The organism is Saccharopolyspora sp. SCSIO 74807, assembly GCF_037023755.1.
In the GTDB taxonomy this organism is placed as follows: Bacteria; Actinomycetota; Actinomycetes; order Mycobacteriales; family Pseudonocardiaceae; genus Saccharopolyspora_C; species Saccharopolyspora_C galaxeae.
Genome location: NZ_CP146100.1, coordinates 6187594 through 6290000, shown reverse-complemented (window position 1 = coordinate 6290000; position 102407 = coordinate 6187594). Strand labels below are relative to the sequence as shown.

Sequence of the window (102407 nt, the reverse complement as noted above, 5' to 3'; positions counted from 1 at the left end):
GGTGTGGACCCGAAGCGGGGTGATCTACCCATGGCCAGGGTGAAGCGCGGGTAAGACCGTGTGGAGGCCCGCACCCACCAGGGTTGAAAACCTGGGGGATGAGTTGTGGGTAGGGGTGAAAGGCCAATCAAACTCCGTGATAGCTGGTTCTCCCCGAAATGCATTTAGGTGCAGCGTTGCGTGGTTCCTGGGTGGGGTAGAGCACTGGTTGGTTGATGGGCCTTGTTGGTTACTGAAGTCAGCCAAACTCCGAATACGCCTGGGTTTAGCGTGGCAGTGAGACGGTGGGGGAGAAGCTTCATCGTCGAGAGGGAAACAGCCCAGAGCATCGGCTAAGGCCCCTAAGTGTGTGCTCAGTGGAAAAGGATGTGGGATTGCTGAGACAACCAGGAGGTTGGCTTAGAAGCAGCCATCCTTGAAAGAGTGCGTAATAGCTCACTGGTCAAGTGGTCCTGCGCCGATAATGTAGCGGGGCTGAAGTACACCGCCGAAGCCATGCCGATCATACTTTTGTGTGGTTGGGTAGGGGAGCGTCCTGCATGCAGGGAAGCATCCGGGTAACCGTGGTGTGGAGTGTGTGGGAGTGAGAATGCAGGCATGAGTAGCGAGTGCAGAGTGAGAATCTCTGCCGCCGAGTGACCAAGGGTTCCTGGGGCAGGTTCGTCCGCCCAGGGTGAGTCGGGGCCTAAGGCGAGGCCGACAGGCGTAGTCGATGGAGAACGGGTTGATATTCCCGTACCCGTGTACACGCGCCCATGGTGAAACGGTTGAGACTAACCATCCGCGAGCATTGGTGGTCTTCGGACTTCTGGTGTGAGTGCATGGGACCTGATGCCGGAGTAGTCAAGTGATGGGGTGACGTAGTGGGGTAGCTGTGCCAGTGAGTGGTGGTACTGGTGTAAGCCTGTAGCCCGTTGTCCAGGGAAATCCGGGCAACTATGTGGGTGAGGGGTGATGCGTAGCCGTGGTGGTGAAGTCAGTGTGCCCGTGCTGCCGAGAAAAGCCTCTAGCGATGTGTGTGCATGGCCCGTACCCGAAACCGACACAGGTGGTCCGGTAGAGGATACCGAGGCGGTCGGGTGAACTGTGGTTAAGGAATTCGGCAAATTGCCCCCGTAACTTCGGGAGAAGGGGGGCCAGTGCTGGTGAACCCGCGTGCCGGGGGAGCTGGTGGTGGCCGCAGAGGCCAGGGAGAAGCGACTGTTTACTAAAAACACAGGTCCGTGCGAAGTCGTAAGACGAGGTATACGGACTGACGCCTGCCCGGTGCTGGAACGTTAAGAGGACCTGTTACCTCTCTTTGGAGGGGGAAGCGGAGAATTTAAGCGCCAGTAAACGGCGGTGGTAACTATAACCATCCTAAGGTAGCGAAATTCCTTGTCGGGTAAGTTCCGACCTGCACGAATGGCGTAACGACTTCTCCGCTGTCTCGACCACAGGCCCGGTGAAATTGCAATATGAGTAAAGATGCTCGTTTCGCGCGGCAGGACGGAAAGACCCCGGGACCTTTACTATAGCTTGGTATTGGTGTTTGGTTCGGCTTGTGTAGGATAGGTGGGAGACTGGGAAGTGCTCACGCTAGTGGGTGTGGAGTCGTTGTTGAAATACCACTCTGGTCGTTCCGGGCATCTAACTCGGGTCCGTGATCCGGATCGGGGACAGTGCCTGGTGGGTAGTTTAACTGGGGCGGTTGCCTCCTAAAGGGTAACGGAGGCGCCCAAAGGTTCCCTCAGCTTGGTTGGTTATCAGGTGGTGAGTGTAAGTGCTCAAGGGGGCTTGACTGTGAGACTGACGGGTCGAGCAGGTGCGAAAGCAGGGACTAGTGATCCGGCACTGGCTGGTGGTAGTGGTGTCGCTCAACGGATAAAAGGTACCCCGGGGATAACAGGCTGATCTTGCCCAAGAGTTCATATCGACGGCATGGTTTGGCACCTCGATGTCGGCTCGTCGCATCCTGGGGCTGGAGTTGGTCCCAAGGGTTGGGCTGTTCGCCCATTAAAGCGGCACGCGAGCTGGGTTTAGAACGTCGTGAGACAGTTCGGTCCCTATCCGCCGCGCGCGTAGGAGTCGTGAGGAAGGCTGTCCCTAGTACGAGAGGACCGGGACGGACGGACCTCTGGTGTGCCAGTTGTTCCGCCAGGAGCAGGGCTGGTTGGCTATGTTCGGGAGGGATAACCGCTGAAAGCATCTAAGCGGGAAGCCTGTTCCAAGATGACGGTTCCCACCCTTGATGGGTTAAGGCCCCCTAGAGATGATGGGGTTGATAGGCTCGGCATGGAAGTTCGGTAACGGATGGAGTGGACGGGTACTAATAGGCCGAGGACTTGCCCACAGGGATGTCTCGTGTCCACTATATGGTGTCTGAGGCAACAACTCGTTGGTTGTTGTGTTTGACTTGTGAATATTGGTTTTCACCTTTGGTGAGCACACCCGTATGGGGTTTGGGTGTGTGTTGGTTTGTCGGTGGGTATAGCGGAGCGGGGTACGCCCGGTCCCATTCCGAACCCGGAAGCTAAGCCCTCCAGCGCCGATGGTACTGCACTTGTGTGGGTGTGGGAGAGTAGGACACCGCCGACAATACTCGAAATAGGGCCGACCGGGCCGCCCGTACGACGGGTGCGACCCGGTCGGTCTTTTTTGTTTCCCACCCGGATCTCGCGGTCTCATGGGCGTCTGCCCGTCCGGTGCGGGTGAGGTCTACGCTGGTTGTCAAGAGAGTTTGGAAGTTCCCAGGAGGTCTGGTGTCCGGGTCCGACGACACGCGCGGCGGTGGCCGCCGCGGAGCCGATGCCGGTCGCGGCGGTCCGGCCGGCAAGAAGGGGTCGGCCGGAGGCGGTCACGGCGGGCCTAAGCAAGATCGTGCAGGTGGCCGCCAAGGCCAAAACCGGGGCGGAAATAACCGCACCGGTGGTGACAAGTTCGGTGGGAAGCCGGGCAACGACGATCGTCGCGCACAAGGCCACAGGCAACGGCAGTTCGGCCAAAGTCGCGGTGAGCAGACGTGGGGCAAACCCGACGACCGGCAGAAGAGAGATCGCGGGGACGGTCGAGGGCGTCCAAGCGGTGACCGCGGCGGATTCCGCCGCGACGGGAAATTCGATGACAGGCGCGGCGGTTCGTCCGACAGGCGGGGCGGACCGCGCGAGGATCGGCGAGAAGCGCGCCGCGATGACCGCAAGGGGCCGGGCGGGCCCCGTCGTCACGACAGGCAGGACGACCGCGGTGGACGCCCCTTCGGCCGCGACGACCGGCGCAGCGGCCAAGGCGACTCCCGAGACGACCGTAAAGGTAAACCGAGGTTCGACGACCGGCGAGGGCGTCCGGAACAGAACCGCAGCCGCGGGGACCAGCATTCCGGCCGCCAGCAGGATGACCACCGCCGCAGCGATCGCGGCCCCGGTCCGAAACGCGACCATGGCGGACCCGGTCAGAACCGTGGCGGGTCTCCCCGCGACGGTGATCGGCGAGGGGAAGGCCGACGGGATGAGAACCGGCGGCCTGCCGACCGTCCCGGGAAGGACGATCGCTACGGAAAGCGTGGCGGTGACGGCCGCGAGGACCGGAGGCAGCGGTCCAGCACCGACCGGCCGCGGGGGAAAGACCGGCCGGATCGCAAAACGGGAAATGCGGCGAGCGCGGAACAGGAGACCAAACAGGTCCCGGACGCGCCGGAGCTGCCCGAAGACGTCGATTCCGCAGAACTGCACGAGGAAATCCGACGGGAGATGCGCTCGCTGCCGAAGGGTTTGGCGGACAAGGTCGCTGCGCATCTGGTCGCTGCGGGCAAGCTCATGGACACCGAACCGGAGCGGGCGCTCGAGCACGCGCGTTACGCGCGGCGCCGGGCCTCCCGGATCGGAGCGGTTCGCGAGGCCAACGGGCTCACGGCCTACCAGATGGGCGAGTGGACCGAGGCGTTGTCGGAACTGCGCGCGGCGCGGCGGATGGTCGGCGGCGTCGGCCACGTCGCGATCATGGCGGACTGCGAGCGTGCGCTGGGACGGGCAGAACGCGCTTTGGAACTGAGCCGCAGCCCCGAAGCAGCCGAGTTGACCGGGCAGGAAGCTGTGGAGCTGCGCATCGTTGCGGCGGGCGCGCGCCGGGACCTCGGCGAGATCGACGCTTCTGTGGTGAGCTTGCAGATCCCGGAGCTTGATCCGCAACGGCAAGAGCCGTGGAGTGCCCGTCTGTTCTACGCGTACGCCGACAATCTGCTCGCTGCCGACCGCGTGCAGGAGGCGTTCACCTGGTTCGTGCATGCCGCGCACGCCGACGACGAAACCGAGACCGATGCTCCGGAACGGTTGGACGAGCTTGTCGTCCAGCTCGGTGGTGCCGAAGCCGCGGAGGAACTCGTCGCTGAAGCGGAAGCGGTCGGGCCGCTTACCGTCATGAAGGACGTGGACGAGCCGGAGGACGACGCGGAACGAGCGCACGGGGCGACACCCTCGGACCGCTCGGAACAGTCCGGAGGTGGCGAGGCGCGGTGACCGGCTCTCTGCTCGAGAACCACGACGTGGTTCTGTTGGATCTCGATGGCACCGTCTACAGGGGCGGGCAGCTGGCTCCTGGGGCTGACGAAGCCATCGATGGTCTGCGTCGAGATGGTGTGCACGCGCGCTACGTCACGAACAACGCGTCGAAACCGGGGCAGGCCGTCGCCGATCACCTGAACTCACTCGGGCTCAGCGCTGACGTGACCGAGGTGAGCACCAGCGCGCAAGCAGGAGCTGCTCTGTTGGGGCAGCAGCTGTCCGCGGGTGCCAACGTTCTCGTGGTCGGGACGGATGCGCTGGCAGGGGAAATCGAGCACGTCGGCCTCACTCCGGTGCGGCGGTTCGAGGATAAGCCGGTCGCAGTGGTGCAGGGCCATTCGCCGGAGACCGCGTGGTGGAACCTGGCCGAAGCTTGTTTGGCGATCCGGGCCGGGGCGTTGTGGGTCGCCTCCAACTCCGATGCGACATTGCCGACCGAGCGCGGTGAACTGCCCGGCAACGGCGCCATGGTGACCGCCCTGCGCGCTGCAACCGGCCGGGAGCCGCAGGTCGCGGGCAAACCGGAACTGCCGCTATTGGAGCGTGCCGTGGCTTCCGCCGACGCGCGGCGCCCGTTGATGGTGGGAGATCGGTTGGACACCGACATTGCGGGCGCAGTCCGGTACGGGATGCCGTCACTGATGGTGTTCACCGGCGTGGGTACTCCGGCCGAGGTGTTGTTCGCACCACCCGACGCGCGCCCGGATCACTTGGCCGAGGACATGCGAGCTCTGTTCCGGCCGATCGATGACTCTGCGGTCGGCGAACAGCAGCAGTGGAAGGTCCGCGTCGGGGAACGCTCCTTGGAGCTCACGGCAAATGCCGCGGCTGGCGGCGGTGACCGGCTCACGGCGCTGCGCGCGTTGTGCGCTGCGTGGTGGGCGGCCGGTTCCGGCGAGGTCGCCTTGCAGGCGGGCGACGCGGAAGCGAGTCGGGCATTGCGGGAACTCGGTCTGGACTGACCCGGCCGGTTCCGCGCACCGGCCGCTGCGGTCGGATAGCGTTGACTTGGTCGCCGTGACATGCCCGGCGACGTCGCAACAGAGGCGGGAGACGATGACCTCTCCAGGGCAGCAGGGCGAACCCTCGGTGCCGAATCCGTCGATGTTGGCGAGGCAGGTGGACGACGGTTCCGCCGCCGAGCAGGCCATCAGCGCGGCCCTCGCACGCCTCGATGAGGTGCGTGAGCTGCCGGTGGCCGAACACGTCGAACGGTTCGAAGCGGTGCACTCGGCGTTGTCGGACGCGTTGAGCAAAGCCGAGAACATGCATTCCGGTCCGACCGGCGGTGGGTGAAGCAGTGCCACGCAGAGCGCGTTTGGACGCCGAACTGGTACGGCGTGGTTGGGCTCGGTCGCGTGAGCACGCCTCGGAACTCGTCGCCGCGGGCAGGGTGACCGTGCGCGGAATGGTGGCCAAGAAGTCCGCCACTGCCGTTGAGACCGCCGCGCCCATCGTCGTGAACGAGGACGTGGACGACCCGCGGTGGGCTTCCCGCGGAGCGCACAAGCTCTTGGGGGCACTAACGGCTTTCGAGCCCGAAGGTCTTTCGATCAGTGGTCGGCGTTGCCTCGACGCGGGCGCGTCGACCGGCGGATTCACCGACGTGCTGTTGCGACGCGACGCGCGCGAGGTCGTCGCTGTGGACGTCGGATACGGACAGCTCGTCTGGGCGTTGCAGACCGACGAGCGGGTCCGCGTGCAGGACCGCACGAACGTGCGCTCGCTGAGCCCGGAGGACATCGGTGGAAAGGTCGACCTCGTGGTGGCCGATCTGTCGTTCATCTCGCTCAAACTGGTCCTGCCCGCGCTGCACGCGTGCGCGGTGCAGGACGCCGACCTGGTGCTGATGATCAAGCCGCAGTTCGAGGTGGGCAAGCAACGCCTCGGATCCGGTGGAGTGGTGCGTGATCCGGGGCTGCGCACCGAAGCCGTCGTTGACGTCGTGCGCTTCGCCGCGGACAGCGGTCTGGGGTTGCGTGCTGTGGAAGCCAGCCCGCTGCCCGGACCGTCGGGAAACGTGGAGTTCTTCGTGTGGTTGCGGGCGGGCTCGAGCACCAGCGCTTCGGAAGCCACCGAGCTCGTGGTGGACGCGGTCCGCAGAGGACCGCAGACTGCGAACAACGGCGGTGTCACCGACGCCGCAGCTGTCGCGAACACGTCCGATGAGCGGCAAGGGAGCGGTAGTTGACCCGAGAAGTGCTGTTGGTGGTGCACACCGGCAGGCAGCACAACCTGCGCACGGCGGAGAAGGTCGCGGGACAGCTCGTCGGCGCCGGGGTGCGGGTCCGGGTCCTGGAGGACGAGGCGCGCGAGCTCAGCCCGGGCTGCTACACCGAGGCCGTGCCCACCGGACTGCACGCCGCTGCCGGCACCGAGTTGGTGTTCGTCCTCGGTGGCGATGGCACCTTGTTGCGAGCCGCGGAGTTGGCGAGGCTGCCAGGAGTGCCCGTTTTCGGGGTGAACCTGGGCCGGGTGGGGTTCCTGGCCGGGGCGGACTCGGATGCGCTGGACCAGGCGGTGCTGGCTGTCGTCGAAGGGCGCTACCACGTCGAGGAACGCATGACCATCGATGTCACTGCGATGCTCGACGGTCGCGTGCTCGCCACTACGTGGGCGTTGAACGAGGCCAGCGTCGAGAAGAGCAGCCGGGAACGCATCCTCGACGCCGTCGTGGAGGTCGACGGCCAACCGGTCTCGGCTTTCGGCTGCGACGGGGTGCTGTGCTCCACCCCGACCGGATCGACGGCCTATGCGTTCTCCGCCGGTGGTCCGGTCGTCTGGCCCGAAGTGCAGGCATTGCTCGTGGTTCCCAGCAATGCGCACGCGCTGTTCGCGCGACCGTTGGTGGTGTCCCGGAACTCGACGCTCGCGCTGGAGATCGATCAGGCCGGCCACGACGCGGTGCTGTGCTGTGACGGGCAACGGCACTTCGACCTGCCGGCGGGCGCCAGGGTGGAGGTCGTCGCCGGTGCCAACCCGCTGCGCCTGGTCCGGTTGTACGACGCGTCCTTCACCGAACGCTTGGTGCGCAAGTTCGAGTTGCCGGTGCAGGGATGGCGCGGGCCCGCGGCGGATTGAACGCCCGTGACCGGCGGCGGAGGTAGTGGCCGACTCACCGCTCCGTTCGGGTTGGCCGCGTTGATCGGACTGGCACCCCTCAGCCGGTCGGGGCGGACCGCTAGGGTGCTCGATGTGTTGGCGGAGATGCGCATCCAGGGACTGGGCGTCATCGATGACGCCACGCTCGAGCTGCACCCGGGATTGACCGTGGTGACCGGTGAGACCGGGGCGGGCAAAACGATGGTGGTCACGGGGCTGCACCTGCTCAGCGGCGGGCGTGCCGACGCGTCGCGGGTCCGGTCCGACACCCCTCGAGCGCTGGTGGAGGGACGTTTCGAGGTCACCGCGGACTCGGGCGCCGTCAAGGTCGCGCGAGAGGCCGGTGCCGAACCCGACGAGGACGGCAGTCTCCTCGCACTGCGCAGTGTGAACTCGGACGGTCGTTCGCGCGCGCACCTGGGAGGACGGGCGGTGCCGAACGCGGTGCTGTCCGATCTTTCCGACCAGCTGCTGGCCGTGCACGGGCAGAACGATCAGCTCCGGTTGCTGCGCCCCGGTGAGCAGCGCGCGGCGTTGGACCGTTTCGCGGGTGAGCCGGTCGCCTCCGCGCTGGCCGAGTACCAGCGGGTCCGTGCCGAGTGGACCGAGGTGGTCCGCGAGCTCAAGGAGCGCACCGAGCGCGCTCAGGAATGGGCGCGGGAGGCGGACCTGCTGCGGCACGGCCTGTCCGAGATCGACGCCGTCGCTCCGGAGCGGGGAGAGGATCAGGCTCTGGTCGACGAAGCCCGCCGGCTTTCGGACGTCGATCAGCTGCGCGAGATCGCCACCGGCGCACAGCAAGCGGTCAGCGGTGCTGCGGACGGCGACCCGGAAGCCCCCGGTGCCATGGGGATGCTCGGGGACGCGCGGCGCAGGCTCGGCGGTGCTGAGGACCCGGCGCTGCGCGACTTGGAACCTCGGGTCGCCGAAGCCGCCGCGGTGCTGGCCGATGTCGGCGCCGAGCTCGGCGGTTACCTGGACCGGCTGGAGGTCGACCCGGGTCGGCTGGAGCAGGTGCTGGCACGCCAAGCCGAGCTCAAGAACCTGACGAAGAAGTACGCCGCCGACGTCGACGGGGTTCTGGAATGGGCCGCGGAGGCGCGTAACCGGCTGGCGGGGATGGACACCTCCGAAGAGGCGCTGGCCGAACTCGCGGGACGCCGCGATGAGTTGGCCGGTGAACTCGCACAGCACGGCCAGGCGCTGTCGGACGCTCGCGTCGAGGCTGCGAGCGGACTCGCGGAGTCGGTCTCCGCGGAACTGTCCGGGCTGGCCATGGCACAGGCCCGGCTGGAGGTCGTCGTGGAGCCGAAGGAGGCCAACGCCGACGATCGATCGGCGCTGCGCGTCGGGGACCGGACGTTGACGGCCGGCCCGGAGGGCACCGACGAGGTGGAACTGCGCCTGGTCGCGCATTCGGGCGCGCCGGCACTGCCGATTCACAAGGGGGCTTCGGGCGGCGAACTCTCCCGCGTGATGCTCGCGCTGGAAGTGGTGCTTGCCGACGCCGACACGGTGCCGACGCTGGTGTTCGACGAGGTCGATGCCGGGGTGGGTGGCCGCGCCGCAGTGGAGATCGGTCGGCGGCTGGCCCGATTGGCCCGCACGCACCAAGTCATCGTCGTCACGCACCTCGCGCAGGTCGCCGCGTACGCCGATCGGCACCTCGTGGTCGACAAGGGTTCCAACGACACGGGACTGACTCGCAGCGACGTGCGCACCGTGGCGGACGAGCGCCGAGTGGCCGAACTCGCCCGGATGCTGGCGGGCCTGGACTCGACCGCGACCGGCCGCGCGCACGCGGAGGAGTTGCTGGCGACTGCGGCCTCGGACAAGGCGGATACCGGCAGTGGCCAGGGAAGCGGCAAGAGCAAGGGGACGCGTAAGCGCAGCCGCTGATCTCGTTGCTCCGTTCAGGGCAGTGAAATATCGGTGAACGGCGGTACCGGTACGGCGTGGCGGTCCTGCGTTCGGTGATCTGTTTGTCACCATCGGTTCATGAAGATCAGTGGTCTCCTCACCCGCCAGGAGGACAGCCGTCCTGGTGTGGCCGGGACGGCGCGGGTAGCGCACCGTCCCGGCGAACTGCCGCGGCGGTTCGGCCCGGGCGACGTCGTCGTGTTCGATCACGTGGACCTCGATCGCCGCACCGCGGACGCCTTGGTCGAAGCCGGTGTGGTGGGGGTGGTCAACGCCGCGCCGTCGATCTCGGGACGCTTCCCCAACCTGGGGCCGGAGGTCCTCTCCGGCGCGGACGTCACCCTGATCGACGACGTCGGTTCGGACGTCCTGCGATCGGTCAAGGACGGCGCGCGCATTCGGTTGCACGAGGGCGTGGTGTACTCCGGCGACGAGGAACTCGCCTACGGCCAGGAACAGGACGCGGACTCGATCGCGGATCAGCTCATCGAGGCCAAGGCCGGGATGACCGCGCAGTTGGAAGCTTTCTCCGCCAACACCATCGAGTTCTTGCGCACCGAGCGGATGCTGATCCTGGACGGGATCGGGGTTCCGGACGTGAGCGTGCCGATGGAAGGCCGCCACGTGCTCGTGCTGGCGCCCGGCTACGGGCACGTCGACGACCTCAAACGGCTCAAGCGGTACATCAAGCATTACCGCCCGGTGCTGATCGGAGTGGACACCGGAGCGGACACGCTGCGACGTGCCGGATATCACCCCGACGTGGTCGTCGGTGACCCCAACGGCATCGAGACGGCCACCCTCAAACGGGGCACCGAAGTGGTCGTTCCCGCTCATGTCGACGGACACGCTCCCGGCATCGAGCGCATCCAGGACCTGGGTATCGGTGCGTTGACGTTCCCGGCCTCCGGCAATCCCGAAGACTTGGCCTTGCTGATCGCGGATGCTCGTGCGGCGCAGCTGGTGGTGACCGTGGGGTTCCAGGCGACCCTGCACGAGTTCCTGGACCGGGGTCGCTCCGGATCGAACCCGTCCACGTTCCTGACCCGGTTGCGGCTGGGCAGCAGGCTCGTCGACGGGTCGGCCGTTGCGGTCTTGCAGCGCGGGACCGGCTCGAATGCAGCGCTTCTGCTGCTGGTGCTGGCCGTGCTCGCGGTCGTGTTCATCGCGCTGGCGGCATCGGGATTCGGGACCTCGTTCCTCGCCGTGCTGCAGGATGCCGGGCAGTCCGCGCTCGCGTTGGTGAAGGGGTGGTTCGTGTGATCTCGATGCGGCATCACCTGGTTTCGTTGGCCGCGGTGTTCCTGGCACTGGCGGTCGGGATCGTGCTCGGGTCGACGTCGTTGAGCGACCGGTTGCTGTCCCACGTCGGTAGCGAGCGGGATTCCCTGAGCCATCAGGTCGGCGAGCTGAGCGCCGAACGCACGGCGTTGCAAGCGCGCCTCGACGGAGCGCGGCGCTTCAGCGCCGCGACGGCTCCGATGGCGGTGCGGGGTCAGCTCGCCGACCGCGGAGTCGTCCTGGTCAGCTCGTGGGACGTTCCACAACAGGAGCGGGACGGCGCGCGCCGCATGATCGAGGCGGCGGGCGGCCGCGTGACCGGTGATATGCAGCTCACCGAGGCGGTCGCCGCACCGGACCGTGCGGACCAGTTGCGCCGGGTGGTCACCCGGTTGCTGCCCGCCGGGGTGCAGCTGCCGACCGCGACGGATCTCGGCACGCTCACGGGCGGGTTGCTGGGGCCGCTGACCATGCTGGACCAGGCGACCGGACAGCCTCAGGTCTCCCCGGAAGAGCGGTCGGCCGCCCTGGGCGGGTTGAGCGAAGGCGGGTTCGCCACGGCCTCCGGCGAGGTCCAGCCCGCGCCGCTGGCCCTGGTCCTGACCGGCGGTGCGGAACGCGGAGATGACGCGGGAAGCCGTGCGAGCGTGGTGGCCCGCCTGGCGACTCAGCTCGACCGCTCGGGATCCGGAGCTGTACTCGCCGGCCGTTCCGGGTCCGCAGCCGGCGCCGGCGCGGTCGGGGTTGCCAGGGCGGACTCGTCGACGGCCGCCGCGCTCTCCACAGTGGACGATGTGGAGACCCCGCAGGGGATGGCGGCCGCTGTGCTCGCGTTGCGCGAGCAGCTCGACCATCGAGCCGGGCACTACGGCGTCGCGGGTACCGCGCAAGGCGTGGTGCCCGGCGCCAGGGACTGAGGCCCGGTCCGCAGCGAGTGCCGGGCGCGGGTAGCGCGGTCCGAGGCTTGCGCCGGGCGGCGCGTACGCGAGCGCGCCGCCCGGCCGGACGGTCCGGCGCGCGGCGGCCGGGCGCCGCGCCCAGGGGAGGGGCCGGGCGCGGGATTCCAGCCGGGCGCCGGACCGGGTTCGGGAGGTCATGCCGTCCAGGATGGCCGAAGAATTATTCGAAATGCCATAATTCGATCAGGTGGCATTCCTGGACGTTGCCCCATCTGCCGACCCAAGATCAAGGCATGGACGAAACGCAAACCGAGCGGCAGCGGACCAGTCCCACGGTCCGGCGTCACATGCTTGCCGCCGAGCTGAAAGAACTGCGCCGGGCGGCCGGGCTGACGCACGTCGATGTCGCCGACCGCTTGGGTTGGCCGCAGGCGAAGGTCAGCAAGATCGAAGGGTCGCGGCAGGCGGTCGGAGTCGAGGCGGTCATCGCCCTCGCGGACATCTGTCACGCCGAAGGCCGGCACCGGGAGCACCTGGTCTCACTCGCCCACCAAGCGCGCGGGCGCGGATGGTGGGACTCGTATCGCGACGTGCTACCGCCCGAAGACAGGCTCTACATCGGCTTCGAGGCCGAAGCCGCCGACGTGCGCGTCTTCGGTACCGAGGTGCTGCCGGAGCTGGTGCGTACCCGGGATTACGCAGCCGCCGTGCTTGCGGCTCGCCGATCTGCCGAACCCGCGGCGGACTCCGAGCGCTCGCTCGAGGCGCTGGAGATCCGTCAGCGGAACTTGGACAGCGGCGGCGTGCCGCTCGACCTCGTACTTGCGGAGTCGGCGTTGCGAAGGGTGGTCGGCGGCCCGGACGTGCTTCGCGGCCAGTGGGACCGTCTGCTGGAGATCGCGGCGAGGGCTGAGGTGACGCTTCGGGTGCTGCCGTTCGCCGCCGGTGCCTTGGCGGCCGACGGCTCGTTCACCGTGCTGTCCTTCGGTGCGGACTCACCTCCGGCCGTGGTGTATCGACCAGCCTTGGCCGTCCGGCCGTTGCTGGACTCGCCCACGGACGTGCAGGTCCACCAGGATGCCTTCGACCAGCTTGTCGAGTCGGCCCTCGACCCGGAGGAGTCGGTGCGCTTGCTGGAGAAGGAGGTGGACCGGACCAAAGCCTGAACGGTGCGAAGCAGGCGTTCGAAGAGCCTCGAGCAGTGCACCTTTGGCGGTTGACCAGCAGTGGTCAACGTGCTCAAAGCCATCCGGGCTGCCGTGTACCCGAAGTTCATCGTGCGTTAGGCTGAAATCCCGTGGGTGAGACGGATTCGGCCGTCCTGCCTGTGCACGTTCACTTCAGCCCGGCGACGGCTTGACCACGGGGAGCCTTCTTGGTGCCGCAAGCACGCACGATCAAGCACGTGTTCGTTACCGGAGGTGTGGCCTCCTCCCTGGGCAAGGGCCTTACCGCTTCCAGTCTGGGCGAACTCCTGACCTCCCGCGGTTTGCGGGTGACGATGCAGAAGCTCGACCCCTACCTCAACGTTGACCCCGGAACGATGAACCCGTTCCAGCACGGCGAGGTCTTCGTGACCGAGGACGGCGCCGAGACCGACCTGGACATCGGGCACTACGAGCGGTTCCTCGACCGGGACCTGACGCGGAACGCGAACGTGACGACCGGTCAGGTCTACTCAGCGGTGATCGCCAAAGAACGCCGCGGTGAGTACCTGGGTGACACCGTGCAGGTCATCCCGCACATCACGGATCACATCAAAACGCGGATCCGGGCGATGGCCGAGCCGGATGAGGACGGGCGTACGCCCGACGTGGTCATCACCGAGGTGGGCGGCACCGTGGGGGACATCGAGTCGCTGCCGTTCCTGGAGGCATGCCGCCAGGTGCGGCACGACGTCGGCCGGGACAACTGCTTCTTCCTGCACGTGTCGCTGGTGCCGTACCTGGCGCCGTCCGGGGAGCTGAAGACGAAGCCGACGCAGCACTCGGTCGCGGCCCTGCGCAACATCGGGATCCAGCCGGATGCGCTGGTCTGCCGGGCCGATCGGGACCTTCCCGATGACCTGAAACGCAAGATCGCGTTGATGTGCGACGTCGACTCGGACGGTGTGGTGGCCTGCCCGGACGCACCGTCGATCTACGACATCCCCCGGGTGCTGCACTCCGAGGGACTGGACGCCTACCTGGTGCGCCGTCTCGGACTGCCGTTCCGGGACGTCGACTGGGCGGTGTGGGGCGACCTGCTGGACCGCGTGCACAAACCCAGCGAGCACGTGCGAATCGCGCTGGTGGGCAAGTACGTCGACCTGCCGGATGCTTACCTCTCGGTGACCGAGGCGTTGCGCGCCGGTGGTTTCGCCCACCGGGCGAAGGTGGAGATCGCGTGGGTGCCTTCGGACACCTGCGAGACCGAGTCCGGTGCCGCGCACGCCCTGGCAGGGATGGACGCCGTGCTCGTCCCGGGTGGCTTCGGGGTCCGCGGTATCGAGGGCAAGGTCGGGGTCATCCGGTACGCCCGCACGCACGGCATTCCGACCCTCGGGTTGTGCCTCGGCCTGCAGTGCATGGTCATCGAGACGGCGCGGGCGCTCGGCGAGCTGCAGCGGGCGAACTCCACCGAGTTCGAGGAACCGTGCCAGCACCCGGTGATCAGCACGATGGCCGATCAGCACGACGTCCTCTCCGGGAACAAGGACATGGGCGGCACGATGCGGCTGGGTGCCTACCCGGCCAAGCTGCAGGCGGGCTCACTGGTGGCGGAGGCTTACGGCACCACCGAGATCGCGGAACGGCACCGGCATCGCTACGAGGTCAACAACGCCTACCGCGACCGGTTGAGCAAGGCGGGCGTGGTCTTCTCCGGCACTTCCCCGGACGAACGGCTCGTGGAATTCGTGGAGCTTCCGCGGGAGGAACACCCGTTCTTCGTCGGCACCCAGGCGCACCCCGAGCTCAAGAGCCGGCCGACCCGCCCGCACCCGTTGTTCGCGGCGTTCGTCCGTGCGGCCGTCGATTACCAGGCGGCGGAACGCCTCCCCGTCGAGCTGGCCGACAGCGTTCAGGCAGGGGCCTGATCCATCCGTAGGCTGGCGGCGTGAGCAGCACGGAGAACGCGGGCGCGAACGAGATCGAGCGGACCGGCGGCACGCATCGCTTCAGCACCGTGGCGACCGAGGACGTGTACGTCGGCAAGATCCTGGCGTTGCGGGCGGACGAGGTGGCCATGCCCGGCGGTGTGCAGGCACGCCGCGAGGTGGTCGAGCACCTGGGCGCGGTGTCGGTGGTCGTGCTCGACGACGCCGACCAGGTCGTGTTGATCCACCAGTACCGCTATCCGTTGGGTCGGCGGTTGTGGGAGTTGCCTGCGGGACTGCTCGATGTCGCCGGTGAAGACCCGTTGCACACCGCGCAGCGGGAATTGGCCGAAGAGGTCGGTCTGGCCGCCGAGTCCTGGTCGGTGCTCGCGGACATCGCCTCGTCGCCGGGCTTCACCGACCAGAGCGAGCGGATCTTCCTCGCTCGGGGGTTGTCCGATGTGCAGCGCCCGGACGCCACCGGTGATGAGGAAGCCGACCTGGTGATTCGCCGCTTCCCGTTCGACGAGGCGGTGCGCATGGTCTTCGCCGGTGAGATCGTCAACGCTCCGGCGGTCACCGGTCTGCTCGCCGCGCACGCGGTGCGGGCGGGCGCGCAGCCAAGGCCGCCCGAAGCGGAGTGGCAGGATCGTCCGCACAGCCTTGCCAAGAGGCTGCACGGGTAACTCGGTTCAAGAGCTCAGGCGGCGTCCCGCTGCGTCGGTGCTGTCTGTGTTGGCCAGCAGCACGATTCCGTCGATGAAGCACCAGATCGCGGCTATCGCACTGGTAAGGCCGAAGGTCAACAGCCCGAAGAAGAACAGCAGGAGTTGCGCGATGGCTGTGCCGGTGTGGCCGGTGTAGAACCGCCCCACGCCGAATGGCAGCACGATCTGCAGCACACCGGCCGTGATCCGGGACTTGCCCGACCGGATGAGCGCGTCGTACCCGGGGTAAGGGGTCGGGCGGTACGGGAGCGGTGGTCCCGGCGCTTGTGCCTGCGGTGGCGCAGGCAGACCCATCGGGCGTGGCCCCGGCAGGTCGGCGAACAGCGCCATCAGATCGTTGCGGGTAACGGCGCGGAGAGCTCGATCGAGCCGTTCCTCGTACTCGACCACGGTCAGCCGACTTTTTGCGAAGTGTTCGCCGAGGGCTTGCGAAGCCTGTGACCGTTCCTCGTCGCCGATCCGCATTTGGCCGGGATCCCGTGGTTGGCTCACCCGGAACACGGTAGACCGATTCATCCGGGCACGGTGTCGATTCCGCGAGACTGTGTCGGTGCTGTCCGGTTCTTCCCTGGTGAGCGACGAGATCGTGAACTCGCTGCGGGAGTTTCACTGGAATGGGGGACAATCGGTGCCCATGCGGATCGTTCCTCGCGCATCACGGTTTCTTAGGCTGCAGCTGGTTCGTTCCAGGCACGGAGGAGGTCGGTGGTGAAAGCCTCCGAAGGACTTCCCGAGGGGCTGCGCGCCGCCTTCGCCGGATATTTGGACCATTTGGCGGTCGAGCGGGGGACCGCGCGCAGCACGCTCGATTCCTACGCGCGCGATTTGCGGCGTTATGGGGCACATCTGGCGGAGTCGGGTGTTCATGAGTTGCGCGAGGTCGGGGCGGGGCACCTGGCCGAATTCACCGCCGAACTCCGTGAAGGTGCTGCGCAGCGGCCTGCGCTCGCGCAATCTTCGGCGGCTCGGGCGCTTGTGGCGGTGCGCGGGCTGCACCGGTTCGCACACGCGGAGGGCTGGGTCGAAGCCGACGTGGCGCGGGAGGTGTCGCCGCCTACGCCTTCACGTCGGTTGCCGAAGGCGTTGCCGGTGGATGAGGTGCTGCGACTGCTCGACAACGCGGCCGGGCAGGACGGGCGCGGACTGCGGGATCGTGCGTTGCTGGAATTGCTGTATTCGTCCGGCGCTCGAATCTCCGAGGCCGTGGGTCTGGACGTCGACGATGTCGACTCCGGCGAACGGACGGTGCTGCTCAACGGCAAGGGCGGCCGGCAGCGGATCGTGCCGGTCGGGCGCCCCGCGCTGGAAGCGTTGCAGGCGTACCTCGTGCGCTCCCGTCCGACGCTGGCCGGGCGCGGGCGGGGGACGTCGGCGGTGTTCCTGAATTCCCGCGGCGGCAGGTTGTCGCGGCAGAGCGCTTGGAACACGTTGAAGACTGCGGCGGAGCGTGCGGGGATCACCCGTGAGGTTTCCCCGCACGTGCTGCGCCATTCGTTCGCGACGCACCTGCTGGAGGGCGGTGCCGACGTGCGCGTCGTGCAGGAGCTGCTCGGGCACGCCTCGGTCACGACGACGCAGGTCTACACGCTGGTCACGGTGAACACGCTGCGTGAGGTGTACGCCACCGCGCATCCCCGCGCGCTCAGCGCTGGGTCTTGACCACGACCGGGTGTGGTGGGCCGCATTTCGCGGGCCCCTCGGCGAGGCGCGTTGCCGCTGGTCGAGAATGCCACTTAGGCTTCGTCCGATCGGTATGATCGTCACCGGCAGACAAGGAGTCCTAGCGCCATGTCGACACCGCAGCCCTCCGCCGAAGGGCGGTCCCGGGGCGCGGTCGACCTGAGCATCGCCCCGGAGAAGCCCGGTGTCGCGGGTGACGCGGCCGAGTTGGACCAGGATGGCAACGTCGGCCCGACCGGCAGGCCGCGCAGGCACATTCCCGAGCCGCCGCTGCTGGATCGGCACGGCCCGGCCTCGGTGCTGGCCATGTGCAACCAGAAGGGCGGCGTCGGCAAGACCACGTCGACGATCAACCTGGGTGCTGCGCTGGCCGAGTACGGCCGGCGGGTGCTGCTGGTGGACTTCGATCCGCAGGGCGCGCTTTCGGTCGGCCTCGGGGTGCAGCCGCACCAACTCGAGCAGACGATCTACAACGTGATCATGGAACGCTCCGTGAAGGTCCAGGACGTGGTGCGCTCGACCACGGTGGAGGGCATGGACCTGCTGCCGAGCAACATCGACCTCTCCGCCGCCGAAGTGCAACTGGTCGCCGAGGTGGGCCGGGAGCAGACGCTGGGCCGGGTGCTGTACCCGGCGATGAAGGAGTACGACTTCATCCTGGTCGACTGCCAGCCGTCGCTGGGCCTGCTCACGGTCAACGCGCTGGCCGCCGCGGACGGCGTGGTCATCCCGCTGGAGTGCGAGTTCTTCAGCCTGCGCGGGGTCGCGCTGCTGATCGACACGATCGAGAAGGTCCAGGAGCGGCTGAACCCGAAGTTGGAGATCAGCGGCATCCTGGCGACCATGTTCGACCCTCGCACGCTGCATTCGCGGGAAGTGATGTCCCGCGTGGTGGAGGCGTTCGGGGACATCGTGTTCGACAGCGTGATCAACCGCACCGTCCGGTTCCCGGAGACGACGGTCGCGGGAGAGCCGATCACCCGCTGGGCGCCGCGTTCGGCGGGGGCGCAGGCTTACCGCTCGCTGGCGCGCGAGGTGATCGCGCGGTGATCCGCCGCGGGGTGGCCGGGTGAAGCGCCGTGCCACGTTGCCCGGCGCCGCGGAGTTGTTCCGCACGACGGGGCGGGCTGCGGAGCAGGAGCGATCCCAGTCCGGCAGTGCTCCCGAAGCCGATCAGGGGCCGGACGGCCGCGGCAGGTCCGACGGCCAGGGCAGGTCGGGCTCGGGCCGGCGCAGGCACGATGCGAAAATCACCGTGTACGTCTCCGACGAGGAGTTGCTGGCGTTGGAACAGACCCGGCTCGCGCTGCGCGCGGAGCACGGTCTCGCGGCCGACCGGGGAAGGGTCGTCCGGGAGGCGGTCGCGGTGCTGCTGGCCGATTTCGAGGCGCAGGGAGCGGATTCGGTGCTGGTGCGTCGGCTGCGGCAGGAGCGCGGCGAGTGACCGGCTCCCCGCACGGGGCCGGGTCCGCCGTTGGCGATCAACACGCAGCAGCCCAGGACGCAGCGACGCTCCAGCGTGCGGCGACGACACCGCAGGACGAAGCAGCGGCGCCGGATGAGTCGCCGGCGCCCACCGACGAATCGACCGACTTGACCGAGCAGATGAACACCGGTGATGCGGCGCCCCCGCAGGACGCCGAGCTGCCTGCTGCCTCCGGTGCGGACCAGTCGGGGCGGTTCACGGTCCGGCTGGAGAACTTCGAGGGCCCGTTCGACCTGCTGCTGCAACTGATCTCGCAGCACCAGATGGACGTCACCGATGTCGCGCTGCACAAGGTCACCGACGAGTTCATCGCCTACACCAAGGCGCTCGGCGAGCAATGGGATCTGGACGAGACCACCGAGTTCCTGGTGGTCGCTGCCACGTTGCTGGATTTGAAAGCGGCGCGGCTGGTGCCCGCCGCGGAAGTCGAGGACGAGGAGGACCTCGCGCTGCTGGAGGCGCGGGACCTGCTGTTCGCGCGGCTGCTGCAGTACCGGGCGTACAAGCAGGTGGCGGCGTTGTTCAGCGAGTTGGAGGCCGGTGCGCTGCGGCGGTATCCGCGTTCGGTCTCGCTGGAACCGCGGTTCGAGGGTTTGCTTCCGGAGGTGATGATCGGTGTCGGGCCGCAGCGGCTGGCCGAGGTCGCCGCTTCGGTGTTCCGGCCGAAACCGCCGCCTACGGTGTCGCTGGAGCATCTGCACCAGCACCAGGTCTCGGTTCGCGAGCACGCCGCGCTGTTGCGGGTGCGGCTTGCCGAGCAGGGGTCGGCGGACTTCTCGGAGCTGGTGGCCGACTGCGAGCACACGGTGCAGATCGTGGCGCGGTTCTTGGCGTTGCTGGAGCTCTTCCGGGAGCAGGTGATCGCGTTCGAGCAGCAGGACCCGTTGGGGAACCTGCTGGTGAGCTGGGTCGGCGGCAGCGTGCAGGAGGCGCAGGCGGCGGCGGACGCGGCGCGGGCGAGTGTCGAGGAAGAGGAATACGGGTGAGTTCGGTGCACGACGACGTTCCCGGCGATGAGCTGCCCGGTGTTGTTGCGGCGCAGGCGGCCGATGACGCGGAGGACACGGTCGCGGGGGGTCCGCTCGCTGAGGACCCGGCCGCTGAGGACCCGGCCGCTGAGGACCTGGCTGCTGAGGACCTGGCCGCCGGGGACTCGGGAACTGCGCAAGGACCGGACGGGGCCGAACCAGGTGATTCGGTGGCGGTTTCGCAGGCTCCTCCGGATCTGACGTCCGACGAGGCGTTGGATTCCGCGTTGGAGGCGCTGCTGCTGGTGGTGGACGTGCCCGCGGGTGAGGAGTTGCTGGCGAGCACGCTGGAGCAGCCGGTGGCGCGGATCCGCACCGCGCTGCAGCGGTTGGCGCAGGGTTATGCCGACGCCGGGAGCGGTTTCGACCTGCGCAGGGTCGGCGACGGCTGGCGGTTCTACACGCGCGAGACCTACGCGCCCTACGTGGAGCGCTACCTCCTCGACGGGCAACGCTCGAAGCTGACCCGGGCGGCGCTGGAGACGCTGGCCGTGGTCGCCTACCGCCAGCCGGTGACCCGCTCCCGGGTGGCGGCGGTACGCGGTGTCAACGTCGATGGCGTCATCCGTACCCTGGTAGGGCGCGGCCTTGTGGAGGAGGCCGGTACCGATTCGGAGACCGGCGGGAACCTGTACTGCACGACGGAGCTGTTCTTGGAGCGGCTCGGCCTGTCGTCGCTGAAGGATCTGCCGCCGTTGGCTCCCCTGCTCCCTGAAGTGGATACGATCGACGATGTCTGAACACCGTGCCCCGACCACGTCCGGTGCGGAGTCGAAGCCGGAAGGTGTCCGGTTGCAGAAGGTGCTGTCCAGGGCCGGGGTCGCCTCCCGCCGGGCGGCGGAGAACATGATCACCGAGGGGCGCATCGAGGTCGACGGCGAGCCCGTGACCGAACTGGGCCGCCGGGTCGATCCGGAGAACTCGGTGATCCACGTGGACGGCACCCGCGTGAACATCAACGAGGACGTGCAGTACCTGCTGCTGAACAAGCCGCGGGGCATCCTTTGCACGATGTCCGACGATCAGGACCGCCCGTGCATCGGCGACTACCTGCGGGAGCGGGACGGCAAGCTGTTCCACGTCGGCAGGCTGGACGTGGACACCGAGGGGTTGCTGCTGATCACCAACGACGGCGAGCTCGCGCACCGGCTCATGCACCCTTCGTACGAGGTGCTCAAGACCTATGTGGCGGATGTGCCGGGGCCGATCCCGAAGGATCTCGGGCGGCGGCTGAAGTCGGGCGTTCAGCTCGATGACGGGCCGGTGAAGGTCGACGGGTTCCGGTTGCTCGACGTCACCGGCCCGCGCGCGCTGGTGCAGATCACGCTGCACGAGGGCCGCAAGCACGTCGTGCGCCGCTTGTTGGAGCAGGTGGGGCACCCGGTGAAGCGGCTGGTGCGGACCGCGATCGGGGAGGTCCGGTTGAACAACGAGCGGCCCGGCGCGATCCGGAAGCTGGACCGCAAGGAGGTCGGTTCGCTCTACCGGGCCGTCGACATGTGATCTTGCCGCGGTCGCCCGTGGGTTCGCGAACCCACGGGCTTTTTGCCGCCCGGATTCATCGACGACCGTAATTTTTTCAGTGTCGAGCGAAATTAACCCCGAAGCGCAACTTTGCAGAAGAAGCTCGGAGGCATCATGCCTTGACGGTGCGACGTCCCACGAAAAGCCTTGCCACCGGCTCGACGTACCGCGCCGCTACCGGTCCGAGGATCGCCATGAGCAGCACGTACGCGGTGGACAGCGCGGCCAGTTGACCGTTGATGCCCTCGGCGACGGCCAAGCCCGCGATCACGATCGAGAACTCGCCGCGCGCCACCAGCGCGGCCCCGGCCCGGGCGCGGCCCAGCTTCCGGATGCCTTGCGAACGGGCCGCGAACCAACCGGTGGCGACCTTGGTGGCTGCCGTGACCACCGCGAGCAGCAGCGCGTAACCGAGCACCGGCGGGATCTGCGCCGGGTTCGTGTTGAGCCCGAACACCACGAAGAACACCGCGGCGAACAGATCGCGCAGCGGCTCCAGCATCCGTGTCGCGTTCTGCGCGGTAGACCCGGAGATCGCGATGCCCAGCAGGAACGACCCGACGGCGGCGGAGACTTGCAGCTCCGAGGCGATGCCGGCGACCAGCAGTGCCGCGCCCAGCAACCGCAGCAGGAACACTTCCGGATCGGGGCTGTCGACCAGCGCGGAGACGTAGCGGCCGAACTTCAGCGCCACCACCAGCACCACCGAGATCACGATCAGCGAAATGCCGACCGCGGTCAGCCCGCCCAGGAGGCTCACCCCGCCGAGCACCGCGGTGAGGATCGGCAGGTACAGCGCCATCGCGAGGTCCTCGAAGACCAGCATGGACAGCACCACCGGCGTTTCCCGGTTACCGAGCCTGCCGAGGTCGCCGAGGACCTTGGCCACGATCCCGGACGAGGAGATGTAGGTGACGCCTGCCATCGTCAACGCGCCGATCGGGCCCCAGCCCAGCGCCCAGGCCACCAGCGCCCCGGGCGCGGCGTTGAGCACGATGTCGACCAGGCCCGCCATCCAGGACCGTCGCAGGCCGGTGACCAGCTCACTCGCCGAGTACTCCAGACCTAACAGGAGCAGCAGCAGGACGACGCCGATTTCGGACGCGAGGTGGGTGAACGGCTCGATCCCGTGCAGCGGGATGACGCCGCCTTCGCCGAACGCGATACCGCCGATGAGATACAGCGGGATCGGTGAGATTCCGATTTTCCAGGCGAGGCGGCCGAGTATGCCGAGACCGAAGAACACCGCTCCCAATTCGATGAGGGAGATCGCCGTGTCGTGCACCGTGTTTCCTCTCGCCTGTCCGAGTGCCTGCCTGAGTTGTCCCTCGCGCGGCGCACGGGGCTACCCGCCCGGGGACCGCGTCCCCGGCCGTTGCGGACGACCTCGTTTCCCTCTTTGCAGTTGCGCTGATCCCGCCTGCGGGCTGCGCCGAGCCGCTCCTCGAGCGGGTGCCGGCTAGCCGCGCTCGAGAATGTCGCCTGCGGCGCGCAGACCGTCGGCGGTGCCGACGACGACCACCAGGTCGCCGGAATCGAAGAGGAAGTCCGGGCGTGGCGACGGGTGCACGGTTCCGCCGCGGACGACGGCGACGATCGACGCCGAGGTGCGGGTGCGCATCTCGGTGTCGCCGAGGGGGCGGCCGTCGTAGGGAGAGCCCTCGACGACCGGAAGCTGCCACGTGCTGATCCCGGTGACTTCGCGTTGCTGCTCGGTCAGTTGCGCGACCAGTTGCGGCGCACCCAGCAGGTTCGCCAGCGTGTTGGTCTCCTCCGAGGTCAGCCCGGCCGAAGCGGCGACCTTGTCCGGGTCGTCGTGGCCGGAGACGATCAGCTCGTAGCGCCCGTCACGGTAAGTGATCACCCCGATCCGGTGCCCGGAACGGGTGACGAAGTCCTGTTGGCTCCCGAGTCCCGGCAGCGGGGTCACTGTGACGTCCACGAACGAAAGGGTAGTACACCTGTCAGCTCGTTCGGGTGTCCCGGTGCGGCGCACAAGGAACGCACGCGCCGTTGGTGACCGGGTGGTGCCGGGGCGGACGCGATTGGGTTCCGCTGGGGCGGGCCAGGCACAATGAGTGGTTGATCCGGCGTTGGGCCGGTGACGACGAAGGAGGAGACTCGACGTGGCACACGCCGAGCTTCGAGGGGTGGTGGCCCTCGACGGCCCCTCGGGCACCGGGAAATCCACGGTGGCCCGGAAGCTGGCTTCGGCGCTGTCGGCGTCGTACCTCGACACCGGGGCGATGTACCGGGCGGTCACGCTGGCGGTGCTACGGGCCGGAGTGGTGATCGGTGACGCGGAGGCCGTCGCGGGTGTCGCGGCGAGCGCGGTGCCGGTGATGGGGACCGATCCGCTGCGCCCGGGTGTGGCGCTGGATGCCGAGGACGTCGGCGAGGAGATCCGCGGGCCGGAGGTGACCGGCGCGGTTTCCGCGGTTTCGGCGGTCCCGGCCGTGCGCGAGCTGCTGGTGGACGAGCAGCGGCGGCTGATCCGCGAGGCGCTCGCCCGTCCCGGGGGCGTGGTCGTGGAGGGCCGCGACATCGGCACGGTGGTGGCTCCGGACGCCGGGCTGAAGGTGTACCTGACCGCGTCGTCGCAGGCCCGCGCGATGCGCCGCAGCACGCAGGACCGGGAAGCCGGGCGGGAATCCGACGTGGGCCGCGCGCACGAGGACGTCAGCAGGCGGGACGCGCTGGACTCCGGACGTGCGGTTTCGCCGCTGCGGATCGCGCAGGACGCGGTGGAGCTGGACACCACCCAGCTCGACGTGGCCGGTGTGCTGGAGCAGCTGTGGAAGATGGTGGAAAGCCGCGGATTGTTCGCAAGCGCGGAGGGAGCACGTTGAGCGCGATCGACCTGCCCGAGGGGTCCTCGTCGAAGCTGGCCCGGGTCGGTCGGCTCATCGCCACCACCGTGGTGCGCCTGCCTTACCGGGTGCGGATCCACCACGCGGAGCGCATTCCGCGCACCGGCCCGCTGGTGCTGGTGGCCAACCACAGTTCGCTGGTGGACGGCCCGCTGCTGTACGGAATGTTGCCGCGCAACGCGGCGTTCTTGATCAAGACTGAGTTGTTCCGCGGTGCCTTGGGCTGGTTCCTGCGCCGGATCGGGCAGATCCCGGTGCGCCGGGGCGAGCCGGACCGCACTCCGCTGCTGGCCGCGGTCCGGGTGTTGCGGTCCGGCGGCCTGGTCGGGGTGTTCCCGGAAGGAACGCGCGGGGACGGCGACATGTCCAACGCGCAGCACGGCGCGGCGTGGCTGGCGCGGACCTCTGGCGCGCAGGTGCTGCCGGTTGCGTGCCGGGGCACGCGCCGACCCGAAGGCCGGGGCCGTAGGCTGCTACCCAGGGTGGACGTGCTGTTCGGCGAGCCGGTGGCGCTGCCGGCGGCGAAGGGGCGCGCCGGGTTGACGGCCGCGACCGATCAAGTCCGCGCTGAACTGGTCGGGTTGATCGCCGAGTTGGACCGGTTGATCTCCGATGCCCCCGAAGACGATGCGAGAGGGATGCGAGCGTGACCGAGGAGTCGGTGGGCGGCCCGGACGACCTGGGCGCGCCGCTCGACGGTGGCCTGGACGGCACCTGGTCGGACGAGTCGGAATGGCACGAGTTCGATGGCGTCGAGGACGACGAGGATTCCGCCGAAGGCGGGCCGCAGCCGGTGCTGGCGGTGGTCGGGCGCCCGAACGTGGGCAAATCGACGCTGGTCAACCGCCTGTTGGGGCGCCGCGAGGCGGTCGTGCAGGACACCCCGGGCGTGACCAGGGACCGGGTGGCCTACGACGCGCTGTGGAACGGCAGACGCTTCACCGTGGTCGACACCGGTGGCTGGGAGCCGAGCGCGAAGGGCTTGCAGGCGGCCGTGGCGAACCAGGCCGAGATGGCGATGTCCACGGCGGACGCGGTGTTGCTGGTGGTGGACGCCAAGGTCGGCGCTACCGCCACCGAGGAGGCCGCGGCGCGGGTGCTGCGCAGGTCGAAACGACCGGTGCTGGTGGCCGCGAACAAGGTCGACGACGCGCGCGGCAACGCCGACGCGGCCGCGTTGTGGTCGTTGGGACTGGGTGAGCCGCACCCGGTCAGCGGCCTGCACGGGCGCGGTTCGGGTGACCTGCTCGACGAGATCCTGGACGTTTTCCCGGACGTGCCGCACGAGCAGTTCGCCGTGGCGGGCGGTCCGCGCCGGGTGGCGCTGATCGGCAAGCCGAACGTGGGCAAGTCGAGCCTGCTCAACCGGCTGACCGGCCAGCAGCGCGCGGTGGTGGACGAGGTCGCGGGCACCACGGTCGACCCGGTGGACTCGATGGTCGAGCTGGACGGCGAGGTGTGGCGGTTCGTCGACACCGCGGGCCTGCGCAAGCGGGTCCGCACCGCCAGCGGCACCGAGTACTACGCCTCGCTGCGCACGAAGTCGGCGATCGAGGCGGCGGAGGTGGCGATCGTGCTGATCGACGCGTCCGAGCCGGTGACCGAGCAGGACCTGCGAGTGATCGGCACCGTCATCGAGTCCGGCCGGGCGCTGGTGCTGGCCTGCAACAAGTGGGATCTGGTCGATGCCGACCGCAGGCGGCGGCTGGACAAGGAGTTCGACCGCGAGATGAACCGGGCCCGCTGGGCCGAGCGGGTCAACGTCTCGGCGGAGACCGGGCGTTCGGTGGCCAAGCTGGCGCCCGCGCTGCGCACCGCGTTGCAGTCCTGGGACACCCGCGTTCCCACCGGCCAGCTCAATTCGTGGTTGTCGGACCTGGTGGCGGCGAAGCCGCCGCCGGTGCGCGGCGGCAAGCAGCCGAAGATCATGTTCGCGACGCAGGCGCACCCGCGTCCGCCGACGCTCGTGCTTTTCACGACGGGATTCCTGGAGGCCGGTTACCGGCGGTTCCTGGAACGCAAGTTCCGGGAGACGTTCGGGTTCACCGGCAGCCCGGTGCGGATCTCCGTTCGGGTCCGCGAGCGCAAGGACGACCGGCGCAGCGGACGCCGCTGATCGGGCGAACTGGCGGGTACTGCACGCAGCCGAAGATGACCTTGCCGATAGCCTGCCCCTAGCCCTCGGAGCAGGGGAGGTGACTCAGGGTGCGAGCAGATCCCGCTGGGGGGAGCTCTGCGGTGCGGCCGATTCGGTTGGTGCTTGCCGATGACGAAGCGATGCTGCGGCGCGGCCTCCGGGTACTGCTGGAACACGACGGCGCGATCCGCGTGGTCGGTGAGGCCGGAGACGGCGATGAACTGGTGGCGGCGGTGCGCACGCACCAGCCGGACGTGGTGCTGGTCGACGTGCAGATGCCGGTCAAGGACGGGCTCGCGGCGCTGAGCGAGTTACGCGCGGTGCCGCGGCCGCCGGTGTCGGCGGTGCTGACCACGTTCGATCTGGACGACTACGTTGCCGAGGCGCTCCGGTTGGGTGCGCACGGATTCCTGCTCAAAGATGCCGAGCCGGCGGCGCTGGTGCGTGCGGTGCAGGACTTGGCCAGCGGTGGCGCGGTGCTGGATCCGCGGATCGCGGCGCGGTTGCTGCCGAAGTTCCGCACGCTCAGCGACACCGCGCAGGAAGTCCGGTTGGTGCGCGGTCTGTCGGCGCGGGAGCGGCAGGTGCTGGAATTGTTGGGGGACGGGCGTTCCAATGCGCACATCGGTGATCAGCTCGGGCTGACCGAGGCGACGGTGAAGAGCTACGTCTCGACGGTGCTGAGCAAGTTGGGCGCGGAGAACCGGGTGCAGGCCGCTTTGATCGCGCAGCGCGTGGCCGGGCCAGGTGAGGGCGAGCGCCGTTGAGGTGCGCGCTGGCACGTGTCCGGCCGGTGGTGCTGGACGTGCTCGCGGTGCTGGTGCCTGGCGCGGCGGTGCTGCTCGCGGAGACGGATTCGTGGTTTTCGCTCCTGTCCGCATTGATCGCCAGTGCCGCGCTGGTGCTGCGGCGCTGGTGGCCGCGGCTGGCCGTGTTGCTGTGCCTGCCTGCGATGGCCGGTGGGTTGGGGTGGCCGCCGACGGTGGTGGCGTTGTTCCGGCTCGGCCGTGCCCGGTCCGGTTCGCCTTGGCTGGCGGGCTGGGTGTTGCTGGTGACCGTGGTGGCGGTGGTGCCGGTGCTGCTGCGCGAGTCGCTGGCGCTGCCGAACCTGCTGCTCACGCTGGCTTTCGTACTGCTGGCAGCCAGCGGCCCGATCATCATCGGCACGTTGATCGCCACCCGGCAGCAGTTGACCGCGAGTCTGCTGCGGCTGCGGGAGGCGACCGAGGCGGAGTCGTACGCGAAGGCCGAGACCGCTCGCGCGGAGGAACGTGCCCACATCGCGCGGGAGATCCACGACTCGGTCGGTCATCACGTCACGTTGATCGGGGTGGAGGCCGCCGCGTTGGCCACCGTGAGCGAGGACGCCGAGGTGCGGGATTCGGCGAACCGGTTGCGCGGCATGGCGAAGGAAGCGTTGGGCGAGATGCGCACGACCCTGGGTTTGGCGTCCGGCCACCGGGCGGCGGTGAGCGTGCAGGCCATTCCCGAGCTCGTGGAACAGGCGCGCGCAACCGGCATCCGCGCGGAGCTGTCCGACGAAATGGAATCCGGGCTGCCGCTGCCTTCCGGGGTCGACCGGGCGTTGTACCGGGTCGTGCAGGAGGCGTTGACGAACGTCTCGAAGCACGCGCCCGGTTCCCGGGTCGCCGTGCGGTTGAGCCGCGCGGACGGGATGGTCCGCGCGGAGGTGCGCAACGACGCCCCGGAGTCCCCGCCGCAGACCGGAAATGTGGCCGACATGGGTAGCGGTGCCGGTCTGGAGGGGTTGTCGGAGCGGGTTCGGATGCTCGGCGGCCGGGTGGAGGCGGCACCCACTGCGGAAGGCGGGTTCACGCTGCTGGCCGCGTTGCCGCTCGAGCCGCCCGGCTGATCACGCGCGCAGCCGAGTCGGCGACGAACCCACGGCGGCGCCGGTTCGCACGCCGCGAGTTTCGCGCTCATGAACCGGCACCGAGCGTCCGGCGCAGGAATTCGACCTGCAACAGCAGCAGATTCTCCGAGGTCGTCTCGTCGGTGGGCATGTGGCTCACCCCCGGCAGCGGCAGCATCGTGTGCGGCCGTCCCGCCGCGGTCAACGCTGCTGAGAGCCGCAGCGAATGTGCCGGGAACACGTTGTCGTCGACGGTGCCGTGCACCAGCAGCAGCGGGCGTTGCAGGTTCGCCGCGTCCGAGAGCAACGAACTCGCCTCGTAGTTTTCCGGCTCGCTGTCCGGGTGGCCGAGGTAGCGCTCGGTGTAGAACGTGTCGTAGAGCCGCCAGTCCACCACCGGCGCGCCCGCGATCGCCGCGTGGAACACGTCCGGCCGGCGAAGCACCGCCAGCGCGGCAAGGTAACCGCCGAAGGACCAGCCGCGGATCGCGACCCGGCTCAAGTCCAGTTCGCCGCGTTGCTCGCCGAGCGCCTGCAACGCGTCCACCTGGTCCTGCAGCGGTGGGCTCGCCAGGTCGGAGCTGATCGCGCGGTCCCAGGCCGGGCCGCGGCCCGCCATCCCGCGCCCGTCGGTGACGACCACGGCGTAGCCCTGGTCGGCGAACCACTGCGAAGTCAGGAATCCCTGCCGGCGCGCGAGAACGCGTTGCGCGTGCGGGCCGCCGTAGGGGTCGAGCAGCACCGGCAGCGGTCCTTGGTCGGCGCTGTGGTCGTGCGGCAGCAGCAGCGCTGTGCGCAGGTCGCGTTCGCCCAGCCGCAGCAGTTCGACGTTCGGCACGACCGCGGGTGTTTCCGGGTATGAGCCGATTTCGCCGAGCCGCCGCTGCCGGTCGCTCACCCGGAACGAGGTGTGCGGCCGATCCAACCCGGCCGAGGCGAGCACCAGCACGTTCCCGGCGCGGCTGGCCGAATGCACGCCCGGCTCGGTGCTGATGCGTTCGGCCCCGCCTTCGGTGCAGCGGTACACGTGGATTTCGGCCGGGTCCTGCCCGGAGGTCGTCACCAGCACGTCTTCGTCGATGTCGAGCACCGACCGGACCTGCAGCGACGCCGGTGTCCACGGGTCGTCGCCGACGAAGAGCCGGTACGCGCCGTCCTGCGGGGCGATCCGTACGACACGGCCGTCGGGGTGCCAGGCGGGCGAACCCGGTTTGATGTCGACCCAGTGCTCGTCGAGGTCGCGGTGCACTTCCCGGGTCCGGCCGCTGGCCGGATCGATCGCCAGCACTGATTGCACACGCTGATCGCGGCTTTGCACGGTGATCAGCGGGGGTCCGTGCGGACTCCAGTGCGCGGTCGCCAGGTACGGGAACGATTCCCGATCCCAGTCGACGTCGACGGCGCCGGATTCCAGGCTCAGCACGGCCAGCGCCACCTCGGCGTTCGAGGTGCCCGCTGCCGGGTAGCGCAGCCTCGTGGGCTGCTTGGCAGGCTCCGCCGGGTCGGCGAGGTACCAGTGCTGCACCGGGTTTTCGTCCACGTGCGCAGCGAGCACCGCGGTGCCCTCCGGGGACCACCAGTAGCCGCGGTGGCGGTCCATTTCCTCGGCTGCGATGAACTCGGCCGCGCCCCAGCTGACGGTCTCGCTCTCCGGCTCGGCCAGCGCCCGGTCGCCTTCCCCGTCCACGCCGATCACCCGCAGCGACCTGTCGCAGAGGTAGGCGATGAACCGGCCGCGCGGGTCCGGGCGCGGATCGGCCACCGGTTGTTCGGCGGGAAGTTCGCGCACCTCACCGGTGCTCAGGTCGGTGTGGAACAGCCGGCCGGACAGCGTGAACGCCACGCACCGGCCGTCCCGATCGGTCGCGTAACCGGTGATGCCGGTCGCCCGCTCCCGGGAACGCTCCCGCCTGGCCTGTTCTTCGGGGGACACCGAGTCGTCGGTGAGCAGCTTCGCCGGGTCCGCGAGCACCCGCTCGGTCCCGCTCGCGGCATCCCAGACCCAGAGCGCGTTGCTGCGGTCGGTGCCGCTGTTGGAACGGAGGAACAGCACGGACTCGCCACCTGCGGTGACGGTGAAGTTCCGCGGCACGCCGAGGGTGAAGCCCTGGGTGCGCGCGCTGTGGCGGGGAAACGAGGGCGCGGACGGCATGACTGCACCTTGCCAGCTCGAGAAGGTCGGAGAGGAATCAGGTTGCGTCGGCGTGTCGGCCCTTGACACGCGTTGCAGCGCGGCGGAAGTGTGCACGCCGGGTGCTCTGGTGAGTTCGTTGCGTGGCTAGGAGGGCCGAGTGGCGATCCGGTGGCCCCGCGTGCGGGGATTCCTATTCGCGCTGCCGATCTTGCTGGCCACCGGGTCCACTGCAGCCGGTGGGGAACGGTCCACCGACGCGACCTACTACAACGACGCCGCGCTTCCGGCGGCGGATCCCTTCGTGCTGCGGGATCCGCGCAGCGGCGACTACTTCGCCTACTCCACCGAAGGCGCCGACCCCGGCCATCACTTCGCGATCTACCGCTCGCCGGACCTGGCGACCTGGCACCGGCTTCCCGGCGGCGCGCTGGACATGGCCGACGGGACGCAGTGGGGCCGGGACTGGTTCTGGGCGCCGGAGGTCTACCACAATCCCGAGACCGGGCGGTACTTCCTGTTCTACTCGGCGCTGCTGCGGGACGGCGTGGAGGAGAACTTCGGCCACGCCGACTTCGAAGAGCCCAGCAAGATCGGTGTGGCGGTCGCCGATTCGCCTGCCGGGCCCTTCCGCAACATCGCGCCCGAGCCGCTCGACTACCGGCCGTACGATCCGGACTACCACGACGTGAACGTCCTCATGGACGCCGAGCAGAAGAAGCCGCCGGCGACCTTGGAAGAGGGCCGGACCGCGCCGCTGGGCGTGTACCTGCCTTCGATCGACCCGAACGTCTTCTTCGACGACGGGCGCATCTACCTGTACTTCTCCCGCAACGCCTACCGGAACTGGGTGTGGGACCACGAACTCGGCAAGTACATCGAGGAGTCCAACGTCTCCGCGGTCGAGCTGGACGCGGACTGGTGGCACGACCCGAGCGGGACGACGATGCCGCGGATCACCCCGGATTACCGCGACGCGAACGGCTCACCGGCCAACCCGCCGGGCATCCGCAAAGACGGGTTCGCGCCGATCCTGGACTACGGTTCGGATCCGCAGGACTGGGAGAACGCCCACGTCAACGACTACGCCGAGTCCGGCGGCGAGAAGAAGGACCGCCGGTGGGCCGAAGGTTCCACGGTCCTCAAGACGCGTACCCGAGATGGGCGGCCGCGCTACTTCCTGACCTACTCGGCGAACAACTACCAGAACCGGTTCTACGGTGTCGGGTACGCGGTGGCCGACAGTCCGCTCGGTCCGTGGCGCAAGAGCCCGGACAATCCTGTGCTGCAAGAGGATCCGGGTGCAGGGATGTACTCGACCGGGCACGGCAGCGTGATCGCCTCTCCGGATTCGTCGCAGCTGTACTACGTGCATCACGGCCGGCCCGCGACGGACACCCACCGGCGGCTCTACACCCAGCGGATGCGAGTGGCTCCGGACGCGTCTTCGCTGCTGATCGACGACTCCACGGCGGATCGGCCGATTCCTTCCGGTGTCGCACCGTTCTGGTTGCGCACGGACCGGCCGCTGGTGGAGATGCGGGACGGCCGCGGGCGGGTCGGTTGGCGGGTGGACACCTCTTCCGGATCGGCGATGCCGTTGTCGAACGTGCTCAACCGGGTGCGGGCCGAGGTGGGACCGGGTTCCGGTGTGACCGTGGCGCCGTCGGCGAACGGCGCGGAATTGACCGGTTCGCCCCACGGCGTGGCCGCGTTGTCGTTGCAGTACCAGCGCAAGCTGGCGGGCGGCCAGTACGTCGACGTGCACGACGACGAAGGCACGGTCGCGGTGACCTTGCCGGTCGCCGACTGCACTTCGCACGTGCGCGGGCGCTCCGACGAGCTGCTGATCACCGGAGTGACCTGTTTGGACGGAGCCGAGGTTCGCGGGCCGGTGCGGCTGGCGCCCGGTGCGTCGCTGGTCGCGGTGAACTCGGTGATCGACGGCCCGGTCATCGCCCAGGACTCGGGCGCGGTGTGGTTGTCCGCGAGCACGATCAACGGCTCGGTTCGGGTGCGGGGAGCGCGTGGGCCGGTTCGGGTGGACGGTTCAGAGGTGCGCGGGGCGTTGACGCTGACCGGCAATGCACGCCCGGTCGTCGCGGGCGCCGAGGTGCACGGTCCGTTGAGCTGCCGGGGCAATGCGCCCGCGCCGGTGAATGAGGGGCGGCCGAACACGGTCCGCGGCGCGGCGACCGGGCAATGCGCTGACTTGTAGCGCTCGATTCTTCTTCTGTGGAACGGTTTTTGCCGTCTTCGCTCGATCCCTGATGCCAGCGGTTCGTGCCCGACGCACATTTCCCGGCTTCTCGCCCGCAGGGGGTATTCGCCGGTGTGTCGGACGGGGGGCCGGCACCGCCGCTGCGCAAACTTCGCCTTGCCCGAAGTGATCGCACACCGCTTCCGCACGGCGGCGGTGAAGTCTGGATGAGAGCAGCCTGATGGATCTCACGGTCGTCGTTCCCTGCTTCAACGAACAGCGCGCTTTGCCGCACCTGCACGACGCGCTGTGCCGCGTCCTGCCCCGGCTCGCTACCGAATACGAGATCGTCGTGGTCGACGACGGCAGCACGGACCGCACGCTGCCGCAGGTGCGAGCGCTTGCCGCCGTCGATCCCCGGTTGGGTTTCGTGTCGCTGAGCCGGAATTTCGGCAAGGAGGCCGCGCTGCTGGCCGGTTTGCAGCGCGCCCGCGGGCGCCGCGTCGCCATCATGGACGCGGATCTGCAACATCCGCCCGAGTTGCTCGGCCGGATGCTCGCGCTGCTCGACGACGGCCGTGATCAGGTGGTCGCCTGCCGGGACCGCCGCCACGAGCCGCTGTCCCGGGCATTGCCTGCGAAGGTGTTCTACCGGGTGTTCAACGGGTTCCGCGGGTTGCGGATACCCGCCGGGGCAGGGGATTACCGGGTGCTCTCGCAGCGGGCTGTGCAAGCGTTGCTGGCATTACCGGAGCAGCACCGGTTCTCCAAGGGTCTGTTCGCGTGGATCGGTTTCGACACCGCGCACGTGCCGCTGCCGCACGTGCCGCGGCGCGGCGGGCGGTCGAAGTGGAGCAGGCGAGGACTGCTCGAATATGCGTTGGACGGCTTCTTCTCGTTCCACCACAAGCCGCTGCGGTTCGCGGTGCATCTGGGCGCGGCACTGGTTCTCGGCTCGCTGAGCGGGCTGGTGGCCGGGGTGCCCGCGCTGTTCGCCGGAGTGCTCGCGGTGTGCGGCGTGCAGCTCGGCTGCCTCGGGCTGATCGGGGAATACCTGGGACGAATCCACCTCGAAACCAAGCACCGGCCGCATTTTCTGGTGAAGGAGACCGGTGGGCGGGCTGCCGACCGCGGGAGCGCTGTGCTCTGCGGCGCTTCCGCCGATCCGGTGCAGGGGGAGTTGTGGTCCGCATGATCGCCCGGTGGCCGCTGGTCCGGTTCGCCGGCGTCGGCGGTATCAACACCGCGGTGCACCTGTCCGTGTTCACGGTCGTGCGCCCGGTCTTGCCGTACTGGATGGCACACGCGGCGGCGACGGTGCTCGCGATGAGCTGCTCCTACCTGTTGAACTGCAAGTTCACCTTCGGGGTGCTGCCCTGCGCGCGTTCGTTGCTGCTGTACCCGGTTTCGCACGTCGGCAGCCTCACGCTGAGCACGGCTGCAATGTCGGTGCTGGTGGGAGTGGCCGGGATCGATGCGCGAGCGGCGACGTTGGCCGGTGGTGTAGTCGCGCTGCCGCTTACCTACCTGCTCAGCCGTGGCGCGCTCACCGGTGGCGTCCGGAAGCGGGTGACGGCATGAGCACTGTGGAAACCGCATCCGCCGACTCGGCCCGGACCGGGTCGCGTTCGCAAGAGGTGCTGGCTGCCGCGGCGGTCGCCGTCGCGGTCGCACTGCTGGCTCAGCTGCCGGTTCTGGTGAACTCCGCGTTCTACTTCTGGGACGACAGCGCCGCGCAGTTCCTCCCGATGTGGCACGAGCTGGGGGAGCGGCTGCTCGCCGGGCAATGGCCCGCGCTGCTGGAACCGGATTCCTGGATGGGCGGGAACATCGCGGGCGAAGCGCTGTTCGGGGTGTGGAACCCGCTGCACCTGGCTGAGTTCGTGCTCGTCGTCGCGGTCGGTGATCTCGCCGTGGCGGCCGCCTTGGTCAAAACCCAGTTCCTCGTGCTGCTGGGTGTGGGCACGCATCTGCTGTGCCGGGAATACGGGGCCTCGCGTGCGGTGGCGGCGGTCTTCGGCGTGGCACTGCCGGTTTCCGGCTTCGTCTTGTACTTCCAGGCGGCGAGCTGGGCCGGTGGCCTGATGGGACTGGCGTGGGTGCCGTGGGCTTGGTGGGCGTCGCGGCGCACGTGTCACCGGAGGGGGCCGCTCTGGGCGGCTTTCGCGGCCGGGTACCTGTGCGTGTCGGCCGGTGATCCGTACGCGGTGTTGGCCCTCGTCCTGGTTTTCGCCGGTTTGCTCGCGGAATTCCGGTTCATGCGGGTGTCCGGGACGCGCCGCATGTGCGTGCTCGCGGCCTCGGTGGGACTGACGGTGCCGCTGGTGTTCTGGCCGGTGCTAGCGACCACCGCGGTCGGCTGGCGAACCGGATTCGTGCTGTTCAACGTGGGGATGCTCGCGCCAGACCCGGGTGATCTGCTGAATCTGAGCCTGCCCGGGTTCGTGCCGCAGATCCGGTCGTTCGGTTCGTTCCGGATGACGGTGCCCGCGATGTACTTCGCCTGGTTCGTCGTTCCGCTGCTGGCTTGGCTCGATTGGGGTGCGTTCGCGCGGCGCGCAAGGGAATTCGCCGGGCCGTTGATCGTTGCCGCGTGCGCGGTCCTGCTGTGCTTGGGGCCTTCGCAGGTCGGCTTGTTCCGCTGGCCGTTGCGGCACCTTCCGTTGGCGTACCTGGCGTTGTCGGTCGTGTTCGCGGTCGTGGTGAGTGCGGGGCTGCGCAGGGACCGGGTGTGGTTGCGATGGTCTGTCACGGTCGGCGTTCTGGTGCTGTGCGGGTACTTGTCGTTCGCGGCGTGGCCGTCGCTGTGGTTCGCCTACGCCGTCTCGCTGCTGCTGACGGGCGGATTGCTCGCGATCGCGTTGCGGGTGCGCCTGATGCCGCTGGTGCTGCACGCCGGGACCGTTGTCGCACTGGTGCTCCAGCTCTGCTGGTTCCCGGCGAACCGCGACGTGGCCGATTACAACTTCCCGTCCGACGTTCGACGGCTGCGGGATGATTTCGCCGGACTGCGGACGGGCACCGTGGTGCAGATCGCCGATCGTGCGGCGATACCTCAGGAGGACATCGCTTCCGGAGCCGTCTGGCGCCATCTGCTGTTCGGCAACATGCACGCTGTGGCCGGAGTGCCGAGCCTGGTCGCCTACACCGGCATCGGGTACCGCGCGCTGCACGATCGGCTGTGCCTGGGCTACTTCGGGGCGCATTGCCCGGACGCTTACCGTCGACTATGGACGGTCGATGAGACCGGGGTGCCGCTGGCCGATCAGCTCAAGGTCCGGCACGTCGTCGTGCAGCGGCAGCTGATCGATGCTCCGGTGCCGCCGTCCGGCTGGCGCGTGGTGCAGCGCAACGACGTGGTCACGCGCTTCGAGCGGGTGGCGGCCCTTGCGTGGCCGGATGGCCGGGTCGGTGCGTCTCGCGGTGTCAGGGTCGAATCGGATGTCGAAAGGGGAACGCGAACTGAGGACGTGCGGTTCTCCGCGGTGGACCGCACCGGTGGACGGATCGTGTTCGCGCGGCTCGCCTGGCCCGGATACCAGGCCACTGTGGACGGAGCTCGGGTGCCGTTGCGTGCGACCTCGGCCGGCTTGGTCGAGGTTTCCGTCCCACCCGGTGCTCGTGCCGGGAGTCTGCGGCTGACCTGGAGTCCGCCCGGCTATCCCGGCTGCCTGGTGCTCGCGGGGGCAGGGGCGGTGCTGGCCGTGCTGGGTTCGCGGAAGGCGGTGTGGTCGTGAACTTCTGCAGGTGGATCGCCGTGATCGTGTGTCTTGCCGTGCTGCTCGGACCTTCGGCGTCGGCGCAGCAAGCAGGACAGGCTCGTTACGTCCAGGTCGTCGCGCATCCGGACGACGACATCCTGTTCATGAATCCGGATCTGCTGACCTCGGTGCGTTCCGGAGCGCCGACGACGACGGTGTACGTCACCGCGGGCGAGAGCGACGTGCGGCCATCGGAGCGTTACGCCGCTGATCGGCAGGCCGGCACGCGCGCCGCGTTCGCCGAAATGGCGGGCGTCGTCGATCGGTGGCGCTACGAGGTAGTCGAACTCGGTCCGCAACGCTTCGCCGAGGTGTACCGCTTGCAGGATCGGCCTGCGGTGCGGCTGGTTTTCCTGAACCTGCCGGACGACAACGATCCCCGGGTGGTCGGCGGAAAGCACGCTCTGAGTCGACTGTGGACCGACGGGGGCCGGACACGTTCGCTGCTGCCGCAGGGTTCCGGGTTGTCCGCTGCCTCCGAGTTCGACCGACGCGACCTGATCGATGCCTTGGCCGCGTTGTTCCGGTGGCTCGACCCGACGGTGCTGCGTACCCAAGACCCGGCGCCGGACGTTCGCTACCAGTCGCATTGGCCCGAGCACGATCACACCGACCACGTGATGACCACCCGGTTCGCGCAGGCGGCGTTGCGGCTGCACGGAGTCGAGCAGATTCGGCACTACCGCGGATACAACGTCGCGGACTCGCCGCCCAACCTGGCACCGGAAGTCGTGGCGGTGAAGCGTCGGATATTCGCGCGGTATGCGCAGCACGATCCGATGGTGAGCTTGGACGAACCGTACGCGACCTGGCTGCGCAGCATGCGGTACCGATGGCCGGCTGCGGCGGACCGGGCCGCACACGACCGGCGAGGCGCGGGCCGGACGACCCGTGCGCTCGGCTGTCCGAGTGATCCGGCTATCAATGATGATGTTAAAATAACCTGTCGTGCTGTGAACACGAAGCCCGCGGGCTCAGTCCACCGGGACCAGCCGCACCTCGGAGTGTTCGCGCATCGCCTCGACGAGCTCGGCGCCGGGGTCCCCGGCCAGCAGCACGTGCTCGAAGTCGCCGACCGGGGCCACCCGGTGCAGCGCTGCGCGGCCGACCTTGCTGGCGTCCATCATCAGCACCCGCGTGTTGGCGGTCGCGATCATCGCGCGTTTCACCAGCACGATCTCCTGCTCCTGGTGGAAGGTCATGGTCGCGTTCATCGCCGAAGTGGACAGGAACATGATGTCCACCGACAACCCGCTGATCATCTCCTGGCAGGGCAGCCCGATGTAGGAGTCGTGCGTGCGGGAGTACTCGCCGCCGATGCCGATCAGCCGGATGTCCGGCGATTCCCGCAGCGCCTCGTGCACTTGGCGGTAGTTGCTCACCACGGTCAGCGGACCGACGTCGGCGAGTTGCCTGGCCAGGGAAAGGCCGGTCGTGGAGTCGTCCAGCATCACCGACATGCCGGGTGTGATCAGCGGGAGTGCCGCGGCGGCCAGCGCTTCCTTCTCCCGGGTGTGGGTGTGCAGCCGGAAGTCGGAACTGCTCTCGAACACGGTCGATGGCTGGGCGGAGACCCCGCCGTGGAACTTGCGCAGCAGTCCGCGGCTGACCAGGTCGTCGATGTCGCGGTGCACCGTCATCAGGCTGACCCCGGCCATCGTCGACAACTCGGCGGCGCTGGCGAAACCACCGGCGACGACGTGGTCGATGATCTGCTGCTGGCGCACGAGCCGAGGGGACTGCTTCTTCGATGCGGACACCATGACCGTCATCTTGCCCCTTACCGGGGCCGGAACCAGAGTGCCGGGCCGGAGATGGGCAGAAATACCACTCGAGTCGTGACACTTAACCATCACGGTGTTAATTTGGGTCGCGAGCGAGCGGGAGGGTAGTGCGATGACGCAGCCGAACGGCGCGGCGGTGGCTGCGCACCGTGCTGTCGTTTTCGACATGGACGGCGTCCTGGTCGAGAGCGAACACCTGTGGGAGCGGATGTGGAGCAGGTTCGCCGCCGCGCGCGGCCGGACCTGGACGGCGCAGCAGACCCGCCAGGTGCAGGGCATGAGCGCGCCGGAGTGGTCGGCGTTCCTGGCCGGGTTCAGCGTGGCCGAGGACTCCGCCGCCGCGACCGAGCGGCTGGTCGTCGACGACATGATCGGCGCGCTGCACGGCGGTGAGATCGAGCTGCTGCCCGGTGCGGAGCGCATGATCACCGAGGTCGCCGCGCGCGCTCCGATCGCGCTGGCTTCCTCGGCGCCGCGCAGGCTCATCGATGCCGTGCTCGATCGGCACGGGCTCACCGAGTTCTTCGCCGCGACCGTCTCGAGCGCGGAGGTCCCGCGCGGCAAACCCAGCCCGGACGTGTACCGGGAAGCCGCGCGCAGGCTCGCGCAGGACCCGCAGGCTTGCCTGGCCGTGGAAGATTCCAGCAACGGGCTGCGCGCCGCCGCGGCGGCAGGCATGACCGTGGTGGCCATCCCCAGCCCCGACTACCCACCCGCCGAGGACGCGCTGGCCGCGGCCGGATTCGTGGCCGCGGACCTGGACGAGGTCCGGCTGCACCTGCTCGACTCGCTGTCGGCCGCCGTCGCCGGTTGAGCCGCGCCCCATCGGACGAACCTCATTGAACGAACCTCATTGAACGAAGGAGCCTCCGGAGATGGCCAAGGTGCTCGCCGCGGGCGACCACTTCGTGGCTCCCGAGCTGTTCGTGGACGCGTTGAGCACCCATGCCGGTGGCCACGACCTCGAGTTCGCCGAGTTGAAGCTGCCGTGGCCGGTGGAACCGTTCGGTCCCGTCGGTGGGGTCCGGGAGGCCAGCGGCACCGAGCAGCAAGTGCTGGAAGTGCTGGACGGGGCCGCGGTGGCGATGACCCAGATGGCTCCGTTCACCGCCGAAGTGCTGGGCAAGAGCCCCGAGCTGAAGCTGCTCGGGGTCTGCCGCGGTGGGCCGATCAACGTCGACCTGCCTGCCGCCACCGAAGCCGGCGTGATCGTCAGCTACACGCCGGGCCGCAACGCCGCGGGGGCTGCGGAGTTCGCCGTCGGGATGATCTTGGCCGCGCTGCGGCGCATCCCGGCATCGGATGCCGAGCTCAAGCAGGGCAACTGGCGCGGCGACTACTACGCCTACGACAACGCCGGGATCGAGTTGGCAGGTTCGACCGTCGGCCTGGTCGGTTACGGCGCCATCGGGCGCATCGTGGCCCGCGTGCTGCACGCCTTCGGCGCGCGAGTGCAGGTCGCCGACCCGTTCGTGCGGCCGGAAGAGGCCGAGCACGACGGCGTGCGCTTGGTCGGGCTCGACGAGCTGCTGCGCAGCAGCTTCGTGGTGAGCCTGCACGCGCGGCTCACCGCGGAGACCGAGCACCTGCTCAACGCGGACAACTTGGCGTTGCTGCCGCAAGGCGCGGTGCTGGTGAACTCCGCGCGCGGTGGCCTGCTCGACTACGCGCCGCTGCCGGGACTGCTGAAGTCCGGCCGGTTGGGTGCGCTGGCGGTGGACGTCTACGACATCGAGCCGCCGCCGCGCGAGTGGCCGCTGTTCGACTCCCCGAACGTGATCACCACGCCGCACCTGGGCGGCGCGACCCGGCAGACCGCGCACCGCGCGGCGGACATCGTCGCCGGTGACGCGGCCCGCTTCCTGGACGGGCGGCGGCCGCGGTACGTGGCCAATCCGGAAGTGCTGGCACGGTTCGAAGGTCTACAGCCATGATCATCGGGGTGGACGTTGGCACTTCGGTGACGAAGGCGTCGCTGCTCGGACGCGACGGGTCCGCGCGGGTCACGCACAGCACGCGCAGCACGCTGCACCGGCTGCCGGGCGGCCGGGTCGAGCAGGACCTCGACGAGGTCTTGGACTCGGCGGTGCAGGTCATCCGCTCGATCATCGCCGAGGCGGGCGAGCGGGTGCAGGCGCTGGCGATCACCGGCCAGGGCGATGGCCTGTGGCTGCGCGACGCCACGGGCAGGCAGGTCGGGCCCGGCGTGTCCTGGATGGACGCCCGCGCTGCGGGTGTGCTGCAGCGTTGGGACCAGACGGGTGTGCGACGCGCGGTCCACGGCCTGACCGGTGCGGGATTGTTCCCCGGCTCGCCTGCGCCGCTGCTGGCGCACGTCGCCGAACACGAGCCGGATCGGCTGCGCCGCGCGGAAGTCGCCGGCTACTGCGTGGACGCGATAGTGCAGCGGCTGACCGGGGAGATCACGGTGGACGCTTCGGACGCGTCGATGCCGTTCCTGGACGTGCCCAGCCGCACCTACTCGGCTGCTGCGCTGGCCGCGTGCGGGTTGTCCGAGCACCGTCGGCTCTTGGCCGAACCGGCCCCGCCGGGCAAGTTGTTCGCGCTCGGCGCGCGCAGCGCCGAACTGCTCGGGTTGCCGTCCGGCCTGCCGGTTTCGGCGGGCCCGTTCGACCTGCCCGCGTGCGCGTTCGGCTCCGGCATCGACGCGGTCGGCGACGGTGCGCTGGTGATCGGCACGACGCTGGGTTGCCAGGTGCTGCGCGACGAAGTGGTCATCGACCCGTGCGGGGAGGCGGCGGGCATGTGGGTGGCCGGTCCCCGGCCGGACCGCTTCCTGCGGGTGATGCCCGCGATGGTGGGCACCGCGAACCTGGATTGGGTGCTGCGCATGGTCGGGGCCGAGGTGGCCGACCTGGACGCCATGCTCGGCGCCAGCCGCCCGGGCGCGAACGGGGTCTCGGCGCTGTCGTTCCTGGCGTCGTCGGGTGAGCGGGCGCCGTTCGTCGAGCCGCACGCGCGGGGCCAGTTCACCGGCCTGTCGCTGGAAACCACTCCTGCCGATCTGGTGCGCGCGTTGTGCGAGGCGATGGCCTACGCCGCGCGGCACAACCTGGAGGCGGCGGGCCTGACCGGTTCGGTTTCGGCCTGCGGGGGCGGGGCGCGTTCCGCGACCTGGGGTCAGATCTTCGCCGACGTGCTCGGCCGCCCGTTGCACGTGCCGCACGAGGCAGGCGTCGGCGCCCGCGGGGCGGCGATGACCGCGTGGGATGCGTTGGGCGAGCCGGTGGACCGCGAGCAGTGGGCGGCGGCCCGGCGCACGGTGTCGCCGGATCCTGCCGCGGCGGAGTTTTACGAGCGCGGGTACCGCGCATATCTGGAGTCGATCGACCGGGCGCGGCCAGTGTGGCGGTCCGAAGGAGGAGCAGCGCGATGACGCGACTCTACGACGATCCGGCGTCGTTCAGCGAAGACATGGTGTCCGGCTTCGTCGCCGCGAATCCCGGCTACGTGCGGGAGGTTCGCGGCGGCGTGGTGCGGGCGCGCAAGGCGCGCCGCGGCAAGGTCGCCGTGGTCACCGGCGGTGGTTCGGGGCACTACCCGGCGTTCTGCGGCGTGGTCGGCAACGGGTTCGCCGATGGGGCCGTGGTGGGCAACATCTTCACCTCGCCGTCGGCGGAGGACGCCTACTCGGTGGGCAAGGCCGCCGACAACGGCGCGGGCGTGGTGTTCTCGTTCGGCAACTACGCCGGGGACAACATGAACTTCGGGCTGGCCGTGGAACGGCTGGAACGCGCCGGGATCCGCGCGCACAACGTCGTGGTGACCGACGACGTGGCCAGCGCCGGTGCCGAGGACATCGCCAAACGCCGCGGTGTGGTGGGCGATTTCGTGGTGTTCAAGGTCGCCTCGGCGGCCGCGGAGGAGGGCTACTCGTTCGACGAGGTGGTCCGCGTCGGCGAGCACGCCAACGACCGCACCCGCAGCCTCGGCGTGGCCTTCGACGGCTGCACGCTGCCCGGTAGCTCGGAACCGCTGTTCGAGGTTCCGAAGGGGCGGATGGGCCTGGGCCTCGGGATCCACGGCGAACCAGGTGTGTCCGAAGTGGACATGCCGTCGGCCGCGGAGCTGGCCCGCACACTGGTGGACGGGGTGCTGGCCGAAGCGCCGGAAGTCGAGGGCACGCCGCGGGTGGTGGCGATCCTCAACGGGCTCGGCGCCACGAAGTACGAAGAGCTGTTCGTGGTGTGGAAGACCGCCTCCCGGCTGCTGGCCGAGGCAGGCGTGCAGGTCGTCGAGCAGGAGGTCGGCGAACTGGTCACCAGCCTGGACATGGCCGGTTGTTCGCTCACGCTGACCTGGCTGGACCCCGAGCTGGAACGGCTCTACGCCGCTCCGGCCGACAGCCCGGCCTACCGCAGGGGCAGCGTCACTGCGTCCGAAGTGGACGACCAGGTCGTCGAGGAGGCCGAAGAGGTCGTCGAAGAGGCCACCGCCCTCGCTCCGGAGGCGGGCAGGCGCACCTCGAAGGCCGTGGTCGCCGCACTCCGCGCGATCAGCGACGACCTGCACGAGGCGGAAGCCGAGCTGGGCCGGATGGACGCCGTGGCCGGGGACGGTGACCACGGTCGCGGCATGTCCCGCGGCAGCGCCGCTGCGGTGGAAGCCGGTGCGGCCGCCGCCAAGCGCGGAGCAGGCCCGGCCGCGGTGCTGGTGGCCGCCGGGGACGGCTGGGCCGCCAAGGCCGGTGGGACTTCCGGCGCGCTGTGGGGCGCCGGCCTGCGCTCCTTCGGCGACCTGCTGCCGGACGACCGCGCGGTGGCCGCGGCCGATCTGCTCGCCGGAGCGAAGGCCGCGCTGGCCGCGGTGCGCCGCCTCGGCCGCGCCGAGCTGGGCGACAAGACGCTGGTCGACGCCATGGACCCGTTCGTCGACGCGCTCGACGCGGCCGTGCAGGACGGGCAGGACGGGCCGCAGGCGTGGCAGCGGGCGGCCCACGAGGCAACCGCGGCCGCCCAACGCACCGCCGAGCTCACACCCCGCACCGGCCGCGCCCGGCCGCTGGCGGAACGCAGCGTCGGCACCCCCGACCCGGGCGCCACGTCTCTGGCGATGGCGCTCAACCAGGTCGCCGGGGTGCTGACGGCAGGAACCGAATCCGACGCGCAAGAGGTGAAGTGAGGATCATGACCGAGCAGAACGCTCCCTGGCGCATCATCGTCGGTGGCGACGACGCCGGGTACCAGTACAAGGAAGCCATCAAGGCCGACTTCGAGAAGGACTCCCGGGTCGCTTCGGTGACTGACGTGGGCGTCGGCTCCGATGAGCACACCGACTACCCGCACGTTGCGGTGGCCGCCGCGCGCAAGGTCGCCGAAGGCGAGGCCGACCGGGCCCTGCTGATCTGCGGCACCGGCCTCGGCGTCGCGATCAGCGCGAACAAGGTGCCGGGGGTGCGCGCGGTGACCGCGCACGACAGCTACTCGGTGCAGCGTTCGGTGCTGAGCAACGACGCGCAGGTGCTGTGCTTCGGCCAGCGCGTGGTCGGCATCGAGCTGGCGCGGCTGCTGGCTTCGGAGTGGCTGGACCTGGTCTTCGACGACAGCTCCTCGTCGGCGAAGAAGGTCGCGGCGATCAACGAGTACGACTCCGGCGCCGCGAGTTGAGCGAGCCGGTGCTGGCCGCCGAACGGGCCGAGGTCATCCGCGTCGCGCGCAAGATGATCGACGACCGGCTCGTGGTGGGCACTTCCGGCAACATCTCGGTGCGGTCCGGCGATCTGGTGGCGGTGACACCGTCCGGTGTGGACTACGACGCCATGCGGGTCGCCGAGGTCCCGGTGGTCGCGCTCGACGGCGAGGTGGTGGACGGCGAGCTGCCGCCCACCTCCGAGCTGCCGATGCACCTGACCGCCTACGAGCGGCACGGCGCCCACGCCGTCGTGCACACGCACTCGCTGCATGCCACCGCGGTGTCGTTGTTGCGCGACGACGTTCCCGCGGTGCACTACCAACTGGCCGAGTTCGGCGGTGCGGTGCGGGTGGCCGACTACGCCACCTTCGGATCCGAGCAGCTGGCGGAGAACGTGTCCGCGGCGCTGGCCGACCGGGGAGCGTGCATCCTGCGCAATCACGGCGCGCTCGCGGTCGGCTCGACGTTGCCGCGGGCCTACAACAGGGCGCGGCAGCTGGAATGGCTCTGCGAGCTGTGGTTGACCGCCAAGCGCGCCGGCGAGCCGCGATTGCTCGACGATGCGGAACTCGCGCGCTGTGCGGAGCGGTTCGCCGGTTACGGCGTGCACCGCGAATAGGCTGCGCGGCCGCCGCCCCGGACCCCCCAGGGGGCGGCGGCCGCGCTTCCCACTCAGCTGAACGACGAGTAGTAGACCGCGGCCATGTCCTCGTCACCGTGCCCGGCTTCGACGGCGCGGGCGAAGCGTTCCCGGATCGCGGCGGCGAGGTCCAGCTGCAGCCCCTCGGCGGCTTCGGCGATCAGACCGGCGTCTTTGAGCGCGCCGGAGAGCCCGAACGCGGGCGTGAAGTCCTTGTTCAGGATCGCTTTGCCCTTGAGGTGCGCGTAGGGCGAGTCGACGGCGCCGCCTTCGATGGCTTCCAGGAACCGCTGCGGATCGACCCCGAGGTTCTCGGCCAGCGCGATGGATTCGGACACCGCGTTGGTCAGCGCCAGCACCCAGCTGTTCGCGGCGAGCTTGACCCGGGTGCCTTCGCCGCCTGCGCCGGAGGTTCCCAGCCACATGGTGCGACCGCCGACCACGTCGAACACCGGTTGCGCGAGTCCCCGGGCGCTTTCCGGCCCGGAAGCCAGCACGACCAGCGTGCCCTGTTCGGCGGGTGCGCGAGTGCCCAGCACGGGCGCGTCGACCAGCGCGGTGGACCCGGCCACTTCGGCGACTCGCGCGAGGCCGTCCAGCCCGATCGTGCCCATTTGCAGCCACGGTGTTCCGTCGGGCAGTTCGGCGGCTGCGGCGCGGCCGGCTTCCACGGTCGCGTCCGCGTCGAGCAGCATCGTCACCAGCACGTCGGCGCCTCGTGCGGCTTCGGCGGGGCTGTCGGTGACGGTGGCGCCGTCCGCGGTGAGTTCTTCCGCGCGCGAGCGGGTGCGGTTCCACGCGCGCACCGCAAAGCCGCTGCTGAGCAGGTTGCGCGCCATCGGGGCGCCCATCGTGCCGGTTCCGAGGAAGGCCACGGTCGTCATTGCCTGCACTCCATCGTCGTCGGGTTTCGGCCCTGGCGATTGTCCGCGCCGGGCGGCCGCGGCGCCGAAGCCGGGAGCCGCGAAGGCACCGCTTACCGCGCCGTTAGGTTCCGCGCGGTGCCCACCTCGCGGTCGCAACCCGGCCAGAGCATCCGCGCGGATCACCGCAGGCGCAGCTCGGCTCGGCGGCCGCGAACTCCGCCCCGAATCAGGAGAAACTGCACTCCTCTCGAGCGCTCAGACGAGCATCCCGGCAATGGCCGCGCTGAGCAGGTTCGCCAGGGTGCCGCCCGCGATGGCGCGCATCCCGTACTGCGCGATCAGCGAGCGCCGCGACGGGACCAGCCCGCCGAGACCGCCGAGCAGGATCGCCAACGACGAGAAGTTCGCGAACCCGGTCAGCGCGAAGGTGATGATGATCGCGGTGTGCGGGTCGAAACTCGCCGCCTGCGGGCCGAAGTCGGTGAACGCGACGAACTCGTTGAGCACCAGCTTCTGCCCGACGAATCCGCCCGCGGCCACGGCCTCCGACCACGGCACCCCGATGACCCACATGAGCGGGGCGAAGACGTATCCGATCAGCCCCTCGAAGGTGATCTCCGGCAGGCCGAACAGCCCGCCCAGCGCGCCGAGGATCAGGTTCAGCAGCGCGATCAGCGAGACGAACGCGAACAGCATCGCGCCCACGTTCAACGCGAGCTTGAGCCCGTCGGAGGCACCGGTGGCCGCGGCGTCGATGACGTTGCGCGGTTTGGTCTCCAACGCTTCGCTGTCGTCGACGTCTTCGCTGCTGCGCGGCGCGGATTCGGTGGCGGTCGGTGCCGAGTCGTCCGGGGTCCGCGCGGAGTCGCCGGACTCGGCCGCGGGCTGCTCGGAGTCCGCGGCGAACGTCTTCGAAGGCGCCTTGCCGCGGCCGAATTTGCCCGCCACGTCGCCGAACGTGGTCGGCCGCTTGCCGTCCGCCGCTTCGGCGGAGCGCTCGGTCTCCGGCACGATGATCTTCGCCATCAGCAGCCCGGCGGGGGCGGCCATGAAGCTGGCCGCGATCAGGTGGTCCAGGTTCGCGCCCAGCAGCGCGTACCCGACCATCACCGATCCAGCCACAGTGGACAGTCCGCCGACCATCACGGCGAAGAACTCCGAGCGGGTCATGCCCTTCAGGTACGGCCGCACCACCAGCGGCGCCTCGGTCTGCCCGAGGAAGATGTTGGCGGTGGCGTTGAGCGACTCCGCCCGCGTCGTGCCCAGCACCGCGCGCAGCGCCCCGCCGACGATCCGCACCGCCCACTGCAGGATGTTCAAGTGGTAGAGCACCGCGGACAGCGAAGCGATGAAGATGATCAGCGGCAGCACTTGGAACGCGACCACGGTGCTGCCGTCGGTGGGCATCACCGGTCCGAGCAGGAAGTCGATGCCCTCCTTCGAGGAGTCGATCACCCGCTGCACGCCCGCCGAGACGGTGCTGAGCACCTGCTTGCCGGTTTCCCAGCGCAGCACCGCGAACGCGAACACGAGCTGGATGGCCAGCGCGCCGAACACGGTGCGCGGCCGGATCGCCCGGCGGTCGGTCGAGAGCGCGAACGCGACCAGCAGCAGCACCACCATGCCGCCGGCACCCCAGAGAACCTGCACGGCTGAACCGCCTTTCCGTCGATCGATTCGCGGGATGTTCGCATTCCGCCGCAGCCGTCGCTAGACCGGCTGCGGCACGGGAAATGTGGGAATGCCGACGATTTCCGTGCCGCACTCACGCTGACCAGCGGCGTTGGCATTTCCGCCTGCAAGGGGAGTCAGCGCCTGCACGCGCGGAATCCGGCGCGGAAAACGGTGCGAACCAGCGCGCGTCGGTGCCGACCGCGGCGTGCTCAGCGCCGCACTCCGACACCGCCGAAGACGATGTGGTCCTGCTGCTCGTCGTCCAGCCCCTCGTCGGGACGCCAGTCGCCGACCAGCTGCGCGCCCGGCTCGACCAGCTCGAAGTCGCCGAACTGCTCGGCGATCCACGCCTTCGGCCGCGGCACGGCCGGGTTGCTGCTGCTGGCGAACAGCTTCGTCAGCTCGGCGAGCTCGTCCTGCCGCGCGTCGTTGGCGGCGCTGGTGATCGCGATCATGCTGCCGGCAGCCAGCGGTTCGCGGTAGCTGGCGACGATGTCGGCAGGCCGGTCCTCGTCCGGGATGAAGTGCAGCAGCGCCAGCATCAGCACCATCACCGGCTCGTCGAAGTTCAGCAGCCGCGTCGTTTCGGGATGTGCGAGCACGTGCTGCGCGTCGCGCGCGTCCGCGGCCACGATCGTCGCGTGGCGATTCTCCTTGAGCAGCAGGTCGCTGTGCGCCACGGCCACGGGTTCGTAATCGACGTAGACGACCGGGCAGGTGGGGTCGACCGCGTGCACGATCTCGTGCACGTTGCCGACGGTCGGGATTCCGGAGCCCAGGTCGAGGAACTGCCGCACACCGGCGTCCAGCGCGTGCAGCACGGCGCGGCGCAGGAATGCGCGGTTGGCTCGGGCGGAGGTGCCGAGACCCGGATACACCCGTTCGGCCTCGCGGGCGAACGCCCGATCGGAGGGGAAGTTGTGTCCGCCGCCGAGCAGCGCATCGTAGACGCGAGCCGCGCTGGGCGTGTTGATGTCGACGTCCTCGGGAACCCACTGCCGGTCCATCCCCGCTCCTCCGATCGCCTCGTGAATGCGGTTCAGGATGCCGCAAACCGCGTCGCGATCGGTCTCGGGATGATCACGAAGTGGCGGTGCGTCAGGTCCCGTCGTCGATGGCCGGGTTGTCCTGCGTGGAGCGTTCGGCGGCGATGCGGACGCAGCGCATGCACGGCATTCCGGTGGATTCCTCGATCAGCGACGGATCCAGCGGCATCCCGCACAAGGTGATCAGCACGCCCCGCGGGGTCCAGGCGGCTGCGTGCACCACGCGGGAGCGTTCGCCGACGACACCGGCGCGGTAGCGCACGTTGAGCACGGTTCGTTCGGGGGGCGGTTCGGCGCCGAGCACTTCCGGCTCGGATCCGGATTCGCGGGATGCGGACACGTCTATCACCTGACTTGGTAACGGTAGGTGATCGCTTTCTCCGCAATCTACGGCTCTCCCGCACTATGGAGTGACAGGCTTGTGACAGTGCGCGCACCGGGTGCCACACCAACGTGTGTCACCTAGTCTGGTGTTCCGCAACGGACGTGGACGGAAGGAGCACGGTGGCTCGGCCGGATCAGGGACTCGCCCTCGGTGAGCGGGTCGCGATGGCGCGGAAGGTCGCCGGGCTCAACCAGCAGGCGCTGGCGCAGCGCGCGAACTACAGCACCAGCATGGTCCGCGCCGTCGAACAGGGCAGGGAGCCCGGTTCGCCCGCGTTCGTCGCCGCCATCGCCCGCGCACTCGGCATCGAGCCCGAAGAGCTCTACGGCCAGCCGTACCGGCAGACCCTCGACGACGACGGTGGCGTGCCACCGGGTTTGACGGAACTGCGCACGCTGTTCGCCGAAGGCCGCTACGCGGCATCGCTGGACCCGGGACCACCTGCGGAACTGGCCGCCGAACTCGCCAAGGCGAGGAGTTTGCGGCACTCCGACCGGGCACGTCAAGGAATCGAACTGACCCCGGCGTTATTGCGCAGGCTGGGCGGCGCGGTGCGCGAGGCCACCACGGACTCCGCGCGCGAACGCGGCTACCGCCAGCTCGCGCAGGCATACGCCAACACCGCGCAACTGCTCTACCGGTTCGGGTGGATCACGCTGGCCACCCAGGCGGTGGATCAGATGGAGAACTCCGCCGAACGCAGCGACGATCCGCTGCTGGCCGCGCACGCCGCCCAGCACCGCGCGCTGATCCTGATGTCCTGCGCGGCCTACGACACCGGCGCGAAGCTCGTGGGGCATTCGCTGAACCTGTTGGCGGCGCGGCCCGAAAGCGAGGAAGTGCTTGCACTGCGCGGATCGGCGCACCTGCGCGGTGCCATGATCGCGGCGCGGGACTGCGACGTGGCCCGGGCTCGGGAGCACATCGCCGACGCCCGCGCGATCGGCGCGCGCCTCGGGCATTGCTCGAGCGCTTACGACACCAACTTCGGCCCGGGCAACGTCGAGATCCACGATGTCGCGGTCTCGCTGGAAGCGGGTGATCCGGGTCGCGCGGCCCGCGACGGCTTCGCGCTGGAACTGCCCGATGACATGCCGGCCAACCGCATCGGCCACCACTGGCAGGACGTGGCCCGCGCCTGGGTGCTGGCAGGCGACCACGGCAACGCGCTGCGCGCGCTGAACAACGCTCGCCGCATCGCGCCGCAGCAGACCCGCTACCACCCGCAGGTGCGCGAAACCGCCCGCGCCATCGCCACCGCGGAGCGCCGCAAGTCCGACAGCATCGCGCACTTCACCAACTGGCTCGGCCTGAAGGTCTGAGCCGTTCGGCACCGGAACGCACAACGCCCCGGAAACGCGCGCGGCTTCCGGGGCGTGGCAAGGAGTTGTGCCGCTCAGCGGTCGTAGCGGCCGTCCTTGATCGCTAACAGGAACGTCGACCACTGCTCACCGTTCGCGGTGAAGTGCCCGGCGGCGCGGTCCTTGGTGTCGCGAACGGCGGCACCTCCGTCGGCGGTTCGGCTGATTTCTACGCAGTTGTCGTTCGGTCCCGAGCGGGTGGACTTCTTCCAGCGGGTGATCGATGTCTTCATTTCCGGTCGTTCTCCAGTCGTAGAGGAACGTTGGACCGCGGAAGTGCTCAAGATGGATCGTGGGCGCGCTTGCTCGAACTCGAACAGCACGAACGCGCCATTATGCGCGAGCGTCCATCGCATGGCGCTGGCGGGAAGTACGTGCAGTGCGACGCTCGGACCGTCCGCGCCCCGCCTCCACCGCTCCAACGGCAAGGAGTGAACGGACTGTTCGTCCCACTAGATTGGTCGAACGGTCCGTTCACTCGGCGCGGTGCTGCGGCGCTGGCGAGGTGTGGAGGCCGCTGCGCAGCGGTCGGCCCGCATTCGGCACCCTTGGAGGCATGGTCAGCATCAAGGACGTCGCCGAGCGCGCCGGGGTTTCGGTGGCGACCGTGTCCAACGCGCTCAACCGGCCCGACCGGGTTTCGGTGAGCACCCGCAGCCGGGTGCAGTCCGCGATCGACGAACTCGGCTACGTCCGCAGCGAATCCGCCCGCCAGCTCAGAGCCGGGCACAGCCGGATGCTGGCGCTGCTGGTGCTCGACATCGGCAACCCGTTCTTCGTCGACGTGGCTCGCGGTGTGGAAGCCGCGGCGCGGGAGCAGCAGCTCGGCGTGATGCTGTGCGACTCCGCGCAGGATCCGGCCGCCGAGGCGCTGTACCTGTCGCTGTTCGCCGAGCAGCGCGTGCGCGGCGTGCTGGTCACGCCTGCCGACGAGCACGGCACGAGCTTGGATTCGTTGCAGCGGCAAGGGATTCCGTCGGTGCTGGTGGACCGGAAGATCTCCAGCGAGCGGTGCTGTTCGGTCTCGGTCGACGACGTCGCCGGGGGAGCGCTGGCGGTGCGGCACCTCGTCGATCACGGGCATCGGCGGATCGCCTACGTCAGCGGACCCGCGCACCTGTCGCAGTGCCGGGACCGCCACGTCGGTGCGTTGCAGGCATTCCGCGACTGCGACTTGGACGAGGACCTGCTGAGCACGATCGAGGAGCCGGCGCTGGACGTGGCCTCCGGGCGCGACGCCGGTTCGCGGCTGCTCGGCAGGCCCGATCGGCCCTCGGCGGTGTTCTGCGCCAACGACCTGCTCGCGCTCGGGCTGTTGCAGGCGCTGTTCGCCGCGGGCGTGCGGGTTCCGGAGGACATCGCGCTGGTCGGCTACGACGACATCGAGTTCGCCTCCGCCGCTGCCGTGCCGCTCACCTCGGTGCGCCAGCCCGCTCACCGCATCGGGTACAAAGCGGCCGAGCTGCTGCTGGCCGACACCGCCGGCGCCGAGCAGCATGTGCACCAGCAGGTCGTCTACGAGCCGGAACTGGTGGTGCGTCGTTCCTCGCTCGCCAAATCCGCGGAGTGACCGGCGCTTCCGCCAATCCACCAGGAACCTGCCCGACACACCCGTTGGCCACCCGATCAGCCCAATCAGAACCCGGACAGTGCCGAGGGAACGGACCGCTGGTCCGAGAAGAATGGTCGAACAGGCCGTTCACTCGGAAAGGAATGGAGTGGTGCGCGGGCGTGTCGGCCGGTGCCCGGATGGTGGTTGACCGGGGCAGGCCGCCGATCTAGCGTCGCTGCGATTCGGCGAGTTCTCACACGTGCACGTCGGCACGCGTTTCGGCGGACGGCATTCAACGGCGAATGGCGGGAAGTGACCCGATGGACACCGCGGCAAGCAGTGCGCCGGGCGAAAGCGCGGACGCCACCGCGGGCAAGCCCAGCCGGAAGATCTGGAAGTGGACCGCGCTCGCCTCGATGGCCTCCTACATCGACGCGGGATCGATCGTCGCCGCGGCGGCCGGACTGCCGCTGTGGGAGAGCCATCTCGGGCTCGGCGCCGGCACCGTCGGCCTGCTCACCGCGTTCAGCTCCAACGCGATCTCCGCGGCCGTCGGCGCGCTGATCGGCGGCAGGCTCGGTGACCGGTACGGCCGCAAGCGGATCTACGCCTGGGACCTGCTGGTGTTCGCGTTCGGCATCCTGTGGATCGTGTTCGCGGTGAACACGCCGATGCTGTTCATCGGCTACGTCATCGTGGGTCTCGCGGTCGGCGCCGACCTGCCGACTTCGCTGGCGCTGATCGCCGAGTTCGCACCCGGCCGGTCCCGCGGCAAGCTGATCGGGCTGACCCAGGTCGCCTGGAGCCTCGGGCCGATGTTGACCGCGCTGCTGGCGTTCGCCTTGGCACCGCTGGGATTGCTCGGCGTGCGCATCGTGTTCGCGCACCTATTCGTGGTCGCGGTGGTCACCTGGTACCTGCGCCGGAGCATGGTCGAGTCCGCGCATTGGGTGCGTGCTCGCGAGCGGGCCCGCGGCTCCGGGGACCCGATGGCGCTCGGCCGGCTGCGCGACCTGTTCACCGGGAACAACCTGCGGGCGCTGGTGTTCACCGGCGCGATCTACGTGCTGTGGAACACCGCGGCGGGAACCGCGGGCGCGTTCCTGCCGTACATCCTGCAGCGCGCCGGCAACGCCGATCAGGCGACGAGCGTCGGGATCCAGGTCCTCAACTACGCGCTCACGATGCTCGCGGTCGCCTTCGGCTTCATGCAGCTGGCGGACGGGCGGCGGCGCCGGACCGTTTTCGCCGCCGGATCCCTCATGCAGGTGGCGGCGTTCGGCTGCTTCGTGTTCCTGCCGATCGGGACCGGAGTGGCGGTGGCCAACGTGGCGCTGTTCGGCATCGGCGCGGCGTTCGCCGGTGAGTCGTTCTACAAGCTGTGGTCGCAGGAAATGTTCCCCACGATGTTGCGCGCCACCGCGCAGGGCCTCACGTTCGCGTTCGCCCGGATCTTCCTGGGGTTCTGGAGCCTGCTGGTGCCGCTCATGATCGCCTCGTCGTTCGGGGTGGCGGGCATGTCCGCGATCATGATGGGGATGCTGGTGCTGTTCTCCGTCATCGGGCTGCTCGGGATGCCCGACTCGGCGGGCCGCTCGCTGCGCGAACTGGAGCAGGGACCGTCCACGCCGGGCACCGCCGAAGGTGTTGAATCGAACCGGTAAAATGATCGACTCAGCGTAGTCGAATTGCGCATGATTCCCTCGATCGAATGGCTTTCCATTCATTTTCCTGGGCGTCGCCGAGAAAGTCGCTTAATTGTTACCGGCGGCAATGCGCCAAATCTCCGATGGCGCCGCGGCCTCGACGTTCAATCGATCCGTACGGCCCACATTTCTTCGTGCGGAGGGTTCCATGCGTCAATTTCGGGGGGCTGCTCGCAGGTTCGCGGCAGCCGTAGCGGTCAGCACCGTCGCCGTCGGCACAGCGATGATCGGCACACCGGCCTACGCCGCGGAAGCGCACTACGCGGCGCTCGGCGACTCCTACGCCTCCGGTACCGGCACCAGGGAGTACTTCGAGGACAGCGGCGACTGCCAGCGCGGCCCCAAGGCGTACCCGCAGCTGCTGGCGGACGCGAACAGCCCCGCGTCGTTCGAGTTCGCCGCTTGTTCCGGGGACACCACCGACGACCTCAACGCCGGCCAGCTCGGCGCGTTGTCCGCGGAGACCACGCTGGTCACGGTGCAGATCGGCGGCAACGACGTCGGGTTCGCCAAGACCATCAGCAGCTGCCTGCTCGGCAGCGACGAGGGCTGCGCCTCCGCGGTCGCCGCGGGCGAGGCCAAGGCGCGCGACGAGCTGCCCGGCAAGCTCAAGACCACCTACGACAACATCCGCGCGGCCGCCCCGAACGCGGAAGTCGTGGTCGTTGGCTATCCGCACGTCAACGAGCTCGGCGACTGCGACATCCCCGGCTACACCGAAGCCAAGCGCAAGAGCATCAACGCCGGGTCGGACGTGCTGGCCGAAGTGATCTCGGCGCAGGCGGAGTCCGCCGGGTTCAGCTACGCCGACCCGCGGGAGAACTTCGCCGGGCACGGGGTGTGCGGCGGCTCCGAGTGGATCAACGGGCCGAGCAGTCCGCTGACGGAATCCTTCCACCCCAACGTGGCCGGCCACGCCGAGGGCTACCTGCCGACCGTGCAGTCGATCACCGGATGACGCGCTGCTCCGGCGCTCGCCGCTCGCGGGCGCCGGAGCCCGGCTCGTTGACGGCGGGCTCGGGTGCGATCGGCGCGTCCAGCCAGCGGCCGAGCCGCCGCACTCCGGCGTAGCCGAGCGCGGCGGCGGACCCGAGCGCGGAGAGGATCACGAATCGGCGCACTGCGGAACTTCCTTCCACTCGTGCGGAACGCTGAGGTGGTGCGCGGTGAGCATCACCGCGAGCGCCTCGGCGAGCTCGTGCCACTCCTGCTGCAATCTGCGCCGCTGCCCGGGATCGCTTTGCTGCACGGTCTCGATGACCTGGCGGATGCTGGTCGGGGCGTAATAGGTCACGTCGACTCCATCGAGTGGGCGGGTGCGGGCCGCCGGGTTTGCCGAGATCGGAGGCGGACGCTACAAGATCCGCGCACCGGCTCGGGCCGATCGACCCGCGCTCCACTCGGATGAGTGATCAGGCGGCCTACCGCCAGGAGTCCCGTGCTCGAGACGAGCTGAACCTCTTGCGGTTCAGCCGACGCACCAGGAGTTCCGGATCAGGAAGCGGGCGCGGGTTCCGGCGATCCGGCGAACGGGATGCTCTGACCGGCGGTTTCGCCGGAGACTCCCGCCGGGTGCTGCCACAGGCCCTTGCGCTGCAGGATCGGCAGCACGCCCTCGCCGAACCAGTACGCCTCCTCCAGGTGCGGATGACCGGAGAGGATGAACTCGTCCAGGCCCAGTGCGTGGAACTCCTCGATCCGTTCGGCGACCTCGGCGTGGCTGCCGACCAGCGCGGTGCCCGCGCCGCCGCGCACCAGCCCGACCCCGGCCCACAGGTTCGGGTAGATCTCCAGATCCGAGGCGGAGCCGCCGTGCAGGTCCAGCATCCGGCGCTGGCCCTCGGACTCGCTGCGGTTGAGCCCCGCCTGCACCTTGTTGATCGTGTCCCGGTCCAGCGCGCCGACCAGCCGCTCGGCCTCGGCCCAAGCCTGCTCGGAGGTGTCCCGGCTGATCACGTGCAGCCGGATGCCGAACCGCGGTTTGCGCCCTTGCGCAGCCGAGAGCCCGCGGATCCACTCGATCTTCTCGGAAACCTTCGCGGGCGGCTCGCCCCAGGTCAGGTAGACGTCGCTGTGCTTGGACGCGACCGTTCCGGCCGCAGCGGACGAACCGCCGAAGTAGACATCCGGCACCGGGTCCGGGGTCCGGGTCAGTTCGGCGCCTTCGACGTGCACGTGCGCACCGCTGAAGTCGACCCGCTCACCGCGCCACAACCGGTGCACGACCTCCAAGAACTCGTCGCAGCGCTGGTAGCGGCCCTCCTTGTCCAGGAAGTCGCCGTAGGCGCGCTGCTCGTGGCTTTCGCCGCCGGTGACGACGTTGAGCAGCAGGCGCTTGCCGGAGTGGCGCTGGTACGTCGCGGCCATCTGCGCGCCCAGCGTCGGCGAGAGCAGCCCGGGGCGGAACGCGACCAGGAACTTCAACCGCTCGGTCACCTCCGCGAGCATCGCGGTGGTCAGCCAAGCGTCCTCGCACCACGCGCCGGTCGGCGTCAACGCCCCCTCGAAGCCCAGCTGCTCGGCGCTGCGCGCGATCTGGCCGAGGTAGCCCAGCGTGGCCGGGCGCGATCCGGCGGCGGTGTGCGTGGCCACGCCGTGCCCGCCGCCGACCAGGTAGCGGCTGTCGCCGTAGGTGGGCAGGAACCAGTGGAAGGTGAGTGACATCAGGCTTTCTCCCGAGAAGTGGTGGGGCCGCGTCGTCCGGACGGGGCTCGGCCGGTGCGGCTCATCGCGCGGGCGCAGCACCGGGTGAGCGGTCTGTTCGCTCAGCTGGATCGGTCGAGCTCGGCACCGCCGATCACGCCGAGCGCCCGAGCACGCTGTCGTGCGGGACGCCGTCGAGGGCCTTGTGGAACTGCTCCAGCACGTCGTCGAGCGGGCCCGCGCTTTCCTCGTGGATGGTGAGGTCGTCGCCGGTCACGGTCAGGTGCTTGTCGATCAGGAAGAAGCTCTGCACCACGTGCCGCGCGCCGAGCGAACTCACCACCGGGCGCAGCGCGTAGTCCAGCGCCAGCACGTGCGCCACGCTGCCGCCGGTGGCCAGCGGCAGCACCGCCTTGCCGCCGAAGCCGAACTGCGGCAGCAGGTCCAGGAAGACCTTCAGCAGCCCGGAGTACGCGGCCTTGTAGGTCGGGGTGGCGAGCACGACGCCGTCGGCGCGGCGCAGCTGCTCGACGGCTTCGGCGATCTCCGGGTCCGAGGTGTCGGCGCTCAGCAGCGCTTCGGCGGGCAGCGTGCGCAGCCGCAGGTGCTGCGCCGGGCGGCCCTCGGCGGTGAGGCGGCGGGCGAGGTGGTCGGCTACTCGTTCGGTCTTCGAGGTCTTCGACGGGCTGCCGGAGATGACCAGGACGGTGGACACGGGTTCTCCTCACCAGGAACGGCCGGTGGGGTGGGCGCGCACCGGCGGTCGAATGACTGTCCACAAAGGAGAGAACTGCGCGCGGGCGCCGCTCTCAGTCCCGGCAGCGACAGCCCTGCGTCGCCACGCGCAGCAGATCCACGTGGCGTCGTCTGGTGAACAGGGCGGGTAGCACGTCGAGCATCGCAACACCGGCCCGGAAAAGGTGTCAACCGCCGGGAACGCAATCCCAACCGGCGGAACCGGGATTCGATCAGTCCGCCGCGCCCCGGCGCAGCCGGGCCACCCGGCGCGGCGTCGGCCACTTGACGTGGCTTGCCCAGCCCAGCTTCTCGAACAACCAGATCACCCGCGCGGAGATGTCCAGCTGCCCGCGCCGCACCCCGTGCCGGGCGCAGGTCGGGTCCGCGTGGTGCAGGTTGTGCCAGGACTCACCCATGCTCAGCAGCGCCAGCGGCCAGAAGTTCGCCGCCTTGTCCCGGCTGCGGAACGGCCGCTCGCCGATGATGTGGCAGATCGAGTTCACCGACCACGTCACGTGGTGCAGGAACGCCACCCGCACCAGCCCGGCCCAGAAGAACGCCGTCCACGCGCCCCACCAGCTGCCGGTCACCACGCCACCGATCACCGCCGGAAGCAGCAGCGTGGCCAGCGTCAGCGGCCCGAACAGGCGGTGCACCAGGCGGATGTCGCGGTCGTTCATCAAGTCCGGGGCGAACCGTTCCCGGTTGGTGAGGTCCCGCTCGAACAGCCACCCCATGTGCGCGTGCCAGAACCCCCGCGCCAGCGCGACCGGCGAGGTGCCGAACGCCCAGGGCGAGTGCGGATCGCCCTCGCGGTCGGAGAACGCGTGGTGCCTGCGGTGATCGGCGACCCAGTGCATCACCGGGCCCTGCACCGACATGCTGCCCGCCACGGCCAGCGCGATGCGCAGCCAGCGCTTGGCGCGGAACGCGCCGTGCGTGAAGTAGCGGTGGAAACCGACCGTCACGCCGAGGATCGTGATCACGTAGAACCCGCCGGCCAGTCCCAGGTCCCACCACGTCAGGCCCCAGCCCCACAGCAGCGGCACCGCCGCCAGCAGCGCCAGGAACGGCACCAGGACGAAGATGTAGACCGCGAAGTGCGCGGCCGAGGACCGCTGGCCGGACATCAGCGGAGGACGGCGGCGGGCTCCTGCTTCCTCGGTGAGTGCTGCGTCTTCGGTGAGTGTTGCGTCCTCGGTGAGTGTTGCGTCCGCAGTGGCAGCAGCGGTCTCGGTGCGTGCCGGATCCGCGGTACGAGCGGGCTCATCGGAACTGCCGCCGGTGGCGGAGAACTGGGGGCTGACCATCGCGCGCTGACCTCCCGGACTGGCGAAATGTCGGGAACCCACGTTCCTGGTACCCGGCCACCTCGGGCAACGAACCCGGACTCACACGATGGTGAACAGTGCGGGCTCAGTGCGTGACGACCTGCGCGAGCAACGTCGAGAACGCCTCGCGGTCCACCGTCGCCGGGTCGTCGGCCAGCCACTCGCCGAGGTCGCAGACGAAGTCCTCCGGAGTGGATGTCTCCAGCACCGCGTCCGCGTCCGGGTCGCCGATGGTGATCTCGCCCGCGCGGTTCGGGTACAGCAGCAGCACCCCGCGGACCTCGACCTCCGGCAGCAGCGCCTCGAACGCCGCGACGCCCTCGGCGAGGCGGGTGGTGCCGCCGCGGAACAAGTGGCCGTTGCGGTAGACGGTGCCGTCGTCGTCGACCTCGTAATGGCCGGGCAGCCAGCGCTTGGAGTCCACCAGCACGAGCCGCCGCCCGCACAGCACAGCGTGATCGACGTCCGCGAACACCGAGCCCGGCCAGGCCAGTCCGTGGAAGATCCGCGCGCCGGGCAGCCGGGTCAGGTGATCGGCGAACAGCTCCGCCGAGTGGCGCTTGACCGCCTCGTCCGCGGCGACCTCTTCCTCGGCCGTGCCGCCGAAGACCACCCCGCAGAAATCGGCGTCGAACAGCCTGTCCGTGCGCCGCGACTCCAACAACCGCCGCAGCAGCACCAGCACGACGACACCGGTCGCCACCAGCACCGACAACCACAGCGCCAGCACCACGCCGGAAAGCCCGACCAGCAGCCCGGCCAACGCCAGCAGGACCCAGCCGCCCGCCAACGCCATCGTCGCGGTGCGGTCCGGCGCGGTGACCGGTACGTAGCGCACCCGCTCGGCCGGATCCACCTCGTGCCACCACGGGACGTCGCCGGGTCGCAGGTCCACCGCGGGCGGGGTGAATTGCGGATCGTCGCCGAAGTCCCGGCGGCCGGGGCGGTAGACCCAGCGGCGCGACGCCGCACGCCTGCCCTGCGCGGGCGCGGGGTCCGCCGGTTCCGGCTCCGGTTCGGCCGTGGTCTCGCCGTCGTAGTCGGCGCGGCGCACCGGGTCGGTCAGCGTCTCGTAGGCCAGCTGCAACATCCGGAAGGTGCCCGCGGTGCCGCCGACGTCCGGGTGCATGGTGCGCGCCAGCGTCCGGTACGCCGTCTTGATCTCCGCGGCGGACGCCGATCTGTCCACGCCCAGCAACTCGTAGTAGTCGACCCCGCGCACGAAACTCCGTCCACCTCCCGCGACCGGTCGGCCACGATCGCGCGGCCATGATAAGCGCCGCCGCCCCGCTGATGATCACCCGTGGGCCGCGCCGCGCAACCGGTTCCGCTGTCCGGGTGAAGCACGCAGTCGCCACGCGAGCAGACCACCCACGGCCAGCGGCAACCAGAACACGAACACGCGGAACACCAGCACCGCCGCAGCCGCCACACCCACCGGAACATCGTAGGAAGCCAGCACCGCCGTCGCCCCGAATTCGACGAATCCGAGCCCGCCGGGCAGCACGCCGACGATGCCGAACAGCGTCGACACCGCGTAGGCCACCAGCGCCACCAGCGGCCGGTCACCGGCGCCGACCGCGGCAAGCGACGCCCACAGCACGGTTGCGCCCAGCAGATCTACCAGGACCCCGAAGCACACCGCGGGCACCGCCGACCACGGGTGCGCACGGATCGCCGCCACCGCGTCGTAGAAGTCGTCGGCCTGCGCGGTGTCGCGCTGCCGCGGCGGGCGGCGCAGCAGGCGGTCCAGGGTCCTGCCCGGCCACACCCACACCCGGCGCAGCACCTCGCGGCTGCGCACCGCCGCCACCAGCGCCACCACCCTGCTCAGCAGGCCGGCGGCGAACAGCACCACCGCGGCGATCTCCGCGCGCTCGATCTTGCCGTCCCAGCACACCACGGCCATGCCCGCGGCCAGCGTGACCACGAACGCGACTTCGGCGGTCTGCGCCGCCGCGAGGTACGCACCGGTGACCCGGCCTCCGCCGCCGCGCCTGCGGGCGTCCGCCGAGAACGCCGCCAAGCCCGCGAGGTTCCCGGACTTCACCGCCAGGTTCAGCGCCAGCGATGCCACCGTCACCGGCAGCAGCCGCGCGAACTCCCGATAGCCGCCCGCGCCGGTGACCTTCCGCGCCGCCAGGTGCAGCAGCACCCAGTTCGCCGTCCAGACCAGCAGCACGAGCACGCCCGCGGTCAACCACGCGCGGTCGGCGTGGCGCAGCGCGCGGCCGGCGGCGGGGAGCTCGTGCCGGTCGGCGTAGATCAGCGCGGCGATCGCCGCTACAACTGCGATCGTCGCGACGACGCGCAACCAGCGGGCGGTCATGCGACTCAGCTTCGCAGCGGTGCCGATGACCCGCCACGGTGCCGAACGACCTGCTCAGGACCGTCTGCTCGGTCCGGTGCGGCAGCTCAGCCGGCTGCGATTGATCCGGCCTCAGCCGCGGGCCGCGTCGTAGCGGCGGCGCGCGGCGTTGCGATCTCGGCGGGCGCGGGAGACCCGGCGGTCCGTCTCGCGCAGCTGCGTGCCGAGGTCGTCGAGTTCGCGGCGCAGCTCGTCGCGGCGGCGCTGCTGCTCCTCGCGTTGCTGTTCGGCCTGGTCGAGTTCGGTCTCGGCCTGCTGGAGCCGGGCCGCGGCGGAGTCGGCGTCTTCGGCGGCCGAGCGGGATCGCTTCGCGGTGCTGCGGCGGGATCGGCCGGTGCGCTTCCGGCCGGGGCGGGTGGCGCTGGAGCTGGGGGAGTCCGCGGCCGGCTCGGCTTCCGCCTCGGAGCGTTCGGCGTTCCGCCGGTGCGCTCGGGGCCCGGACTTCGTCCCGGCGCGGCGGGAATCGGCTCGGTCGCCTTCGGCGCGATCGGGCTGCTCGGTGGATCGCCGGTCCGCTGCGCGCTGCGGCTCTCGTTCGGACTGCTCGGTCTCGCGGCGGGCTCCTCCGCCGGATTCGGCGCCGCGCCGCGCGGAACCGCGCTTTCGTCGCGGCCGCTGGCTTCCGGCGCCGGAACGCCGCACTGCCGCCGCCGAGAGCTCGTCCAGGCCGAACCCGCTGTACTCCAGCGCGCTGCTGAGCACGCCCTCCCGGACCTGCTGCGCCGAGTCCGGTTCGGCGACCGCGGCCGACAGCGTGCTCTCGACCTGGCGCCGTGCCTGCTCGCCGAACCCGCGGCCGCTGCCCTTGACGAGCTGCCCGGCTCGGTCCAGCAACCGCCGTACGAGTTCATCGCGCCGCTGGTCCAGCCGCCGGATCTCGTCGCCGCGCAGTTCCCGCTGCGCAGTGCGCAGCCCGTCGCCCACTTCGATCAGCTCGGCGACCGCATCGGCGTCCTCGACGGCCAGCCGGTTCACCGCCCACGCCGCCGTGGTCGGTTTGCGCAGCGCCCGGATCGCCTCGGCGCGCTGCTCGTCGCCGTCCCGGCGGGCCTGCGCGACGTGCCGGTCGCGGGCCGCGACGAACTCCGCCGGTTCGCCGCGGTAGAGCTCCCGTGCCACGTCGAGGGGCGCTTCGATGGCCATCGTCCCAGCTCAGCACGTGCGAGCCGGGCGAACCAGCCGGGATGGCGGGACCCTTGCGGACATGAGCAAAGCACTGCAACGCCCCCGCAGCGGCACCATGATCGCCGGCGTGTGCGCGGGCCTCGCGCAGCGGTTCGGGTGGAACACCACGCTGGTGCGGCTGATCTTCGTGATCTCCTGCGTGCTGCCCGGACCGCAGTTCGTGATCTACATCGCGCTGTGGATCCTGATGCCCAAGCAGTAGCCCGCGGGCCGTCGAGCCGAGCGAACGGACCGCTCGTCCGAACCGGGCCGCCCACTCCTGGCGAAATGCGAAAAACCCGCTGACTCCTGGAGCCAGCGGGCCTTTCCACATCGGGCGACCGAGGCGGCTTGCCGCCCCTCCCTTTTGGCCGCCCGGTAGAGCCGGGTCCGATCGGTCTAGGCGCCTGCGACCGGCCCGGCCAGCTCGGCGGGGTCCTGCTGGGACACACCGTATCCGGTCGAGGGCGGTCAAGCCCATGACTCGCCGACGGCGATGTCCGCGGAATTCACGTGTTCTGCGGGAACCCGAGGTCGACGCCGCCGTCGCTGGGGTCCGGCCAGCGGGTCGTGATGACCTTGCCGCGGGTGTAGAAGCGGATCCCGTCGGTGCCGTACATGTGGTGCTCGCCGAACAGCGAGTCCTTCCAGCCGCCGAAGGAGTGCGTCCCGACCGGCACCGGGATCGGCACGTTCACCCCGACCATGCCGGCCTCAACCTCCAGCTGGAACCGGCGCGCGGCCCCGCCGTCGCGGGTGAAGATCGCGGTGCCGTTGCCCCACCGCGAGGAGTTGATCAGTTCCAGCGCCTGCTCGTAGGACCCGGCGCGGACCACGCACAGCACCGGCCCGAAGATCTCGTCGGCGTAGGCGTCCATGTCCGGGGTGACCTTGTCCAGCAGGCTCACCCCGACGAAGAAGCCGTCCTCGTGGCCGGGCACCCGGTAGCCGGTGCCGTCCACCACGACCTCAGCGCCCTGCTCGCGCGCCTGCGGCACGTAGGAGGCGACCTTCTCGCGGTGCTCGGCGGTCACCAGCGGCCCCATCTCGGAGGACTCCTGGTCGCCGGGGCCGATGCGCAGGTTCCGCGCCCGCTCGGCGATCCTGCCGACCAGCTCGTCACCGATCGGGTCGACCGCCACGACCACGGACACCGCCATGCACCGCTCGCCCGCCGAGCCGTAGGCGGCCGAGACCGCGGCGTCGGCGGCCTGGTCCAGGTCGGCGTCCGGCAGCACCAGCATGTGGTTCTTCGCCCCGGCCAGCGCCTGCACCCGCTTGCCGTGCGCGACCGCGGTCTGCTGCACGTACTGCGCGATCGGGGTGGAGCCGACGAAGCTCACCGCGTCGACGTCCGGGTGGGTCAGCAGCCGGTCCACCGCGACCTTGTCGCCGTGCACCAGGTTCAGCACGCCGTCCGCCAGCCCGGCCTCGGTGGCCAGCTCCACCAGCCGCGCCGTGGCCGACGGGTCCTTCTCGCTGGGCTTGAGCACGAACGCGTTCCCGCAGGCGATGGCCAGCGGGAACATCCACATCGGCACCATCGCGGGGAAGTTGAACGGGGTGATCCCGGCGACCACGCCCACCGGCTGGCGGATCGACTCCACGTCGACCCGGCTGGAGACCTCGGTGGAGGTCTCGCCCTTGAGCAGCTGCGGGATGCCGCAGGCCAGCTCCACGATCTCCATCCCGCGGGCGACCTCGCCGAGCGCGTCGGAGCGCACCTTGCCGTGCTCGGCGGTGATCAGCTCCGCGATCTCCTCCCGGTGCCGGTCCAGCAGCTCGCGGTACTTGAACAACACCTGGGTGCGCTTGGCCAGCGAGGACTTGGCCCACTCGCGCTGCGCCCCCGCCGCCGAAGCGACCGCGGTGTCCACCTCGTCGACGCTCGCCAGCGGCAGCCGCCCGGTCTGCGCACCGGTCGCCGGGTTCGTCACCGCCTGGAACTCGCCCGAGGTGCCCTCGGCCGCCTTGCCGTCGATCCAATGCCGGATGTGCTGAATGGCCATTCCTTCGGTTCCCATCGTGATCGTCCTGTGCGCCCGGGCGCGCGCCCGCACGGCCACCGGCGCGCGCAGGTTACAGGTAATGCCGCTGGTCGCGGCGGTTGTGGTCGTACTGCTCACGTGCCGCGCGGGTGCTTTCCAGCGCGGCGACCTCGGCGACCGGGACGTCCCACCACGCCTCCGGCGGCAGCTGCTTCTTCGCCGGATCGGTCTCCACGTGGACCGCGGTCGGCCGGTCGGCCGCACGGGCGGTGCGCAGCGCTTCGCGCAGCTCGTCGACGGTGTCCGCGCGCAGCACGTCGACGCCGAGGCTGCGCATGTTCGCCGCCAGGTCCACCGGCAGCGGCTCGCCGGTGAACCTGCCGTCGTGGTCCCGGAACCGGTAGGCGGTGCCGAACCGCTCGGCGCCCACCTTCTCGGACAGCCCGCCGATGGAGGCGTAGCCGTGGTTCTGCACCAGCACCGGGATGATCTTGATGCCTTCCTGCACGGCGGTGACCAGCTCGGTCGGCAGCATCAGGTAGGTGCCGTCGCCGACGAGCGCGAACACCTCGCGGTCCGGGGCGGCCAGCCGCGCGCCGATCGCGGCGGGCAGCTCGTAGCCCATGCAGGAGTAGCCGTACTCCACGTGGTACTGCCGCGGCTCCTTGGCACGCCACAACTTGTTCAGGTCCTCCGGCAGCGACCCGGCGGCGTTGATCACCACGTCGCGGTCGTCGAGCACGTCGTCCAGCGCGCCGAGCACTTCGGCCTGGCCGGGGCGTTCGGCGCCGTCCGCGGCCTTGGTCACCCGGTCGACCACCCGGGACCACTTCTCCGCCGCGGTCGCGTACTCCCGCGCGTACTCGTCGTCCACGCGGTGCCCGGCGAGTCGTTCGGCGAGGTCGGTCAGCGCTTCGCGGGCGTCGCCGACCACCGCGGTCGCGGACTGCTTGTGCGCGTCCATCCCGGTGATGTTGATGTTCACGAACCGCACGTCCGGCTCGGCGAACAGAGTGTGCGAGGCGGTGGTGAAGTCCGAGTAGCGGGTGCCCACGCCGATCACCAGGTCCGCGCGCCGCGCGATGTCGTCGGAGGCCGACGTGCCGGTGTGCCCGATCGAGCCGAGCTCGCGCGGATCGTCGAAGCGAAGCGAACCCCGCCCGGCCTGCGTCTCGGACACCGGAATGCCGGTCGCTGCGGCGAATCGGCGCAGCGCTTCCTCGGCGCCGCTGTGGTGCACGCCGCCACCGGCGATGATCAGCGGGCGGCGGGCCGCGCGGATCCGTTCGGCCGCCGCGCGCAGCGACTCCGGGTCGGCGCGGGGGCGGCGCACCGGCCAGACGCGCTCGGCGAAGAACTCCTCGGGCCAGTCGAACGCCTCGGCCTGCACGTCCTGCGGCAGCGCGAGGGTGACCGCGCCGGTCTCGGCCGGGTCGGTGAGCACCCGCATCGCCTCCAGCGCGGACGGGATCAGCGCCTCGGGCCGCCAGATCCGGTCGAAGTAGCGCGAGACCGGGCGCAGCGCGTCGTTCACCGACACGTCGCGGGCGTGCGGCACTTCGAGCTGCTGCAGCACCGGATCGGCCGGGCGGGTCGCGAACACGTCGCCGGGCAGCAGCAGCACCGGAAGGTGGTTGATCGAAGCCAGCGCCGCTCCGGTGACCAGGTTCGTCGCGCCCGGGCCGATCGAGGTGGTGCAGGCGTAGGCCGACATCCGCCCGCTCTGGCGCGCGTAGCCGACCGCGGCGTGCACCATCGCCTGCTCGTTGCGGCCCTGGACGTAGGGCAGCTCCCGATCCTCCAGCAGCGCCTGGCCGACCCCGGCCACGTTGCCGTGCCCGAAGATTCCCCAGCATCCGGCGATCAACCGGGTCCGCGCGCCATCGCGCTCGGAGTGCTGCTGCGTCAGGAACCGCACCAGCGCCTGCCCGACGGTGAGCCGTCGCGTGCTCATCACCGCTCTCCTTCCGGAGCCGCGTACAGCGGCAGCCGCGCGTCCACCGGCAGCTGCGCCCAGGTGTCGCGCACCCACGCGTGCGCGGGGTCGTCGCAGATCAGCCACGCCCGGTCCGGCGACGGGCCGGCCATGACGTTGAGGTAGTACATGTCGTAGCCGGGCACCGCCATCGACGGGCCGTGCCAGCCGTCCGGGATCAGCACCACGTCACCGCCGCGCACCTCGGCGAGCACGTCGGTCTCGCTGTGCGGCCCGGACGGGTAGACGCGCTGGTAGCCCATCGCGTCCGAGCCGCCGTCGAGCTCGAAGTAGTAGATCTCCTCCAGCGCGGACTCGCCGTCGCGTTCGGTGTCGTGCTTGTGCGGCGGGAACGACGACCAGTTGCCCGCGGGGGTGAGCACCTCGACCGCGATCAGCCGGTCCGCCTCGAACACGTGCGCCGCGCCGAAGTTGTTGACCTGCCTGCTGGATTGCCCGGCGCCGCGCAGCTCCACCGGAACCTCCGAGGCCGGGCCGTAACGCGCGGGCAGCCGCCGCTCGCAGCGGGCACCGGTCAGCGCGAATTTTCCGCCCGTTGCGGACGAAATCCGCACCTGCGCGTCGCGGGGCGCGTAGGCGAAATCGGTGACTCCGCGGAAGACGCTCTGCCTGCCGTGCAGCTCGAACGCCTCGCCGTCGCAGTGCACCGTGCAGCTGCCGGACAGCGGCAGCACGATCCACTCGCTTTCGCCGGTGCCGAACTCGTGCTGCTCGCCCGCGGCGAGGTCGAGCACGCGCAGCGACGAATAGCCCCACCCGGCCGACGCGGGGTCGACGTGCACCGCGTAGTCGCCGCGCGCGGCCGAGCCCGCGGGGAGGTAGAAGCTCTTGTCCGCCAAGACCCGCTCCAATCCTGTCTTGCGCCGAAGTCGTTGTGGATTCCCGTTCACAGCAAGCCGACCGCGGTGTCCACAGCGGACGCCACGTCGCCGTCCGGCGGGTACAGCAGGCTGCGCCCCACCACCAGGCCGTGCACGTTCGGCAGCCGCAGCGCCTTGTGCCAGCGCTCGAACGTCGCGTCCTGGTCGGCGGCGACCTCGCCGCCGAGCAGCACCGTGGGCAGCGTCGTGGACTCCATCACCGGCCCGATCCGGTCGATGTCGTCGATCACCGGCACCTTCAACCAGGTGTAGGCCGAGGTGCCGCCCAGCCCGGAAGCGATCGAGATCGAGCGGGTCACCGCTTCCGCGGACAGGTCGTTGCGCACCTTGCCGCCTTCCCGCCGGGACAGGAACGGCTCGACCATCGCCATCAGCCCGCGCTCGGCGAGCTCGTTGACCGCCTGCGCGGCCCCGGTCATCGTCGCCAGCGAACCCGCGTCGGCGTAGTCCAGGCGCAGCAGCAACTTGCCGCCGTCGAAGCGCAGCCGCTCGATGTCCTGCGCCCGGTGGCCGGTGAACCGGTCGTCCAGCTCGAACGACGCGCCTGCCAGGCCGCCGCGGTTCATCGAACCGATCGCGACCTTGTTCTCCAGCGCACCCAGCAGCAGCAGGTCGTCGAGCACGTCCGAGGTGCCCAGCACGCCGTCCACTCCGGGCCGCTGCAGCGCCACGCACAGCCGTTCCAGCAGGTCCAGCCGGTTCGCCATCGCCAGCGCGTCGTCGCCCGCGCCGAGCGCGCCGCGCGCGGGATGGTCCGCGGCGACGATCATGAGGCGGCCGGTGTCGCCGAGCAGCGGGCGCCGGGCGCGGCGCTGCGCGGCTTCCCGGACCGCTTCCGGGCGGGTGGCTCGCACCCGCGTGAGTTCGCTGATCCGCATGGGGCGGTGCTCGCTTTCGACTCAGGCGCTCGGCGCCTGGGCTTTCGGGGAGTCGGGGGAGTCCGGTGGCAGCAGGGCGTCGACCTCGTGCTCGTGCGGCATCGCCGAGGAACAGGCCAGCCGGGAAGCGACGAGCGCGCCCGCGGCGTTGGCGAACCGCATCGTGGGCGCCAGGTCCCATTCGCCGAGCAACCCGTGGCACAGCGCGCCGCCGAAGGCGTCGCCGGCACCGAGCCCGTTGACGACGTCGACCGGAACCGGCGGCGCGACGGTTTCCTCGGCGCGGGTGCGCGCGAGCACGCCCTTCGGCCCCTGCTTGACCACGGCCAGTTCCACGCCCGCGGCCAGCAGCGCGTCCGCGGCGGCGTCCGGATCGCGGGTGCCGACGGCGGTTTCGCACTCGTCGACGTTGCCGACGGCGACCGTCACGTGCTGCAGCGCTTCCCGGTACCAGCGCGTCGCTTCGGCGTGGTCGGGCCAGAACATCGGCCGCCAGTCCAGGTCGAACACGGTGGTGCCGCGCTTCGCCCTGTGCCGCAGCGCGTCCAAAGTGGACGACCGGCTGGGTTCTTCGGCCAGCCCGGTCCCGGTCATCCAGAAGATCCGCGCGGCCGCGACGGCGTCCAGATCCAGCTCCTCCGTGTGGATCTCCAGGTCCGGCGCTTTCGGGTAGCGGTAGAAGTACAGCGGGAACTCGTCCGGCGGGAACAGCTCGCAGAACGTCACCGGGGTCGGATACCGCTGCACGGCCGTGACCCACCGGTCGTCCACGCCGAACTCGCGCAGCTGCGCGTGCAGGTATTCGCCGAACGGGTCCGCGCCGGTGCGGCTGATCAGCGACGTGCTGCGGCCGAGCCGGGCCGCGGCGATCGCGACGTTGGCCGCGGTGCCGCCGAGGTACTTGCCGAACGAGGAGACCTCCGCCAGCGAGACGCCGGTCTGCAGCGGGTACACGTCCACGCCGAGGCGCCCCATCGTGATCAAGTCGAACTGCATCGGCTGCTGCCCTCCTGGCGCGGGGTGTCGCGGTGCGCGGCCGGAGGCCGCTGCGGTGCGCAGTCGTGTCTACTCGGCCCGCTCGCCGACTGTCAATATAATGTCCGGACATACTTACTTAAGCACGTCTTGTTACCGTGGCGTGCGTGACCTCGACGCAGCGCCCGACCGGCAAGGGACCCGCCGGCAAGGGCTCGGCAGGCAAAGGCCCCGCGGGCAAAGGCTCAGCCGGCAAGGACTCAGCCGGCAAGAGCCGGGCCCCCAAGGACGGCTCCGGCTGGAACCCGGCAGCCCGGATCACCGTGGAGCACGCCAGCCCGGTGCCGCTGTACTACCAGGTGGCCAGCCAGATCGAAGCCGCCATCGACTCCGGCGAGCTGCCGGTGGGCGCGCGGCTGGACAACGAGGTCGAGCTGGCCGCCACCCTCGGGCTGTCCCGGCCGACCGTGCGCCAGGCGATCGGCTCGCTGGTCGACAAGGGGTTGGTGGTGCGCAAGCGCGGCGCGGGCACCCAGGTGGTGTTCAACAAGGTCAAGCGCTCGCTGCAGCTGAGCAGCCTGTTCGACGACCTCACCGAGATCGACCGCAGCCCCGGAACGCGTGTGCTGGTCAACGCCGTCGAGCAGGTGCCCGGCGAACTCGCCGCCACGCTCGGCCTGAACCGCACCGACGAGGTGCTGCGGCTCGAACGAGTGCGCTTCGCGGGCGGTGAGCCGATCGCGCGGATGCACAACCACCTGCCCGCCGACCTGATCAGCCCGAGCACCGACGAGCTCGCCGAACGCGGGCTTTACCAGCTGTTGCGCGGCGCGGGCGTGCGGCTGCACGCCGCGGACCAGACGATCGGCGCGCGGGTCGCTACCGAAGACGACTCCGAGCTGCTGGACGAGCCGGTCGGCGCGGCCCTGCTGACGATGGAGCGCACCACCTACGACCAGGCCGGGCGAGTGGTGGAGTACGGCTCGCACGTCTACCGCGCATCGCGCTACTCGTTCGATCTGTCCTTGCGCGGCGACAACCTCTGACGCCCGAATTCGGACTCCGCGCCGCGTTCAGCGCTGCGGCGCCGCTGGAGGCTGTCCACCCGCCGCGGGCCGGCGGACCTTCGGCACGGCAATCCTCAGTACGTAAGTATGTCAGGACCAAGTATTGACACCGGCATTGCCGCGGTGAAAACTACCGGCTACCGAAAGCGCGGAGACCGGCGTCACAACGCCGCGCCGCGCGGCCGCTCGGACCGGACGACCCTCCCCGCCCCTCGGCGCACAGAAGGAGACGACTTCGATGAGCAACGGCAACGCGGCCGGACCATCGCGAGCAGAGTCCCTGCGAGCCGGCCCCCTGCGGGTCGGCTCGGCACCGGACTCCTGGGGCGTCTGGTTCCCGCAGGACGACCAGCAGCCACCGTGGCGGCGCTTCCTCGACGAAGTCTCCGGCGCCGGTTACGAGTGGATCGAACTCGGCCCGTACGGCTACCTGCCCACCGATCCGAACCAGCTGCGCGACGAACTCGCCCGCCGCGGGCTGACGCTCTCGGCCGGAACCTGCTTCGCCGCGATGCACCGCGGTGACGAGGTCTGGCAGGAGACCTGGGAGCACGTCCGGCAGGTCGCCGAGCTGACCACCGCGCTGGGCGCGGAGCACGTCGTGGTGATCCCGGAGATGTGGCGCGACCAGGGCACCGGCGAGCAGGTGCAGGACCGCGAACTCGGTGACGGGTCCTGGCGCGACCTCGGCAAGGGGATCGACCGCCTCGCCAAAGCGCTGCACGAGGAATACGGCGTGCGCCTGCAATTCCACCCGCACGCCGACAGCCACGTCGACACCCAGCCGCACGTCGAACGCTTCCTGGAGATGACCGATCCGCAGTTCGTGACGCTGTGCCTGGACACCGGGCACATCTCCTACTGCGGCGGGGACAACCTGGAGCTGATCGCGAAGTACCCGGATCGCATCGGCTACCTGCACCTCAAGCAGGTCGACCCGCGGGTGCTGGCCGGCGTGCAGCAGGAGGACCTGCCGTTCGGGCCCGCGGTGCGGCGCGGCGTGATGTGCGAACCGCCGAACGGGGTGCCGGAGCTGGAGCCGATCATCAGCGCCACCCGGGACCTGGACGCGGACCTGTTCGCGATCGTCGAGCAGGACCTCTACCCGTGCTCCCCGGACGTTCCCGAGCCGATCGCCCGGCGCACCCGCGACTACCTGACCCGCTGCGGCGCCGGTCGGCGCTGAACGACGGAGGAACCATGAGCGACCAAGACCTGCGGGTCGGCCTGATCGGCGCCGGCATGATGGGTTCCGATCACGCGCGGCGCATCCACGAGCGGGTCAGCGGCGCCCGGCTGGTCGCCGTCGGCGACCCGGATGCCGACCGGGCGCGCGCTGCCGTCGAGGGAATTCCCGGCGCTCGCGCCGAAACCGACCCCATCGGAGTGATCGGGGCGTCCGATGTGGACGCGGTGGTGATCGCATCGCCCGGGCCGGTGCACGAGCCGCTGCTGCTGGCGGCCGTCGAACGCGGAATCCCAGTGCTGTGCGAAAAACCGCTCACCCCGGACTCGAAGTCCTCGCTGCGGGTCGTGCAAGCCGAAGCCGACCGCGGGCGCAAGCTCGTGCAGGTCGGGTTCATGCGCCGCTTCGACCCGGAATTCCTTGACCTGAAAGGACTTCTGGACGACTCCGAACTGGGCGAGCCGCTGCTGCTGCACTGCGCGCACCGCAACGCCGCGCACCCGCCCGGGTTCACCACCAACATGCTGATCAACGACTCGGTGGTGCACGAGTTCGACACCACGCGGTGGCTGCTCGGCGACGAGCTCACCGCCGTGTCGGTGCGTCAGCAGGGCCTGGTCCGCAGCGATGACGCCGGAATCCCGCAGATCGTCACGATCGAAACCGCGCGCGGCGTGCTGGTCGACGTGGAGATCTTCGTGCATTGCCGGTTCGGTTACCAGGTTCGGTGCGAAGCGGTGTGCGAGCACGGCACCGCCACCGTCGGCGGCGACACCGGGATGCGCACGCACACCGCGGGCCGCTGGGGCGGGCAGGTCACCGCCGACTTCCGGCCGCGGTTCCGGGCCGCGTTCGACGCGGAGTTCCAGCGCTGGGCGCACGCCGCCCGGGAAGGCGGCATCGACGGCGCGTCGGCGTGGGACGGCTACGCCGCCGCGGCGGCTTGCGAAGCCGGAGTGCAAGCGCAGGAAACGGGGCAGCGAGCGGAAATCTCGCTCGCGGCACGCCCCGGCATCTACGACTAGTGCCGTCCTTTGTGGACCGAAGTGCGATGCGCACGACGAGACGGCGCTGAAGGAGAACCGTGAAGATCGCTCTGGATCCGACGATGTTCCGGCACACGCCGCTGCTGGAACTGCCGAAGCTGGTGGCCGGGCTCGGCTACGAGTGGATCGAGCTGTCGCCGCGCGAGGACGTGCTGCCGTTCTTCCGGCATCCGCGCATCGACGACGACATGCTGCGGAAGTTCCGCCGCGAACTCGACGCCGCGGGCGTGGGGATCGCCTCCGTGCTCCCGCTCTACCGCTGGTCCGGCCCGGACGAGGAGGAGCGGGAAGCCGCGGTGCGCTACTGGAAGCGCGCCATCGAGATCACCTCGCTGCTCGGGGTCGAAGTGATGGTCTCCGAGTTCAACGGCAGGCCGGAGCAGTCCAGCCGCAGCGAGGGCAAGTTCTTCAAGTCCATGGCGGAACTGCTGCCGATCTTCGAGCGGGAAGGCATCACCATCACGCTCGAACCGCACCCGGACGACTTCGTCGAGGACGGGCACGTGGCCGTGGACATGATCCGCGGGCTGAACTCGCCGAACGCCAGGTTCCTGTACTGCGCGCCGCACACCTTCCACATGGGCGGCGACGCGCCGGGGATCATGCGCCGGGCCGGTGAGCTGCTCACCCACGTGCACCTGGCGGACAGCTTCGATCACACCGCGTCGTCCGGGCTGCGCTACATCGTCAACCCGCCGGACTCGACCGCGCGGGTGCACCAGCACCTCGACATCGGCGAAGGCGACGTGGACTGGGACGAGTTGTTCGGCTCGCTCCGGGAGATCGGCTTCGACGGGACGATGACCGCCGCGGTGTTCGGCAACGAGCATCGCGCCAGGGACTCGTCGGAGCAGATGCTGCAGAAGACGTCCGAATTCATCCGCAAGCACTGGTGAGGCGCCAATGGTGGCGAAGGCCCTCTCGAACGAGGAAGACCCCGGCGAGGCCGCGCAGCGGCGCGCCGCGGTGCGCAAGGCGAAGCGGTTCGTGCTGTCGGTCGCGGTGATCTCCGCGCTGGGCGGGGCGCTGTTCGGCTACGACACCGGAGTGATCTCCGGGGCGTTGCTGTTCATGACACCGCACTTCGGGCTCAGCCCGTTCATGGAAGGGCTGGTGACCAGCGCGCTGCTGCTCGGCGCCGCGGCGGGCGCGCTGGCCGGCGGGCGGATCGCCGACCGGGTCGGGCGGCGTCCTGCGCTGCTGGGCGCGGCGGTCGTGTTCATCGTCGCCACCCTCGGGTGCGCGCTGGCGCCGAGCGTGCCGGTGCTGGTCGTCTCCCGCGTGGTGCTGGGGCTGGCGGTCGGCGCGGCCTCGGTGGTGGTGCCGCTCTACATCTCCGAGATCGCGCCCGCGGACGTGCGCGGCAGCCTGGTCACGTTCAACGGGCTGATGATCGTCACCGGGCAGCTGCTGGCCTACGTCGTCAACGCGCTGCTGGCCGACGCCGGGGCGTGGCGCTGGATGCTCGGGCTGGCCGTGATCCCGGCGGTGCTGCTCGGCGCGGGCATGTTGTTCCTGCCGGACACGCCGCGCTGGTTCGCCGGGCGGCAGCGGTTCGCCGAGGCCCGCGCGGTGCTGCATCGCGGGCGCACGCGCGAGGACGCCGAACGGGAACTCGCGCAGATCGTCGAAGTCGGCGAGCAGGAGGCCGCCGCGAAGGGCGGTTGGCGCGACCTGCGCGAGCCGTGGCTGCGCAAGCTGTTCGTGATCGGCATCGGGCTGGCGGTGGTGCAGCAGATCACCGGCGTGAACACGATCATCTACTTCGCGCCCTCGCTGCTGACCGACACCGGGCTCGGCGAGGTCGCCTCGATCGTGGCGACGATCTCGATCGGCGTGATCTCGGTGCTGGCCGCGGCGGTGGGGCTGCTGCTGATGGACCGGGTCGGCCGCAGACCGCTGCTGCTGACCGGGCAGGCCGGGGTCACCGCTTGCCTGGTGCTGCTGGCGCTGGCGTTCCTGCTGCCCACCGGGGCGAGCTGGGTCAGCTACCTGATCCTCGGGCTCATGGTCGTCTACATGGCGTTCCAGCAGAGCAGCGTGAGCACCGTGACCTGGCTGATGATCACTGAGCTGTTCCCGCTGCGCATCCGCGGGTTCGCGATGGGCATCGCGGTGCTGGTGCTGTGGCTGGCGAACTTCGTGGTGGCGCTGGTGTTCCCGCCGATGGTGGCCGCGCTCGGCGGCAGCGCGACGTTCTGGGTGTTCGCGGTGCTCAACGTGGGTTCGCTGGTGTTCAGCGCGCGGCTGGTGCCGGAGACCAAGGGCCGCAGCCTCGAACAACTGGAAGCCGACATGCGACAGCTATGAGAGTTTCGGACTCGTTTTGCGTGGGTGGTCGGGTAGCGGAACCTCAGGCGCCGTCTCGCTGCGGGATCTCCTCCTTAAGTAGCGCCCTACTAGGCGTCGGAGCTGTCCTCGCGAGACGACGCCTGAGAACCCGCCGGTGGTTGCGTTGCGTACGTGGCGAAAGCGGCTGACGCCGCTTAAAAGTCAACACCGAGGCCGAATTTGGGTCCTAGATAGGCCGTGCCGCAAGTCCAGGAAGGACAGTCATGGAGCTGGGATTGCTCGGGACCGGGCGGATCGGCGCGATGCACGCGCGGACGCTGCTCGGACTGGACGAAGTGGACGGGCTGGTGGTCGCCGATGCCGTGCCGGAGCGGGCCGCGGAGCTCGCGGGCTCGCTCGGTGTCGAAGCGGCCGGTTCGCAGGACGAGGTCTACGAGCGCGGCGTGGACGCCGTGGTGATCACGGCCGCCACGCACGCGCACGCCGGCCTGATCCACACGGCACTGGACCGTGAAGTGCCGGTGTTCTGCGAAAAACCGGTGGCGCCGGATGTTGCGGGCACCCGTGAAGTCGTCGCGCACAGCGAGCGCGCGTCGGTTCCGCTGCAGGTCGGGTTCCAGCGCCGCTTCGACGCCGGATACCGGGCCGCGCGGGACGCCGTGCGCGGCGAACGCCTCGGCTGGCTGCACACGCTGCGGGCGGTGACCGCGGACGCTGAACCGCCGCCCGCGGCCTACATCCCCACCTCCGGCGGGCTGTTCCGGGACTGCAGCATCCACGACCTGGACATCATGCGGTGGGTCACCGGCCGCGAGGTCGTGTCGGTCTACGCGCGCGGCGGAAACCGGGGCGCGGCGTTCTTCGCCGAAGGTGACGACGTGGACACGTGCGCGGCGCTGCTGGAATTCGACGACGGCGCGCTGGCCACGGTCAGCGCCACCCGCTACAACGGCGCGGGCCACGACGTGCGGCTGGAGGTGTGCGGTTCGGAGGGGGCGCTGTTCGTGGGCAACGACGAGCGTTCCCCGCTGCCGTCTGCCGAGGCCGGTATCCCGTGGCCGTCCGGTGCGCCGTACCGCACGTTCATGGAGCGGTTCGCCGACGCCTACGCCGCGGAACTCGCCGCGTTCGTCGAAGTCGCCGCGGGCAGGCGGGAAAACCCTTGCACCGCAGCGGAAGCGCTGGAGGCGCTCTACACCGCCGAGGCCTGCGACCGCTCGCGCCGTACGGGCCGCCCGGTCGCGGTGTCCGAAGTGCGCAGCTGAGCGCGCTGCGGCGTTCGCAGCGGCCGTCGCGTCCGCGCCTTCCCGGCCTCGCCACATCCGCCGCACCGGCAACTCGTGTCCGATGCGTGGCCTTGTGCTCGGACCGGCCGTCCGATTCAGCTAGGATGGCGACGGTTGAGCAGTCAGCCAGGGATCACCAACATCCTGCCGATGAGACGCCGGATCCGGTCCCGGTGGCTGACTGCGCCGTTTTCCGGCCCGCGGTTCCCGGGGGTCTGCGCTGCTCTTCTCCGGCGGGGAGAGGACGGGACCGCATTGAACACCTCCCACTCCGGCGGCGAGACCGACCGGCCGGACTCGCTCGGCGATTCGCTGGTGCTGCGGGTAAACCGGCCGCGGCCGGACGTCGTCCTGATCATCGCCTCCGGTGCGGTCGACGAGTCCACCGCCGCGCGATTCGAGCGGCTGCTGTTCGCCCGGATCGAGGACGCGGTGCGCACGGTGCTGCTGGACCTGACGGGGGTCGGTTTCCTGGCGGTGTCCGCGTTGCAACTGCTGGCCCGAGCCGGGGAACGCGCCCGCGAGCGGGGCGTGGAACTCGCCTTGGTGGCCACCGGGCACGAAGTGCTGCGCGCGTTGCACATAACGGAGTTGCCCGAGGTCGTGCCCGTGCACCCATCCGTTCGGGCTGCTCTTTGCGGGCTGGACGATCGAACGGATCCGAGCTGACCGCCGCTGTTGCGTGACGAACCGGCCGGTGCCCGCATCCAACCGCGGTGAACGAAAGGAGGAGTCCGATGGCCGAGGACCATGCGGTGCGTTTCGCGCGCATCGCGCGCGAGCTGGCCGCGCAACGGTCGGAGCAGGCGGTGCTCGAGCGCGTCGTCGAGCTGGCCGTGCAGGAACTCGACCGCTGCGACGACGCCGGAATCATGCTGCTCAAGCGCAAGCAGGAGGTGGAAACGGCCGCGACCTCGAGCGATCTCGTCGTGCACTCCGATGAGGCGCAGGCCCGCAACCGCGAGGGACCGTGCTTCGACGCCGCGCGCAACACCGTGCCATGGCACAACGCCGTTTACCGCATCGACGACACCGCCACCGAAGACCGCTGGCCCGCATACGTCCCCGAGGCCCGGGAGCTCGGAGTCGGCGCCATGATGGGCTTCCAGCTCTACCGCGAGGAGGAGAGCTTCGGCGCCCTCGACCTGTACGCGAAGGAGCCGCACGCCTTCGACGACGGTTCCGAGCGGCTGGGCTGGGTGCTGGCCTCGCACGCGGCGGTGGCGCTCAACAGCGTGCGCACCAGCGATCAGCTGCACACCGCGCTGGAAACCCGCCAGGAGATCGGCAAAGCCCTCGGACGGGTCATGGAGCGCTACGGGATCTCCGACGACATGGCGTTCGCCGTGCTGCAACGCGCTTCCCAGGACAACAACATCAAACTGCACACGATCGCCGACGAGGTCGTGCGCACCGGGCGCATCCCGGGGGTGTGATCAAGCCGCGTTGTCGAAGTACAGGTCGCGGCGCCGGATCAGCAGGCTCGCGACGGTGGCGACGACGCCGGTGAGCGCGAGGTAGCCGCAGGCCAGCCACGGGGTTCCACCACCGGCGGCCAGCAACGACGTGACGATCAGCGGCGTGAGGCCGGAAGCGTAGATCCCGGAGAACTGGTAGATGAACGACATCCCGGTGTAGCGCATCCGCACCGGCGACAGCTGCGCGTACAACGTGCCCTGCGGCGCGTAGATCACCGCGTGCACGACGCCCAGCACGAGCACGATCACCACTCCGGCCAGCAGCGGATCGCGGGTCTGGAACGCCAGGAACGCCGGATACACCGAAACCGCGAACAACGCCGACCCGATCACGTACAGCCGCCGCGGCGACGTGCGGTCGGCGAGCCCGCCGACCAGCGGGATCAGCACCGCCAGTACCACCGAGGCCGCCATCACCGCCACCAGCACGTCGTTGCGCGGCAGGCCGAGCGTGCCGGTGGCGTAGGTCAGGAAGAACACCGCCCAGGTGTTGAACGCGGCGCCCTCGGAATAGCGCGACAGCAGGCCGAGCACGGTGTTGCGGCGGCTCACCCGGTCCCGGAACAGCTCGACGATCGGCACCCGCGCGGTGCCTTGCAACTCGCGCATCTGCTGGAACGCGGGGGTTTCCGAGACGCGCAAGCGGATGATCAAGCCGACGAACACCAGCACCAGGCTCAGCCCGAACGCGATCCGCCAGCCGTAGCTGAGGAACTGCGCGTCGTCGAGAACGTTGCCCAGCAACGCGAACAGCCCGGTGCCCAAGCCGAGCCCGATGGCGAGCCCGACTTGCGGCCACGCCCCGTACCTGGCCCGTTTGCCCGGCGGTGCGTACTCGACGGCCATCAGCACCGCGCCTGCCCACTCGCCGCCGATCGCCAAGCCCTGGAACAGCCGCAGCAGCACCAGCAGCAGCGGCGCCCACAGCCCGGCCTGCGCGTACGTCGGCAGCGCGCCCATCGCGGCCGTGGCAAGGCCCATCACGACCATGGTGGTCACCAGCGTGCGCTTGCGGCCGATGCGATCGCCGATGTGTCCGAATAGGACACCGCCGAGCGGGCGGGCGACGAACCCGACGAAGAACGTCGTGAACGCCAGCATGGTGCCCACCGCCGGATTCGCGGTGGGGAAGAACTGCTTGTTGAACACCAGGCTCGCGGCGGTGCTGTAGAGGAAGAAGTCGTACCACTCGACCGTCGTGCCGATCACGCTGGAGGTGATCACGGTGCGGACGTTCTTCTCGGCACCCGGCGCGTCGGCAGGCGCTGTCGCGGTCATGTATCCGGCTCCTGAGCAGCGAATTTCGGGCCGCGAGAGCGCGGCGGGAGATCGCCCGCCGCGGAGTCAGGCGGGCGGGCGCAGGTGGGGGCTCAGGAGGCTGGACACGTCGCGGACGCCACACGCAGCAGATCCACGTGGTGGCGCGCGGTGAGCAGAGCCGGTTGCACGGCACGACGCTAGGAACGCCCCGAACCCGTGTCAACCGAACCGTGCCTGCCGCCACGATCCGTTCGGAGTGGAAGAGCCCTTCGCCGCACCAGCTTGGTCGAAGGGGCCCTACGGCCCCGGAAGAACAGGTGACCACTGTGGACAGTGTGGGGGATCGCACGGTTCGCGGGGCTAACGTTGCGCGCTCGTTGCGCGAGGATGAAGCGGGACGTGCTCGCGCAACGAGGAGAGGGGTTCGACGTGGCTGCCGACCGACTTGGGAGTCGGGAACCGGAGGACCGTGAACCCCTGGCGGGCGCGCCACCCGCCACCCCCTCGATCGTCGACCGCGCGGCGCAGCGGCGCGCGTGGCTGATGTGGGGCGCGGCGGTGCTGACCTACCTCGCCGCCGTGTTCCACCGCGGCACGCTCGGCGTCGCGGGGCCGCTGGCGATCGACCGGTTCCAGGTCGGCCCGGCCGCGTTGAGCTCGTTCACCGTGCTGCAGGTCGGCATCTACGCGGCGATGCAGATCCCCACGGGCCTCTTGGTGGACCGGTTCGGTTCGCGGCGCGTGCTCACCGCAGCCGTGCTGCTGCTCGGCTGCGGGCAGCTGCTGTTCGCCTTCGCCACCTCCTACCCGCTGGGTCTGCTCGCGCGTGCCGTGCTCGGCATCGGTGACGCGCTGACCTGGGTGAGCATCCTGCGGCTGGTGGCGACCAGGTTCTCCGCGCGGCAGTACGCCCTGGTCGCGACGATCTCCGCGGCGATGGGCGCGCTCGGCGGGGTGGCCGCCACCTTCCCGCTCGCCGGAGTCCTCGCCGCACTCGGCTGGACCGGGACGTTCCTGCTGGTCGGCGCGATCACCGCGGCCTACGCGACGATCACCGCCGGAGTGCTGCGCGACTCGCCGGGCTCGGCCGCCGGTGCCGGTGACGCCCGCACGATCCTGCGCAAGGTCCGTTCGTCCTGGGCGATTCCCGGCACGAGGCTGGCGTTCTGGACGCACTTCGGCACGATGTTCGTGCCGAACGTGATGAGCCTGCTGTGGGGCTACCCGTATCTGGTCGAAGGCGTCGGCGTGCCGCCCGCGCAAGCCAGCCTGGTGCTGAGCATCCTGATCGCCGGGCAGATCGCGGGCGGCCCGCCGGTCGGCGCGCTGATCGGCCGGTTCCCCGGCGCGCGGGTGCCGATCGTGTTCGGCTACCTGCTGTGCAACGGGCTGACCTGGCTGGTGCTGCTGAGCTCGGCGCGGCCGCCGCTGCTGGTGGTGTCGCTGAGCTTCCTGATGTTCGCCTTCGGCGGCCCGGTCTCCAACGTCGCGTTCGCGCTGGTGCGCGACTACAACCCGATCGACCAGGTCGGCACCGCGACCGGCATCGCCAACGTCGGCGGCCATTCGGCCACCGCGCTCGGGGTGCTGCTGGTCGGTGTGCTGCTCGACGCCGTCGGCGAGTACCGGATCGCGCTGCTGGCGCTGGTCATGTTGCTGCTGCTGGCCGTTTTCCGGGTGACCGTGTGGTGGCGTCGCACGCGCGCGGCGGTGCTGGCCGCGCAGGACCGCGGTGTCGTGACACCGGTGCTGATCCGGCGCCGCCGCTGGGACCTGCCGGAGCACGTGCCTGCCTGAAATCGCAAGTACTACTTTGGGTTCCTGACGGCGCAAGATCGGCGCGGCGCGGACGCCCAGGAGTACGCCGCCGACTACCAGGACAACCTGGAATCGGCGAAGAAAACCATGCGGGAATCGCCCTCCTGACGGTCCGGACCGGACTCGATCGCGAGAAGGTGCGAACGAGCCACGACATGACCGACCGGCAACGAAGCGACCGGCGCAGCCGTCCGATCGCCTGCGCCGCGTCCGCGGGCGTGGTCCTGGTGCTCTGCCTCGCTGCCTGCACTCGTCGCCTACCGGTTCTTCAGCTGCTGAACCGGTTCTCACATGCGGGACGCGGCATCCGCGATCTGCGTTCGCAGCCAGCGGTGGGCGGAGTCGTTCGTGTTCCGGGAATGCCAGTACATGGCCTCGATGATCGGCCGGAGCGGCGCGGGCGGGGGCAACAACCGCAGGCCCATCCGGTTGGCGATCGGCCGTGCCAGCCGCTCGTGCACGATGCTGACCAGTCGGGTGCCTTTAAGCAGGAACGGGTTGATCACCCAGCTCTGCGTGAAGATCTCGACGTTGCGCTGCACGCCCAGTTCGTCCAATTGGACTTCGATCAAGGAGCGCAGCGGACCACCGCCGAAAGCGACGGAGGGCAGGCGCGCGAATTCCTCCGGTGAAACCGACCGGCCGATGTCGGGGTTGTCGCGGTCGGCCGCGAGCACGAAACCGTCTTCGAACAGAACCTCGTGCGGAAAGGGGAAGTTCGGGCCGGTGAACGCGGTCGGGGCGATCAGGAGGTCCACTTGGCCGCGTCTTAGTTGATCGAGGTAGTCGTCCGGTATCGGCAGCAGATTGAGGTGAATCCGCGGCGTGTGCGCGGCGAATTCGGCCAATAATGACTTGAGCAGCACGAATATGGCGTAGTCGCTGGCGATGACGCGGAAGGTGCGGTGGTCGGTGGTGGGGTCGAACGGTTCGCTGACGGCCATGGTCGCCTCGGCTGCCGCGATCGCCTCGCGTGCCGGGGCGACCAGTGACTCGGCCAAGGGCGTCAGCACCAGACGGTTTCGCTCCTTCACCAGAAGGACGTCGCCGAAATGCTTGCGCAGCCGGGCGAGCGATGCGCTCATCGCGGCTTGACCGACCATGTTGCGTTCCGCCGCGCGCGTCACGTGCCGTTCGGTGAGAAGTGCGTCCAATGCAAGAAGCAGGTTCAAGTCGACGTTGTGCAGCACCACTCGGAAGACCTCCATCGATGGCGGCCATGCCGCTGATCGACACCAACTGTTTCCCACGCTGCCTGGACCGCTCTAACGTTTCAGGCGAAAGCGACGAAAGATATGAAACCGAGATTCGCGGGCATCTGCGGTGTTCGCCGGGCCCGCTGTCCCGGAAGAAGCGGAGGTAAAGCGTGCGAAAGCGATCCAGCGGCGCGTCGTTGATCAGAGCAGTCGGAGGAACCGCGGCCGTCGCAGCACTGGCGGTCGGGATGGTGGGCAGCGCCAACGCCTCAGAGGTGCGGCCGTTCGCCGAGCAAGCCAGGGCGGCGGGTGTCAGCGAACGGCAAGCCGCCGCGTTGCAGGCCGACATCGATCGCAGGTTGGCAGGAATTCCGCGTGCGACGCAGACCGGTTTCAACCAGATCAGCTTCCCGGAGGGGGTGACCCGGACGTTCGACGTTCCCGGAGCGCCGAAGGCAGCCGGCGCGCCGAACTGCGGAGGCGGCAGCTTCTGCATGTACGCGGATGCCGACTACGAGCCGCCGTCCGGGCACGGTGGGACCATCTCGTTCTGGAAGTGCGGCGACTACGACCTGAACAACTCCGACTACGACTTCCTGGACAAAGCGACCAGCTTGCACAACAACCAGACCGCGGGCACGTATGCGTGGGCCGGCAGCAGGAACGGCGGTGGCTGGGACCACGTTTACTACGGCCCGGCGCCGTACTCGACTCCGCACCTGGGCGGGGGCTCGGACACGGCCGATCACGTTTGGCTCTGCGAGGCATAGCGGTTCGGGGGACCGGCAGGCTGGGGGGGGGGGGGGGCTGTCGCGTCCAGCGTTGGTCGCTCGGTCGTGCGCCGCAGTCGTCCGCGCTGTATCGAAATCAACCGCAAGATCGGCGATAGCCCGCTGAACTGCGCTCAGTTCAGCGGGCTTTTCGATGGTGCGCTGACACCGTCCACATAGGAACTCGCCGCGTCGGCGCCGGGAACTCGCGGGCGAGATAGCGCGTCAGCCGCGCGGTTCGGTGATTTCGCGCAGCTGCGCCCAGCCTGGTTCGGCCGCGGTCCAGTCGCCGGGGCCGGTGAGCACGGCAACCGCGGCCGTCTTCAACCGGCACGGTCGGCCGGTGAGCACCGAGACGACGTCTTCCAAGCCCGGGTTGTGGCCGATGAGGGCTGCGGTGCCGACGGAGCCGGGGAGTTCGTTGAGCACCGCGATCAGCTCACCGGCGGTCGCCTCGTAAATCCGGTCGTCGTGCACGGTTTCGACCGCGCCCGCTTCCGCGTCGACCAGTTCCGCCCCGGCCAGCTCCCACGTTCGCCGGGCACGCAACGCGGGTGAGCACAGCGCGCGGTCGATGCCGAAGCCCTGCCCGGCCAGCCAGCGCCCGGCCGCCGCCGCGTCGCGTTCGCCGCGCGGCTCCAGAGGACGGTCGAAGTCGTCATCCCCAGCCGCGGCCTTCGCATGTCGGCACACCAACAACGTGCGATACATCGCCCTCGCCTTCCGCAGTCGCAAGCCTGGGCGGAAGGGTAGTAGTGGACCGGACGGGTTCACTGCGCACCGGCGTTTCCCCGCCGGTGCGACCGGAAAACCCACCGAAGAGGCCAACCCTGCCGAAGCGTCCAAAGGGGACCCGCGCGAGGAAACGGAGCAGCTGATGACCGGAAAGCTGGACGGGACCACTGCAGTCGTCACCGGCGCGTCGAGCGGGATCGGGGAGGCGACCGCCCGCGCGCTGGCCGCCGAAGGCGCCACGGTCGCGTTGTTCGCGCGCCGCCGCGACCGGCTGGAAGCGCTCGCCAAGGAGATCGGCGACGCGCACGCCTACGAGGTGGACGTCACCGATGCCGAAGCGGTGCGCTCCGCGATCGACCGCGCGGCCGACGAACTCGGCGGCATCGGCGTGCTGATCAACAACGCCGGCTACGGCAAGTGGGCGCCGGCGCGGGAAGCCGACCTGAGCGAATGGCGCAAGATGGTCGACATCAACGTCAACGGAGTGCTCTCCGCGACCCACGCCGCACTGCCGCACCTGACCGCCGCCGCGCGAGGATCCCGCGGCATCGCCGACGTCATCACCGTCAGCTCCGTGGCCGGGCGCAAGATGCCCGCACCGGACAGCAACGTCTACGCCGCCAGCAAGCACGCGGTCGGCGCCTTCTCCGAGGGCCTGCGCCAGGAACTCGCCGAGCACCACGTCCGAGTCGGCCTGGTCGAACCGGGCCTCGTCGAAACCGAGCTGACCACCAGCGAGGACGACACCGCGCCGAACGCCAGGACCGCCTCCGAACTCGGCGTGATCCAGTCCGAAGACATCGCCGACGCGATCGCCTACATGGCCACCCGCCCGCGGCGCACCGCGATCAACGAAATCCTGGTGCGCCCGACGGAACAGGTCAGGTAAGCCGCGGCAAGGTACTGCTGCAGATCATTTTGCGCGGCCGGTAGCGGAACCTCAGCGGCGCCCTCGATCGATTTCTTACGTAGCTCGCTACGCGGCGAAACCGCTGTCCTCGTGAGGACGCCGCTGAGAACCCGCGGCGGTGCCGGTTGCTTGGATGACCGCTGATCAGCGACTCCGCCGCTGACAGGACAAGGCCCAGAAGCCGCTGTGGGCGCGGTTGGCTCAGCCGAGCCGCACCGGCAGCTGCTGGTAGCCGTTGGAGATGAACGACTCGGTCGGCGGCAGCTCGCCCGCGGACACCGCCAGCTCCAGCTTCGGGAACCGCTCGAACAACGCGGGCAGCGCGATGTGCGCCTCCAGCCGCGCCAGCGCCGCGCCGAGGCAGAAGTGCGGGCCGTGCCCGAACGCCAAGTGGTCCCGTGCGCCGCGGCGCGCGTCGAACTCGTCGGGTTCGGCGTAGCGCCCGGGGTCGCGGTTGCCTGCGGCGTAGGACGCCAGGATCGCGTCGCCCTCGGCGATCACCGTGCCGTCCGGCAGCGGGATGTCGGTGGTGGCGAAGCGCAGCGGCACGTTCGCCAGCGCGGGCTCCCAGCGCAGCGTTTCCTCGACGACGTCGTCCCAGGACACTTCGCCGTTGCGGAGCATCGCGAGCTGCTCGGGGTGGGTGGTCAGCGCGACCACCGCCTGGCCCAGCAGGTTCACCGTCGTCTCGTGCCCGGCGCCGATCATCAGGATCAGCGTGTCGGCCAATTCCCGTTCGCTGAGCCGGTTCTGCTGCTCGTCGCGCGCCGCCAGCAGCCCGCTGGTGAGGTCGTCGGCCGGGTGGTGGCGCTTGTGCTCGATCAGGTCGGCGAGGAACTGCGCCATCTCCTGCGCGGTGGCCGCGGTCTCCTCCGGAGTGGCGGAGGTGCGGAACACCTCGTCGACGATGTGCCGCAGGCCCGCGCGCATCTGCTCGGGAACGCCGAACAGTTCGGTGATCACCGCGATCGGCAGCGGATAGGTGAACGCCGCGCGCAAGTCCACTTCGGACTCCCCGGCCAGCGCGTCCAGCAGCTCGCCGGTGATCTCGGTGATGCGCGGACGCAGCGCCTCGACCCGGCGCGGCGTGAACGCGCGCGAGACCAGCCCGCGCAGCCGCGCGTGATCCGGGCCGTAGGCGGTGAACATGTTGTCCACGCCGACCCACGAGATCAGCGGCCAGTCGCCGGGGATCTCGCCGCGGATCCAGGCGGGCCAGTGCTGTCGCGGATCCTTCGACACCCGCTCGTCCGCCAGCAGCCCGCGCAGCCTGCCGTGCTCGGTGACCACCCACGCCGGGACCTCGCCCGGCAAGGTCACCTGCGCGGCCGAGCCGTGCTCGCGCAGCCGGTGCGCTTCGCCGTGCACGTCGGCGCCGGACGGGTCGAGCGGGGTCAGCGGGCATCCTGATGCGGACATGCGGGTCCTCCTTGGGCGGGTTCGGCGAGCGTTGCCACGGCGGGGAAGCGCACCGGCAGGGCGGTCAGCGCCCGGTGGAACGGACCCGGACGCCACCGCAGCGGTTGCTGATCATCCAACTCGACCTCGGGAACGTAGTCCAGCAGCGTCTCCAACGCCACGGTCGCGATCAACCGCGCGGGCCTGCTCGCCGGGCAGCTGTGCGCGCCCGCGCTGAACGCCAGGTGCGCGCGGTTGCCCGCGGGAACCTGCCCGGTCGGGTGCAGCGCCGGGTCGGTGTTGATCGCCGCCATCGAGATCACCACCGGCTGGTCCGCGGGCAGCAACACCCGGCCCAGGTGCACCGGGTGCCGCGGGTAGGTGATCGCGTAGTTCGCCAGCGGCGTGTAGCGCCACAGCACGTCGTCGAGCGCTTCGTCGAGCGCGACGCTGCCGGTGGCCACCGCGTCGGCCACCCGGTGCTCGGTCAGCAGCAGGTACAGCGCGTTGGCGATCCAGTTGCCCAGCGGCTCCGCACCGGCGCCCATCATGATGATCAGCTGGTGCAGCAGCTCCTCGTCGTCGAGGCCGTGCGGGTGCTCGATCAGCCGGGTGGCGATGTCGTCGCCCGGGTTGGCGCGCTTGTACTCGACCAGGTCGGTGACGCTGGCCTCCAGGTACTGGTTGGCCAGCTGCGGGTCGGTGCCGTCCCAGAGCGCGGCGATCGCGGCGACCATCGCCTGCGAGATCTCCGCCGGGCAGCCGAACATCTGCTGCAGCACCAGCATCGGCAGCTGCGCGGCGAACTCGCCGAGCAGGTCGGCGTGCCCGCGGCCGGTGAACCCGCGGATCAGCCCGGCCGCGCTGCTGCGCACGTACCGCCGCAGCTGCGCGGGCTTGACCAGGTCGAGGCTGTTGGCCACCGGCGGGCGCAGCCGCGCGTGCCGCTCCCCGTCGGCGAACAAGGTGTTCGGCCGCCACGACATCATCGGCAGCACCGGCGCGTCCGCAGGCGCGGTGGCTTGCCAGCGGCGCGAGTCCTTCACGAACACGTGCGGACTGCGCAGCACCTGCAGCGCCGTGTCGTAGTCCACCACCAGCATCGCGGGCACGTCCGGGGCGAGTTCCACCGGCACGATCGGGCCGCGCGAGCGCAGCTGCGAATAGACCCGGTCCGGGTTCCCGGTGAAGTCCTCGCCGTACAGCGGGATGCGCTCGGTGTCGAGATGAGTGGTCAAGCCGAGACTCCGTGCTCCTTCGTCGTGCCCGCGCCGGCGAGCACGTTTTCCACCAGCGTGATCAGCATTCGGTTGCAGGACGGCTCGTCGCGCGCGTCGCAGATGCCCAGCGGTGTGCCCGGCGGCGGGTCCATCGCCTCGCGCAGCTCCTCGGCCGGGTAGCGCGGCGCGGTGTCGAAGGCGTTCACCGCGATCGCGTACGGCACCTCCAGCTGCTCCACCCGGTCCATCACGTCGAACGAGGCGTCCGGCCGCCGGGTGTCCACCAGCACCATCGCGCCCAGCGCGCCGCGCGCCAAAGTCCGCCAAAGGTAGTTGAACCGCTGCTGCCCCGGCGTGCCGAACAGGTACAGCACCAGCTGCTCGTTGAGCGTGCGCCGCCCGAAGTCCAGCGCCACCGTCGTGGTCGTCTTCGCCGGAGTGCCGCGCAGGTCGTCCACGCCCTCGCTGGCCGCGGTCAGCGATTCCTCGGTGTGCAGCGGCTGGATCTCCGACATGGTGTCGACGAACGTGGTCTTGCCGACCCCGGCGGGGCCGACGATCAGGATCTTCGCCGAGCGGCGCACGGTCGGGGCGAGGTAGGCCGACTCATGCGGAGGTGTCCAGGTTGCGAAGTCCATCCAGCACCTCCTTCAACAGGTCCGGGCTGGGCGTGGCCGACGGCCGGGAAGCCGCGGCGGGCGCCAGGTAGCCGTCATCGATCAGATCCCCGACCACCACGAGCGAGACGCTCAGCGGCAGCCGGGTGTGCGCGGCGATCTCCGCCACCGCCAGCGCCCCGCCCTGGCAGACCTGCACGATCCGGCGGCGGTCCGGTTCGAGTTCGGGCACGGTGCCGCGCGATACGGCCCGCACCAGCGTCGCGGGTTCCACCGGGTTGTCCGCGCGCGCCCGCCCGCGGGTGAGCACGTACGAGCGCACCAGCTCGGATTCGCGTCTGTGCGGGCCTGGGCTCACGGCCGGTTCCCGGCGGCGGTGCGCGCAGCCGTGCCCATCTCCTGCCCGAGCCGCTGAGCGGTCGCCTGCATCTCGGTGGCCACCACGCCGAGGTCGGCGTCCGCTTCGGTGACCAGCACCAGGTACGACTCCTCGCCGAACGGCTGCAGCAGCTGGAAGCCGCGGGCGTGCTGCACCATCACCTGCTCGAAACCACCGGTCGGGTAGCCCAGCGGTTCCATCCCGTGCCGGGCGCAGGACTGCAGCGGGGCGCTCACGGCCGCCCACCGCTCCGCGTCGGCGCGGTCCAGAGCGGCGTTCTTGACCAGCAGCATCCCGTCCCCGGACACCGCGATGGCCGCGCGGATCCCGGCGTGCTCGACCAGGTCGTCGAGCACCCAGGTGCGGTCCGGCAGCGCTCGGCGAGCGGTCTCGCTCATGCGTTCGCGTCCTTTCCTGATGAGGTGGCGGTCGGATCCCCCGCTGCGCGGTCGCCGACCGCGCCGTCCGGTCCGGGGATGTCCGGTGCCGCCACGTCAGACGGCCCCACGTCCTGATCCGTCGTCGGGCGGCTCGCGCGTTGCAGGCCGCGCAGCGTCTTCGCGACGTCCTGGGTGCGCAGTCCAGCCGTGTCGCCGACGGACTCCGCGGTGTCGCCTGCTGCTGGGTCCTCGGACAGGTCGCCGGAGCGGGTCACCGTGCGGCGCGGCCGCTTCGGCAGCCCGGAGGCGGTGGTGTCCGGTTCCGGTTCGCTGCGGCGGTGCCGCGGCGCGGGTTCGGCCTCCGCGGTCTGCGCCGCGGCCGGTGCCCCCTCGGTGGTCGCCGGTTCCAGAGTGGTCAGCAGGTTGTGCGGCACCAGCAGCACCGCGCGCAGCCCGCCCCGGCTGGACGCGGCGTCGAGGCGCACGTGGAAGCCGTAGCTGGCCGCCAGCACGCCGCAGCCGGCCAGCCCGGTGCGCGGCGGGTTGCCCAGCTCGGTCAGCTCCACTTCGGACTCGCCGTGCGCCAGCAGCGCGTTGGCCTGGCCCAGCGCGTCCGGCGGCATCCCCACGCCGCCGTCGTGGATCTCGATCGACACCCCGTGGTACTCGGCGGTGATCAGCACGTCGACCGGCGCGGTCGGCGGGGACGAGCGAGTCGCGTTGTCCAGCAGCTCGGCCAGGCCGGCGCTGATCGGCTCGACCACCCGGCCCAGCACCGCCGTCGTGGTGTCCCGAGTGGACAACCGGACCCGGTCGTAGTCGTGGATGCGGGACTGCGCCGCGCCGACCAGCCGCGCCAGCAGCTGCGAGGAACGCTGCTGGCCGGGGGTGGAGCCGCACAGCACGGTCACCATCTGCGCGCGGCGCTGCGCCTGCGCGAGCAGGTGGTCGATCGGCAGCAGGTCTTCCAGCACCTCCGGGCCGTGCGAGCGCTGCATCTGCTGGAGCTGTTCGGCCGCGTTGTTCGTCAGCGCCAGGATGCGCCGCATCGTGCCGCCGAGCGCTTCCTGCGCGCCCTGCACCACCTCGCGCCGGTAGTCCAGGTCGGCACGGACCGGCGGGGCCGGTTCCGGCGGTGGTTCGGGGCGGGCTTCCAGCACCGGTGGCGGCGGTTGCTCCAGCACCGGCGGCTGCCACCGTTCGCGGTTCTGCCGCGCCAACCGCGTTCCCAGCACCGCCACCGCGGCGCCGAGCAGCACCACCAGGACGAGCAGCCCGCCGACCATCCAGCCTGTCGTTTGTCCCATCGATTCCTCATACCTCCGCACGCAGTGCGCGGATTCGTCGGCCGTCCGCGGGGCACCCGAGGCCGCCGCCCGCAGCGTCGCCGCCCCGCAGCGCTGCCGCCCCGCAGTGCTGCCGTGCCCGCAGGTCACCGTAGCGAAGGTTGATCACCCGGCATTCCCGCCGTCCGGTTTCGCGTGAATGGAGCAGATTTTGTGACGACCGCTACTCGGTGATCACTCGAAAAGACCTTGCGCGGCGGTGCGTCGGGATGTGGGTGTGCGCCAGACGTGGCACCGGTTTCCCGCGGGGGCGGGCGCGGGCCGGCATTGTTGATCTCCTTACGATATAGCGGTGCTTCATCTTTCGTTCATCTTCGGGAAATCCCGCATTTCCCAGAACGTTCCGGGTGTTCCGGACATCAGCGAGTGGTGGTACCGGGACCTGGCTGGGTCGGGCGCGGCGAGTCCGGCGTTCCTGCAGGGCTTCGGCGCGTTCGCCACCGACGCGATCATCGTCGCGTTCCTGCTGATCTTCGGCGTGCTGATCTGGCGCTCCCGCCCGGGAACGGCCGCGGAGTCGGCGCGGGCGGTGCTCGCGGTCCCGCTGGTGCTGCTGGCCTACCTGATCAGCGAAGTGCTCAAGACGTTCATCCAGGAGGACCGCCCGTGCCGCGCGTTCCCCCGGATCAGCACCATCGAGCAGTGCCCCGAGGTGGGGGACTGGTCGTTCCCGAGCAACCACGCCACGCTCGCCGGTGCATCCGCGGTGGCGTTGATCTGCGTGCGCCGGGCGTGGTTGTGGCTCGGCGTCGTGCTGGCGCTGGCGACCGCGTTGTCGCGGGTCTACGTGGGGGTGCACTACCCGCACGACGTGCTGGTCGGGTTGCTGCTGGGTGCGGCGGTCGCGGCGCTGCTGCCGCGGCTGGCGCGGATGCTCGAACCGGTCGTGGACGGTGCCCGCGGGCTCACGGCCGGAGCGCTGTTGTTCGGCCCGGGCCCGGATTCGGGGTGGAAGCACTTGCCCGCCACGGACGGCACCACCCGCGATCTGCCGGTGCTCGACGCGCAGGCGGGCGATATGCCGACGACGCGGCTGCCCGCGCCGATGTCCGCGGAGGCGCCCACCGCGCGGATCCCACGCGCCCGCCGCTGAGCCCTACGTCAGCTCCCGTTCCGTTTCCGAGCGAACGGACTGTTCGTCCAATCTAGCCGGACGAACAGTCCGTTCACTCAGATCGATCTCTCACTGCCGGGCTCCGACGCCGGTGCGCAGCTCGTGCAGCCGTCCGCCCGGCACGTTCGGGCGCAGCGGTGGGGTGTCCGCGCCCGCGGACGTGCGGACTCCGCGCAGGAACGCCTGCACGGCCTCCGGCGCGGAACGCTCCGGCTGCCAGTCCAAAAGGGACTCCGCGCGGCCGGTGTCCATGATCGGCAGCCGCAGGAACGTGTCGAACAGCTCCGGCGACGCGGGCACCAGGTGCAGGTCCCAAGCCGCCCGCAGCGCACCGCGCACCGGCCCGCGCGGCACCGGAACCGTGCGCGCGCCCAGGAGGTTCGCGAGCGCCTGCGCATCCAGCACCGGATGCGCGGCCACGTTGAACGCGCCCTGCGCCGACGACCGCAGCACCGCCTGCCGGTAGGCCGCGCCGAGGTCGTCGCTGTGCACCGCCTGGAACCGCAGCCCCGGCAACGCGGGCACGATCGGCACCAGCGACGGGCGCACCGCCCGGTTCGGCACGAACGGCCCGAGGAACAGCCGCCGCTGTTGCGCCGCGGACTGCTCCTTGAAGGAGAACGCGGTGCGCATCCGCACCACCCGGGTCGCCGAGTGCGCCCGCTCGAACTCGTCCAGGCAGCGCTCCAGGTAAGCCTTCTCCCGCGAGTAGGCCGCGCCCGGCCAGCCGTCGGTCGGCCAGCTCTCGTCCACCGCCCGCTCCGGCGGGCCCGGTGAGTAGGCCGCCACCGATGAGGCGAACACCAGCACGGGCACCTGTTCGGCCGCGACCGCCCGCAACACCCGCAGTCCGCCGAGCACGTTGTTGCGCCAGGTCGTGATCGGGTCGTGCGTCGGCTGGAAGATCCAGGCCAGCTGCACCACGGCGTCCGCGCCCGAGAGGACCTCGGTCAGGTCATCGTTGCTGATGTCCACGTGCGACCAGCGCACTTTCGGCCCGAACGAACTCCGCGGGCGGCGCCTGGAGGCGGCCACGACCTCTTCCACACCCGGCTCGCTGGCCAGAGCTTGCACGGTGCTGGTTCCGATGTTGCCGGTACCGCCCAGCACCACCACGCGGATTCCGCCGCTCATCGCAGACCTCCTAGGACGATGCTTTGCGCAGCGCGGGCAGCAGCTCGCGTTCGGCGAACTCGAAAAACCCGTCCTGGTGGTCGTCGCCGCCGATCTGCACCAGCGCCACGTCGGTGAACCCGGCCTGCCAGAACGCCGACACGGAATCCACGATCGGCTGCACGTCCGGGCCGCACGGGATCGTGGCCGCCACGTCCTCCGGCCGCACGTACTGCGTCGCCCCGGCGAAGGCGGCCGGGCCGGGAAGTTCCGCGTTGACCTTCCAGCCCCCGGCGAACCAGCGGAACTGCTCGTGCGCGCGGCGCACCGCGGCGTCCCGGTCGGTGCCCCAGGAAACCGGCAGCTGCCCGATCTTGCGGTCACCGCCGCCTGCCGAGTCCCAGCCCCGGCACAGTTCGGCCTGCGGCTCGGTGGAGATCATCGCTTCGGCGGCGGGCGCGAACCGCCGCACCGACTGCGGCCCGGACACTCCGACGCCGATCGGCACCGGACGCTGCGGAACGTCCCAGAGCTTCGCCGAATCCACGCGGTAGTGCCGCCCGGTGTAGTTGACGTACTCGCCGCCGGAGAGCGCCCGGATGATCTCGACGGCTTCGGAGAGCATTTCGTGCCGCACGTTCACCGGCGGCCAGCCCTGTCCGATCACGTGCTCGTTGAGGTTCTCCCCGGCGCCGAGCCCGAGGGTGAACCGCTCCTCGGACAGCAGCCCGATCGTCGCGGCCTTCTGCGCCACCACGGCCGGGTGGTAACGCATGATCGGCGCCGTCACGTAGGTCATCAGCTCGATCCGCTCGGTGGCCTGCGCGACCGCGCCCAGCACGCTCCACGCGTAAGGGGAGTGCGCCTGGGTGTCCAGCCACGGCGAGAAGTGGTCGCTCATCACCGCGAAATCGAACCCCGCGCGTTCGGCCAGCGGGGCGTGCCGGACCAGCGCGCGCGGCCCGGACTGCTCGGTCATCAACGTGTAGCCGAAGCGGACCATGAGTCACTCCGTCTCGACCATGATCGTGCCGCCGGTCGTGCGCTGGAACTGCTCGTAGCCTTGCGGTGCCTGCGCGGGCGGGTGCAGATCGGATCCGCAGATCGCGCTCGAGGTGACCCGCACGAGCGCATCGGTACCGGCCTCGCGGCGCGGATCGGGCACCTGCTCGACGCGCACCTCGCGCGGTCCTTGCCAGGTCAGTGCCTGCACGGGCAGCACCTCCGTAGTCGGCTCGTCCCGGCGGCTACCCGCACCGGTCGGCGCCGACACAGGCTGTGCAGCGGCCGCCACCACGGCTAGGCTCGGATCATGGTCGGATCTCTGCTGGGCAACGAGGTCAACAGGGTCGAGGACCCGGATTTGCTGCGCGGGCGCGCCACCTACGTGGACAACCTGCCGCTGGAAGGCGTGCTGCACGTGGGTTTCGTGCGCTCACCCCTGGCGCACGCGCTGATCTCCGAAATCGACACGAGCGCTGCGGCCGCCGCACCGGGCGTGGTCGCCGTCTACACCGCGAAGGATCTGGACCTGCCGCCGGTGCAGGCGTTCATCCCGGTCGGCGACTTCACCCGCGAGCCGCTGGCCACCGATCGCGTCCGGTTCGCCGGTGAACCGGTGGTGGCCGTGGTCGCCGAGGACACCGCAGCGCTCGCCGACGCGCTCGAACTCGTCGACGTCGACTACGACCCGCTGGACGTGGCGGTGGACCCGGTGGGCGCACTGGCCCCGGACGCTCCGGCGCAGTTCCCCGAGCACGGCTCGAACATCGCCAGCGGCTATCGGGACGCCGCCGGAGCCGACGTGCTGGCGGGCGCCGACGTGGTGGTGCGCGCCCGCATCGAGAACCAGCGGCTGGCCGTGGTTCCCATGGAGGGCAACGCCTTCGCCGCGATCGCGGGCGGACCGGACGACGACCACGAGGTCACCGTCTACGCCTCCACGCAGATGCCGCACGGGTTGCGCAGCGGCCTGGCCGGTTCGTTCGGCTGGGATCAGCAGCGGGTGCGGGTGATCGCCCCGCACGTGGGCGGCGCGTTCGGCGGCAAGGCGGGCGCGGCCGCGGAATACCTGGTGGTGATCGCCGCCGCCCGCGAGCTCGGGCGGCCCGCGAAGTGGGTGGAGTCGCGCTCGGAGAACATGCAGTCGATGCCGCACGGCCGGGCGCAGGTGCAGTTCGCCGAGCTGGGCCTGAGCCGCGAAGGCGACATCGTCGGCCTGCGCGCGCGGGTGGTCGGCGACGCCGGTGCCTACGCCGGTTTCGGCGGTTCGCTCGCGCTCGGCCCGACCCGGCTGATGTCCCAGGGCGTCTACCGCCTCCCGGCGTTGAGCTACGACGGCGTGATGGTCCTGACCAACACGACCCCGGTCGGCGCGTTCCGCGGCGCTGGCAGGCCGGAGGCCGCGGCGATGCTGGAGCGGCTGATCGACATGGGCGCCGCCGAGCTCGGCATCGACCCGGCCGAGCTGCGCCGCCGCAACTTCCTGCGCCCGGAGCAGTTCCCGCACACCACGCTGACCGGCGCCGGCTACGACAGCGGCGACTACGACCTGGCGCTGACCGAGGCGCTGCGGATCGCCGGTTACGAACAGCTGCGCGCCGAGCAGGCCCGGCGCCGCGCAGCGGACGATCCGAAGCTGCTGGGCATCGGCCTGAGCAGTTACGTCGAGATCACCGGCGGCGGTTCCGGCGAGTTCGCCGAAGTGGACGTGCACGAGGGCGGCGCCACCATCAAGGTCGGCACTTCTGCGCACGGGCAGGGCCACGCCACCGCGTTCTCCATGCTGGTCTCCGACCTGCTGGGCATCCCGATGGAGTCGGTGGAGTTCGTGCAGTCCGACACCGCCACCGTCCCGCGCGGCGGCGGCACCGGCGGCTCGCGCTCGCTGCAGGTCGGCGGCAGCGCGGTGCGCGAAGCCGGGGAAGTGGTGCTGCGCAAGGCACGCGAACTCGCCGCGGCCAGGCTCGAGGCGTCCCCGGACGACATCCGGGTCACCGACGGCGGGCTCGGCGTCGCCGGGGCTCCCGGTGCGACGGTGAGCTGGGCGGAGCTGGTGCGGGTCGCCGGGGACGGCGAACTTTCCGGCACCACCGACTTCAAGCCGGGTGGCGCCACGTTCCCGTTCGGCGCGCACGTCTCGGTGGTGGAGATCGACAGCGAAACGGGTTTCGTGACGCCGCTGCGGCACATCGCCGTCGACGACTGCGGCCGGATCGTGAACCCGAAGCTGGTGCGCGGTCAGCAGCAGGGCGGTGCGGTGCAGGGCATCGCGCAGGCGCTGTGGGAGCAGATGTCCTACGACGAGGACGGCAACCCGGCGACGGCGACGCTGGCCGACTACGCGATGCCTTCGGCGGCGGACGTGCCCGCGCTGGAGGTCGTCAACACCGAGACCGATACTCCGCACAATCCCTTGGGCGCCAAGGGAATCGGCGAGTCCGCCACGGTCGGGTCGACGCCCGCGGTGCAGAACGCGGTCGTCGACGCGCTCAGCCACCTCGGGGTTCGCCACGTCGACATGCCCGCGACTCCGCAGCGGGTGTGGCAGACGATCCGGGATGCGCGCGCGGGCACGCTGGCCTCGCCGTGGCAGGAGCCGCCCGCCGCGTTCGCGACGTTGCCCGTGCGGGGCGATGAGGTGCAGGAAGACGCCGATGAGGCGGTCGTGTAACGGCCCGAACGGCTTGTGGCATACCTCACCCGCGGCGAGCGAGATCGGGTGAAATACCGGCCCGGGGCGCAGCGATGCAGAGGGCGGGAGATGAAGAGCAGAACCGGTGGCGGGCGCAGCGTCTAAGCACCCAAGATCAGCTAATGCGGCGTTTTCTCCCATGACCGATCAAAATCGCGTTAGCCGCAGGAGAGATCTCCATGAACCACATCGTCGTGGCCCTGTCGATTGAAGCCGCCGGACTGTTCGCCATTGCCGGAGCGATCACCACGTGGACCCGCTCCGTGCTGCGAACCAGCCGCTGAGAGCCCGCTTTCTTAGAACCCGTCGGCAGCGAGCGGGTTCCAAGACGGCGCTGAAACCCGAAACGGCCCCGTCGCCCGGAATGCCCGGGCGACGGGGCCGTTTTCGCCGCGCGGGCTCAGCCGGCCTTGGTGGCCAGCTGCTGCGCCTCCGCGTGGTCGACGGCGGCAGGCGGCGAACCCGGCAGGCGCTTGCCCGCGGATTCCTTGGCGAAGTAGACCGCCACCGCGCCGATCACGCCCGCGCCCATCAGGTAGTAGGCGGGGGTGTTCAAGTCGCCCGTCACCGCGATCAGGCTGGCGATTACGGTCGCGCTCGTGCCGCCGAACAGCGACACCGAGATGTTGAACGCGATCGAGAGCCCGCCGTAGCGGATGTCGGTCGGGAACAGCGCGGGCAGCGTCGACGGCGAGGTGGAGTTGAAGCACAGCAGCATCAACCCCATCAGCGCCAGCCCGCAGAAGGTGGCCACGGTCCCGCCGGTCTTCAGCAGCATGACCGCCGGGATGGACAGCACCACCAGCAGCACGCAGCCGGTGTACATCACCGGCTTGCGGCCGATCCTGTCGCTGAGCTTGCCGACGAACGTGATCAGCACCATGGACAGGACCAGCACGATGATCTGCAAGACCTGGGAGACCGTGCTGTCCGTGCCCGCGTGGCCGTACTCCGGCAGCGTCTGCGTCAGGTAGGTCGGCATGTAACTGGTGAGCACGTAGTTGGTCACGTTGAACACCAGCACGATCCCGCCGCACACCAGCATCGCGGGCCAGTGGTTGACGAAGATCTTGCGGAACTCGGCCAGGGTCTGGTTGCCCTCGCGGGACTCGGACTCCGCGGCGATCTTGGCGAACGCCGGGGTCTCCTCCAGCTTCATCCGCAGGTACAGCCCGATCGCGCCGATCGGGCCCGCGATCAGGAACGGGATGCGCCAGCCCCAGCTCAGCAGCGCGTCCTCGCTGAGCAGCACCTCCAGCAGCGTCGCGAACGTCGCGCCCATCGCGTAGCCGGTCAGGGTGCCGAATTCGAGGAAGCTGCACAGGAAGCCGCGGCGTTTGTCCGGCGCGTACTCGGCGATGAACGCCATCGCGCCGCCGTACTCACCGCCGGTGGAGAAGCCCTGCAGCAGCCTGGCGAGCAGCAGCAGCATCGGCGCCGCGACGCCGATCGTGCTGTAGTCCGGCAGGATGCCGATGATGAACGTGCTGATCGCCATCATGATCACGGTCAGCGACAGCACCTTCTGGCGGCCGATCCGGTCGCCGAGCGGGCCGAAGAACAGCCCGCCGAACGGGCGCACCAGGAACGCCGCCGCGAAGGTCCCGAGCGTGGCGATCGTGCTCATCGTCGGGGAGAGGCCGGCGAAGAAAACGCTCTCGATCTTGACCGCGAGGTAGGAGTACACGCCGAAGTCGAACCACTCCGTGACGTTGCCGATCGCGGCGGCCCCCACGGCGCGCCGGATCACTCCCGGCTCGGTGACCGTGACGTCGTTTACCGAATATTCGCCCGATTCAACATCGGCCGAGTCTGCGTTTGCCAAGGCAAACATCCTTCGCTGTTCCGAGACCGTCCAACCCGGACGGCCGGTGTGCCGCCTTCTTCGCGGCACCTCGCCTGTCAGTTGTCGCGGTGCACCCTAGTGCGCGGACCACCGTCACCGAAAACGTTGTCATGAATAAGGTATTTGTTCGGTGTGCCGGGAACGCGCATTTCGCTGCATTTCCGCGCGCCCTTCGTGCGGGTGCGTGCGGAACGGCGGAGTCCGGATCTTTGCCGCAGGCGGAAATCGGGTATAGCACCGGGGTGGCTGATTCGCGAGCCGATCGATTGGCGAAATACCGGGGCAAGCGCGACTTCACACGCACGGACGAGCCGGCCGGGGCGGAAGGTGCGGCTGCGGCCGGAAATCGGTTCGTGGTGCAGCGCCACCGCGCGCGACGCCGGCACTACGACCTCCGGCTCGAGGCGGACGGCGTGCTGGCGAGCTGGGCCGTGCCGAAGGGCCCGACGCTGGACCCCGCGGCGAAGCGGCTTGCCGTGCACGTCGAGGACCACCCGCTGGAGTACGCCGATTTCGAAGGCGTGATCCCGTCCGGCGAGTACGGCGGCGGAGACGTCGTCGTGTGGGACCGCGGGCATTGGTGGACCTCCGACGGCGCCGACCCCGCCGGTGCCATCGAGGCCGGCGAGGTGCACCTGGAGCTGCGCGGCCGGAAGCTCGCCGGGCACTTCGTGCTGGTGCGCCGCGGCAGCGGGGATCCGGCGAACTGGCTGCTGATCCACAAGGACGACGAGCACGCCGAACCCGGCTGGGACGCCGAAGAGCACCCCCGCTCGGTCAAGAGCGGCCGCACCAGCGAACAGGTCGCCGCCGACCCGCAAGCCGTCTGGCGCAGCGACCTGCCCGCCGCCCGAGCCGAGCAGCCTCCCGCGGCGCACACCTGGCGCCCGCCCGACGACGCCGAACTCGCCGAACTGGACCGGTTGCGGCGCAAGGGAACTTGGCACTTCGCCGGACGCGAGCTGGCGCTGACCAACCTGAACAAGGTGCTGATCCCGGCAGGCGCGCACGAACCGGCGGTCGAAAAGCGCGACCTGATCCGCTATTGCGCCCGGATCGCGCCGGTGATGCTGCCGTACCTGGCCGGCCGCCCGCTCAACGCGCACCGGTTCCCGGAAGGCATCGGCGAACCCGGCTTCTGGCACAAGCAAGCGCCCGAGCACACCCCGGAATGGTTCCGGACCTGGGACTACGAGCACGCCGACGCCGACGAGGCCCGCACCTACCTGGTACCGGAGGAACCGGCGGCGCTGGCGTGGCTGGCCAACTACGGAGCCCTCGAACTGCACCCGTGGACCTCGCGCACCCAGGACGCGCAACGCCCCACTTGGGCGCTGTTCGACATCGATCCCGGCGACCGGACATCCTTCGAGGACGTGCTGGTGCTGGCCCGGCTGCACCGCACCGCGCTGGAACACCTCGGCGTGCAGGCCCGGCCGAAGGTCACCGGGCAGCGCGGCATCCAGATCTGGGTGCCGATCGAACCCCGCTACACCTACGACGACACCCGCCGCTGGGCGCGGGCGGTGTCCGAGGCGATCGGCAGCACCGTTCCGGACCTGGTCAGCTGGGCTTGGCAGAAGGGCGAACGCCGCGGCAAGGCCCGGCTGGACTACACCCAGAACGTGCTGAACAAGACGCTGGTCGCGCCCTACAGCCCGCGCCCGCGGCCCGGCGCGCCGGTCTCGGTGCCGATCGAGTGGGACGAACTCGACGACCCGCAGCTGGCGCCGGACCGCTGGAGCGTGCGCACCGTGTTCGACCGGCTGGCCGAGGTCGGCGACCCGTTCGCCGCGCTGCTCGGCGTCCGCCAGCGACTGCCCGACCCGTGATCACGTCGTGCGGCTTCGGCTCGCGCATCGGCGCGATCGGTCGCCGAAGCTCGCCGCCGATCGCGGACTCCCCGGTCGGCAATGCCCGCTCATGCGAGCAGCGGACCGTGTCGCTTCCCACGTCCATTTCCTGGAAATCGTGTCCCGATGGGTGGTCAGCCCGAGTTAGGCTGCGCAGGTTCGAACGCGGGCAGGTTCGAACGAGGGCAGGTCCACGAGGAGGTTCCGGGCCATGGCGGTCGGACACGTTTCCAGCGGCGTCGCGGAAAACCGCAACTCCACGCGCCAGGTCGTGGTGGCCAGTCTCGTCGGGACCTCCATCGAGTTCTACGACTTCTACGTCTACGCCACCGCTGCCGTGCTGGTGTTCCCGAAACTGTTCTTCCCGGCCGGGGACGCGACGGCGGCCACGCTGCAGTCGCTGGCCACGTTCGCGATCGCGTTCGTCGCCCGGCCGGTCGGTTCCGCGCTGTTCGGGCACTTCGGCGACCGTATCGGCCGCAAGTCCACTTTGGTCGCTTCGCTGCTGACGATGGGGATCTCCACCGTCCTGATCGGACTCCTGCCCGGTTACGGCTCGATCGGCGTGGCAGCGCCGCTGCTGCTGGCGCTGTGCCGGTTCGGGCAGGGCATCGGGCTCGGTGGTGAGTGGGGCGGCGCCGCGCTGCTGGCCACCGAGAACGCGCCCGCGGGCAACCGGGCCTTCTTCGGGACCTTCCCGCAGCTGGGCGCTCCGATCGGGTTCTTCGTGGCGAACGGCCTGTTCCTGCTGCTGTCCGAGGTGATGGACGACGCGACGTTCCTGTCCTGGGGCTGGCGGGTGCCGTTCCTCGCCTCGGCGGTGCTGGTCGCGGTCGGGTTGTGGGTGCGGCTGAGCCTGCACGAGACCCCGGCGTTCGCGAAGGTCGTGCAGGCAGGCGATCGGGCGAAGGTGCCGTTCGTGCAGGTGTTCCGGACCGGCTTCACCGGCCTCGTGCTCGGCACGTTCATCATGCTGGCGACCTACGTGCTGTTCTACCTGATGACCGTGTTCACGCTGTCCTACGGCACCGCGGAGGGCGGGCTGGGCTACAGCCGCTCCGAATTCCTGGTGCTGTTGCTGGTCGGCGTCGTGTTCTTCGGGCTGACCGTGCCGATCGCCGGCCGGCTCGCCGACCGGTTCGGCCGGCGGCCCACGCTGCTGGTCGTCACCACCGCGATCATCGCGTTCGGCCTGCTGATGGGGCCGTGGTTCGGCTCCGGTTCGCTGCCCGCGGTGCTGTCGTTCCTCGTCGTCGGACTGGGGTTGATGGGCCTGACGTTCGGGCCGATGGGCGCGGTGCTGCCCGAGCTGTTCCCGACCGCGGTGCGCTACACCGGGGCGTCGGTGTCCTACAACATCGCGAGCCTGCTCGGCGCGTCGGTCGCGCCGTACATCGCGACGTGGCTGGCCAGTTCCCACGGGCTCGGCTGGGTCGGGGTGTACTTGGCGGCGATGGCGGTGCTGACGCTGATCGCGCTGCTGGTGAGCCGGGAGACCAAGGAATCCGCACTGGATTGATCTCGGCCGTCCGGCCGGATGTTCCGGCCCGAAGGCCGAGGCGCGGCACTCGCGTTCGTCCATAGCCTTGCCGGCGCAACCCACTGCGCAGCGAGAGGAGAACGTCGTGTCGTCCACGAACGTCCCGGCCACGCCCGGGGCCACGGGCAACGAGATGATCAGGTTGTCGGACGCCGACCGGTCGCAGGGGGAGCGGCTGCTCAACGAGCACGTGGTTTCCGGTTGCCTCACCTCGGACGAGTACGGGGACCGGGTCGTGCAGGCCAAGCAGGCACGCACCCGCGGCGAGCTGCTCACGCTGTTCCGCGACCTGCCGGAGCCGTGTCCGCGCTTCGACGAGCGGCAGGACGAGGCGCGGCACGACGAGGTCCGGCAGGACCGGACCCCCGCACCCCAGCCGGCGTCCGCCGTCCAGTTCCCGCGCCGGCACCTGCAAGCCGCCGCGATCGCGGTCGCGATCCCCTGCTCGATCGTCGGTGCGATCACCGGCTTGTTCTACGCGGCGGACGCGCCGATGTTGCTGCCGGTCGCGTTCGTGATCGTGGGGGCGCTGTACTTGGTGCTGCTGACGCTCGGAGACCGGGTCAAGCGCTGACTCCTCAGCTCAACGCCGCCAGCAAGCGGTCGACGAACTCGGCTTGGGCCGGGATCAGCTTGTCCCGCGCGGTCGCCGGGTCGAACCATTCGGCCCGGTCGACCTCGGGGAACGATGCGGTGCGTCCCGAGCGCGGCGGCCACGGCAGCTCCACCGGGTTGCTGACCAGCTGCGCGGGATCGAACTCACCGCGCAATGCCCAGGCCAGCACCGACTTGCCGCCCTTCTGCCGGATCTCGCCGAGCTCGACCAGCGCGCCCGGATCCGGCCGATGACCGGTTTCCTCGGCGAATTCGCGCAGCGCCGCATCGCGCGGTGACTCGTCGTCGCCGTATTCGCCCTTCGGGATCGACCACGAACCGAGGTCCTTGTTCCGCCAGAACGGGCCGCCGGGATGCACCAGCAGCAGCTGCGGCCCGCCGTCCCGCATCCGGTGCAGCAGGATGCCCGCGCTGCGCTTCGCCATCCGACGACCGTACCGGTGCGGTGGCACGCTGAGGACGTGGAGCGCGTCGTGCTGCACGTGGATCTCGACCAGTTCATCGTCGCTGTGGAACTGCTGCGCCGCCCCGAGCTGCGCGGGCGACCGGTGCTGGTCGGCGGAACCGGCGACCCCACCCGCCGCGGAGTCGTCGCAGGCGCGTCCTACGAGGCCCGCGAGTTCGGCGTCCGCTCGGGAACTCCGCTGCGCACCGCGCTGAAACGGTGCCCGCAAGCGGTCTTCCTCGCCGTCGACCGGGACGCGTACCTGGCCAAGTCCGCGCTGTTCACGGCCGCGCTGCGCGAGTTCGGCGGCATCGTGGAGGAGGCGGGCTGGGACGAGGCGTTCCTGCAACTCGACACCGCCGACGCCCAGCACGACGCGGAATCGGTGCGCTCCGCAGTCCCCGCCCGCACCGGCTTGAGCTGCTCGGTGGGCATCGGCGACAACAAGCTCCGCGCGAAGCTGGCCTCCGGTTTCGCCAAACCCGGCTCACCGTTGCGCGACGAGACCGGCACCTTCCGCCTCGACCAGCACAACTGGGCGCCGACCATGCACCAGCGCAGCCCCGAAGCGCTGTGGGGCATCGGCCGCAAAACCGCCGCCCGCCTCGCCGAACACGGCTTGACCACCGTCGGTGCCCTCGCGGCCGCGGACCGATCAGCCCTCGCCGCAACGTTCGGCCCGCGCAACGGTCCCTGGCTAGTGGCACTGGCCCGCGGCATCGACCCGACCCCCGTGCGCGGCGAGCCGTACCGGCCACGCTCCTACGGCCGCGAGTTCACCTTCCAGGAAGACGTCCGCGACCCTGCCGAACTCCGCGCCGAACTCGCCCGCCTGTCCCACCTCGTAGCCGACGACCTGCGAGAACACTCCTGCCGCGCAGGCCGCGTCGTGGTGAAGCTGCGCGACTCGCACTTCCGGACCCACTCCCACGGCATCCCGGTCGACCCGCCCAGCGCCGACCCCGAAACCCTCACCGCCGCGTCCCACCGCGCCCTCGCCCGCTTCACCCCGACCCGCCCCACCCGCCTCATCGGCACCCGCGCCGAATCTCTGACCAGCGACGAAACCTGAACAGGGACCTCTCGGAGATCGACACGACCCGATGCGCTAAGCTGTTCGCGCACCCCACGGAGGGTGCGGCCGGGACGTGGCGCAGCTTGGTAGCGCACCTGACTGGGGGTCAGGGGGTCGTGGGTTCGAATCCCGCCGTCCCGACGGCTGCGGAAGCCCGCTGACCTAGCGCAAAAGCGCAGGTCAGCGGGCTTTTTGATGCTGCGGTTATGATCTTGTTAGCGAATGAGCAGTCGGCGGTGAGGTGGCGGTAGATCGTGGGGCGGGTAACGCTGAACCCGGCGGCGATCTGAGCGACGGTGTAGCGACGTTTTCCGTCGTCGTCGGTTTCGTCGTACAACTCGCGGGCCAATTGCACTTGGCGTGGTTCGAGTTTGGGTTTCTGCTCACCGGTATGCCCCGTGCCCGAGCAGCCGCGTGTCCGTCGATGGTTGCGCTGCTCGCCGGTGCGGTTGGCCGCCAGCAGCCCCTTGTCCAGTTCCGGGCGGGCCACCAGTTTCCCGCAAGTTGTCGACGAAGACCTTCTCGTACCCGGCGGCGTGCAGGGCGTCACGTTGGGCTTCGGGGGTGCGGTTGGAGAGCCGTCCGTAGCCGATCCGCATGGCGCGGAGCGTTTCCGGTGAGGTTTCGCGTGGGGCGCGTCGTTCCGGTTCAGGGCCTTCCATGCAGGGCCAAGCTCGTTCCTAAATCAACGAGTGCGGCCCCAGGAGTTCCGGCGGAAGGTGGTCAGGTTACGCAGGCGCGCAGGGTCCCTACGGTGCGGAAACCGAGAAGCTGGTACAGCGAGAATCCGTCGGGACTGGACTGTAGGGAGGCTGTTGTCTGCCCACGGTCTCTGGCCTTGGCGAGAAGGACCCGTAGCAGCCGTGCGC

At 70.0% G+C, this 102407-nt stretch carries 95 protein-coding genes, 1 tRNA gene, 2 rRNA genes and 1 pseudogene (2 of these 99 only partly in view); 58 read left to right on the top strand and 41 right to left on the bottom strand.

Going from position 1 to position 102407, the window contains the following annotated elements; translation table 11 throughout:
- Together V1457_RS28785 and rrf are read left to right on the top strand one after the other, a co-directional pair.
- Positions 1-2332: ribosomal RNA gene (locus tag V1457_RS28785) — 23S ribosomal RNA — on the top strand (it extends 753 nt beyond the left edge of the window).
- A 127-nt stretch (positions 2333-2459) separates the two neighbouring features.
- Positions 2460-2577, top strand: a 5S ribosomal RNA gene (gene rrf, locus V1457_RS28780).
- Positions 2578-2663: 86 nt separating this feature from the next.
- Here the strand turns inward: rrf and V1457_RS28775 are convergent.
- Positions 2664-3707 carry a hypothetical protein gene (locus V1457_RS28775; RefSeq protein ID WP_338598259.1) on the bottom strand — a complete coding sequence of 348 codons (1044 nt, stop codon included), beginning with the start codon at positions 3705-3707 and terminating at the stop codon, positions 2664-2666.
- Positions 3708-3725: 18 nt separating this feature from the next.
- Between V1457_RS28775 and V1457_RS28770 the strand changes: the two genes are divergently transcribed.
- The 11 genes from V1457_RS28770 (at position 3726) to V1457_RS28720 (ending at position 15499) form a co-directional block, all read left to right on the top strand.
- Positions 3726-4490, top strand: a complete 765-nt coding sequence (locus tag V1457_RS28770; protein WP_338598256.1) for a hypothetical protein — start codon at positions 3726-3728, stop codon at positions 4488-4490.
- Positions 4487-5497, top strand: coding sequence for an HAD-IIA family hydrolase (locus V1457_RS28765; protein WP_338598253.1), 1011 nt, complete (start codon positions 4487-4489; stop codon positions 5495-5497). Before V1457_RS28770 ends, V1457_RS28765 begins: the two co-directional genes overlap by 4 nt.
- A 94-nt stretch (positions 5498-5591) precedes the next feature.
- Positions 5592-5831, top strand: a complete 240-nt coding sequence (locus tag V1457_RS28760) for a hypothetical protein (RefSeq protein ID WP_295145937.1) — start codon at positions 5592-5594, stop codon at positions 5829-5831.
- Between the two features lie 4 nt (positions 5832-5835).
- On the top strand, positions 5836-6726 hold the full coding sequence (locus tag V1457_RS28755) for a TlyA family RNA methyltransferase (RefSeq protein ID WP_338598250.1): 891 nt from the start codon (positions 5836-5838) through the stop codon (positions 6724-6726).
- Positions 6723-7616 carry an NAD kinase gene (locus tag V1457_RS28750; RefSeq protein WP_200073036.1) on the top strand — a complete coding sequence of 298 codons (894 nt, stop codon included), beginning with the start codon at positions 6723-6725 and terminating at the stop codon, positions 7614-7616. The genes V1457_RS28755 and V1457_RS28750 overlap by 4 nt, the downstream gene beginning before the upstream one ends.
- 114 nt (positions 7617-7730) lie before the next feature.
- Entirely contained in the window at positions 7731-9536 is a 1806-nt protein-coding gene (recN, locus tag V1457_RS28745) for a DNA repair protein RecN (protein ID WP_338605144.1), read from the top strand.
- A 99-nt stretch (positions 9537-9635) separates the two neighbouring features.
- The gene (gene steA / locus V1457_RS28740; RefSeq protein ID WP_295145930.1) at positions 9636-10820 is read left to right on the top strand and encodes a putative cytokinetic ring protein SteA; all 1185 of its coding nucleotides are present in this window, start codon (positions 9636-9638) and stop codon (positions 10818-10820) included.
- Entirely contained in the window at positions 10817-11755 is a 939-nt protein-coding gene (locus V1457_RS28735) for a copper transporter (RefSeq protein WP_338598246.1), read from the top strand. The genes steA and V1457_RS28735 overlap by 4 nt, the downstream gene beginning before the upstream one ends.
- A 275-nt stretch (positions 11756-12030) precedes the next feature.
- Positions 12031-12903 carry a helix-turn-helix transcriptional regulator gene (locus V1457_RS28730; protein WP_338598243.1) on the top strand — a complete coding sequence of 291 codons (873 nt, stop codon included), beginning with the start codon at positions 12031-12033 and terminating at the stop codon, positions 12901-12903.
- A gap of 212 nt (positions 12904-13115) precedes the next feature.
- Positions 13116-14813, top strand: a complete 1698-nt coding sequence (locus V1457_RS28725; RefSeq protein ID WP_407074732.1) for a CTP synthase — start codon at positions 13116-13118, stop codon at positions 14811-14813.
- Between the two features lie 20 nt (positions 14814-14833).
- A complete protein-coding gene (locus V1457_RS28720; RefSeq protein ID WP_307850291.1) occupies positions 14834-15499 on the top strand; it encodes an NUDIX hydrolase in 666 nt (221 codons plus the stop codon).
- A gap of 6 nt (positions 15500-15505) precedes the next feature.
- On the opposite strand, the gene V1457_RS28715 is transcribed toward V1457_RS28720, so the two are convergent.
- Entirely contained in the window at positions 15506-16006 is a 501-nt protein-coding gene (locus V1457_RS28715; RefSeq protein ID WP_200073032.1) for a DUF1707 domain-containing protein, read from the bottom strand.
- A 243-nt stretch (positions 16007-16249) separates the two neighbouring features.
- Here V1457_RS28715 and xerD point away from each other — a divergent pair, with 243 nt between their 5' ends.
- The 6 genes from xerD (at position 16250) to V1457_RS28685 (ending at position 21238) form a co-directional block, all read left to right on the top strand.
- Entirely contained in the window at positions 16250-17200 is a 951-nt protein-coding gene (gene xerD / locus V1457_RS28710; protein ID WP_200073031.1) for a site-specific tyrosine recombinase XerD, read from the top strand.
- A 129-nt stretch (positions 17201-17329) separates the two neighbouring features.
- Complete coding sequence (locus tag V1457_RS28705) at positions 17330-18271, top strand: ParA family protein (RefSeq protein WP_200073030.1); 942 nt, start codon at positions 17330-17332, stop codon at positions 18269-18271.
- 19 nt (positions 18272-18290) lie between these two features.
- The gene (locus tag V1457_RS28700; protein ID WP_200073029.1) at positions 18291-18665 is read left to right on the top strand and encodes a hypothetical protein; all 375 of its coding nucleotides are present in this window, start codon (positions 18291-18293) and stop codon (positions 18663-18665) included.
- A 161-nt stretch (positions 18666-18826) separates the two neighbouring features.
- Entirely contained in the window at positions 18827-19693 is an 867-nt protein-coding gene (locus V1457_RS28695) for a segregation and condensation protein A (protein ID WP_407074800.1), read from the top strand.
- On the top strand, positions 19690-20475 hold the full coding sequence (scpB, locus tag V1457_RS28690) for an SMC-Scp complex subunit ScpB (RefSeq protein ID WP_338598229.1): 786 nt from the start codon (positions 19690-19692) through the stop codon (positions 20473-20475). The genes V1457_RS28695 and scpB overlap by 4 nt, the downstream gene beginning before the upstream one ends.
- Positions 20468-21238, top strand: coding sequence for a pseudouridine synthase (locus tag V1457_RS28685; protein ID WP_200073028.1), 771 nt, complete (start codon positions 20468-20470; stop codon positions 21236-21238). The genes scpB and V1457_RS28685 overlap by 8 nt, the downstream gene beginning before the upstream one ends.
- A gap of 133 nt (positions 21239-21371) precedes the next feature.
- On the opposite strand, the gene V1457_RS28680 is transcribed toward V1457_RS28685, so the two are convergent.
- Positions 21372-22544 carry a cation:proton antiporter gene (locus tag V1457_RS28680; protein WP_200073027.1) on the bottom strand — a complete coding sequence of 391 codons (1173 nt, stop codon included), beginning with the start codon at positions 22542-22544 and terminating at the stop codon, positions 21372-21374.
- Positions 22545-22718: 174 nt separating this feature from the next.
- Positions 22719-23201, bottom strand: a complete 483-nt coding sequence (locus V1457_RS28675; RefSeq protein WP_338598224.1) for a TrkA C-terminal domain-containing protein — start codon at positions 23199-23201, stop codon at positions 22719-22721.
- Positions 23202-23385: 184 nt separating this feature from the next.
- Between V1457_RS28675 and cmk the strand changes: the two genes are divergently transcribed.
- From cmk to V1457_RS28650, 5 genes are all read left to right on the top strand, one after another.
- A complete protein-coding gene (cmk, locus tag V1457_RS28670) occupies positions 23386-24108 on the top strand; it encodes a (d)CMP kinase (protein ID WP_200073025.1) in 723 nt (240 codons plus the stop codon).
- Positions 24105-24779, top strand: a complete 675-nt coding sequence (locus tag V1457_RS28665) for a lysophospholipid acyltransferase family protein (protein WP_338598220.1) — start codon at positions 24105-24107, stop codon at positions 24777-24779. The genes cmk and V1457_RS28665 overlap by 4 nt, the downstream gene beginning before the upstream one ends.
- Positions 24776-26245 carry a ribosome biogenesis GTPase Der gene (der, locus tag V1457_RS28660; protein WP_307850289.1) on the top strand — a complete coding sequence of 490 codons (1470 nt, stop codon included), beginning with the start codon at positions 24776-24778 and terminating at the stop codon, positions 26243-26245. Before V1457_RS28665 ends, der begins: the two co-directional genes overlap by 4 nt.
- Before the next feature lie 122 nt (positions 26246-26367).
- Positions 26368-27033: a response regulator transcription factor gene (locus V1457_RS28655; protein WP_295139821.1), complete on the top strand. Its 666-nt coding sequence runs from the start codon at positions 26368-26370 to the stop codon at positions 27031-27033.
- On the top strand, positions 27030-28139 hold the full coding sequence (locus V1457_RS28650) for a histidine kinase (protein ID WP_338598214.1): 1110 nt from the start codon (positions 27030-27032) through the stop codon (positions 28137-28139). The genes V1457_RS28655 and V1457_RS28650 overlap by 4 nt, the downstream gene beginning before the upstream one ends.
- A gap of 67 nt (positions 28140-28206) precedes the next feature.
- On the opposite strand, the gene V1457_RS28645 is transcribed toward V1457_RS28650, so the two are convergent.
- Entirely contained in the window at positions 28207-30291 is a 2085-nt protein-coding gene (locus V1457_RS28645) for a prolyl oligopeptidase family serine peptidase (protein WP_338598211.1), read from the bottom strand.
- 139 nt (positions 30292-30430) lie between these two features.
- On the opposite strand from V1457_RS28645, the gene V1457_RS28640 reads away from it, so the two are divergent.
- The 5 genes and pseudogenes from V1457_RS28640 to V1457_RS30730 all read left to right on the top strand — a co-directional run.
- A complete protein-coding gene (locus V1457_RS28640; protein WP_338598208.1) occupies positions 30431-32488 on the top strand; it encodes a glycoside hydrolase family 43 protein in 2058 nt (685 codons plus the stop codon).
- A gap of 223 nt (positions 32489-32711) precedes the next feature.
- Positions 32712-33665 (top strand): glycosyltransferase family 2 protein, encoded by a 954-nt coding sequence (locus V1457_RS28635; RefSeq protein ID WP_338598206.1) that lies wholly within the window; start codon positions 32712-32714, stop codon positions 33663-33665.
- Positions 33662-34051, top strand: coding sequence for a GtrA family protein (locus V1457_RS28630; protein ID WP_233628305.1), 390 nt, complete (start codon positions 33662-33664; stop codon positions 34049-34051). Before V1457_RS28635 ends, V1457_RS28630 begins: the two co-directional genes overlap by 4 nt.
- On the top strand, positions 34048-36207 hold the full coding sequence (locus tag V1457_RS28625) for a GtrA family protein (RefSeq protein ID WP_338598202.1): 2160 nt from the start codon (positions 34048-34050) through the stop codon (positions 36205-36207). Before V1457_RS28630 ends, V1457_RS28625 begins: the two co-directional genes overlap by 4 nt.
- 128 nt (positions 36208-36335) lie before the next feature.
- A pseudogene (locus tag V1457_RS30730) lies at positions 36336-36818 on the top strand (hypothetical protein); the annotation flags it as partial.
- A gap of 387 nt (positions 36819-37205) precedes the next feature.
- Here V1457_RS30730 and V1457_RS28615 read toward each other — a convergent pair.
- Positions 37206-37994: a DeoR/GlpR family DNA-binding transcription regulator gene (locus V1457_RS28615; RefSeq protein ID WP_200073019.1), complete on the bottom strand. Its 789-nt coding sequence runs from the start codon at positions 37992-37994 to the stop codon at positions 37206-37208.
- A 133-nt stretch (positions 37995-38127) separates the two neighbouring features.
- On the opposite strand from V1457_RS28615, the gene V1457_RS28610 reads away from it, so the two are divergent.
- The 6 genes from V1457_RS28610 (at position 38128) to V1457_RS28585 (ending at position 44286) form a co-directional block, all read left to right on the top strand.
- On the top strand, positions 38128-38829 hold the full coding sequence (locus V1457_RS28610; protein ID WP_200073018.1) for an HAD family phosphatase: 702 nt from the start codon (positions 38128-38130) through the stop codon (positions 38827-38829).
- A gap of 61 nt (positions 38830-38890) precedes the next feature.
- Positions 38891-39949 (top strand): 2-hydroxyacid dehydrogenase, encoded by a 1059-nt coding sequence (locus tag V1457_RS28605; protein WP_338598192.1) that lies wholly within the window; start codon positions 38891-38893, stop codon positions 39947-39949.
- Entirely contained in the window at positions 39946-41412 is a 1467-nt protein-coding gene (locus V1457_RS28600) for an FGGY-family carbohydrate kinase (RefSeq protein WP_200073016.1), read from the top strand. The genes V1457_RS28605 and V1457_RS28600 overlap by 4 nt, the downstream gene beginning before the upstream one ends.
- Positions 41409-43157 (top strand): dihydroxyacetone kinase family protein, encoded by a 1749-nt coding sequence (locus V1457_RS28595; protein ID WP_200073015.1) that lies wholly within the window; start codon positions 41409-41411, stop codon positions 43155-43157. Before V1457_RS28600 ends, V1457_RS28595 begins: the two co-directional genes overlap by 4 nt.
- A 5-nt stretch (positions 43158-43162) precedes the next feature.
- Entirely contained in the window at positions 43163-43642 is a 480-nt protein-coding gene (locus V1457_RS28590; protein ID WP_200073014.1) for a ribose-5-phosphate isomerase, read from the top strand.
- The gene (locus V1457_RS28585) at positions 43639-44286 is read left to right on the top strand and encodes a class II aldolase/adducin family protein (RefSeq protein WP_200073013.1); all 648 of its coding nucleotides are present in this window, start codon (positions 43639-43641) and stop codon (positions 44284-44286) included. Before V1457_RS28590 ends, V1457_RS28585 begins: the two co-directional genes overlap by 4 nt.
- A 53-nt stretch (positions 44287-44339) precedes the next feature.
- On the opposite strand, the gene V1457_RS28580 is transcribed toward V1457_RS28585, so the two are convergent.
- The 4 genes from V1457_RS28580 to V1457_RS28565 all read right to left on the bottom strand — a co-directional run bounded on the left by V1457_RS28580 (position 44340) and on the right by V1457_RS28565 (position 48233).
- A complete protein-coding gene (locus V1457_RS28580; protein WP_200073012.1) occupies positions 44340-45191 on the bottom strand; it encodes an NAD(P)-dependent oxidoreductase in 852 nt (283 codons plus the stop codon).
- A gap of 237 nt (positions 45192-45428) precedes the next feature.
- On the bottom strand, positions 45429-46823 hold the full coding sequence (locus V1457_RS28575; protein WP_338598180.1) for a NupC/NupG family nucleoside CNT transporter: 1395 nt from the start codon (positions 46821-46823) through the stop codon (positions 45429-45431).
- Positions 46824-47056: 233 nt separating this feature from the next.
- Positions 47057-47854 carry an SAM-dependent methyltransferase gene (locus V1457_RS28570; RefSeq protein WP_338598177.1) on the bottom strand — a complete coding sequence of 266 codons (798 nt, stop codon included), beginning with the start codon at positions 47852-47854 and terminating at the stop codon, positions 47057-47059.
- Positions 47855-47945: 91 nt separating this feature from the next.
- Positions 47946-48233 (bottom strand): hypothetical protein, encoded by a 288-nt coding sequence (locus V1457_RS28565; protein ID WP_200073009.1) that lies wholly within the window; start codon positions 48231-48233, stop codon positions 47946-47948.
- A 164-nt stretch (positions 48234-48397) separates the two neighbouring features.
- On the opposite strand from V1457_RS28565, the gene V1457_RS28560 reads away from it, so the two are divergent.
- Positions 48398-49600 carry a helix-turn-helix domain-containing protein gene (locus V1457_RS28560; protein WP_295143415.1) on the top strand — a complete coding sequence of 401 codons (1203 nt, stop codon included), beginning with the start codon at positions 48398-48400 and terminating at the stop codon, positions 49598-49600.
- Positions 49601-49674: 74 nt separating this feature from the next.
- Here V1457_RS28560 and V1457_RS28555 read toward each other — a convergent pair whose 3' ends face one another.
- Positions 49675-49872 carry a DUF397 domain-containing protein gene (locus tag V1457_RS28555; protein WP_338598174.1) on the bottom strand — a complete coding sequence of 66 codons (198 nt, stop codon included), beginning with the start codon at positions 49870-49872 and terminating at the stop codon, positions 49675-49677.
- A gap of 323 nt (positions 49873-50195) precedes the next feature.
- Here V1457_RS28555 and V1457_RS28550 point away from each other — a divergent pair, with 323 nt between their 5' ends.
- The 3 genes from V1457_RS28550 to V1457_RS28540 all read left to right on the top strand — a co-directional run bounded on the left by V1457_RS28550 (position 50196) and on the right by V1457_RS28540 (position 53855).
- Positions 50196-51209 carry a LacI family DNA-binding transcriptional regulator gene (locus V1457_RS28550; protein WP_295143412.1) on the top strand — a complete coding sequence of 338 codons (1014 nt, stop codon included), beginning with the start codon at positions 50196-50198 and terminating at the stop codon, positions 51207-51209.
- 302 nt (positions 51210-51511) lie between these two features.
- Positions 51512-52855, top strand: a complete 1344-nt coding sequence (locus V1457_RS28545) for an MFS transporter (protein WP_295143410.1) — start codon at positions 51512-51514, stop codon at positions 52853-52855.
- Positions 52856-53045: 190 nt separating this feature from the next.
- A complete protein-coding gene (locus V1457_RS28540) occupies positions 53046-53855 on the top strand; it encodes an SGNH/GDSL hydrolase family protein (protein WP_200073007.1) in 810 nt (269 codons plus the stop codon).
- On the opposite strand, the gene V1457_RS28535 is transcribed toward V1457_RS28540, so the two are convergent.
- The 8 genes from V1457_RS28535 to V1457_RS28500 all read right to left on the bottom strand — a co-directional run bounded on the left by V1457_RS28535 (position 53845) and on the right by V1457_RS28500 (position 61120).
- Positions 53845-54018, bottom strand: a complete 174-nt coding sequence (locus V1457_RS28535) for a hypothetical protein (protein WP_200073006.1) — start codon at positions 54016-54018, stop codon at positions 53845-53847. The genes V1457_RS28540 and V1457_RS28535 overlap by 11 nt on opposite strands.
- Positions 54003-54191, bottom strand: a complete 189-nt coding sequence (locus V1457_RS28530; RefSeq protein ID WP_200073005.1) for a hypothetical protein — start codon at positions 54189-54191, stop codon at positions 54003-54005. Before V1457_RS28530 ends, V1457_RS28535 begins: the two co-directional genes overlap by 16 nt.
- A 200-nt stretch (positions 54192-54391) precedes the next feature.
- Complete coding sequence (locus tag V1457_RS28525) at positions 54392-55561, bottom strand: LLM class flavin-dependent oxidoreductase (protein WP_200073004.1); 1170 nt, start codon at positions 55559-55561, stop codon at positions 54392-54394.
- Positions 55562-55694: 133 nt separating this feature from the next.
- Entirely contained in the window at positions 55695-56255 is a 561-nt protein-coding gene (ssuE, locus tag V1457_RS28520; RefSeq protein WP_338598166.1) for an NADPH-dependent FMN reductase, read from the bottom strand.
- Positions 56256-56508: 253 nt separating this feature from the next.
- Positions 56509-57408 carry an acyl-CoA desaturase gene (locus tag V1457_RS28515; RefSeq protein ID WP_295143447.1) on the bottom strand — a complete coding sequence of 300 codons (900 nt, stop codon included), beginning with the start codon at positions 57406-57408 and terminating at the stop codon, positions 56509-56511.
- Positions 57409-57694: 286 nt separating this feature from the next.
- Positions 57695-58831: a DnaJ domain-containing protein gene (locus V1457_RS28510; RefSeq protein WP_200073002.1), complete on the bottom strand. Its 1137-nt coding sequence runs from the start codon at positions 58829-58831 to the stop codon at positions 57695-57697.
- Positions 58832-58906: 75 nt separating this feature from the next.
- Positions 58907-59938, bottom strand: a complete 1032-nt coding sequence (locus V1457_RS28505) for a flippase-like domain-containing protein (RefSeq protein WP_338598161.1) — start codon at positions 59936-59938, stop codon at positions 58907-58909.
- A gap of 111 nt (positions 59939-60049) precedes the next feature.
- Positions 60050-61120 (bottom strand): hypothetical protein, encoded by a 1071-nt coding sequence (locus V1457_RS28500; protein ID WP_338598158.1) that lies wholly within the window; start codon positions 61118-61120, stop codon positions 60050-60052.
- Between the two features lie 61 nt (positions 61121-61181).
- Between V1457_RS28500 and V1457_RS28495 the strand changes: the two genes are divergently transcribed.
- Positions 61182-61364, top strand: coding sequence for a PspC domain-containing protein (locus V1457_RS28495; protein ID WP_200072999.1), 183 nt, complete (start codon positions 61182-61184; stop codon positions 61362-61364).
- Positions 61365-61650: 286 nt separating this feature from the next.
- On the opposite strand, the gene V1457_RS28490 is transcribed toward V1457_RS28495, so the two are convergent.
- From V1457_RS28490 to iolC, 5 genes are read right to left on the bottom strand one after another with little or no spacing between them, the layout of a single operon-like run.
- Positions 61651-63165: a CoA-acylating methylmalonate-semialdehyde dehydrogenase gene (locus V1457_RS28490; RefSeq protein ID WP_338598153.1), complete on the bottom strand. Its 1515-nt coding sequence runs from the start codon at positions 63163-63165 to the stop codon at positions 61651-61653.
- A 55-nt stretch (positions 63166-63220) separates the two neighbouring features.
- Positions 63221-65083 (bottom strand): 3D-(3,5/4)-trihydroxycyclohexane-1,2-dione acylhydrolase (decyclizing), encoded by a 1863-nt coding sequence (iolD, locus tag V1457_RS28485; RefSeq protein WP_338598148.1) that lies wholly within the window; start codon positions 65081-65083, stop codon positions 63221-63223.
- The gene (gene iolB / locus V1457_RS28480) at positions 65083-65964 is read right to left on the bottom strand and encodes a 5-deoxy-glucuronate isomerase (RefSeq protein WP_295149377.1); all 882 of its coding nucleotides are present in this window, start codon (positions 65962-65964) and stop codon (positions 65083-65085) included. The genes iolD and iolB overlap by 1 nt, the downstream gene beginning before the upstream one ends.
- A 47-nt stretch (positions 65965-66011) precedes the next feature.
- On the bottom strand, positions 66012-66884 hold the full coding sequence (locus V1457_RS28475) for a deoxyribose-phosphate aldolase (protein ID WP_200072996.1): 873 nt from the start codon (positions 66882-66884) through the stop codon (positions 66012-66014).
- 21 nt (positions 66885-66905) lie between these two features.
- Entirely contained in the window at positions 66906-67880 is a 975-nt protein-coding gene (iolC, locus tag V1457_RS28470) for a 5-dehydro-2-deoxygluconokinase (RefSeq protein WP_295139352.1), read from the bottom strand.
- 302 nt (positions 67881-68182) lie between these two features.
- On the opposite strand from iolC, the gene V1457_RS28465 reads away from it, so the two are divergent.
- The 8 genes from V1457_RS28465 to V1457_RS28430 all read left to right on the top strand — a co-directional run bounded on the left by V1457_RS28465 (position 68183) and on the right by V1457_RS28430 (position 76172).
- On the top strand, positions 68183-68905 hold the full coding sequence (locus tag V1457_RS28465) for a GntR family transcriptional regulator (protein ID WP_295139365.1): 723 nt from the start codon (positions 68183-68185) through the stop codon (positions 68903-68905).
- Positions 68906-69164: 259 nt separating this feature from the next.
- A complete protein-coding gene (locus V1457_RS28460) occupies positions 69165-70112 on the top strand; it encodes a sugar phosphate isomerase/epimerase (protein WP_338598141.1) in 948 nt (315 codons plus the stop codon).
- Positions 70113-70126: 14 nt separating this feature from the next.
- Complete coding sequence (locus V1457_RS28455; protein WP_200072993.1) at positions 70127-71137, top strand: Gfo/Idh/MocA family protein; 1011 nt, start codon at positions 70127-70129, stop codon at positions 71135-71137.
- Between the two features lie 59 nt (positions 71138-71196).
- Positions 71197-72054: a sugar phosphate isomerase/epimerase gene (locus V1457_RS28450; RefSeq protein WP_200072992.1), complete on the top strand. Its 858-nt coding sequence runs from the start codon at positions 71197-71199 to the stop codon at positions 72052-72054.
- A gap of 7 nt (positions 72055-72061) precedes the next feature.
- Positions 72062-73468, top strand: a complete 1407-nt coding sequence (locus V1457_RS28445; RefSeq protein ID WP_338598136.1) for a sugar porter family MFS transporter — start codon at positions 72062-72064, stop codon at positions 73466-73468.
- A 245-nt stretch (positions 73469-73713) separates the two neighbouring features.
- A complete protein-coding gene (locus V1457_RS28440) occupies positions 73714-74715 on the top strand; it encodes a Gfo/Idh/MocA family oxidoreductase (protein ID WP_338598133.1) in 1002 nt (333 codons plus the stop codon).
- 276 nt (positions 74716-74991) lie between these two features.
- Positions 74992-75405: an STAS domain-containing protein gene (locus tag V1457_RS28435; RefSeq protein ID WP_338598130.1), complete on the top strand. Its 414-nt coding sequence runs from the start codon at positions 74992-74994 to the stop codon at positions 75403-75405.
- Positions 75406-75473: 68 nt separating this feature from the next.
- Entirely contained in the window at positions 75474-76172 is a 699-nt protein-coding gene (locus V1457_RS28430; RefSeq protein ID WP_295145071.1) for a GAF and ANTAR domain-containing protein, read from the top strand.
- On the opposite strand, the gene V1457_RS28425 is transcribed toward V1457_RS28430, so the two are convergent.
- Together V1457_RS28425 and V1457_RS30725 are read right to left on the bottom strand one after the other, a co-directional pair.
- On the bottom strand, positions 76173-77492 hold the full coding sequence (locus V1457_RS28425; RefSeq protein ID WP_338598126.1) for an MFS transporter: 1320 nt from the start codon (positions 77490-77492) through the stop codon (positions 76173-76175). It lies immediately after the preceding gene.
- A 92-nt stretch (positions 77493-77584) separates the two neighbouring features.
- The gene (locus tag V1457_RS30725; RefSeq protein ID WP_367269023.1) at positions 77585-77662 is read right to left on the bottom strand and encodes a putative leader peptide; all 78 of its coding nucleotides are present in this window, start codon (positions 77660-77662) and stop codon (positions 77585-77587) included.
- Between the two features lie 355 nt (positions 77663-78017).
- Between V1457_RS30725 and V1457_RS28420 the strand changes: the two genes are divergently transcribed.
- On the top strand, positions 78018-79271 hold the full coding sequence (locus tag V1457_RS28420; RefSeq protein WP_200073044.1) for an MFS transporter: 1254 nt from the start codon (positions 78018-78020) through the stop codon (positions 79269-79271).
- 308 nt (positions 79272-79579) lie between these two features.
- Here the strand turns inward: V1457_RS28420 and V1457_RS28415 are convergent, their stop codons facing one another.
- A complete protein-coding gene (locus V1457_RS28415) occupies positions 79580-80485 on the bottom strand; it encodes a LysR family transcriptional regulator (protein WP_200072986.1) in 906 nt (301 codons plus the stop codon).
- A 200-nt stretch (positions 80486-80685) separates the two neighbouring features.
- Between V1457_RS28415 and V1457_RS28410 the strand changes: the two genes are divergently transcribed.
- Positions 80686-81258 carry a hypothetical protein gene (locus V1457_RS28410; protein WP_295143525.1) on the top strand — a complete coding sequence of 191 codons (573 nt, stop codon included), beginning with the start codon at positions 80686-80688 and terminating at the stop codon, positions 81256-81258.
- Between the two features lie 225 nt (positions 81259-81483).
- Here the strand turns inward: V1457_RS28410 and V1457_RS28405 are convergent, their stop codons facing one another.
- Positions 81484-81969 carry a histidine phosphatase family protein gene (locus tag V1457_RS28405; RefSeq protein WP_200072984.1) on the bottom strand — a complete coding sequence of 162 codons (486 nt, stop codon included), beginning with the start codon at positions 81967-81969 and terminating at the stop codon, positions 81484-81486.
- 166 nt (positions 81970-82135) lie between these two features.
- On the opposite strand from V1457_RS28405, the gene V1457_RS28400 reads away from it, so the two are divergent.
- The gene (locus V1457_RS28400; protein ID WP_200072983.1) at positions 82136-82882 is read left to right on the top strand and encodes an SDR family oxidoreductase; all 747 of its coding nucleotides are present in this window, start codon (positions 82136-82138) and stop codon (positions 82880-82882) included.
- Between the two features lie 222 nt (positions 82883-83104).
- On the opposite strand, the gene V1457_RS28395 is transcribed toward V1457_RS28400, so the two are convergent.
- From V1457_RS28395 to V1457_RS28370, 6 genes are read right to left on the bottom strand one after another with little or no spacing between them, the layout of a single operon-like run.
- Positions 83105-84322 carry a cytochrome P450 gene (locus V1457_RS28395; protein ID WP_338598119.1) on the bottom strand — a complete coding sequence of 406 codons (1218 nt, stop codon included), beginning with the start codon at positions 84320-84322 and terminating at the stop codon, positions 83105-83107.
- On the bottom strand, positions 84298-85539 hold the full coding sequence (locus V1457_RS28390) for a cytochrome P450 (protein WP_338598117.1): 1242 nt from the start codon (positions 85537-85539) through the stop codon (positions 84298-84300). Before V1457_RS28390 ends, V1457_RS28395 begins: the two co-directional genes overlap by 25 nt.
- Positions 85536-86159, bottom strand: coding sequence for an ATP/GTP-binding protein (locus tag V1457_RS28385; RefSeq protein WP_338598115.1), 624 nt, complete (start codon positions 86157-86159; stop codon positions 85536-85538). Before V1457_RS28385 ends, V1457_RS28390 begins: the two co-directional genes overlap by 4 nt.
- Positions 86128-86496 carry a DUF742 domain-containing protein gene (locus V1457_RS28380; RefSeq protein WP_200072979.1) on the bottom strand — a complete coding sequence of 123 codons (369 nt, stop codon included), beginning with the start codon at positions 86494-86496 and terminating at the stop codon, positions 86128-86130. The genes V1457_RS28385 and V1457_RS28380 overlap by 32 nt, the downstream gene beginning before the upstream one ends.
- Positions 86493-86915 carry a roadblock/LC7 domain-containing protein gene (locus tag V1457_RS28375; RefSeq protein WP_338598112.1) on the bottom strand — a complete coding sequence of 141 codons (423 nt, stop codon included), beginning with the start codon at positions 86913-86915 and terminating at the stop codon, positions 86493-86495. Before V1457_RS28375 ends, V1457_RS28380 begins: the two co-directional genes overlap by 4 nt.
- On the bottom strand, positions 86912-88204 hold the full coding sequence (locus tag V1457_RS28370) for an ATP-binding protein (protein WP_338598110.1): 1293 nt from the start codon (positions 88202-88204) through the stop codon (positions 86912-86914). Before V1457_RS28370 ends, V1457_RS28375 begins: the two co-directional genes overlap by 4 nt.
- Positions 88205-88535: 331 nt before the next feature.
- Here V1457_RS28370 and V1457_RS28365 point away from each other — a divergent pair, with 331 nt between their 5' ends.
- Positions 88536-89336 (top strand): phosphatase PAP2 family protein, encoded by an 801-nt coding sequence (locus tag V1457_RS28365; RefSeq protein ID WP_338598109.1) that lies wholly within the window; start codon positions 88536-88538, stop codon positions 89334-89336.
- Between the two features lie 90 nt (positions 89337-89426).
- On the opposite strand, the gene V1457_RS28360 is transcribed toward V1457_RS28365, so the two are convergent.
- The 3 genes from V1457_RS28360 to V1457_RS30720 are packed head-to-tail and all read right to left on the bottom strand — an operon-like array spanning position 89427 to position 91683.
- The gene (locus V1457_RS28360; RefSeq protein ID WP_338598107.1) at positions 89427-90491 is read right to left on the bottom strand and encodes an NAD-dependent epimerase/dehydratase family protein; all 1065 of its coding nucleotides are present in this window, start codon (positions 90489-90491) and stop codon (positions 89427-89429) included.
- A gap of 10 nt (positions 90492-90501) precedes the next feature.
- Complete coding sequence (locus V1457_RS28355) at positions 90502-91473, bottom strand: LLM class F420-dependent oxidoreductase (protein WP_338598106.1); 972 nt, start codon at positions 91471-91473, stop codon at positions 90502-90504.
- 3 nt (positions 91474-91476) lie between these two features.
- Positions 91477-91683, bottom strand: coding sequence for a hypothetical protein (locus V1457_RS30720; RefSeq protein WP_200072974.1), 207 nt, complete (start codon positions 91681-91683; stop codon positions 91477-91479).
- A gap of 99 nt (positions 91684-91782) precedes the next feature.
- On the opposite strand from V1457_RS30720, the gene V1457_RS28345 reads away from it, so the two are divergent.
- Positions 91783-94143, top strand: coding sequence for a xanthine dehydrogenase family protein molybdopterin-binding subunit (locus tag V1457_RS28345; protein ID WP_338598105.1), 2361 nt, complete (start codon positions 91783-91785; stop codon positions 94141-94143).
- A gap of 421 nt (positions 94144-94564) precedes the next feature.
- On the opposite strand, the gene V1457_RS28340 is transcribed toward V1457_RS28345, so the two are convergent.
- A complete protein-coding gene (locus V1457_RS28340) occupies positions 94565-95989 on the bottom strand; it encodes an MFS transporter (RefSeq protein WP_295150919.1) in 1425 nt (474 codons plus the stop codon).
- 263 nt (positions 95990-96252) lie between these two features.
- Between V1457_RS28340 and ligD the strand changes: the two genes are divergently transcribed.
- The 3 genes from ligD to V1457_RS28325 all read left to right on the top strand — a co-directional run bounded on the left by ligD (position 96253) and on the right by V1457_RS28325 (position 99977).
- A complete protein-coding gene (gene ligD, locus V1457_RS28335; protein WP_338598102.1) occupies positions 96253-97842 on the top strand; it encodes a non-homologous end-joining DNA ligase in 1590 nt (529 codons plus the stop codon).
- A gap of 232 nt (positions 97843-98074) precedes the next feature.
- Complete coding sequence (locus tag V1457_RS28330; RefSeq protein WP_295146666.1) at positions 98075-99382, top strand: MFS transporter; 1308 nt, start codon at positions 98075-98077, stop codon at positions 99380-99382.
- A 106-nt stretch (positions 99383-99488) separates the two neighbouring features.
- Positions 99489-99977 carry a DUF1707 domain-containing protein gene (locus V1457_RS28325; RefSeq protein ID WP_200072969.1) on the top strand — a complete coding sequence of 163 codons (489 nt, stop codon included), beginning with the start codon at positions 99489-99491 and terminating at the stop codon, positions 99975-99977.
- A 4-nt stretch (positions 99978-99981) separates the two neighbouring features.
- Here V1457_RS28325 and V1457_RS28320 read toward each other — a convergent pair whose 3' ends face one another.
- On the bottom strand, positions 99982-100443 hold the full coding sequence (locus V1457_RS28320; RefSeq protein WP_200072968.1) for an NUDIX domain-containing protein: 462 nt from the start codon (positions 100441-100443) through the stop codon (positions 99982-99984).
- 15 nt (positions 100444-100458) lie between these two features.
- On the opposite strand from V1457_RS28320, the gene V1457_RS28315 reads away from it, so the two are divergent.
- Both V1457_RS28315 and V1457_RS28310 read left to right on the top strand, forming a co-directional pair.
- Positions 100459-101535, top strand: a complete 1077-nt coding sequence (locus V1457_RS28315) for a DNA polymerase IV (protein ID WP_338598098.1) — start codon at positions 100459-100461, stop codon at positions 101533-101535.
- 70 nt (positions 101536-101605) lie between these two features.
- Positions 101606-101679 (top strand) — tRNA-Pro (locus tag V1457_RS28310).
- On the opposite strand, the gene V1457_RS28305 is transcribed toward V1457_RS28310, so the two are convergent.
- Both V1457_RS28305 and V1457_RS28300 read right to left on the bottom strand, forming a co-directional pair.
- The gene (locus tag V1457_RS28305; protein WP_338598096.1) at positions 101645-102028 is read right to left on the bottom strand and encodes a hypothetical protein; all 384 of its coding nucleotides are present in this window, start codon (positions 102026-102028) and stop codon (positions 101645-101647) included. The genes V1457_RS28310 and V1457_RS28305 overlap by 35 nt on opposite strands.
- A 233-nt stretch (positions 102029-102261) precedes the next feature.
- Positions 102262-102407: the final stretch of a GNAT family N-acetyltransferase gene (locus tag V1457_RS28300; protein WP_338598095.1), read on the bottom strand. 574 nt of this gene lie beyond the right edge of the window; 146 of the gene's 720 nt are visible here — the last part of the coding sequence; its start codon lies off the right edge, out of view — the gene reads right to left on this strand; it ends in the stop codon at positions 102262-102264.

Coding starts and splice junctions, on each gene's coding strand:
- V1457_RS28770 (WP_338598256.1), top strand. CDS start 3,726: ATGCGCTCGCTGCCGAAGGGTTTGGCGGACAAGGTCGCTGCGCATCTG.
- V1457_RS28760 (WP_295145937.1), top strand. CDS start 5,592: ATGACCTCTCCAGGGCAGCAGGGCGAACCCTCGGTGCCGAATCCGTCG.
- steA (WP_295145930.1), top strand. CDS start 9,636: ATGAAGATCAGTGGTCTCCTCACCCGCCAGGAGGACAGCCGTCCTGGT.
- V1457_RS28730 (WP_338598243.1), top strand. CDS start 12,031: ATGGACGAAACGCAAACCGAGCGGCAGCGGACCAGTCCCACGGTCCGG.
- V1457_RS28715 (WP_200073032.1), bottom strand. CDS start 16,006: ATGCGGATCGGCGACGAGGAACGGTCACAGGCTTCGCAAGCCCTCGGC.
- V1457_RS28705 (WP_200073030.1), top strand. CDS start 17,330: ATGTCGACACCGCAGCCCTCCGCCGAAGGGCGGTCCCGGGGCGCGGTC.
- V1457_RS28695 (WP_407074800.1), top strand. CDS start 18,827: ATGAACACCGGTGATGCGGCGCCCCCGCAGGACGCCGAGCTGCCTGCT.
- V1457_RS28685 (WP_200073028.1), top strand. CDS start 20,468: ATGTCTGAACACCGTGCCCCGACCACGTCCGGTGCGGAGTCGAAGCCG.
- V1457_RS28645 (WP_338598211.1), bottom strand. CDS start 30,291: ATGCCGTCCGCGCCCTCGTTTCCCCGCCACAGCGCGCGCACCCAGGGC.
- V1457_RS28635 (WP_338598206.1), top strand. CDS start 32,712: ATGGATCTCACGGTCGTCGTTCCCTGCTTCAACGAACAGCGCGCTTTG.
- V1457_RS28630 (WP_233628305.1), top strand. CDS start 33,662: ATGATCGCCCGGTGGCCGCTGGTCCGGTTCGCCGGCGTCGGCGGTATC.
- V1457_RS28625 (WP_338598202.1), top strand. CDS start 34,048: ATGAGCACTGTGGAAACCGCATCCGCCGACTCGGCCCGGACCGGGTCG.
- V1457_RS28615 (WP_200073019.1), bottom strand. CDS start 37,994: ATGGTGTCCGCATCGAAGAAGCAGTCCCCTCGGCTCGTGCGCCAGCAG.
- V1457_RS28610 (WP_200073018.1), top strand. CDS start 38,128: ATGACGCAGCCGAACGGCGCGGCGGTGGCTGCGCACCGTGCTGTCGTT.
- V1457_RS28605 (WP_338598192.1), top strand. CDS start 38,891: ATGGCCAAGGTGCTCGCCGCGGGCGACCACTTCGTGGCTCCCGAGCTG.
- V1457_RS28600 (WP_200073016.1), top strand. CDS start 39,946: ATGATCATCGGGGTGGACGTTGGCACTTCGGTGACGAAGGCGTCGCTG.
- V1457_RS28595 (WP_200073015.1), top strand. CDS start 41,409: ATGACGCGACTCTACGACGATCCGGCGTCGTTCAGCGAAGACATGGTG.
- V1457_RS28590 (WP_200073014.1), top strand. CDS start 43,163: ATGACCGAGCAGAACGCTCCCTGGCGCATCATCGTCGGTGGCGACGAC.
- V1457_RS28580 (WP_200073012.1), bottom strand. CDS start 45,191: ATGACGACCGTGGCCTTCCTCGGAACCGGCACGATGGGCGCCCCGATG.
- V1457_RS28570 (WP_338598177.1), bottom strand. CDS start 47,854: ATGGACCGGCAGTGGGTTCCCGAGGACGTCGACATCAACACGCCCAGC.
- V1457_RS28555 (WP_338598174.1), bottom strand. CDS start 49,872: ATGAAGACATCGATCACCCGCTGGAAGAAGTCCACCCGCTCGGGACCG.
- V1457_RS28550 (WP_295143412.1), top strand. CDS start 50,196: ATGGTCAGCATCAAGGACGTCGCCGAGCGCGCCGGGGTTTCGGTGGCG.
- V1457_RS28545 (WP_295143410.1), top strand. CDS start 51,512: ATGGACACCGCGGCAAGCAGTGCGCCGGGCGAAAGCGCGGACGCCACC.
- V1457_RS28540 (WP_200073007.1), top strand. CDS start 53,046: ATGCGTCAATTTCGGGGGGCTGCTCGCAGGTTCGCGGCAGCCGTAGCG.
- V1457_RS28525 (WP_200073004.1), bottom strand. CDS start 55,561: ATGTCACTCACCTTCCACTGGTTCCTGCCCACCTACGGCGACAGCCGC.
- V1457_RS28515 (WP_295143447.1), bottom strand. CDS start 57,408: ATGTCCGGCCAGCGGTCCTCGGCCGCGCACTTCGCGGTCTACATCTTC.
- V1457_RS28505 (WP_338598161.1), bottom strand. CDS start 59,938: ATGACCGCCCGCTGGTTGCGCGTCGTCGCGACGATCGCAGTTGTAGCG.
- V1457_RS28500 (WP_338598158.1), bottom strand. CDS start 61,120: ATGGCCATCGAAGCGCCCCTCGACGTGGCACGGGAGCTCTACCGCGGC.
- V1457_RS28495 (WP_200072999.1), top strand. CDS start 61,182: ATGAGCAAAGCACTGCAACGCCCCCGCAGCGGCACCATGATCGCCGGC.
- V1457_RS28490 (WP_338598153.1), bottom strand. CDS start 63,165: ATGGGAACCGAAGGAATGGCCATTCAGCACATCCGGCATTGGATCGAC.
- iolD (WP_338598148.1), bottom strand. CDS start 65,083: ATGAGCACGCGACGGCTCACCGTCGGGCAGGCGCTGGTGCGGTTCCTG.
- V1457_RS28475 (WP_200072996.1), bottom strand. CDS start 66,884: ATGCGGATCAGCGAACTCACGCGGGTGCGAGCCACCCGCCCGGAAGCG.
- iolC (WP_295139352.1), bottom strand. CDS start 67,880: ATGCAGTTCGACTTGATCACGATGGGGCGCCTCGGCGTGGACGTGTAC.
- V1457_RS28460 (WP_338598141.1), top strand. CDS start 69,165: ATGAGCAACGGCAACGCGGCCGGACCATCGCGAGCAGAGTCCCTGCGA.
- V1457_RS28455 (WP_200072993.1), top strand. CDS start 70,127: ATGAGCGACCAAGACCTGCGGGTCGGCCTGATCGGCGCCGGCATGATG.
- V1457_RS28445 (WP_338598136.1), top strand. CDS start 72,062: ATGGTGGCGAAGGCCCTCTCGAACGAGGAAGACCCCGGCGAGGCCGCG.
- V1457_RS28440 (WP_338598133.1), top strand. CDS start 73,714: ATGGAGCTGGGATTGCTCGGGACCGGGCGGATCGGCGCGATGCACGCG.
- V1457_RS28430 (WP_295145071.1), top strand. CDS start 75,474: ATGGCCGAGGACCATGCGGTGCGTTTCGCGCGCATCGCGCGCGAGCTG.
- V1457_RS28425 (WP_338598126.1), bottom strand. CDS start 77,492: ATGACCGCGACAGCGCCTGCCGACGCGCCGGGTGCCGAGAAGAACGTC.
- V1457_RS28420 (WP_200073044.1), top strand. CDS start 78,018: ATGTGGGGCGCGGCGGTGCTGACCTACCTCGCCGCCGTGTTCCACCGC.
- V1457_RS28405 (WP_200072984.1), bottom strand. CDS start 81,969: ATGTATCGCACGTTGTTGGTGTGCCGACATGCGAAGGCCGCGGCTGGG.
- V1457_RS28400 (WP_200072983.1), top strand. CDS start 82,136: ATGACCGGAAAGCTGGACGGGACCACTGCAGTCGTCACCGGCGCGTCG.
- V1457_RS28395 (WP_338598119.1), bottom strand. CDS start 84,322: ATGTCCGCATCAGGATGCCCGCTGACCCCGCTCGACCCGTCCGGCGCC.
- V1457_RS28385 (WP_338598115.1), bottom strand. CDS start 86,159: ATGGACTTCGCAACCTGGACACCTCCGCATGAGTCGGCCTACCTCGCC.
- V1457_RS28375 (WP_338598112.1), bottom strand. CDS start 86,915: ATGAGCGAGACCGCTCGCCGAGCGCTGCCGGACCGCACCTGGGTGCTC.
- V1457_RS28370 (WP_338598110.1), bottom strand. CDS start 88,204: ATGGGACAAACGACAGGCTGGATGGTCGGCGGGCTGCTCGTCCTGGTG.
- V1457_RS28360 (WP_338598107.1), bottom strand. CDS start 90,491: ATGAGCGGCGGAATCCGCGTGGTGGTGCTGGGCGGTACCGGCAACATC.
- V1457_RS28355 (WP_338598106.1), bottom strand. CDS start 91,473: ATGGTCCGCTTCGGCTACACGTTGATGACCGAGCAGTCCGGGCCGCGC.
- V1457_RS28345 (WP_338598105.1), top strand. CDS start 91,783: ATGGTCGGATCTCTGCTGGGCAACGAGGTCAACAGGGTCGAGGACCCG.
- V1457_RS28330 (WP_295146666.1), top strand. CDS start 98,075: ATGGCGGTCGGACACGTTTCCAGCGGCGTCGCGGAAAACCGCAACTCC.
- V1457_RS28320 (WP_200072968.1), bottom strand. CDS start 100,443: ATGGCGAAGCGCAGCGCGGGCATCCTGCTGCACCGGATGCGGGACGGC.